The organism is Okeanomitos corallinicola TIOX110 (assembly GCF_038050375.1).
Taxonomy (GTDB): domain Bacteria; phylum Cyanobacteriota; class Cyanobacteriia; order Cyanobacteriales; family Nostocaceae; genus Okeanomitos; species Okeanomitos corallinicola.
Genome location: NZ_CP150886.1, coordinates 57,672 through 173,014, shown reverse-complemented (window position 1 = coordinate 173,014; position 115,343 = coordinate 57,672). Strand labels below are relative to the sequence as shown.

Sequence of the window (115,343 nt, the reverse complement as noted above, 5' to 3'; positions counted from 1 at the left end):
GCGGAAATGACGATGCTCCAACCACAAATTACCCGAAATGGTACGGCTTTGAGGAAACGTTGAAAAATCCAAATCCCAATTAATGAAGCTAAACTTGTAACTAAATGAACTCTACCTAAAAATTCTGGTTGAAAGTGCAATTCATTAGTAAAAAAGTAGAAATATGCTGCTTCTCCACTGGGGGTAGATTGCCAAATAAATATAAAGGCTGTGGGTATCCAAATAGCTTTTTGGGTGAAGGCTTGGCGTAGTTGTTTAAGTTGTTTAGGAATGGTGAGTGGATGATTTTGATCGGTTTTTGGTGTTTCTTTGTTAATGGGTATTTCTGCAATTAACCAAGCTACGAAGGAGACAATTAACGGAAATACAGCCGTTACTAAAAATACTATACGAGTGCTGAAATATTGTAAAAGTAAGCCACTAAAATAGGCTGTAATTAAACCACCAACGGCGGTAGCACCCCAACATAGAGATTGTAATGAACCTGCTTTGGCTTGACTTTCTACTCTGGCACGTTCGACCACGAGGGAGTCAACAATGACATCACTGAAAGCAACGGAAAAAGAAGATAAGGCGATCGCAATTGTAGCTGTTAAACTACTATCAACTATTGTTCCCATACCTACCCATGCAACAGCCCCTAGTATCCCCGATAACACTAAATAGGGGCGACGACGGTAGCCGAAAATGGGCAAACCATCGGAAATAAAACCAAATAGGGGTTTTATCATCCAAGGGAGGGCAACTACCCCCAATAAGGCTGATACCTCCACTGGAGTTAGATGTAACTCATCTTTGAGGAAAAAGCTAACGGCTAGACGTGCTAACCCTAATATGCCTTGGACGAAGTAGACTGCAAGTATGGCAATTAATTCTGGCGTAGGCTCGTTACCTAAGAGAATTCTTTTGCTTACTGAGTCTTTGACTTTTGGCAAGCCAGAGGATTCAATTAGCATTCTGTGAATATTTTTTAAGTTTTATCTACTTTTCTATCATATCCAGATACACGGGAAATGAACAGTTACCAGTTAACAGTAAAAGATTACGGGTATTAAATATCAATATTTTTGTGAATAGGAAATAACTACAATAATATAAATTATTGTATAATTATATGCTTATTATTGCTTTATAATTACTTAATTGATTTATTGATTATTTTATCTATGCTCTGTCCATACAAAATATTTCAGGCGGCATTGCATAAGGTACAACTTTTGACCACAAAACTTCGCATCAGCAGAATTGCTACGGAATCAACCTGACTACTTAATATTTGTATATTTTTGACAAGCACCTGTATTACTCTACAGTATTAACTACAGGATGAGTTACTACACTTGTGTTACGAGTTTCTATGTGATTGGATAAACGGTTAATAGTTAATAATGGTACTTCTTGCCGGCAAGATAAGCAAAACCAATATAGTTCACCATGACGAATATGACGCAAGATTGAACCACCGCAGCATGGGCAGGTGTTGGTTCTTTGATTCATAGCAATGTCCTCCTAAAAAAGTTGGTTTGTTATAATCAGGCAAAAAAAATTTTGATGAAACTTTCATGGATTTATCTGTAAAACTGCTAATTATTCTGTTTCGTGACAGAAATTGGATGCTATGCCTTACAGTTATTAAATGTTGTGCTTGAATGTTTGTGGATATTGATTTATTGCTTGAAGATTAACTATTATCTTTCTTGTCATTATTGTGTGAGAACAAATCATGATAACTGAATTTTCTTAAATCTAAGTTAACTTTTTTTTACTAGCAAGGCTGTAATTTTGAATGACTGGACTATTAACCTGACTCACATAGTCTGATATATCAGTAAAGGTAATAGCCAATAAGTAAGGCCATTACAAACTTACAACTGAGTATTTAGTATTTTCATCTATCTTGGGGATCATTTTCAATTAAAATGTTTTGTAGCATAACTCACATTTTTTGGTTTGCATAATTTGTTTACATAATTTTGTAATTGTGAATACGGATTTGTAACAGGGATCAATTATTTATAGCCTATTTTTGTAGAAATGGGAGCTAGGACAAAAAATAACATCTTTTATATTTCTTAATTTGTTGTCATACTGATAAATCAATCATGAAAATAGCTACTTGGAATGTCAATTCAATTCGGACTCGTTTAGAACAGGTAATTAACTGGTTAGGTGAAAATTCTGTTGATGTTTTGTGTTTGCAGGAAACAAAGGTGATAGATAAGGATTTTCCCCTAAATCCATTCACAGAACTAGGATATTATCCTTATATTTACGGACAGAAAGCTTATAACGGTGTGGCACTGATTAGCCGTCAACCGCTGGAAGATGTAAGTATGGGTTTCACGGCGGTTTTACCAGATTTAGACCCACAATGGGATGAACAAAAGCGAGTGATTAGCGGTGTAATTGATGGAGTCAGAATTGTTAATCTTTATGTTCCTAATGGTTCAGCAATAGGCAGTGAAAAATATGAATATAAACTGGGTTGGTTAAAGGTTTTACGGGAATATTTACAAACTTTATTATTATCAAATCCAGAAATTTGTATGTGTGGGGATTTTAATATTGCTTTGGAAGATATTGATATTAATGACAAAGTAAAAATAGAAAATCACATCATGGCATCTGAGTCAGAACGTCAAGCTTTACGGGATATATTAAGTTTAGGTTTTGCTGATGCTTTTAGAAAGTTTAATAATGAAGGGGGAAATTATAGCTGGTGGGATTATCGAACTGCGGCTTTTAAGAGAAATTTAGGCTGGAGAATAGACCATCATTATTTAACACCTGTGGTTTATGAACGCGCTCAAAGTTGCATTATTGATATTGAACCCAGGAAGTTAGAAAAACCTAGTGATCATGCGCCGGTGATTGTAGAATTTTAGTTAATTATAGTTTATACAAACTTACGTTATTATAGTTACTATAAAGTGAAGTTGTTTTTAATAACTATTATGCGTAAGGGCGTACTTACACGATGGAAAGATGATAGGGGTTTTGGATTTATAAAATCTAGAGATGGAAGTACAGATATTTTTATTCATATCAGTGACATAAAGGTGGCTAGTCGTCGCCCAAAAGTTGGTGATACAATTATTTACGAATTAACAACAACCCCAGATGGAAAAATTCGTGCTACTAAAGCTTCAATTGAGGGAGTTGCACCTCTACCAGTAAGACAACAAAAAAGATTTAAAAAACAGAGTTTAATGAAAAAGATTATTGGTCTTCCTATTGCTATCATCTTTGTTGTTTTGGCAATTGAGTTTCAAGGTAGCCGTTCTCCATCTCTCATCAACTCCTTTATAAAACCAGGTTGCAAAATTAAAGGTAATATTTCCATTAATACAGGGAGACGATGGTATCACGTTCCTGGCGCAGAGGATTATGAATCCACAGTAATTAATCCAACAAAAGGAGAGAAATGGTTTTGTACAGAATCAGAAGCCGTAGCAAATGGTTGGCGTAAAGCACCAAGATGAAATTTACACACTGAAAATTTGATCATGGGATCACATAATTAAATATAAACGTTTATTTTTTTATTTTTGGGAAAAATTGCACTTGAATTGAACTGATTGATTAGGCTAAAATTCAGGGGGTTGAGCATTTTGTATTTATCTCCGTTTTAGGTGCGGAATGTGGGATATAAAGATGCTCCTTTATTTAAAGCGAAACGAGCGGTAGAAAAATATCTGCAAAGTAGTGGCTTAGATAACAATATTTTCTGTTGATTTGGATTAGTATCAAACCTGGGACTATTGGCGTAATGTTTTTAAAAACGGGTTTGTATCTGCTCATCGGTAAACTAAAAAACACACATCTATGATTAGTACCGATAATTTAACAAAAATAGTTGTAGACTCTTTAATTGTTAATGATTTATCACTAGCAATTGTCAACTTGAGAGAACTTTTTATACTCTTATTTAGATTTGAATTTGGTGATTGATATGATAAATAACCTATTACCCATTAGCGATTACTAAATATATGAAATATTCTCTCTCTGCAAATGCTGTTCAAGCACGTCAAACTAAAGAAAAATTTGCTAAACCAGAAGAACATTTATCCTATGAATTGGGTAAAGCTGTACAGGAATTACCACCACTTTATACAAGATTATTAGCAGGAACTATTAGTTTAATTGTCTTTGGGGCAATATCCTGGGCGCATTTTTCTAAAGTTGATGAAGTAGCTACAGCACCGGGAGAATTAATAGCTGCAACTCAAGTTAGACCGGTGACATCATTAGGTAATGGTTCTATTTTATCAGTAAAAGTTCAAGAAGGCGATCGCGTCACCAAAGATCAGATTTTAATAGAAAGAGACTCTAATTTACAACAAACCGATGTTAACAGATTAGCTAAAGCTAGTAAATTAATTGAGGAAGATTTACAAAGATTACAAGCTGAAAGAACTGGGGGGAAAATTGCGGGGACAAAATTACAAGATGAGTTATTAAATTCCCGGTTATTAGATTATCAAGCCAAACAAGCAGCAGCAGAAGCAGAAGCACAACGACAACTTTCAATTATCAAACAAGCAAAAATTCGCTTAACTCGCTTACAAGAAAATTTAGCTAATTCTCAAACAAGTGTAATTAATGCTCAAACTAATTTAGTCAATGCTAAAGACATCAGTGACAAATTTGAAGATAGTTTAAAAATTGCCCAAACAAGAGAAGAAAATCTGAGAACTTTGTTAACTCCTGGTGCAGTTCCCAGAGTTGATTATTTGGAGGCACAGGAAAGATTAAATCGAGCAAAAACAGAAATTATTAGAGCTACAAATGAAGTTACCAACTCTGAAAATAGAATTACAGAAACAAAAGATAGAATGACATCTTTAGAAAAAGATATTGCTGCTCAACAACAGGAAATTAGTCAAGCCGAACAAACCTATCAAGCTGCAAAAAATCAAGCTTTGAGATTAGAGTCAGAAAGACGCAGTGAAATTTTAACACAAATTAATAGACGTAAAGAAGAATTAACCAATGTTGCTGGACAGTTAGAACAGGCAAAAAAACAAAAAGACGGAGAAACAATTAAAGCACCCGTCGCCGGAACAATTTATAAAATTGAAGCTACCAAAGGTCCCGTACAGTCTGGGGAAGAATTACTTTCAATTGTTCCTGAAGGGGAGGAAATGCTGTTAGAAGTTAAAGTTCTGAATCGAGATATTGGTTTTATTCGTCAGGGAATGAAAGCCAAGGTGAAATTAGCAACTTTTCCTTTTCAAGAATTTGGTGTTGTGGATGGTGAGGTTATTAATATTAGTCCCAATGCAGTTATTGATGAAAAGTTAGGTTTAGTTTTTCCGACACGAATTAAATTAAATCAGCATTCTATGAATTTACGAGGTAAAAAAGTAGAATTTACGCCGGGGATGTCTGCAAATGCGGAGATTGTGACCAGGAAGAAATCGGTTTTGACCTTTATTGTTGAGCCAATTACCCGCAGATTTAATGAGGCTTTTTCTGTGAGGTAAGAAAGGTTATATCAACTAAGGTTTGGTGAAAAATTATTTTCGAGTTGTGTCAGGTGAGTTTATCACGAAGACCTGCCAAATTTTTACTAACCCTGACAATTCTGGAATGACCTTCACGGTAAAATCGTTTATAAATTTCTAAAGCTTGGCAATAGTTATCTTCAGCATCTTTGTACTTTTCTTGTAACTCATATAATTCTCAGAGCATTCAGAGTATGAGCAAATGAGGGATGATCTTTTCCACACTTATCTCGCTTAATTTCTAATACTTCTTGAAATAAAGTTTCCGCTTCTGTATAATGCCCTTGTAATTGATGGAGTATGGCTAAATTGTGCTGGATAGTGGGAGTTAAATCTGAACAATGAGCCATTTATCCATATCTTCTACCCACAGATAGAAATTAATGAAAATCTATCCAGTATTTTTATAACCAGCGGCCGATTTATGAACATATCAAAATTGCTAAAATTGTAATTAACAAATGAAAAACACATCATTGATAAAGTGTGAATTGATGTGATTACCGGAGGTACGCCTATGACAGTACAGAATATTGACAAACAAGTATATCAAGATAAAGTCAAAGCACAACTAGATAAATTCAACGCTCAAATTGAAGAATTGAAAGCCAAAGCCAGCCAAGCTAAAGCAGATACAGCGATTGAGTATAACAATAAACTGGAAGAAATCTACTCCAAACGTGACGCTGCTCAAGCTAAATTAGAAGAATTACAAAAAGCTGGTGAAGAAGCGTGGGAAGAAGTACAAAATGGCTTTGAGAAGGCGTGGAAAGAATTAAATACGGCGTTTGAAGGTGCTGTAGCTAAATTCAAATAATTAAATCAATCTTTCTTAACCTCCAATATCCAAAAGTTGGGGGTTAATTTTTTAAATTATTAAATTATATTTTACAAAAATCTATCAGCATCATATTTTTCTATTTCTTCTTTAACTAAAGAATTATTGACATTACTATCATAATAACGCAACTCCCACATCTCATCACTACCACTGTAATAACTGAAATTTTCTATCTGCGGCGTTTTAGTTTCAATACCACCAAATTTCAACCCTAAATTATTCTCACCAACAGAAATAACAATTGGTGGTAATTGCATATTTGATTGTGTGTCAAAACCGATAGGAAAACCTGAACCAATATCAGGAAATCCTGCGCCAATATTCGGCAAAATTGCACCTATATTAATTAAACCAAAAGGTAATAAATCAATCGGAAATGGAAATGGAAACGGAGAAGGTGAAGGATTGGAAGGTTGATTAGGTTGTTGAGGTTGTTGAGGGTTTGTAGTGTTTTCAGATGTGTTAACAATTATATCCCGCACTTGGCTATCTGTTAAATTAGGATTAGCACTTAGCATCAATGCCACTACCCCAGCAACATGGGGAGCAGCCATGGAAGTACCGCTATAAGTGGCATATTTATTATTAGGAACTGTAGAGTAAATATCTTCACCTGGTGCGGTGACATATTTGATTTCTTGAGAACCAGAACGGTTAGAAAAATCTGTGAATTGATTACTTTGATTAACTGCACCTACAGCAATACCGAAATCATTCGCATAACGAGCAGGATAAGATGGTTGAGAAGCTCCCTCATTACCTGCTGCCATAACTACAATTACACCCTTATTACTGGCATATTCAATGGCTGATTTGAGGGTATTATTACCAGAGTTACCACCTAAACTCAGGTTAATAACATTAGCACCATTATCTACAGCGTAACGAACACCATTAGCGATATTTGAGTAAGAACCTGAACCATTTTCATCTAATACTTTCACTGCCATAATTTGAGAATTATAAGCAATACCTGTCACACCATTGCCATCATTTTTAGCAGCAATAGTTCCAGCCACATGAGTTCCATGACTTTCATCATCTAAAACATTATTATTATTACCATCAAAGTTCCAACCTCTCACATCGTCAACAAAACCATTACCATCATCATCAATCCCATTACCTGCAATCTCTTTTGTATTAATCCAGATATTACTATTTAAATCGTTGTGATTATAGTCAACTCCAGTATCTAAAACAGCAACGATAATTCCCTGTCCTGTATATCCATTTTGCCAAGCAGTGGGAGCTTTTACTAAATCCGCACCCCAATTATTTCCACCCAATGGAGGAGCATCTACATAAGGACTTTCACCTGTTACTGTACTGACTGCTTTTCCGGCATTTACTAAACCATAACCATTGTTGAAATTGTAGCTATTAGTGTTAAAAATAGGTTCTTCTTTTGCATCTGATGGTAAGCTGCTATGATTTTTAAAACTTAAACTACTATCCACCGCTGTCTGAAAAGAATTAATGGAATCTGTAGGTGCAATATTGAGTTGATTTGAGGAGTTCAAAGTTTCGGCAATATCAAATTTGATCATACTTTTATCCTAAAAAATAATAATTTTTTCTTCTTTCGTACTCTAAAATACACAAACTCTGTCATATAAAAGCTTGAAGCTGCATCATAGAAATTTTCACTTATTCCCCTTACAATGAAAATACTATAAATTGATATTTATAAAAAGCTAATTTGATTACTAATTGAAGAATTTAAAAACTAGAAATGATGACATTTATCAAGTCAGGATTTATTAACTTAATTAATATTTTTATGTGAGGAAATAATCATAATTTTCAAATAATTATCAAACCATAACAAAGTAGAATGCACCCAATTTATGAAAGAGTAAATTTTAGGTATTTACTCAGATTCGAGCCAGTTAGCTGGTACTTCTAGGTAATCAGGGAGGCGGGTGTTACAATCACCCAAAGCCGTAATTATTTGTTCAGAATCAAGGTTTTTTACCCCTGTTAAAATTGCCCCCATGAGTTTCACATCACCTAAATCAGCACCAGATAAATTAGCACCCATGAGGTTTGCACTGGAAAGATCAGCTTCTTCCAGAGTTGCACCAGAAAGATTAGCACCAACTAAATTAGCGTCACGCAAATCAGCTTCTGTTAAACTAGCTTCACTCAGATTAGCAAAATAAATATCTGCCTTTTGTAATTTAGCAGCATTCAAATTAGCACCTTGGAGATTTGCACCATTGAGATTTGCACCTTGTAAATTGGCAGCAATTAAACCAGCAAAACGTAACTTTGTTTTCCCTAATTTTGCCCCTTGTAAATTAACCAGAAATAACTTAGCACCAGAAAGATCAGCCGCTTTGAGAATTACTTGTTTTAAATTCGCTTTATACAAGTTAGCAGTTTGTAAATTAGCTGAACGTAAACTTGCACCAAATAAATTACCTGAGCGCAAATTCACACCATATAAATTAGCCAAATTAAGATTAGCTCGACTTAAATTAGCTCCTCGTAAATTAGCCTTAAATAAGTTAGCTTCATAGAGAATTGCAGAAATAAACTTAGCACTTTCTAAATTTGCTCCGCTAAAATCTACTGAGCGCAAATCTGCTCCAGATAAATCAGAACCCCTTAAATCTACACCTTGTAATTTAGCACCTGCTAAATCTACTTTTCTGATATCAGTATTACGTAAATCTAACTTTTGGTTTTCTCGATCTTGATGAAAATTGCGTCTACCAATCGCAGTTAAAGCGGCTTGAATATCTGTCCGCAGTTGAAAATATTCTAATGATAAAACATAATTTCCTTGCTGTTGACGACGTACCCGTTCCCGATTTTTACCAAAATCAATCGCTGTAAAATCCTCCGGTTTTTGAATTTTTCTCTCTATTTGTATAGGTGCATTTTCGCGGACAAATGCAGTGAGAACTTGCATAATTGTCCAATGTTCTTGAGGGAAATCTTGAGCAATTCTTTCTAAGGCATAAATTGCCCCAATGCGGGTTTCTACCTTATCATGTCCTAACTGAGCAATACCACCAATAAAACGTTCTGTAATTAGTCTTTCTTGGGTGAGTTTGGTATTTTCAATATTAACTGCTAGATTTTTTTCTGCTGTAATGGCATTTTTTTCTATTGCTTGAGTTCGTTTAGCTGTATAATAAACATGAATGATCACCGCTACACCTAGAAAAACTATGCCCGTAGTAGTTAATAGTTGATGTTTATTGGATATTTGCTGTTGAAGTGATAACTTCTCAATATTAGTAGATGCGAAGACAATCAGTATTAAGGACAGAGCTAAAATAACAATGATGGTGATCAACCAATACAAAGTTTTGTCTGTCTTTTTAGCAGACATACCAGAAAGATGCTTCACAATAATCAGTTATTACTGAGATGATTAAAAAAAGTAGTATAGCATTTAGCTGTAAATTTAGATATATAAAAGATATGTAAAATTTTTTTACACACAAGATTAAGGGTAAAATCTTGATCTTTTACCCTTTGTCAGAGGATATTAAGAAAATAGTTGATAACGTATCGAAAACTCTCATTTCTTAGCTTATTGCCATTTTTAAGAGACATAAGTCCGTAAAAGTCTCTCAATTTAGAAGCATCAAAAAATGATGAGTAAAAAAATTGACTTGCTAGGATTAAAATATTCTGATACTGAGTATATCTTAATTCTGTAAACTAATTAAAATTAGCTTCTCTCAGATTTGCTCCTGCCAAAATTACATCATTTAAAACAGCATTTTTCAAACTCGCTAAATACAAATTAGCTCGATGTAAATTAGCACCAGTAAGATTACTCCCGTTCAAGTTAGCTGCACTGAGAATAGCACCTGAAAGGTTAACACGCTTGAGGTTAGCACCGCTGAGGTTAGCTGCACTAAGGATAGCAAATGATAAATTAGCGTTATCTAGATTTGCCTGTGATAAATTAGCTTTATAAAGATTAGTATTTTCTAAGTTGGCACTTTTTAAATTTAGTCCTCGTAAGTCAGTATGACTTAAATCAATCTGTTCATTTTCTGGATCTTTGTTTATATCTCGGTTGATAATTACTGTAACTGCTGCTTGAATTATTTGCCGATGATGTGCTTCTTCTGAAATTAGATTAACTGCATTTTTTCTAATAAAATTACTTAGCATATTCATGATTATCCAGTGGTATTGTGGATTGTTTTTTGCTAAGTCCTCTAATTCATTAATAGCAGATAAGCTGGCTTCTAAGTTATTACTTTCTACTCTGTTTATAACTTTCATTAATTGATGCTCATGACGGTAATTAATTTGATTATTTTGGAATAAATCTTTAATTTCCAGCATCCAAGGAATGATTTTGACTACTAACATATTACTAATTAAAATAATCTTGTATTAATATGATGACGATATCTGAATCTATGAATTCTTACATTATTCATTACCACACAAACAGAATCATGATGATACTGCTATTTAATTACTGATATTATTTAGATAATATTTACCTAATTTTACAGATGCAGCAAAATTTCCCATCAACACCTAAAAATATAGTGCTAATTGGTGGCGGTCATAGTCATGCTATAACGTTAAAACTCTTTGGACATCAACCTTTAGTTGGAGTAAATTTAACCTTAATTACTCCAGATCAGTATACGCCATACTCTGGGATGTTACCCGGACATATTGCCGGATTTTATAATTATTATCAATGCCATATTGACTTGCAAAATTTAAGCAAATTTGCTAATGCTCAGTTGTGTCTTGATAGCGTTGTTGAACTGGATTTAAAAAATAACAAAGTATTTTGTGCTAATAAAAAAGTAATAGATTTTGATCTTCTCTCTATTGATATTGGTAGCACTCCGGCTAAATTGTCTGTATCAGGTGCGGCAGAATATACAATTCCGGCAAAACCAGTACCACAATTTTTAAAACATTGGTATAAATTACAGGAAATAGTTACTAAAAACCCCCAAAAACCCCTGAGTATTAGTATTGTTGGTGGTGGTGCTGGAGGTGTGGAATTGGCATTTTCAATGTTGGCAGGTTTACAAAAGTTGGGATGTCATCAATTAGATTTACATTTATGGCAAAGAACAGGGGAATTAATGCCCAATTATCACCCATCTGTCAGGCAAATTATGCAAGATATTTTAATTAATAAAGGTGTGAAATTACATTTAAGTGAAACAGTCTGTCAAGTTATCAAAACAGAAGATAATCAACTGGTAATTAAATCTGAATCTGGGTTAATTGTTAATTCCAATCAAGTATTTTGGGTGACAGAAGCATCAGCAGCAGAATGGGTAAAAGATTCGGAAATTGCTACAGATGAAAAAGGTTTTATTTTAGTTAATGATAACTTACAATCTATTAGTCATCCTCATGTTTTTGCAGCCGGTGATATTGCGACAATGATTAATTATCACTTACCAAAAGCTGGTGTTTTTGCGGTACGTCAAGGTAAACCACTGTATGAAAATTTGCGAAGAATTATTTTAAATAAACCACTCAAACCTTACAACCCACAAACAGAATATTTAAGTTTAATTGGTACTGGTGATGGACGCGCAATAGCTACCAGAGGGAATTTTACTTTACCACCCCAGCGACTAATTTGGTATTGGAAAGATTGGATTGATAGACGTTTTATGGCACAGTTTGACAATTAAAAATCCTCAGATACGCAATTTTACTCAGAAGTAGTAGATATAATTTTGATATTTTGATCTCAAAACTTGATACATTAAGAAAACTCTTGTGGGGTGGACATCTTGTCCGCCAAAACTATATTTAAATTAAATTAACAAAAACCATGAAGCGTAGACAAATTATTAACACAGGGGCGATCGCCACCGCAACCGCAGCACTCACCGCAGCTTGTGCCAAAAAAAGTACATCCTCCAGCGCACAAGGTAGTTTACCCAGGGTCAGATGGCGGATGACTACTAGCTGGACAAAGACTCTAGGAACTTACATCGGTGCGGAAACCATCGCCAAACGAGTTAAAGAAATGACAGATGGCCGCTTTACCATCACCCCCTTTGCAGCAGGGGAAATAGTACCAGGTTTGCAAGTCTTAGATGCAGTCCAATCTGGAACTGTAGAATGTGGACATACAGCTAGTTATTATTACATAGGTAAAAACCCGGCTTTGGCTTTTGCTACCACCGTACCCTTTGGTTTAAACGCCCAACAACAAAACGCCTGGTTGTATCATGGAGGCGGTTTAGAAGCTATACAAAAAATTTATAGTGATTTTCAAATCATCAACTTTCCCGCAGGTAACACAGGTACACAAATGGGAGGATGGTTCAAAAAAGAAATTAAATCAGTTGCTGACCTTCAGGGCTTAAAAATGCGAATTCCCGGTTTAGGAGGAGAAGTAATGTCTCGCTTAGGGGTAAACGTGCAAGTGTTACCCGGAGGAGAAATATATTTAGCTTTGGATAGAGGTGCAATTGATGCAGCGGAGTGGGTGGGACCCTATGATGATGAGAAATTAGGTTTAAACAAAGCCGCGCAATTTTATTATTATCCTGGTTGGTGGGAACCAGGCCCAACTTTAGATGTTTTAGTTAATTTGAATGCTTGGAATAAATTACCCAAGGAATATCAGGAAATATTTAAAACTGCTACTTTTGAAGCCAATATGAATATGTTAAATGAATATGATGCTTTGAACGGAGAAGCATTAACAAGGTTGTTAGCTGGTGGCACTAAATTAACTCCTTATAGCCAAGAAATTATGCAAGCTGCTCAAAAAAATGCTTTTGAAATATATGAAGAAAATGCTAGTAAAGATGCAACTTTTAAACAGTTATATGAACAGTGGAAGAAGTTTAGAGAACAGATTTATAACTGGAATCGTATCAATGAATTAAGTTATGGTAATTTTGTTATGGGTGAGAAGTAATATCATTAACATAGCAATATTTGTTTGTAGGGTGTGTGAAGTGCGTGGTTTGAAACCCTTGTAGAGACGTTCCGCCGGAACGTCTACTATTATTAATATTATGATTAATTGAGCCAGTCAAGTCTTCGGTTTCCCTACCAAGCTAACTGGCTCGGTTTTATATTCGGATATAGTCACCCACATCACTGGGTTTGAGTTTGGACTCTCTGGTGTACGCTCGATAGAATCCCTCCTATCAACTCTGACTGTAGAGAGTGCTGGCGAGGAAGACCCGAACACAACACGAAAACCGAGATTATTGTCTTGATTACGCGCGTTGTTCCTGTTACGATTCGCCGAACGGCAATTGATAGCATTGTTGTACCAAGAACCGCCCCGTTTAATAACTCAACCCCAAGCTATGTGCCATAAATTCTAAGAAGTATAAGCAAGGATAGCCACCCTCAATTTACAACATCCGAATATTAATCAGTGATATCGTTTACAAGTCTTTAACAAATGATTTTTGATAACGTAAAACCCTTTGTAGAGACGTTCCATGGAACGTCTCTACATTTTTGAAATGGAACGTCTCTACATTTTTGAAGATGTATAATCAAAAAAAAATTTAGCTCGCTGGCGCTCGCAAGGGTAGAAAAGAAAGAGCAAAGCGCAAAAGCGCAAGAGGGCAAAGGGCTAAGAAAGTCCTGGCGAGGAAGACCCGAACACAACACGAAAACCGAGATCATTGTCTCGATTACGCGCGAGGATCCTGTGACGAGTCGCCGAACGGCAATTGATAGCATAGTTGTACCAAGAACCGCCCCGACATACATAAGCGAAATTATTTTCTTCACTTACATTTAATTCTCCCCAAACTTCATTACCATTGCTTTTTAAACGCGCTGGTTTTTCGCTATAGCTATCGTGAAATTCATCCAAACACCATTCCCAGACATTACCGTGCATTTGATATAAACCCCAGTCATTAGGGGTGAAACTATCCACATTTCCAGTACATTCTCGATATTTACCCTTGGGAGTATCAGCATAAGGATAATTGCCGTTATAGTTGACTTGATCTGTTGTGATAGTGTTGCCAAAGGCAAAGGGTGTAGTTGTTCCAGCACGACAGGCATATTCCCATTCTGCCTCTGTGGGCAATCTCACAGCCCGTTTTGTTTGTTCAGATAGCTTTTCACAAAATGCCCGTGCTTCGTGCCAGGAAACCCCCACCACGGGCTGCATATCACCCTGAAATTTGCTGTCATATTTTTCAGATGGCTTAGTTTTCATCACGGCTTGCCATTGGGCATTGGTAACAGCATATTTCCCTATCCAGAACTCTTGCAGATACACCTCATGCTGTGGAGTAGACCAGTCTAAGTATTCTGCAACTTTGTCTTTATCCAAACCGTATTTAACAGCATTTTCTAGGGCTATTTGGCGTTCTTCCGGGGGCATTCCCATCGTAAACTTCCCTGTTGGTATGCGTACCAGTTCCAGGGTTTTGCCTTGTCCTAAATCTATCACTTCTAGGTTTTTTGGTGGTGCTGGTTGTTTAATTCCTGGTTGGGATGGGTTTCCAGTCTTTTCAGGAGGATGCTGAGACTGCTGGTTACGTAATCGTACAATTGCGTCCAATGCTTCATCATCATCTCCTACTGCTGCTATGACGCGCCTCCAGTATAGACGTGCAAGAGAAAAATCTTTGATTACAAATTCAGCATTCAAGGCATCTTTTTTGAGAACATCAACATCACTTTGGTTAGCAAATTTAGGTAATAAAATATAATGCAGCTTGGTGGCTGGTTCTATGGCTGCATAGGGAGTCTGAGAATAATTTTTATGTTTGAGGGTGACTTGGGGAACTTGATGACGGAGATGGTTATATAGTCTTTCAACAGTTGCACAGTTGCTTTCACCTTGAATTTTCAACCCATTAAGTAAAACATAAGTAAAAGCCCCTTGTTGAATTTCCTCAATTTCATAGGAAACTTGACTGGGACTACAGGAATAAAAGGTAATTACACCTTGCTGTTTTTCTTCTCCAATTCCTAAACCTGCGCTTTTTTCACCAGTGCTACGACAGGCATCAATAAACAATACAATATTATCCGCACCACTACCCCGTAAACGTTCGGTGATGTAATTGATAGGGATAGCTAAATTGGGGACAGTGCGGGGGTTGCCATCTATGGGTAAGAGATAATCTCGTCCTGCGTGGGGCATTCCATGACCGCTAAAATAAAACCACAGAGTATCCCCAGGTTCTAAAAAAGGTTGTGCAAAGCGATCATTTAAGAAACTGTGTAATGTACCGTAAGTTGGTTGGGTTTTGCGTCCAGCATTGTTGCGTGGTGAGTCATCGGAAAAGAAGTATAAATGGTCTGGATGTACACCCAAACCATGTAAAAAATAATCTCGCACCTTTTCGGCATCGCTTTTTGCATAGTTAAGGGCTTGAATTTCGTCATATTCGTTAATGCCAATGACAACAGCGCAGTTTTTCGCCATCTTGCGATTAGTTTTGATTTTCTGGGGATGAACGCTTAAATTTTAACTCTATCGCACCTTTACCCGCAGCTTTAACACCAGTACCCAATAATTTAATTTCCCCTTCACCAGTAATTTCTACAGTGAGGGTAATTTCATCCAGTGCTAGTTCAGACTGGGGTTTTACCTGTTTTTGCACATGACTAAACAAATTGTTCACAACTCCCACAAACTGGGACATTTGCACCGCTAACGTGCCGGCTTTGATGCGACTATCTTTTATTTCTTTATCCGTATCTATATTACTAGGGTTGATATAAGGATTACCACCTGTCACACCTTTCATACCGTCCTTTGAGGTACTTTCTGATGTACTTGCAGTGATAATCCATAATTCTTCATCTTGCCAATTTTTATCTGTCATCTTAATTCCTCACACCTGTGTTGACAATTTTCGCACATAATTTTCGCTAATGGCTGAAAATTTAACCCCTCTTCAAAGGTCTCCCCATCAACAAAGATAGGGTTAGAACCTAGTTTTTCCGTCAAGAATAAGTAAGTTTCCTAACCGGTTTGAGTATAATAAAACAATATAAAGGTTTACGTATTGTAGGGTGTGTTTTTCTCGTTCCCATACTCTTTATGGGAATGAAATCAAAAAGGCTCTGCCTTATATTAAAGTAGAGGTAGAACCTCTTGATGGCATTCCCAGTCTGAGATTGGAAACGAGATCAAGCCATGCAAAAAATTGATGCCGCGCTTGACCCCGATTTTTTCCTAACGATTGAAGCTTTTTATGTCTCTGTGAGCCAATAAAATTGATATCCTTGTACAGTAATGCGACTATCAGATTGCTCTGGTTTCATACCACTATATAAATCAACAAAATTACTATAAATATTGAAGCCCATAGTTCTAAGTGACTCCAAATCCAAGTCTTGCGGATTTACATCAAAGTTGGCAATGACTAGCACTTTTTCTGATGGACGTTGATGATTGAAACGAACAAAACATACCAAGTGTTCATTGTCTAGATGTACCAATTCGCGGTTATTGAAATCAGCAAACGCAGAGATTTCTTTACGAATGGCAATCATTTTTTTTGTAGCGTTGAATACTGTGTGTTCTAATGTGCCTTGTTGTTTGCGTAAGTCGGCTTTTTCCCAATTAATTTTAGGGCGGTGTACCCAGCGATTGTCATTACTTTTGCTTGGGTCATCAATATAGCTGTAATCATTGAGTACAGCGATCGCATCACCATTATAAATTAGAGGGATTCCTCCAAAAGATAGAATAATTGCGTGCATTAATAAAATTCTATTAATTGCCAGGGCAATCAAATCCTCATCAGCAGTTTCCAGCGCCGACTCTAATCCCGCTAAAGAAGCTAGTGAACCACAGATACGCGCATCTCCCGTAGCTTCATTAGGCATGAACACCATTCCCTTAGATGAAGATCCATCAAACTGACCGCTTAAGTAATCAACTAAAAACTTTCTATGCGCTCTTGGTTCATAACCTGCTGCACGAATATCACTATCGTCAAAACCCAAACCAATGTCATCATGACAACGCACATAGTTTAGCCAAGTAGCACGTTCTAATTTATTAGGCAAATTTTTGATGCCTTGGTAGAGTAGCTTAGTGTTTTTAGTGGCGATTCCATCCCATATTAAAGCCATTAAAGTAGCATTATAAGCAATCTCACATTCTTTGGCGGCGATCGCATCTTCGCCGAAATACTTAATTACTTCCACAGGAGCAACGATTGCTTCAGCTATAAACAACACACCGGGCGCACTCACCTGACAACAATCTTTCATTAACTGCAAAATTAAATGTGCGTTGCGCTCGTTTTGGCAAGAAGTACCGATCTTTTTCCATAAAAACGCTACAGCATCGAGTCGGAGAACATCCACGCCTTGATTTGCCCAAAACATAATAATGTCGAGCATTTCAATAAAAACTCTGGGATTGCTGTAATTTAAATCCCATTGATAATTATGGAAAACCGTCATCACCCATTTTTCCATCTCAGCATTCCAAGTAAAATTGCTCGGATCTGTCTCAGGGAAAACTTCTGGCATAGTTTGCTCAAACAGATCAGGGATTTCTCGGTTTTCAAAAATATAGTAGTAATCTTGAAAACTGCGATCGCCCATCTTCGCCTTTTGCGCCCATTCATGTTCGTCAGAAGTATGATTAAGCACAATGTCCAGAACCAGCAAAATATCACGCTTTCTGAACTCCTTAGAAATTTGGCGAATATCTTCTAAATCACCAACGCGCTCGTCAATTTGCCTAAAATCACTGATGGCATAGCCCCCATCACTTTGACCATTAGGACACCTCAAAATCGGCATAATATGCACCATATTGATGCCTAGCTCTTGAAAATAGCCGATTTTATTTTCTAAATCTGCCAGGTTTTCGGCAAAACCGTTGGAATAAAGCGCCATCCCTACCCATTTTTGCGACAAAAACCAATTGTGGTCTTGCTCACGTTGAATATCCAACCGCTCTAACTCTGGAGAACGATCAATGTAGCCTTTCGCCATTGTTTCAACTAGCCGCAACATTTGCAGTTTAAAATCATCACGATGCCCGTACAGAGTAGAAAATAGCGAATGAATAGCGTAAAAATTCGCTCCAAGACGGGTATAAAAATGCCGTAAATCTTGCCGACGAATTTCCGGCTTTAAATCATCCAGTATTGAATTTAACAATGAGTGAGAAATTTGTTCGTACATTGTATTTATCTTAAATTAGAGTGTTACAACAAAAAATAACCCAAAATTTCAGTCACTTCGACACAAGATTTCAACGAACCATTTTTTCAAAGTTGATAAACGGTAAATCTGCTCTTCGATTTGCGCCATTGCTTGTTGTGTAAGTTTAACTCCTGTATGATAATTTTCTCAACCAAACAGAAATTCTCAATTTTGTTGAGTCATCATCCGCTTGCTGATTGATGCGATTAACTTCTTTAAATAGGGCTTCTGTTTCTGGTATCTGTTTAATGAGTTTTTAGCCACTCTTTTTAAGCCATAACCTAGTTGATTTTCTCGTTCTCGATCATATAAAATTAAAAATTTTATTAACCTCCCAAAGAAGGTAGAAAACTCACAATTCCTGGGAAGATAACAATCAAAATCACCACCAATAATTGCAATAAAATAAACGGAATTACCCCTTTATAAATATCCCCAGTTGTTACCTCTGGAGGAGCAACACCGCGCAGATAAAACAAAGCAAAACCAAAGGGAGGAGTAAGGAAAGAAGTTTGTAAATTTGCCCCCAAAATCACCCCATACCAAACTAAATCAATATTTAAAGTTTGGGCAACGGGAACAAACAAAGGCACAATGATAAAAGCGATTTCAAAGAAGTCAATAAAAAAGCCTAATATCAACACTGTGATCATGCTAATCGCTAAAAATCCTACCTCACCTCCAGGTAAATTAGAAAGAATATCAAACATAAATTGATCCCCTTCTAAACCCCGAAATACTAAACTAAAAGCGGTAGAACCTAAGAGAATAAAAATTACCATGGAGGTAATTCTTAAAGTGTTATCACAGACTTGACGCAGAGATGCTAAGTTTAATTCACCGTTAAAAGCAGCTAAAATCATCGCACCCGCACATCCCACCGCACCGGCTTCTGTGGGGGTAGCAATGCCAAAAAAGATACTTCCTAAAACTAATAAAATCAAAAACAGTGGTGGTAACATCACCTGAAAAATCCGCTTAGTTAAGGCTTTTCTGCCAATATTCCTTACTTCTGGAGGTAAAGCCGGGGCAAGTTCAGGTTTAATAAATGAAACAATTAATACATGAAGGGCAAAGGCCGCAGTCATCATTAAACCAGGAATAACTGACCCGATGAATAAGTCACCCACAGATATTCCTAACTGGTCAGCTAAGACCACCAATACCACACTAGGGGGGATAATTTGCCCCAAAGTCCCGGAAGCAGCAATCACACCGGTAGCTAGTTGTTTGTTGTAACCATAGCGGAGCATAATCGGTAAGGAAATTAAACCCATCGCTACCACCGTGGCCGCTACCACACCTGTAGTTGCTGCTAATAATGCACCTACCAACACCACTGCTAAAGCTAGTCCACCCCGCAAGCGTCCTAACAAAATTCCCATTGTTTCTAAAAGTCTTTCGGCAATGCCAGATTTCTCTAACATTGAACCCATAAAGATAAAGTAGGGAATAGCTAACAGGGTATAATTGGCCATGATGCCAAATATCCGCTGCGGCATGGCTGTGAGAAATATGGGATCAAAAACATCCAAAGTAACGCCAAGAATAGCAAAGATAATGGCTACACCACCCAGGGAAAAGGCGACAGGATAACCTAAAGATAATAAAACTAAAGCCCCAATAAACATCACAGGCCCTAACCATTCATAATCATAGGTCATGGTTTTCCTCCGCTGGTAATCTGTTGGTGATGATAGCTATGTTTTTAATCGCTTCGGAAATGCCTTGAATAATTAACATGACAAAGGAAACAATGATCATAGTTTTAATGGGGTAGCGGGGTAAACCGCCGGGATCTGGTGATATTTCCCAAGTTTGCCAAGATGCGATAATGGCATCCCAAGAAAAAATAATTACCATAATGCAAAATGGAATCAGAAAAAATACTGTCCCAAATAGGTCGGCGATCGCCTTTTTTTTGCCAGATAAATTACTATAAAATATATCTACTCGCACGTGTTCATTATGTTTGAGGGTGTAAGCTGCACCTAAGAGAAAAACCAAATCAAAGATATACCATTGGGATTCTATGTAAGCGTTAGAGGTAAGATTGTTACCAATTAATCTACTTAAGTATCTACCTGTCACATTCCACACACCCAGAATCACCATTACCAAAACTAACCAACTTGTCCAACGGCCGATCCTCTCTGTGCAGATATCAATCAAGTTTGATATTTTTAATAACTTGTCCAACTTTATTTAGTCCTCCTGAATTACTGTAAATGTAGTTTACATTGTTCAGGGATTGAGATCCTCAACTTCCCAAATAAGTAGGGGATCTGTGTATTGGTCTTTTATTGATGGCATAAATAGAGTATAGTAACTTAAAAGACTTTTAGGATCAGAATAATTAGCTATGAATTTGTCAATAAAAAATCTTGTAGCTGCATCTTCCTTATTACTAATTACCGTACCAATAACAGATCATGCGATCGCACAGACTCCCGATACTCCTGGTAAATTTGATTTTTATGTTTTAACATTATCCTGGTCTCCTGATCATTGTGCCAGAAATGGAAAACGCGATACACAACAATGCGGAATAGGAAAAAAATATGGTTTTGTGCTACATGGACTTTGGCCACAATACAAAAAAGGTTATCCCGCTAACTGTTCCACTGAAAAATTACCCCCATTACTGAAACAAAAGTTTACAGGTTTATTCCCCAATGAACGACTTTTTGATCATGAATGGAAAAAACATGGAACTTGTACAGGTCAAAAACCTAGAGAATATTTAACATTAAGTAGAAATTTAAAACATTCTCTAAATATTCCTTCAGCTTATCAAGTCCCAAAAAAACCATTTCGTACTACCATTCAAGATTTTAAAACTGCCTTTATCAGTTCTAACAAACAATTTACAGTTAATGGTATTGCTCCCTATTGTTCTGATTCTGGTAGATTTCTCAAAGAAGTATTTTTTTGTTATTCCAAAGATGGTAAAGCTAGTATTTGTAGTGCAGAGATTTTAAGACGTTCTCAAAAAAGTTGTGGGCAGGATAATTTTTTAGTGCGGAATGTCAGATAAAATTAGAAAAATAATGAAAGGCATGAGATATTTGTCTATGTTTTTTGGAACTATACTCTACCACTATCAACTCAGGTAAGATAAACAGATGCCAACTCTCAAATAAATGGAAAAAATACGTAATCAGCATTAACATTAGTCCTACGCAAGAGTATATTAAATTGGGAACTCGTCAAAGTTCTTTACATTAACATCTGTATAATTTCTCCCATGAGTCAAATAATTTGGATCGCCAGACACGCCAACCGCCTTGATTTTGTGAACCCTGACTGGTTTCTCACAGCCGAAAAACGCTATGATCCACCATTGTCAGATGATGGGTTTATCCAGGCACAACAATTAGCACAAAGACTAAAAACAGAAAACATCAAACATATTTTTGCCTCTCCATTTTTAAGAACAGTACAAACAGCTAACGCCGTCGCCGAAGCATTAGATTTAGACATTAGACTAGAAACTGGTTTAAGTGAATGGTTAAACCCAGAGTGGATGACAGACGAACCGGAAAGACTCTCCACCCCAGAATTAAAAGCATTATTTCCCAGAATAGATACAGGTTATACAGCCCAGATAGCTGCTAAATATCCGGAAACTCACGAACAAGTGAGATACCGTTCTGCCCAAACTGCTAGGTGTTTAGCTGCGGAATACTGGCCAAATGATATTCTTTTAGTCGCCCATGGTGCTTCTGTGTTGGGTGCAGCAATGGGATTTGTCGGAGATCAAGCTAAAGATGAAGTTAAAGCCACATTATGTTCTTTAGTGAAAATTGTGCGTCAAGAATCCCAATGGTTGCTAGAACTAAAAGGAGATACTTCTCATTTGACGACAACAGAAGAAGTAGTAAGATTTGTGTAAATCTCTGAATTTAGGGATTGACAAATTACCCGGCAATTAACTAACTGATAAATTTTATGACATTACTATTAGCAGGAGATATCGGCGGCACGAAAACGATTTTAAGACTGGTGGAGTCTGGCGAAAATTCTGCCTTAAAGACCTTGTACGAGGAAAGTTACCGCAGTGGAGATTTTCCTGATTTAGTGCCAATAGTACAGAAATTTTTAGCCGCTGCCAATTCATCTACACCAGCAAAAGCCTGTTTTGCGATCGCAGGGCCTGTAGTGAACAACACCGCCAAATTAACTAACCTGGCCTGGTTTTTAGACACAGCCAGATTATGTCAACAATTAAACATCCCGGCTGTTTCCCTGATTAACGATTTTGCAGCCGTTGGTTATGGTATTTTTGGGTTAACAAAACAGGATTTACTGACATTACAAACTGGTAAACATCAAAGCGATGCACCCATGGCTGTAATTGGTGCAGGAACAGGTTTAGGACAAGGATTTTTAATTAAACAAGGCCACCAATATCAAGTGTTTCCCTCCGAAGGTGGACACGCAGACTTTGCGCCCCGCAATGAGTTAGAATTTCAATTATTGAAATATCTGTTAAATAGACATGATATTCAGCGAGTTTCTGTAGAACGGGTAGTTTCTGGTTTAGGAATTACATCCATTTATCAATTTTTACGCGATCGCCAAATAGACAGCGAAAACCCAGAAATAGCCCAAATTATCAGAACCTGGGAACAAGAAGCCGGTAGAGCCGAAAAAACCGCTGATCCTGGTGCAGCCATTGGTAGTGCAGCCTTAGCCAAAAGCGATCGCCTTTCCGAACAAACCATCCAACTGTTTATAGAAATTTACGGTGCAGAAGCCGGTAACTTAGCCCTAAAACTCCTACCCTATGGTGGATTATACATAGCTGGAGGTATCGCCCCCAAAATTTTACCTTTAATGGAAGATGGCAGCTTTATGTTAAATTTTACCCAAAAAGGCAGAATGCGTTCTCTCCTAGAAGAAATACCGGTTCACATAATTCTCAATCAACAAGTAGGATTAATAGGTGCTGCTTTGTCTGCCGCTAGGTTATAAATATCAGCAGTAAATTCTCTATCTGGGAAGGCTACAAATATGACTATCAAATTTTTACTCCCTTTCACCACCGCTACTTTACTATGCAGTGGCTTAATTTTGGCTGCACCAACACAAGCAAAACATCTATCCTCCCCCAAAAAACCACCTGTATCGGAAGTAGTACAACCAAAATGGCAAGTATTCACTCCCCCCGATAAAAGTTTTCAGGTCTTAATGCCAGGAAGACCAAAAACAGATACTCAAGTCCAAAAAACGCGGATGGGAGAAATAGATTTAGAAATATTTGTAGCCCAACCACCAGAACAGGAAGTTGCCTATTTAGTCACATATAATGAATTTCCTTACAGCTACGCAAAAATGACCAGTCCTCAAAAAATATTGAATGATACTAAGGTAAATACTTTAAAAGTTACTCAAAGTAATTTAATTAGTGCCAAAAATATTCGCAGTTCTAATGGTCATCCAGGCATGGAAATTCAATATGTAGATTCATCAGGGAAAGTAACAACCAATAGAATGTATGTAGCTGAAGGAAGATTATATCAAGTCATGGCTATAGTTTCTAAAAAACAACGTGCAAATTTATCTAAAACTATTGTCGGATATTTGAATTCTTTTCAAGTAGTTGTGAGAAGGTAAATTATTTGGCATTGCTGATTCAGAGTATGATTTTTTTCACGCAGAGGCGCAGAGTCGCAGAGAGTAAAAGTTTGATTTGTTTATTTTTTTGATTTCATACTTCAATATGGCTGAACGCAGGCTATCAGCAACGCCAAATAATCAAAGTAATTGCTCTCCACCTCGGTAAATTTCCTGGGCATAATCTGTCCAAATACCTTGTCCCCAATAGCGAAAACAGCTAGTTTGTAATAGGAGATTATGTAATAAAAGTTGGCGGTATTGACTATGTTGAGTCAGATTTGCATGGGATTGATGAGATAATAAATCGTCAAATTTATGATGAAATAAATTACTCAATTTGTACATGGGAGATAAAACATTTTCATATCCTTGCACCCAACTAATATGATTAGTCCATGATCCCCCATCCATATGGAAATTGGGTTGATTCTTTTTTAGTTCTTGAATAGCATTTTCTACAGCATCTGGTTGATCATTATCTTCGGCAATTTGCGCCCAGATTTGATGTTGTCCAACTGCTTGACAGGTGGGAAAGTCTTCGGGTTGACAACCTGCTGCTGCTAATAATTCTAAATATTCTGTACCGCAAACACCGACAACACCAGTTTTACCCCCGCCATTTTGCACCATATCCCCCCAAGCTTGTTTGAAACCGCTGGGAAACTCATTCATCATCACCCCACCGTTTTCACCATCACCTATTTGACTAACTATAGGCGGTATGACAACATTACCTAATTTTTGTTTAGATAAAGTTTTTGCTTCATAATATGGTTGCATTTGGGCGACTAATTTAGTGTCTGAACCTTGGGTTTTAATTAATGCAGTAATACTAATTTCTTCTCCTTGGGAATTGCGAGCGATTAACCGATGTGGTAAATGTTTATAATTTAAAGATTGACCATTAATTGTTTCTACAGTATGTTCTTGGACTAATAACCAATGATAACCACATTCTTTCAAAGCTTTGATAAATGCAAATAAGGTATCTGGATGGTTTGGTAAGTGCATTTCTGGAGGGGAAAATCCTTTCACCCTTGCTAATGCTTCCCAGCCAAAAATTGCGGCAAAATAATGTTGCCAAGCGATAATGTGTAGTTTAATATCTGCTATGGGTGTGGAAGGGATAACAGCATGACTCCACATAGTCCCCAACCATTCTACATAGGGCTGGTAAGTAGGATCGCAAGTGATACGTTTGAGATTATTGATAATATCACTTCTACCCATTTGTATCAGTCCCCATAAAAGATTACCAGAATAATCCAACATCACACGGGGATTACAACCTTGTGCAACTAATTCAGGAATAAAGTCTCCCATCCGACTATAACAATTAGCAAAAGGGGCAGCATTGTGGTTATCTCCTTCCTGCTGATGTGCAAACATATATTGCAAATTGCTGATCAATGAACCATTATTTCCTGCTGGAATAGTAGGTTGGTGCATATGTAAAGCGATCGCAAATACTGCATTAATATCTGCTAATTTCAGATTAGTAGTTGGTAAAAAAACAGGTTCATCGTGGTTAACTACAGTCAATACTTCTTGTTCCCAACCACAGATATTTGGCATATCATCAATAATTTCGGGTAACTTAGGTAAATTATCTGGTAATTTCAACATTTATAATGCCTCAGTAATTCAGTAATAATGTATAACTAACAATCTGGCGCCAAAGAAAGAAAAATGAATACTCCCAGTCATGCCATTCTCAATTTAGTAATCTTCAATCAACAACTACGCAACCAAGCCAGTCCAGCTATTCTCATCGGTGCAGTTCTTCCTGATGTTCCCATATTTGTGTTCTACTTTTTGATGAAGTTTGTTTACCGTTTACCAGAACAGCAAATTTGGTCTGAGGTTTATTATCAACCTTTTTGGCAATTTATTGTTAGTATCTTTCATTCCATTCCTTTAGCTTTACTGGGTATTTTAATTTCCCATCTTGCTAACTGGCAAATTATTAAAATTGGCTTTATCAGTATGGTATTGCACTCTTTATTAGATTTACCAGTGCATAATAATGATGCACATCGTCATTTTTTCCCGTTCAGTAATTATCGTTTTATTAGTCCTGTTTCCTATTGGGATGTCAATCATTATGGAAACCTTGCTGCCTTTGGAGAAATTTTATTAGTTTTAGGTGCAACTGTTTTTTTATTCCCCAAAACAAAATCTTATTTAGGTACAGGTTTATTAGTTGTCATTAATCTATTTTATTGGATTGGTTATTATCAATTTTATCTGAAAATTCCTCATTAGGGCTGGCTGAAAAAGTCATGTAAAAGCAGGAGAATAAATCAAGGCAGATTAAGTAATGTCAAAAATCTTGAGATGATTGCGTAGTGAGGACTCCTCAAATCAGAATAAATTCCTCACTACAAACCTTGCTAAACCCCTAACTGATAATTTCTAAACTAAATTTTCTATTTCCTCAGCTTGAGTGGGTAAAGCAGCAGTTAAAACCTCACTCCCTGATTCTGTCACCAACACATCATTCTCAATTCTAATTCCCCGCACATCTGCAAACTGTTCTAAACGTTCCCAGTTAACTAAATATTGATATTGATCACGGGTTTTAGGATTATTTAAAATTGCTGGAACTTGATAAAATCCCGGTTCAATTGTCACCAACATTCCAGGTTTTAAAGAACGATTTAACCGTAAATAGCTTAACCCAAAGCGATCGCTTCTTTTCCTACCTTCCTCATATCCTGCCAAATCTCCTAAATCTTCCATATCATGGACATCTAAACCTAATAAATGGCCAATTCCGTGGGGGAAAAATAAGGCATGAAGATCCATTTTTACCAAGTCTTCGGGTTTTCCTCGCAAAATTCCCAAATCAACTAAACCTTCCGCAATTACCATCGCTGCTATTAAATGAATATCCCCATATTCCACACCAGGGAAAATATTTTCAATACAAGCATCATGGGCAGCTAAAACAAGATCATAAATATCTCGCTGAGTAGGTGAAAACTTCCCAGATACAGGCCAAGTCCGGGTAATATCCGCCGCCCAACCACTCTCCGTTTCCGCACCCACGTCAGCTAATAATAAATCTCCTGGTTGGAGAGAGTGATAATAATGACCATTATGTAAAATTTCCCCGTGTACAGTCACAATACTGGTATAAGCAGTCGTCATATTCTGACCCATAATTACTGCTTCCATGGCTGCACGCACTTCCGCTTCTAATTTTGCCTTCCTGGTTGCAGCCATTCCCGCTTGATGTGCTTCCACACTGACTACCGCAGCTTTACGTAATTCTGCCAATGCCATCTCATCGTGGATTATACGCAAAGAAATAATCGCCTTAGCTAAATCTAAATCAATCCCCTCAAGTTGATTTTTCGGTAAAATCCATCTATCTAATAATTGAGATTGTTGTGTCCAAGTAGCCGCATCTTGAACCGGAACAGTGGCCACATTTTCTATAAAATCATTTAATTCTGCCATGGGTCTAGCATCATCCGCACCGATTTTAGCCGCTATTTCTTCACGACTGGGGGTTTCTCCATGCCAAAGGGCGCTACTGGGTTTAGGGTCATCTATAAATAGTTGCAGATTGCCCCCTTGCAGACGAATGGCGGCGTTTTGCAGGGGAATTCCCGCAAAATAGAGAAAATGACTGTTAGCACGAAATGGAAAGGTATTTGCGGGGAAGTTCCGAGAATTACTGCCTCCAGACCACAGAACAGCAGGAAAATCAATTAACTCTGCTAGTTTTTGACGACGTTGACGTAGAATTACGGATAAAACACTCAAATTTGCCATACTTTATCAAAACTTAATTAAACTTATGTGGTATTTTCTAATAATCCTAATTTATTGAAAAATTAAGAAAGTTTTTGTTCATTAATTCTATCAGTATCATTTTGTTATACAAACTAGAATATAAGATTTATATATAGCTTAGTTCGAGTAATAGTCACCATAGGTGATTTCCAAAATAAAAGAGGTGAAAGCAATAATTTCTAGAATTAATTATGAAATTCTTAGATTTTGCTTGTAGTTAAGATAGATTAAAAATATCTTAAAAACTAAGATCCTCATCAAAACTCATTTTACATACATGAACTTATCAACAGTAGACGTATCATATCAACCCTATGATTTTCACTATTCTTTTGTTAACAACCCAGATAAACCAGTAATTCTGTTTTTACATGGTTTCATGGGAAATATATATGAATTCGATGAACCCATCAAATTATTAGGTAATGATTTTTCATTTTTGACCCTAGACTTACCAGGACATGGTAAAACTCAAGTTTTAGCAGGTGATGAATGCTATAAAATTGAAAACACCGCCCAAGGTATCATTAACTTACTAGACCAATTAGAAATTCAAACGTGTTATTTAGTAGGTTATTCAATGGGAGGAAGACTAGGACTCTATCTCACCTTACATTTTCCGGAAAGATTTATTAAAGTTATCCTAGAATCTGCATCACCAGGATTACAAAATAATGCTGAAAGATTAGCTCGGATTAAAACAGATTACCAAATCACTCGCAAGTTAATCAGAATGATTGATCCAGGTGAGTTTCAATTATTTTTAGATTACTGGTACAATCAAGCAATTTTTGGTAATCTCAAAAATCATCCAGGTTATCAAAATATGTTAGCAAATAGATTAGGAAATAATCCGCTACTTCTGGGTAAATCACTACAATTTTTGGGTACTGGATATCAATCTTCCTTGTGGGATGAATTCAAAGAAAATCAAGTACCTTTGCTGTTATTAGTCGGTGAATATGATGAAAAATTCATCCGCATTAATAAAGTCATGTCTCATATAAATGAAACTGCTAAAATACAAATAATTCATCAAGCTGGTCATAATGTTCATTTAGAAAATACATCAGTATTTGTAGAAAATCTGAGAAAGTTTTTTATTTAGAGCTTACTCAAACATGATCAGGTAAAATACCATTGGTTCCCCGCTAAATCAGTCTAGATGTCAAGAGATTGAGTAGCTATCGGTGTTGTTTTATAAATTTTTACTTGTTGCCTAACCTAACGAATATAATATCAATCCTGCTGGCTCAAGATAAAAAAGGTTTGGCGATTAACCAAACCTAAATATAAATCCAGTGCATAACAACATCCCACACTAATTTAACCTGTATGGTTTTTTGGCTGCATCTTCCCAAAGGATGTATGCAAATATTCAAAAATCTGATATTGGATGATCTGATAACAAATAAAAAAGACGGGTTAAACCCGTCTCCACTATGAATATTAAAAACATCTTGGTAATTTACGGAATATATCAAGTTAAGTAATTCAATATCTGCCAAAATGCCAAGTAGTTGGTAGATAGATTGGCGTTAAAAATTTGATAATAATCAGGCACAAGGCAATGATACAAAAGGGTTTGAGTAATTTTCATATTTTGTTATTTTCCATGGTTAGAATTCGTAATTCGTAATTGTTCCATGACCAAAAATATAGGCAATCAAAGTCACTCATAGCTTGATCCTATGTTTTTTAAATTTACGAATTACAAATTACGAATTACAAATCACAAATTACGAAGCTGATTTGAGAGCAAAAATTTTCTCAATGATATCTTCGACTACTTTATCAGGTGTAGAAGCACCAGAGGTTACGCCTATAACTATTTCTCCTAATGGCAACCATTCCTCTGAGATGACTAATTCTCCGTTTAATTGCCGATGTTGAATGGCGTTACGGGATAAAATTCGCTCTACACTATCAATATGATAGGAAGGGATATTTCTATCAAAAGCAATCTGTTGTAGTTGAGTAGTATTTGAAGAATTAAAACCACCAATTACTACCATTAAATCTAGCTGATCTTCTACTAGTTCTAACATAGCATCTTGGCGTTCTTGGGTAGCATCGCAGATGGTGTTAAAACTTTGAAAATGCTGATTTAATTCCATCGGTCCATATTTCTGCATCATGGTTTTCTCAAAGAGTTTCCCGATTTTTTCGGTGTCATCTTTAAGCATGGTTGTCTGGTTAGCAATGCCAACTTTATCTAAATCTTTGTCAGGATCAAATCCAGCAGAAAAAGCTTTAGCAAACTTGGTCAAAAATTCCTCACGGTTGCCACCATTGAGAATATAGTTAGTCACATATTCGGCTTCTTGTAAATTCACAACAATTAGATATTTACCTGCAAAGGAACTGGTGGCAACGGTTTCTTCATGTTTGTACTTACCGTGAATAATTGAAGTGTATTCACCTTTTTTGTGTTTTTCTACTGTGTTCCAAACTTTGGAAACCCAGGGACAAGTTGTGTCAACTATTTTACAACCTTTATCATGTAAAAGCTGCATTTCTTGAACACTCGCACCAAAGGCAGGGAGGATAACTACATCACCTTGATCAACAACGGAAAAGTCTTTGTTGTTTGCTTCTACAGGTACAAATTTTACATCCATTTCCTGCATTCTTTGATTCACAGAGGGGTTGTGAATAATTTCATTGGTGATCCAAATGCGTTCCGTGGGGAAATGCTTACGGGTTTCGTAGGCCATGGCGACTGCACGCTCTACACCCCAACAAAATCCAAATGCTTGGGCTAGTCGGATGGTAACATTGCCTTGTGTGAAGGTGTAGTTGCGATCGCGGATTTGTTGGATTAAGTTACTTTGATACTCAGATTGTAACTGTGTGGCCACCTCGGCTTTATGCCCAAATCCTTTCCGGTTGTAATTTTCTGAATGTTGTAGGCTACGTTTAAAAGCTTTGGTATCCATTGAGTTTTGATTGCTAAATTCACTATTTCTTATTTTCTCTTGCCAAGACTCGATTGAGGTAGAAAATCTGAAAAATCCTTCCAGAAGATAGGAGGTGACATAACTTTTAGATTCTATTATGTCCAGGATTTTGCTTGTTACTAACTGTTTTTGGTTTGGTATAAATTTGCAAGGCAGTTCCCCAAACGGTGTAACCTTGGGGGTTAAGGTGTAAACCATCGGTGCTAAATTCTCGCCGGAGATTACCTTGTTTATTGCTAAACAAGGAGTATAGGTTGAGATATTCTATACCTTGTTGATCGGCTATTTTTTGTAGTTCTTGATTTAACTTACGGATGCGGTTATTGGGAATAACGAGAAGTTTATCCCGTCCTTCCCAAGTGGCTTCTTCTGCGCCGTGAGGTAATATTGATTGTAAAAAAATCTTGGTGTTTGGGTGTTTTCTGCGTAAATAACTAATTATTTGTTGTTGATTGTCTAAAATTTCTCCATCTCCTGTACCACGAATCAAATCATTGATACCAATCATGACTAGGATGATTTCTGGCTTAGTTTTGTCAAAAAAATCTAATCTTTTTAATAATCCTTGACTTGTTTCCCCAGATATTCCTTGATTTAGCCAGTTTCTGTCTTCTGGTAGTAAATCAGGTGGAAACCATAGAGTCAGGGAATCTCCAGCTAGTATAGTTAAATTTTCTTGTGATTTTTCGGCTGCTACCTTAGCTTCTTGTTTGAGGATATCTTGCCATTGTTTATAATTCAGTTTATGGCGAGGTCCCAATTCTGGAATCAAGGATTTACTTTCAGAGTTGAAGTTAACTGGTTGTAGGGAAGGATTGGCTGTTAACTCATTCGTGAGGGCTTGCTGCCGGAAGACAAGCAAAACGATGGCTAACATCAAGATTCCGTTTGTCACCAGTAAGAAGAATCCCCAAATAGGAAATTGTTTTGCAGAAGTGGACACGGTTAAGCTCTAAAGAGTTCTAAAAGTTTAGGAGTCAGGAGGGGCGAGGGGCAAACGTTCGCCCGTACAGGAGTCAGGAGAGGATAAATAAGCCCATTACCTATTACCCATCACCTGTAATTCTAAATCTTAATGCGTACACTCTTGGCGGGCAAGATGCCCACACCACAAGATTTTTGTGATTGCTGATATCTAGACTTTGGTTTTCTGTTTCTTCCTGAACTCGCAGGCCGATTCTAGCATCAATAAATTTCAAGATGATCCAAGTCCCAACCGCCACAATGATATAGCAATCCTATTTGAGTTGAGAACTTGTCAGTGAGGCTGGGGAACAGGGAATGGGAAAAACTTGATTCTTTTTCCTTCCACTCCTCGCTCTTCTGACTCATGATTGTAAATCTTGAATAATAGAAGTAGCGGACTGATAGCGATCGCTAAAATGATAACAGGTCATTTTATCTATAATTGCTCCTAATTCATCGCTAACATTAGTGAGATGTCGCCATACAATATTACCTGTTTCTGGATCGGCTGAAAGCTCGTTAGGTAATACACCAGTTAAAGCTTGTATGGCTATCATCCCCAAAGCATAAATATCGCTGGCAATGCGGGGATGACCTGCAAATTGTTCTGGTGGAGAATAACCTCTTGTTCCAATAGCTACTGTTGCTACTTCCGTTTTTTCATCTATTTTGGGTTGAATTAATTTGACTGCTCCAAAATCTATTAATACTAGGCAATTATCTTCAGCACATCTCATAATATTTGATGGTTTAATATCCCGATGAATCACTTTATGACTGTGGATAAATACTAAGATTTCTAATACTTCTTGTAGTATTTTTATAACATCCGCTTCATTTTTAATACCTGTATTTGGTGGCAATTCTTCACTTAAATTTTTACCTTTAATATATTCTTGCACTAAATAAAATTCATTATTTTCTTCAAAATAGGCGAATAATTCAGGAATTTGTGGATGTTTACCTAATAATGCTAAAATTTCCGCCTCAGTATTAAACAATCTGCGAGCAACTTGTAAAAATTTTGGATCTTTCCGGGCTGGCATTAATTGTTTAACAACACAATCAGGGTTACCATATTTTTGAATATCTGTAGCTAAATACGTACAACCAAAACCACCAGAACCAAGAGATTGATAAATTTTAAACCGTCCAGCTAAAAGAGAATTATCATTTTCTAAAATTGATATTTCCGAAAAATCAAACTCATTAAAATCTGAAGGCATTTGTGTTTTTTCTTCTAAAAATACGCTCAATTGAGCAATTGCTTCTTCTTGTTTTTTAACTTGATCAAGAACAGCTTTATTCTGTCTCTGAGTTTGATAATTACTATAACCAATTACAGAGAAGCTACTAACAAATAAAGCTAAAGCAGGTGTAAATAATGGTATCCATGTTCCTTGTAAATATAACCCTGCGGCAATTCCTAACAGACTCAATAAAATCAAAGTTTCGATCACAATTAAAACTAGAGGATGCCGCCATTCCCATGCTAAAAAAGCACCAATTAAGGCAAAAATCCAAATCAATGACCATTCTGCCCAATCTGGCCAATAATAAATTAAGGGTCTACCATCAAGAACTGTACTAATAATTTGACTAGCTATTTGAGCATGAATAAAAACGCGAGGCGTTCTCACAGGTTGATCTGATAAACTGCTATAGGGAGTATAGTAACCAGGATGAATATTAACCGCAGTAGTACCGATAATTACCAAGTGATCGCGGATCCAATTAGGGTTTACTTTATTGGTAAGAACTTCTGTGAGAGTAACTTGTTTAACTAATTGATTTGGATGACGATAATTCAACAGGATTTGATAGCCATCAGCATCTGTATTTTGATAACTTCCGGCATTTTTATCTAACCTGGGAAATATTGTTTCACCTATTTTAAATTGTTTTTTTTGAGTAAAACTAGCTTTAAAACCTTGTTGTTCTAAATAATTAATTGCTAATAAAGCTGCAAAGGAAAATGGAGTTTTACATTTAATATCTTTGTTTGTTAAATCGGAAAATAATAAACCACGTCGAATAACTTGATCAACAGCGTTATCAGTGACCACATCATCAAAACCAATATTTTCCATGGGAAAATTAGCAGGTGGATGTACTTCTGATCTACCAATATTACTTAATAAGCAAGTACCAATAATATGATCTTTATTTGATAAATTGTGAGCTAAATTTTTTTGTCCATGACGATAAATGTTTACACCGATAACACGGGGTTGATAAGATTGTAATTTTTCTAATAATTTATTAATAGTTTGATCTGATAAAGGCCATGTTTCCCTATTCAAATCCTCTTGAGTAATTGTGACTAATAAAATTCTGTGATCAACTGGTTCTGAAGGCCGCGATCGCAACATTTGATCATAAATGCTTAACTCGCCAAATTGCAACCATTTAAATTTGCTTACTCCCCATATTCCTGCTGTCACTCCTAAACTACTGATCAACATTATTGACAGCAAGTTATGAACGCTAAAAGTTTGACGGAAACTTTTATCTCGAATCAGTACAGCACGGATTTTTGCTAAAACTCCAGTAATCACGGTACTATGGTAGCAACCTGGTATGATTAATATCAGCAAACTGAAACGGTAGTTACAGTTATTTAATTAGTTAGTTAATTTCAATTGTATATAATATTGTTGCTTATTCCTGTGGTAATTGGGGAATTTCTGCTACAGGATTTAATTTGGATACAGGGACTGAAGTAGAAATTTGATTTGGTTGAGTTGATAAGTCTATGTTTGGGACTTCGTTTGGGACTTCTGGTAATATTTCCGCAGTCACATTACTAAAATAAGAACCAACGATTTTATCATAGTTGGAAGCAACTGCTAAAAATGCTCCTCCTAATATATATATAGGTAATGGTAAGGATAATTCTTTAATCCAGTCAAAAAATTCTGCTAACGCAAATAATACAAAGAAACAAGCCAGCCAAACCCTCATTTTTTCTGCCCCTAAATAGAAACAACCATACTGATATGTTAAACAGCTTGCATCATACTCGATGTCCGCCACAATCACAAATTTTCTGATAGAGTTTGGATTACACAATCATAAGATTGCTGCACATTTTTAAAGTCTTCCGATGCTGGTAGACTTTTTTGGCTACTATTTTTGATCATATCAGCATGATGGCGTAGCAGTGCATGGTAGTGACTATTTTGAGTAAAACTAGCTATAGTGGCGATCGCTTCTAACAAATGGATGGTTACTGCGGTCTGGGAATGTAAATTTTGCCGAATTTGCTCAAAAGCATCATTTAACAATTTTGCAAAACTAACTGGTTTAACTATGACTCGGAGTTTATGATCCTGATCATAGCGACAAGCTGAAGGAAATTCCCTTTGTACTAATTGGCACAATCCCGCACATAGTCTATCAATCACATAAATAGCTGTGAATGGATCATTAACAGCTGGAGAAATAGCACGCAAGGCAATTTCCACCAATTGTAAAATCGGAAATTCTATATCTTGTTGATTAGTACGTTCTTTACCTAAAATAAAAATCTTTTGAATTATTGTACTCAGTTTATGATTTACTTTATCAGCAGGAAAAACCACCGCTAATACAGAATCACTAATAATAAATTCTCCTGGTTTAGCTTGAATATAAATAATTATTTGATAATCACGAGCAATTTTGATCAATCTATCATCATCAATGAGTTGTAAATAACCATTTTTATTAGCTGTGACAGGGAAAGATTGGGAATTAAAATCAATATTAATATCTCTATCACTATTAATTGAGTTATGTTGAATATATTTTTGATCATGACCAATTTTCTCAGGAAATAGTCTATTAATAGATTCGTATAAATCCTGGCTCACACTTTCTAAAACATGAGAAGATTGAATAATAGTCGAGGCATGATGAATAAAATAAATTAGCACACCAATACTTACAAGAGACAATAAAATACCGACTGTTATTGATAGATTGGGAATGAATAAATCATCTTCTTTGTCGTAAATACTTCTAAGAATCAGTAAGGAATAAATAAAAGTAGACAGGAAAGAACCCAAAACAATTTGATTACCAGTATCGCGCATAAAATTACGCAACAGTCGGGGACCAAAATTGCGGGATGCTAGTTGGAGAGCGACAATAGTAATAGAAAAAGCTGTAGCAGTAACACTTACCATTGAAGAAGCAATCACAGATAATACCCCTCTAGCTCCTTCTGCGTCACCAGAGTAAATTAAACCTATACTGCTAAAGTTGACTTGATGATCAATAAATAACATGATGATCACCAAACAGATGCCCAATGTTACCATCACACTTGGTAAAAACCAATAACTAGAATGTAGAGCATCCCAAAGTTTGTTTAGTTTGATATTTTTCATATTGCAATAATCTCTATTTTAGGAATAAAGATTTCACTATATTCTACTTTTAAGTTAATGTTTTCATCAATCAAAAGAAATACTTTGAAATTTAGCAATTTTGAGAAAAATCAAGAGATTCTATCACCTATTCTTTATGTTATAAATAATTTTTTCTGTTAACTAATTTGTTATGATCATGTTGTACTTCTATGAATTTTCTCTGAGCATGACCAATACTTATTGATTTGGAAATGTGAGCTTTTTCTGCTGGCCAACCCTCCCTTTGACTGGATCTATCTCCGTCTGTTGCTTCTGTTTGATCATGAAATAAAATTTGTGTGGTTGGATAAGGTAAATCTATACCATTTTCTACATATAACTTTTGTTTAATTGCTGAGATTACCTTATCTCTTGCATCTAAAGCATCTGACCTACGAGGTGGTTTAATCCACCAACGAATACGAATTTTAACTGCACTCTCAGCTAATTCCATTACTAATACATCAGGTGCTGGATTTTTTAAAACCACATCTAAACTAAGTAAAACTTCCATCATTAACTGCTTTGTCCATTCAATATCATCACCATAACCAACTCCGATATCATACTCTAAACGGCGGTTTTCAAAAGCAGTATTGACAGTTACAGCATTAGTAAATAACTCAGAATTAGGAATAACAATTCTCCTACCATCATAAGTCTTAATGATTGTTGCTCTTGTTTGAATATTTTCGACTGTGCCTTCAAAACCCTTAAAAACAATTTGGTCATTAATTTGAAAAGGTTCTGTTAATAAAATCAAAATACCTGCTAAAAAGTTTTGCAAAATATCTCGAAAAGCAAAACCAATTGCTACCCCACTAATTCCTAATAATTGTACTAAATCTCCTGCTTTAAGTGAGGGAATAACTATTGACAGAGATATGAATAATCCTACTAACACAGTAGTACCTTGTGCCAATCTTCCCAATACCATTCCTAAATTGCGTGCATAGCGATAATGACGAGTTAAATGTTTAACTAATCTTTTAATTGCACTGCCAATATGAACAAAAATTGTAAAGACTATTAACGCTAAAATTATATTAGGTAACAGAGCCATCAATCCTTTCAGCATTTCCTGGGCTTTGTGCCAAAATACAGAAATATCTGCTTTCATACCTGAGCCTCAATTAGCAATTCCTGCTCATGATATTGACAAAATTCTGCACTCTGAATCTGACTAAGGGTAATAAATTGATGGCCGACTAGAGAGATTTTAAGCACTTACAGCATATTTCATTCTTATGAGGTACAAATCATAATAAAGAAACTCTTGTGGGGTGGGCATCTTGCCCGCCAATAATGTACCTCATTACACCGGAAAGTGCTGTAAATGAGAAACCACCGTAACTTGCGACAGATATAGGTCGGCAAATTACAGCGGCTTCTTTACCAGGAAATAATTCAATAAAATGGGAAAATCCGAATTAATTACATCAACTAAGGTGGACACTATTAGCAATCAACAAATCAGAATTGTGCATCCTTTATTGTAACTAGGCAGGCATTTCTGGCTGTGCGTTTAAAAACCTCCAATAACGAATTGATGAAATCAAGGTGAAAACACATTTCACAGGAAGCCACAACCTAACAGCGATTGCTCAGACCTTAGAGCAGGAGGTACAAGCTGCTATATAAAACCTAGACAAAACTAGACTTTACTTTCTACTTCAACGGGAGCATGGGAGCGGTTATCCCTCAGTAGACTTATTCGCTTTAGCGTTCGCTGCGCGAACACGCCTTAGCCAGACGCGATAACATGATTGCTCTATGTCGAAAAGTTTTTTTAACCTTTCTGTACCCTGTTCTTAATCTAGCATGACTTTTTCCTCTTGTGCAGTGTTTTTACTAAAGTTTAATTTCATTAATATCTCGCAACATTTTGGTAACTTTGTGAAAAACAATTGATCATAAATCAACCAACAGCATTTATGATCAAATTAGAATACATAGGAAATATATGTCATCTATTTGACTATTTTAATCATAAAAAATAAGTACAGAATATGATCCAGTGCAACTACTAATCAAAATCTATGAATATTCTTCAAAACTTTTTTAACACATCGCAAACACCCCACAGTGGCTATCATTGGGATCAAACAAATCGTCGTTTTTTTGAAGGTTGGTACTATCGGGTAACATTACCAGAAATTTGCCAAACCTTTGCATTTATGTACTCCATTGAAGATCCCATTGGTGGTAAAGCTGATAGTGGTGGTGCAGCCCAAGTCCTCGGTCCCAATGATGAATATCTGTGTCGGACATTTCCCGATGTGAACAAATTTTGGGCGAGTCGAGAAGCCTTAGCTTTAGGACATTGGGGAAAAACCAACTTGCAAATTTCTCCCCTCTATCTCCTTCCCAGTGAATTTACTCATCATATCCAAGAAGGCTATCAAGCTACAGCTACCTTAAATCAAGGCATTATCACTGATCCCGGTACTGGTAATTACTGTCAATGGCAGTATGAAATTAAACCTGTTTACGCTTGGGGTAATCAAAATAGTCTCCAGCAATCAACCGCTGGCTGGTTATCATTTTCACAGATTTTTGAACCAGGTTGGCAGATTTTAATGGCTCATGGTTTAGCCAGCGGTTGGATAGACTGGAATGGTAAAAAATATGAATTTACAAATGCCCCAGCTTATGGAGAAAAAAATTGGGGTGGTGCATTTCCTCAAAAATGGTTTTGGTTAAACTGTAACGCGTTCAAAAACGACCCTGATTTAGCCTTAACTGCTGGTGGTGGTAGGCGTGGAGTTTTGTGGTGGATGGAATCTGTAGCCATGATTGGTATCCATTACCAAGGAAAATTCTATGAATTTGTTCCCTGGAATTCACAGGTCAGTTGGCAAATTCAACCTTGGGGTAAATGGCAAATGCAAGCCAAAAATCAAGATTATCAAGTGGAACTCATTGGCACTACGGATTTACCAGGTACACCTTTACGCGCACCTACAAACAAAGGCTTAACCATTTGTTGTCAAGATACCATGCAAGGTAAACTAGAATTAACATTACGCAAATTAAATGGCAGCAAATCTCAAATTATTCTCCAAGCATATAGCGACGTTTGTGGTTTAGAAATAGGTGGAGATGGTTGGGAAAATAGTTGGCACTCTGACTAAAACTGCTGCTATTATGGTATGTGTTCATTTGATTGGGGTTGTAGCTCAGTTGGATAGAGCGGTCGCCTCCTAAGCGACAGGTCGTGCGTTCAAGTCGCACCAGTCCCGTTTGTTCAATCCCTGTGTGCAAAGCTAATCAATGGCAACAAATGGGTTTGAACCCCTATAATATATTGTGCGATTGTGCGATATCAGTTAGGATGGTGCATTGAAAAGACCAGTAATTGTCATACTTTAGTTAAATGTTTTGGGTAAATACGTCAATATACCAAAAATCATAAATTCCCCATTTCATTCGATTTTGTTTAAGGTCACTATTCTACACAATATTTAAATTGAATATTTGCAAACATCTAGCATTCGCAGACAAACTTAGACAACCTTGAAAAAGCTATTGTTTAAAGGTAAATCTTCGCGGCTAATGTATTTTATTCTACCCCTATTACTGTGGTTAGGATATACAGAAGTACAAAGCCTGTTTGTACATCCCCAAGCCGTATTAGTTTTAGGCGGTTCGACTAAAAATTTAGAAAGGGAGAAATTTACAGCGGATTTTGCTAAGAAGCATCCCGATATACCTGTATGGATTACTGGAGGTAGTCCACCTAATTATACAAAAGAAGTATTCACTAAAGCTGGAGTTGATCCCAAACGCTTGTACTTAGACTATGAAGCCGTAGATACGGTAACAAATTTTACTACCCTAGTGGATGAATTACAATCACGGGGTATAAAAAGTGTTTATTTAATTACTTCTGATTTTCATATGCGTCGCGCTTGTGTGATTGGTGAAATTGTTTTAGGTAGTCGAGGTATTGATTTTAAAGCAGTATCTGTTCCCTCAACCACCTCTCAAGAACCTATTGAAAAATCAATCCGTGATGGAGCTAGAGCTATTATCTGGTTAGCTACAGGTTACACAGGTGCAGAAAATCTTCAAAGGTGATAGGTAACAGTGCTAATTGCTAATGGATAATTTTCTTGATTGATGTTATGTAAGTATAATCAACTATTGCTTGTATAGCTAAAATCACATAAATTAGGTTAGACTAGAAGATATAATTGACCTTGATATCTAAATCTAAAAATGTCTTCTGTCAAATCTAGCCGGACAAAGATTAACATAGAGTAAGATAAAAAGTTCCGAGTTTATACGTAAGAAAATATATTATAAAAAATTAAAATATATGTAATAATTGTTAGCTGAATCAGATTTGCTCATGTCATATTACTAAGCTACTTCAACTTTTGAGGATGTCGAAATGGATTGAAAGTATGGCTAAGGTAAATTATGTTGGCTCTACTTTCATTAATTGCAGTCACTGATAACTAAATTCATGAGATGAAAAATTTTTTATCCTATGGCTTGAAACTTTGACATTATAACTAACTAAGGTTCCGATTATGAATTCCCTCAAGATCACAGTTATTCATTTAGATTGGATGTACTAAACATGGTTAATATGCAAATAGTTGAGTTCAATAAACTGATTAAGGAATTGATTAAAGAACTTAGTCTATGTAGAAAATTTAAGTATACAGGAGAGTTAAATATTAAAAATAACCAGGGACGAACTTGGATATTTTATTATCAATATGGTCAGGTAGTTTGGGCAACAGGGGGTAAACATCCCTATCGTCGGCTGTGTAGAAATATTCTTCAATATTCTCCCCAAGTTGATATTAGTAACAGCAAGTATTTTACTGAAAATATATTGGTAGATTATTGGGATTATTTAGTGTTAAAGACATTATATGCTAACCAAGACATTTCCAAACCAGATATCAATAATATCGTTAAAAGTACAATTTCAGAAGTTTTGTTTGACATATTTCAACACATTAATTCATCATCTCTTAGCTTTGATAAAAACCAAGAACTGTTATTAAAACCATCATTTTCATCTATAGATATCAATACTCTTGTCAGCCAGGTAGGAGAATCTTTGTATAAGTGGAAAGAGGCTGGTTTAGAAGGAATTTGTCCTGAATTAGTGCCAGTTTTACAGCAACCAGAACAACTCAAACAGCAAGTTACTCCATTAGTTTACCAAAATTTGCAAAGACTCATTAATGGTAAAAATACCCTCTGGGAAATATCAGTTAAAATGAAGAAGAATATTGTACAAATCACTCGTTCTTTACTTCCTTATATTCGACAAAACATTATCAATTTGATAGAAGTACCTGATTTACCATTACCCACAAACAAGATTAAGAAAATATCTCAATTTAAAGTGGCCAAAAACACTAATGTTCCACTAATAGCTTGTATAGATGATAGTCCTCAAATTTGCCAAATATTAGATCAGATTATTACTGCTCATGGAATGAGATTTATTGGTATTGAACATCCCCTGCAAGCTTTACCAATTTTGATTGAGAATAAGCCCGATTTAATTTTTCTGGATTTAGTTATGCCTGTGGTTAGTGGTTATGAGGTGTGTGAGCAACTACGACGTTGTTCTTATTTTACTAAAACTCCAATAGTAATATTAACTGGTAATGATGGTGTTTTTGATCGGGTACGTTCTCGGGTGTTTGGGGCAACAGAATTTATAACTAAACCTGTAGAATCTGAAAAGATAATTAGAGTAGTGGATAAGTATTTACAGCCTAAAACAAGAGTTACTAATTTTTCTAACTCTGTGTTTTCTTATCAGAATTTATAAGGTATTGTATACTTGCTTAATCATACTTAACCACTAAACTCATTAATCTGCTAACTATTCTCTTTCTGGCCTAATGCTTAAATATTGATCTGTACGAATAGCTTTAAGCACTGTGAGAATGTAACTTTCCGTTTCTCCCAAAGTTTTCAGTAAATGATTGCCTAATTCTAATGCTGCTTCAAATTCAGGTTGTACTACTTCCTTTGCACCCATTTGGGTGAGAAAATCAATTTCCTTGTCAGTATGGGAACGAGCAATGACATCTAAATTAGGTGCTATTGCTAGGGCATTTCTGAGCAGTAACCTGGTGCTGGCAGGGTCTGGAAGGGCAATTGCTAAAGCTTTCGCCTTGTCTAAATGGGCTTTTTCTAATAGTAATTCTGAGTCTGCATCACCAAAAATATAAGGTATATTGTGCATCCTTAATCTTTGCACTGATGCTTCACTATTTTCAATGACTAAAACGGGATATTGTTGACTTTGTAAAATTTTGACAATCACCTGTCCAACTCTACCATAACCAGCTACCACTACATGATTATTAATAGTTTCTGGGATAGATAAAGTTTGATTTGTCGAAAATCTTTGCAAAAAGTTGATTAACCAAGGTATGCGATTTAATTTTACAGCTATTCCTGGTGCAGCTTTAAGCCAAAACGGAGTTAAAACTAAGGTAATTGCTGTTGTTCCCAATAATAAAAAATAGGTTTGTTGAGAAATCAGATTTAACCTTAAACCTAATAAAGCTAATACAAAAGAAAATTCTCCAATTTGATTAATACCAAAACTGACTAAAATACCATTTTTTAAAGAGTAGCCAAATCCTAAGACAATACATAAAATAATGGCGGCTTTACCTATCATCACTAAAGTCACTAATCCTAAAATGACTCCTAAATTATTAATGAGAATAGTAGGATCAATTAACATTCCAATGGAGGCAAAAAATAGACTAGAAAAGGTATCTCGTAAAGGTAAAATCTTAGCTAAAGCTTGATCAGCATAATCAACTTCTGAAATCATCAACCCGGCGACAAATGCTCCCATTGCAATAGAAAGACCTAATGCAGCGGTGGTTAAAGCAACTCCCAGACATAAACCAATGACTCCCAATAGAAATAATTCATTACTTTCTGTGGCTGCGAAAATAGAGATCAATTGGGGAACTATCCACCGACTTAAAATTAATGCCACTCCCACAAATAAAACGATTTTAATTAAAGCAGTTCCTAAAGCGGCAGCTATATTTCCTGATTGGTTCATTGCTGGAAATATGGCCAACATTAAGCCTAATGCTAAATCTTGGGCGATTAAAATTGCTAACATTATTTGCCCGTGCATGGTGTTAGTTTCACCGCTTTCTGAGAGTGTTTTTAAAACTACTGCGGTGGAAGAAAGAGATAAAACAGCACCGAGAAAAATTCCCTGCTGAAAATTATTAGCCCAACCTGTAATTACTGTTACTAAGGTAACGAGAATAATTGTTAAACCGATTTGTAATAAACTCCCTGGTAAGGCGATTTTCTTAACTCTTTTTAGTTCCGTTAAGGAAAATTCTACACCTAAAGCAAAGAGTAAAAAAGCTACTCCTATTTCTGCTAAGGATTTAATCTCTGTGGCATTATTGAGTAATTTAAAACCAAAGGGACCAACTACAAAGCCGCTAGTTAAATAACCTAATATTACAGGTTGTTTTAAACGGTTTGCTAGTAGTCCTCCTAATGCGGTAGCTACTAGGACAATGGTTAAATCTAGGACTAAACTATATTCATGTTCCATCGGATTTTTTATGGGTATTTTTTAACGGGTAGTTATTTTCAAGATACTGTAAACTGGAAATAATTGTATGGTAATTTGTGGTATTAGCTGGAAAAAACTGAATCACTAGGTCTGCGTAGCTTCCGCTGTTAACTGAGGGCTTACAATTAAGTAAACAAAAAACAATCATAAAAATGTTTACAACTGCATTTAGATAGAATTATTATATTAATGGATATATATATCACTTGCTACATCAGCCAATAAACCAGATATTGAACAGACTATTAGTAGTCAAGCAACCTGACTTATGAGGCTGATTCGGGAATTGCTGTTATTAACAGTATTCACTCGTGAATAATCCGTCGAACAGGTGATTTACCTGTGCAAAAATCTGTAAATTATTTGATTACTTTGGAATTTTAAATCATGTAAACAACTAATAATTAATTTAAGTTACAGCAATAATATAGGAATCCGGTTTGATTTCTGAAAAGATACGTAGGGTGCGTTAGCGATAGCGTAACGCACCATTATCCAGGGTTTGGTGCGTTACGAACTTCGTTCTAACACACCCTACAATACCTAATTTTTTCAAAAATAAAATAGTAATCCTATAGTAAGTAAGTAGACGAGAATAAATCAAACTAGATTAAGTAATATAAAAAATTTTGAGATGATTCCTCACTACAAATTTTGAATTATTAAGTCCGTTCTACTTAGAATCAATTAACCATGAACCTACAAGAAACTCAACTCCAAATTTATCAACTCAAACAACAGATGACTTTAACTCTAGATACTCCTAAATCTGTAAAGTTACAAGTCAAAAATATCAACTTAATTCAGAAACAACTACGAGCTATTAAAAAAGAGCTTAATTTAGCCATTCGAGAAATTAATCAACAGGCTACACAAACTACTCCTGATAGTATTATTTCTGTTGGGTTAGATTTGTTTGGTAAACGCAAGTTAGCTGGACAATTAAGACAAAGTACCCGCAGGGCTATTCAGTTAGAGAAAATTAGCTTGAGACAACCGTACATGGATGTTAAAGATTATATTGACCAGGTGCTTTTAGAAGGAGATAAATTGAAGTTACAAGCAGAACAATATTTATCTTGATGTTCTGAGTCGGAAAAATGCTGACAGATGAAAGCTACTCTGGCTTTATGAGAAAGACATCAACAACGTCAAGGTAAACGGTAAAATTGTAAAATTAATTTGGCTGTTTCCGTTGCTTGAATAGGAAAATGGCAAATAATAGATATATGGACAAACGTCATTTTTTACAAATTGGTGCTGTATTACTCGGCACTGCCTTTTTTTCACGTTATATCAATGGGAGTTCGGAACCTATGGCATCTGCGGATACTAAGTTTGAAGTTACTAAGACTGATGCGGAATGGAAGACGATTTTGACGCAAGAACAGTTTGATGTTCTACGTAAACATGGCACTGAACGCGCCCATACTAGCCCGTTAGATAAAACTTATGACGCTGGTACTTATGTCTGTGCTGGGTGTGGACAGGCTTTGTTTACCTCGGATACTAAATTTGACAGTCGGACTGGTTGGCCTAGCTTTTTTCAACCGATTGAGGGGGCAATTGGCACGACTGTAGACCGTTCTTTCTTCATGACTAGAACTGAAGTTCATTGTAGCCGTTGTGGTGGGCATTTGGGTCATGTTTTCAATGATGGCCCCAAACCTACTGGTTTACGTTACTGTATGAATGGTGTTTCTTTGAAATTTGAACCTGCTTAATTCAGGTGACAGTTGAGAAAATTAAAGATTAGAAAATATCTCAACATTGCTTTTTGTGGTGCGGGCATCTTGCCCGCTAATAACGAGTCAAGATTGCTGAAAAAGAACATCTTATTGATAAGAATAGAAGATTTATTTATTAGCTAGTGAATACAAAAAATAGTGTTTAATAGCTTAATAATTTATCTAAAAAACCCTCCTCCTTCAGGTGGCGACTCTGCGCCTGGAGCGTGAGAAAATAAAAACATCTACCACCAATAAAAAACCATTATGCTAACCCAAGAAAAAACCCAAATCAATTGGAAACCCATCATCAAAAAATTCATCGCCGTCCTTGGTGAAAAAGGCGTAGTCCAACGCAAAGAAGAACTATTAACCTATGAATGTGACGGTTTAACCAGCTATCGTCAACAACCCCCAGTCGCAGTATTACCCCGCACTACCGAACAAGTAGCAGAAATTGTCAAAATCTGTAATCAATATTCCGTTCCTTTCATCGCTAGAGGTTCAGGAACAGGTTTATCAGGTGGTGCTTTACCATCAACAGATTCAGTTTTAATAGTCACATCTTTAATGCGGCAAATTCTCAAAATTGACTTAGAAAATCAACGTGTAGTTGTCCAACCAGGGATAATAAATAGTTGGGTAACACAAGCGGTTAGCGGTGCTGGTTTCTATTTTGCACCAGACCCTTCTAGTCAAATTATCTGTTCAATTGGTGGCAATATTGCCGAAAATTCTGGGGGTGTTCATTGTTTAAAATATGGTGTCACAACTAATCATGTTTTAGGTTTAAAAATTGTGCTTCCTGATGGTTCAATTGCTGATATTGGGGGACAAATTCCCGAAATGCCTGGTTATGATTTAACAGGTGTATTTGTAGGTTCAGAAGGAACTTTAGGAATTGCGACGGAAATCACTTTAAAAATTCTCAAAACTGCTGAATCAATTTGTGTTTTATTAGCAGATTTTACCAGTGTGGAAGCTGCCGCCGCTAGTGTTTCTGATATTATTAGTGCGGGGATTATTCCTGGTGGGATGGAAATGATGGATAATATTAGTATTAACGCTGTAGAAGATGTTGTTGCTACTAATTGTTATCCCCGTGATGCAGAGGCAATTTTGTTAGTAGAAATTGATGGTTTAGAAGTAGAAGTTGCAGCTAATAAAAAGCTTGTAGCAGAAATTTGTAAACAGAATGGGGCGCGAAATATTACTTCTGCCTCTGACCCAGAAACGCGGTTAAAATTATGGAAAGGTAGAAAGGCAGCTTTTGCAGCAGCAGGACATATCAGCCCTGATTATTATGTCCAAGATGGGGTAATTCCTCGGACGCAATTACCCTATGTTTTGAATGAAATTGAAGCTATAAGTCAAAAATACGGTTATAGAATTGCTAATGTATTTCATGCGGGAGATGGTAATTTACATCCTTTGATTTTATTTGATAATTCTATTCCTGGAGAGTTGGAGAAGGTGGAAGCAGCAGGGGGTGAAATTCTCAAATTATGTGTAAAAGTGGGTGGTAGTATTTCCGGTGAACATGGCATTGGTGCAGATAAAAAATGTTATATGCCAGATATGTTTAGTGATGCAGATTTGGAAACTATGCAATGGGTAAGGGCAGTTTTTAATCCTCAAGGTTTAGCTAACCCTGGGAAAATTTTTCCCACACCGCGTACCTGTGGGGAAGCTGCTAAAGTTTCATCACATCAACAATTTGCTGGGGTGGATAGGTTTTAATTACAGCAGCTTTCAGCTATCAGCTTGAAAATCCTTTTGGTATAAGGTTTTGTGATGTAAATTTGTACCTCATTTACGTGGAAACTGCTGTAATTTGATACAGTACGGTGTAATGAGGTATACTTTGGGCGGGCAAGATGCCCACCCCACAAGAGTTTGATTATTAAAGTAAGGATGAAACCCAACTTTTTCAATCAAGATTTTTGGATGTTGGGTTTCACTTTGTTTAACCCAACCTACTTTTGATGTAGGTGTTTAATTTGGCTGCTAAAGTTTGTACGTGGGGTGGGGTCATCATGGTGATATGGTTTCCGGGGACAAATTGTAGGTCTACGGGTTGACTTGCGAAGGGTGTCCATCCCCATGTGTCATCTGTTAAGAGTTCTGATGGGAAAGCGGACTGTTCTTCTGCGGACATTTCACTAGCGCGGAATAAGGTGATGGGTATGGGGGTAAATTGTTGTGGTGCATATTCAATGTTGTTGTTAGCTTTGTAGGCTTGTAATAAGTTTTCTATGTATTGGGTGTTGGCATTGGGTGGGAGTATATCTAACATTTGCAGATATTCGAGGACGTATTTTATTTGTTGACTGGGTGCTAGGGAACGCAGAGTTACACTGTCTATTTCTATATCTTTGGCGAAAGCTGTCTGTAAACTGTTGGCGATGCTAATTAACCATGTTGTATCATCAGCTTCTTCACCTCTGCCATAGTTGATAGGTGCGTTGGTGTCTAAAATTGCAAGTAAGGCTACTTGTTCACCTTGTTGTATTAATTGTTGTGCAATTTCAAAGGCAACTTTTCCACCGAAGGAGTGTCCACCTAAGTAATATGGTCCGTGAGGTTGTACTGTTTGTATGGCTTGAATATAATATGTTGCTATTTCTTCGACTTTTGTTATGGGTGCTAATTCTCCGTTTGTACCTTGTGCTTGGAAACTGTAGAATGGTTGGTTTTCACCTAAAGCACGGGCTAAATTGTGGAAGTAGTAAGGGAAACCACCAGCACCGGGAACACAGAAAAATGGTGGTTGAGTACCACGAGTTTGCAGTGCTACTAATGGTGAATTTTGAGAGTTAGTATTTTGTTGAATTTTGGTGAGGGTAATTGCTAATTCTTCTATTGTCGGATGTTGGAAAAGTGCAGCTAAGGGAATTTCTTTTCCTATTTTTTCTCTAATTTGTGCCATTAAATAAGTAGCTAAGAGAGAATGACCTCCTAAGTCAAAGAAATTATCTTTTACTCCCACATTTTCGACTTTGAGAATTTCATTCCAAATTTGTGCTAATTGCAATTCTAAATCTGTACGGGGAGCAACAAAGCTATCTATATGATGGGTGGGAGTTGGTACACTCAAAGCACGTCTATCTATTTTTCCATTAGGTGTTAAAGGTAAAGATTCCAAAATTACAAAGGTATTAGGAATCATATAATCTGGTAGTTTAGCTTTGAGGAATTGACGCAGAATATTAGGAGTTGGTGTTTGTTGTGGTTGGGGGACAATATAAGCAACTAAACGTTGGTCTCCAGGGGTATCTTCTCTAACAATTACACAAGCAATTTGTACATTTTCTTGTTGACTGAGTAAGGTTTCAATTTCTCCTAATTCTATTCTGAAACCTCTAACTTTAACTTGGTTATCTATCCGACTAATATATTCAATATTGCCATCTTGTAAATATCTTACTAAGTCCCCTGTTTTATAAAGTTTGGTTTTACCATTATCAAAGGGGTTAGCAATAAATTTCTCAGCGGTTAATTCTGGACGGTTTAAATAACCTTTTGCTAAACCTGCACCACCTATATGTAATTCTCCTGGTACACCAACTGGTACTGGTTGTAAGTTTTGGTCTAATACATAAAACTGAGTATTATTAATTGGCCGACCGATGGAAATTAAATCATTTTCTGGTTTGATTTCATATACAGATGACCAAATTGTAGCTTCAGTTGGTCCATAAAGATTCCACAAACTCGCACCTTGGTTAGATAATTTTTGAGCAAGGTCTCCAGGTAATGCTTCACCACCACAGAGTATTTTTAAGTTGCTCAAATCACAGTTATTTTCTAACAGTAATCTCCACGTTGCTGGGGTTGCTTGCATGATGGTGGTTTGAGAATTAAGCAGTAATTCAGCTAATTTTTGACCATCTATAGTTACTTGACGACTAGCAATAATTAAACGAGCGCCTACAGTCATCGGTAAGAAGATTTCTAAAGCTGCAATATCAAAGGAAATTGTCGTTACTCCTAAGAGTATATCTTCTTGGGTAATTCCTGGTTGTTGCTGCATTGCTGTCAAGAAATTAACCACAGCATGATGAACAATTTGTACACCTTTAGGTTTACCAGTTGAACCAGATGTGTAGATAACGTAAGCTAAATTATTTCCTCGTACTTGAGTAGATAAATGATTTGCACTTGCTTGAGAAATGATATCCCAATCACTATCTAAACAGATGATTTGTGCTTGGTTTGTGGGTAAATAATTAACTAAATTTTGTTGTGTGAGTAAAAATCTCACCTGTGCATCTTCGAGGATAAATTGTAAACGTTCTGTAGGATATTCAGGGTCCAATGGGAGGTAAGCACCACCAGCTTTTAATATTCCCAAAAGTCCAATTACCATTTCTAAAGAACGTTCTACAGATATTCCTACTAAAACATCTGTAGTTACTCCTAAAGAATGTAAATAATTTGCTAATTGATTAGCTTTTTCATCTAATTCTCTATAGGTTAATTGTTGATTTGCAAATACTACCGCTACCGCATCCGGTGTTTTTTGAACTTGCTCCTCAAATAGTTGATGAATACATTGATATTGAGGATATTCTACTGTTGTATGATTCCAGACGATGAATAATGTTTGTTTTTCTGTTGCTGTGAGAATTGGTAATTGATTAATTCTGGTTTGGGGATTTTCGACAATTGCAGATAATACAGTTATTAAATTACCTGTCATTCTCTCAATGGTACTACTATCAAATAGGTCAGTATTGTATTCCCAACCTCCTCTAATTCCGGTAGTAGTTTGTTCCATTGATAATGTTAAATCAAATTTAGCGGTGGTGGTTTCTATTGCTAATGCACTCACTTCTAAACCTGTTAATTCTGTATCTGATATTGGTGCATTCTGAAGAATAAACATCACCTGGAATAACGGTGTATAACTCAAATCCCGTTCTGGGTGTAATGCTTCCACCAACATTTCAAAGGGTAAATCTTGGTGTGCGTAAGCTGATAATGCGGTGGTTCTAATTTGAGTTAATAATTCATTAAAACTGGGATTTTCTGAGAGTTGAGTTCTGAAGACTAAGGTGTTCACAAAGAAACCAATTAACCCTTCTATTTCTCTTTGGTTTCTATTTGCAATGGGAGAACCAACTAATATATCTGTTTGTCCTGTGTAGCGATAAAGCAAGATATTATAAGCTGCAAACAGTGTCATAAATAAGGTGACACCTTGCTTTTGACTAAGTGCAATTAGTTGATTACTTAACTCTTCAGAAAGTGCAAATTCTTGATAACTTCCCGCAAAGGTTTGTACTGCTGGTCTAGGTCTATCTGTGGGTAATGGTAAGAATTTAGGTGCGGTTTCTAATTGTTGTTTCCAGTAATTTAATTGTCGTTCTAAAACATCACCTTGTAACCAGTTTCTTTGCCAAATTGCAAAGTCAGCATATTGTATTGGTAAGGGTGTTAATGGTGATGGTTGATTTTGTAAATAAGCATTATAAACTGTTGCTAATTCACCGACAAACACACCCATAGACCAACCATCAGAAACTATATGGTGCATACAAATTAGTAACAGGTGTTCAGTTTCTGATAGCACTACTAATGTAGCTCTAATTAAGATATCATCTGCTAAATTGAAGGGTTGAATTAATTGTTGTTGCAGTAATTCTTGACCTGTTGTTTCTGCTGCTTCTAGTGGTAAATGTTGTAGGTCAATTATTGATAATTGCCAGTTAATTTGTTGCTGAATAAATTGGGTAGCTGTTCCTAAACCTGCTCTAAAGTTGGTGCGTAATGATTCATGACGATTGATGATTTCTTGCAAACTTATTGCTAAAGTGGGAATTGACAGTTGACCTGTTAATTTTAATGACACAGGTAAATTATAGGAAGAACTCAAGGGTTCTAATTGGTCTAAAAACCATAATCTTTGTTGGGCAAAAGATAGGGGTATTTCAGTATTTTCTAATCTGGGTAATATCGCTGGTGCTGCAAGTTGTAATTCTTGTTTTTGTAGTTGCTCGATTACTTGTGCTAATTGGGAAATTGTTGTTTCTGTAAATACAGTTTGTAAAGCTATTTCTACTTGCAAACTATCACGAATGCGGGAAACTAATTGTGTTGCTAATAATGAATGTCCACCTAATTCAAAGAAGTTATCATTAATTCCCACTCTATCAACTTTTAATACTTGTTGCCAAATTGTGGTTAATATTTCCTCGGTAGGTGTGCGTGGTGCAAGATAATTATCTACAATTTCTGTATTTATTGTTGGTGCGGGTAATGCACGTCTATCTATTTTTCCGTTTGCTGTCAAAGGTAAATTTTCCAAATATACAAAAGCACTGGGTATCATATATGTTGGTAATTTACCTTTTAAATATCGTCTGAGTTCGCTGGTTTCTAAGGAGTTTTCACAAACTATATAAGCGAATAACCGTTTATCTCCGGGGTTATCTTCACGAACTATTACACAAGATGCTTGAATATCTGAATTTTGACTGAGTACGGTTTCTATTTCTCCTAACTCAATTCTAAAACCTCGTATTTTAACTTGGTTGTCAATTCTTCCCAAATATTCAATGTTTCCATTTTCTAAATATTTTACTAAGTCCCCTGTTTTGTAAAGTTTACTGTTTCCATTATCAAAGGGGTTAGGAATAAATGTTTGTGCGGTAAGTTCTGGACGGTTTAAATATCCTTTTGCTAAATTTTGACCACCTATATATAATTCTCCTGGTACTCCTATGGGTACGAGTTGCAGGTTTTTATCTAATATATATACTTTGGTGTTGTCTATTGGTTTTCCAATGCTGGGTGATGTTTGTTGTTTTTGTGGTTCTAATATGCAAGATGTTGTAACTACTGTATTTTCTGTTGGGCCATAGTTGTTGACTACTGCAAATGGTATTTTTTCTGTTGGATGTTGAGTTAATTTATCTCCTCCTGTGAGTAAATATCTTAATTTTGGTTTTAATTTTGTATTCTCGTTTTCCCAGTCTAATTTTAATAGTTCTTGGGTGATGGGTGTGGGTACGAAGCTAACTGTTATTTGATTTTCTGTTAACCATTGTTTGAGGTTTTCTGGTGATACTAATATTTCTTTTTTAACTAGATATAATGTTGCACCTGCGGTTATATATGGCCATATTTCCCAGACTGCTGCATCAAACCCTGTTCCTGCTAGTTGAGTAGCTTTATCTGCTGATGTAATTTTAAATTGTTTTTGATGCCAATTTACCAGGTTTGTGAGTCCTTTATGGGTTATTTCTACTCCTTTTGGTGTTCCTGTTGAACCACTTGTATATATTATGTAAGCTAGGTTATTTGATGTAATTTCTACGTTGATATTTTCTTGACTGCTGTTATTAATTCTTTCCCATTCTGTATCTAAACAAATTGTATTAATTTGTTGATTTTCTATTTGTTGTTTGAGGTTTTCTTGTGTTAGTAAGATGTTGATTTTTGCATCTTCTAACATATAATTTACCCGTTCTTTTGGATATTCTGTGTCTATTGGTAAGTAAGCAGTTCCCGCTTTTAATGTTGCTAATATCCCTATTATCATTTCTAGGGAACGTTCTATATATATTCCTACTATGCTATCTGCACCTATTCCCAAGGATGTTAAATGATGTGCTAGTTGGTTCGCTTTTTCGTTTAGTTCTGAATAGGTTAATTGTTGATTTTCAAATATTACTGCTGTTGCATCTGGTGTTTTTGCAACTTGTTCTGTAAATAGTTGAATTACTGTTTTTTCTGGATATGTTGTTTCTGTGTTATTCCAATTAATTAATAATGTTTGTTTTTCTGGTTCTGTTAATATTGGTAGTTGGTGTATTTCTGCTGTTGGGTTTTCTACTATTTCTGATAACAAAGTTTGAAAATGTCCCAACATTCTGGTAATTGTTTCTGCATCAAAGTGACTATTATCATAACTAATCTTGATAATTAATTGTTCACCAGGGCCAGAAATAATAGTCAAGGGATAATTAGTATGTTCAATTCCTCTGGAATTAGTAATAGTTAATTTTGCGTCGGTTTCGACATTATTAGAATCAATGGGATAATTTTCAAAGACGACAATACTATTAAATAAACCAGTACCTCTAGGAACTTCACTCCATCCTTGAATTTCCACTAATGGAGAATGAGCAAACTGTTCTGAGTCTATCTGTTGCTGTTGTAATTGCTTCAATAAAGATAAAACATCAATATTTTCTGCAACTTGTAATCTCACAGGTAAGGTATTAATAAACAACCCTACCATTGACTCTACACCAGTCAAAGATGGAGGACGACCGGAGACAGTTGCACCAAAGACTACATCATTTTCTTGACTGTAACGAGATAATAATAAACCCCAGACACCCTGCACTAAATTATTCATTGTTAATTGATGCTGTCTGATAAATTCTGTTGCTACTTTTGTTTTTTCAACTGTTAAATAGGCAATTTGTTCTTGATATGCAGACTGTTGACGATTTGATAAGGGTGTATCTACGACTAAGGGAGTTGGTGATTCAAAACCACTTAATTTATTTTGCCAAAATTCCTGGGCTAAATTTTGTTGTTGTTGTTCCTGTAACCAAGCAATATAGTTACTGTAATTAATGGTTGGTTTTAATTTAGTATCTACACCTTCAGCAATTGCATGATAATAATTAAACCAATCTTCCCACACTAAAGGTAAAGACCAACCATCAAGTAATATGTGGTGGAAGTTCCACACAAATTGATAGCTTTCATCACTCAATTGCAGTAAATACAATCTCATCAATGGAGTTTTATCAAGTTGGAAACTTTGTTTTCTTTCATCCTGTAAAAACTGTTCTATTTGTTGTTCTTGTTCTGTTGTTGATAAATTTCTCCAGTCTTGAATTTCAACGTTTATAGTTACATCTTTCTGCACAACTTGTACAGGTTCACTTAATGATTCCCAAATAAATGCAGTGCGGAATATTTGATGATGATTTACTAATTTTTGCCATGCTTTACTAAAAGCTGTTACATTCAAATCACCATTAAATGTACAGGTGATTTGTTCAAAATATACACCCTCACTTAAAGCATATAAACTTTCAAATAACATCCCCGACTGCATTGGTGATAAGGGGTAAATATCCTCAATATTCTCTAAGTTGAGTTTAGCTACAATTCCATCTAATTCTTGTTGATTCAGTTTTATTAATGGGAAATCTGAAGGTGTATATCCTACATTCTCTGGTTTTAAACAATGATTAATGATTGTTTGTAGTGTAGTAATAAATTCATCTGCGATATTTTCAACTGTTGTTTGTTCATGAATGTTATTACTATAAGTCCAGTTAATTTGTAACTGTTCATCTGCAATTATCGCATTTACATCTAATAGGGTTTCTCTGTTTCCTAATAAACTTTGGAATTGTCCACTAGACTCTTCCGCAGATGATAACAACGATGATGTATTTAAGGTTTGGGTAAATTGTCCTAAATAGTTAAAGCTAATTTCTGCTTGTGCTAATTTTTCCAGTTGGTTACTAATTTCTGCATCACTCAAATAACGCAGTACACCATATCCGATACCTTTATTGGGTATTTGTCTCAGTTGTTCTTTTACTGATTTGATGATGTTTCCTAAGTTGTTATTACTGTTAAAGTCTGCATTTTCAACATTTACAACTACAGGGAACATAGTTGTAAACCATCCAATGGTTCTAGATATATCTACACCATCAAGTATATCTTCTCTTCCATGTCCTTCTAAGTTGAATAATACAGATTTTGATTTTGTCAACTTACTCAAAACCAGAGTTAATGCTGTTAATAAAATATCATTAATCTGTGTTTTGTACGCTTTTGGTACTTGTTGTAATAATGCTGTTGTTTCTTCTTTGTTTAATGATACTGCAATGTTTTGAGTTGATGATAAGGTGTTTTCACCTTCTTTATCTACAGGAATTGATTTAATTGCACTGTTTGATTTATTTACCCAATAATCAATTTCTGATTTTAATGTTTCTGTTTGTGCATATTCTGATAACTTCTCACTCCAGGTTTTAAAGGATGTGGTTTTTGCTGGTAGTTGGATTTTCTGATTTTGATTTAGTTGTTGATATCCTGTTTCTAGGTCTTCTAATAATATTCTCCAAGATATTCCATCTACTACTAGGTGATGAATTATTATTAATAGTCTTCCTGGTTGATTTTCTCCTAGTTTAAATAATCCCACTTTGACTAGATTAGATTCTAGGTCTAAACTTGCTTGCAGTGTATCCGCTGTGGTTTCTATTATTTCTGTTTTTTCTGTTTCTGTAACTTCGGAAATATCAAAGTATTCAATTTCAAAAGTTTCTATTGGTTCACTATGTGTTGCTTTCCATTGATTTTCTGTTTCTGTAAATCTCAATCTTAAAGCGTCATGATGATTGATGATTTCTTGCCAAGTTTTCTCTATTTTATTTCTATCTATTTCTGCTGGTACTGTTAGTAAAAATGCTTGGTTAAAGTGATGGGTTTCTGGTCTATTTTGCTCCAAGAACCATTTTTGAATTGGTGTTAAGAGGAAGTTTCCACTAACTGTGACCTGTTCTATTTCTAGGGTTTTAATTGTTCCTGCTACTGCTGCTAATTCTCCTATGGTTTGATTCGCAAATAGCTGTTTTAATGTGATTTCTATTCCCTGTTGTTTGGCTTTTGCTATGATTTGAATACTGAGAATTGAGTCTCCACCTAGTTCAAAGAAGTTATCATTTATTCCTATTTTTTCTATTCCTAATACTTGTTGCCAAATTTCTGCTAGTTTGGTTTCTATTTCTGTTTTTGGTGCTATATATTTTTCTTCTATTTCTAGATTAAAACTAGGTACAGGTAAAGCACGTTTATCTACTTTTCCGTTGGGTGTTAATGGTAAATTGTCCAGATACACAAAGTTACTGGGTATCATGTATTCTGGTAGTTTTCCTTTTAAATATTGTCTCAATTCGTTGGTTGTGAATTTTGTTTCTGAGACGATATAAGCTACTAACTTTTTATATCCAGGGTTATCTTCTCTAACTACAACTACTGATGTTTGTACATTTTCATTTTGATTGAGAACTGTTTCTATTTCTCCTAATTCTATTCGGAAACCTCTTATTTTAACTTGGTTATCTATCCGACTGATATATTCAATATTTCCATCCGCTAAATATCTTACTAAGTCCCCTGTTTTATAAAGTTTGGTTTTCCCATTATCAAAGGGGTTATTTATAAATGTCTGTGCTGTTAATTCTGGACGGTTTAAATAACCTGTAGCTAAACCTGCACCTCCTATATATAATTCCCCTGGTACTCCTACTGGTACTGGTTGTAAGTTCTGGTCTAATACATATATTTCTGTGTTAGAAATTGCTTTTCCTATTGGTATTGTTGTTGCTTCTTCGGCAATTTCTTCTACTAAATACCATGTTGTAAATGTGGTGTTTTCTGTTGGTCCGTAGACGTGTAATAGATTTTCTGGTTTGCCTTTTTTAACTATTTCTTGCACCCATTTAATATCTACTGCTTCTCCTCCAAATAATAAATAACGCAGTGTACTAAATGTTGTTGGTTCTGTTTTTGCTATTTGGTTAAATAATGCTGTTGTTAGGAATAATACACTAATTCCTTCTGTTTTTATTCTGTTAGCAAATTCTCTCGGTGATAGTGCTGTTTCTTTGCTTATTCCTACTAATTTTGCTCCGTTTAATAATGCTCCCCATATCTCAAATGTTGCTGCGTCAAATGCTGAGTTTGATGCTTGTGCTATTATGTCTTTTGCTCCTATTTGAATGTAATTTGTGTTGACAACTAAGCGGTTTACTCCTTTGTGTTTTACACTGACTCCTTTGGGTTTTCCTGTTGAACCTGATGTGTATATTACGTAAGCTAAACTCTCTGAGTTTGTCTGTGTACTTGGGTTTTCTTGTATTTGATTTTCTATGTTTTCTAATTCTCGCTCATAGCAGATAATTTCTGCTTGGTTTTCTAGCAGGTTATTAACTAATTTTTCTGTTGTTAATATGACTTTGATTTCTGCATCTTCGATAATTGCTGTTAGTCTTTCTTGGGGATATTCTGGGTCTAATGGTACGTAAGCACCACCAGCTTTTACTATTGCTAATAGTCCTATTACCATTTCTAGAGAACGTTCTACAGATATTCCTATTAAGGTTTCTGCTTTCACTCCCAAGGATATTAAGTGATGCGCTAGTTTATTCGCTTTTTGATTTAATTCTGAGTAAGTTATTTGTTCATTTCCATAAACTACTGCTATTGCATCTGGTGTCTTTTTAACTTGTTCCTCAAATATTTGATGAATACATTTATCCGCAGGATATTCTGTTTTTGTTTTGTTCCATTCTTTTAATAATTGCTGTTTCTCTGTTGCTGTTAATATTGGTAGCTTGTTAATCTGTTCTTGAGGAGTTTCTACTATTACTTCTAATAAAGTAGTAAAATGCCCTATCATTCTTTCAATTGTGCTGCTATCAAATAGGTCTGTGTTGTATTCCCAAACTCCAATTAGTCCTGTAGCAGTTTGACTCATTGATAGAGTTAAATCAAATTTTGCTGTGGTGGTTTCTATTTCTAACCCACTCACATTCAACCCTATTAAGTCTACATCTGACATTGGTGCATTCTGAAGCACAAACATCACCTGAAATAATGGTGAATGACTCAGGTCTCTCTCTGGTTGCAATGCTTCCACTAACATTTCAAAGGGTAAATCTTGATGTGCATATGCTGATAATGCCATTGACCGAATTCGAGTCAATAATTCATTAAAATTGGGATTTCCTGATAGTTCTACACGTAAGACGAAAGTGTTAACAAAGAAGCCTATTAACCCTTCTATTTCACTGCGATGGCGGTTAGCAATGGGAGAACCTACTAATATATCTGTTTGTCCTGTGTAGCGACTTAGTAGTAAATTATATGCTGCGAACAAAGTCATAAACAAGGTAACACCCTGTTCTTGGCTGAGTTTTTTTAGTTTATCTGTAAGTTCTGCTGATAATGCAAATTCTTGATATGCTCCCGCAAATGTTTGTACTGCTGGTCTCGGTCTATCTGTTGGTAAATCCAGGAATGTTGGGGCATTTTCTAATTGTTTTTTCCAGTAATTTAATTGTCTTTCTAAGACTTCTCCTTGCAACCAGTTTCTTTGCCAGATAGCAAAGTCTGCATACTGAATTGGTAGTGGTGCTAATGAAAGTTCTTGACCTTGAACATAAGCATTATAAAGTGTTGCTAATTCTTCAGACAACACACCCATTGACCAGCCATCTGAAATTATATGGTGCATACATATTAATAACAGATGTTCGGTTTCTGAAATTACTATCAATGTTGCTCTAATTAAAGCTTGATTTGATAAATTAAATCCTTGAATTGCTTGTTGTTTTATTAATTTTTTGCCAGTTGTTTCTGCTTCTTGTGCTGATAAATGCTGTAAGTCAATTCTTGAGATTTTCCAATTTGTGGATGTGTAGATAATTTGCTCGGCTTTTCCTTCTCTTGCTTGGAAGTTGGTATGTAAAGCTTCGTGGCGATTAATGATTTCAATTAAGCTGTTTTCTAAGGCTGCAAATGCCAGTTTTCCTTGCAAACGCAAAGCTATGGGGATGTTATATGAAGCACTATTTGGCTCGAACTGGTCTATAAACCATAACCTTTGTTGTGCATAAGATAGCGGTAATTCTGCATTCTCTACCCTTGGTAATATCGCTGGTACTGCAAGGTTTAAATTTTCCTGTTGTAATTGCTCAATTAATTGTCCTAATTCAGCTACTGTCGCTTCTGCAAACAAAGTTTGCAATGGTAGTTCTACCTGGAAACTACTACGGATACGGGAAACTAATTGTGTTGCTAATAATGAATGTCCACCCAGTTCAAAGAAATTATCATGAATTCCTACACGTTCTACTTTTAGCACTTGAGCCCAAATTACTGCCAGTATTTCTTCTGTGGGTGTGCGTGGTGCTATATATTTTTTTTCTATTTCTGCATTGATATTTGGTACAGGTAAAGCGCGTTTATCTACTTTTCCGTTGGGTGTTAATGGTAAATTGTCCAGATACACAAAGTTACTGGGTATCATGTATTCTGGTAGTTTTCCTTTTAAATATTGTCTCAATTCTTTTGTTGTGAATTTTGTTTTTGAGACGATATAAGCTACTAACTTTTTATATCCTGGTTTGTCTTCTCTAACTACAACTACTGATGTTTGTACATTTTCATTTTGATTGAGAACTGTTTCTATTTCTCCTAATTCAATTCTGAAACCACGAATTTTAACTTGGTTATCTATCCGACTGATATATTCAATATTTCCATCTGCTAAATATCTTACCAAGTCCCCTGTTTTATAAAGTTTGGTTTTACCGTTGTCAAAGGGGTTAGGGATAAATGTTTTTGCTGTCAGTTCAGGACGGTTTAAATAACCTGTAGCTAAACCTGCACCTCCTATATATAATTCCCCTGGTACTCCTACTGGTACTGGTTGTAAGTTCTGGTCTAATACATATATTTCTGTGTTAGAAATTGCTTTTCCTATTGGTATTGTTGTTGCTTCTTCGGCAATTTCTTCTACTAAATACCATGTTGTAAATGTGGTGTTTTCTGTTGGTCCGTAGACGTGTAATAGATTTTCTGGTTTGCCTTTTTTAACTATTTCTTGCACCCATTTAATATCTACTGCTTCTCCTCCAAATAATAAATAACGCAGTGTACTAAATGTTGTTGGTTCTGTTTTTGCTATTTGGTTAAATAATGCTGTTGTTAGGAATAATACACTAATTCCTTCTGTTTTTATTCTGTTAGCAAATTCTCTCGGTGATAGTGCTGTTTCTTTGCTTATTCCTACTAATTTTGCTCCGTTTAATAATGCTCCCCATATCTCAAATGTTGCTGCGTCAAATGCTGAGTTTGATGCTTGTGCTATTATGTCTTTTGCTCCTATTTGAATGTAATTTGTGTTGACAACTAAGCGGTTTACTCCTTTGTGTTTTACACTGACTCCTTTGGGTTTTCCTGTTGAACCTGATGTGTATATTACGTAAGCTAAACTCTCTGAGTTTGTCTGTGTACTTGGGTTTTCTTGTATTTGATTTTCTATGTTTTCTAATTCTCGCTCATAGCAGATAATTTCTGCTTGGTTTTCTAGCAGGTTATTAACTAATTTTTCTGTTGTTAATATGACTTTGATTTCTGCATCTTCGATAATTGCTGTTAGTCTTTCTTGGGGATATTCTGGGTCTAATGGTACGTAAGCACTTCCAGCTTTTACTATTGCTAATAGTCCTATTACCATTTCTAGAGAACGTTCTACAGATATTCCTATTAAGGTTTCTGCTTTCACTCCCAAGGATATTAAGTGATGCGCTAGTTTATTCGCTTTTTGATTTAATTCTGAGTAAGTTATTTGTTCATTTCCATAAACTACTGCTATTGCATCTGGTGTCTTTTTAACTTGTTCCTCAAATATTTGATGAATACATTTATCCGCAGGATATTCTGTTTTTGTTTTGTTCCATTCTTTTAATAATTGCTGTTTCTCTGTTGCTGTTAATATTGGTAATTCTCTAATTTTTGCTGTAGGAGTTTCTACTATTGCTGATAACAGGGTGATGAAATGTCCTATCATTCTGTTGATAGTATCTCTGGCAAATTTGCTGGTATCATAGCTAATATTTAAAAGCAATTGCTCACTAGGAACAGCTATTACAGTCAGCGGATAATTTGTATGTTCAATTCCCTGGGAATTAGTGATAGTTAAACTATCGTCATCTTCTCCAATATCAGAACCAATTGGATAATTTTCAAACACAACCAAACTATCAAATAAAGACGTACCTCTCGTCACATCACTCCATCCTTGAATTTCCACCAAAGAACAATAAGAAAACTGTTCAGACTCCACCTGTTGCTGCTGTAATTCTTTTAATAAAGACAAAACATTATTATCATCTGAAACCTGAACTCGCACAGGTAAAGTATTAATAAATAACCCCACCATTGACTCCACACCAGGTAAAGATGGAGGACGACCAGAAACAGTAGAACCAAACACTACATCATTTTCTTGACTGTAACGAGACAACAACAAACCCCAGACACCTTGCACCAAATTACTCATCGTTAATTGATGCTTTCTCACAAACTCTGTCGCTTTATTGGTTTTCTCAACTGATAAATAAACAACTTCTTCTTTATATTCACTTTGTGTTTTTTGACTTGATAATGATTTCTCAACCACTAACGGAGTTGGTGCATCAAAACCACTAAGTTTTTCTTGCCAAAATTCTTGTGCAGCATCTTGTTTTTGCTGTTGTAACCACTCAATATAATTTCGATAATTGAGACTTGGTTTATTAACAGTTTCCACACCATCAATTATTTCTTGATAGAACTCAAACAAGTCCTTAAACACCAAAGGTAAAGACCAACCATCCAATAAAATATGATGATGACACCAGACAAATTGATAACTCTCATCACTTAATTGTAGTAAATACAATCTCATTAATGGAATTTTGTCAAGTTTAAATCCTTGTTTTCTTTCCTCTTCTAAAAATGTTTCTATTTCTGTTTGTTGTTCTGATAACTCTCTCCAGTCTCTAATTTCTACACCTAAATCTACCTGTTTATAAACCACTTGCACAGCTTGACTGAGAGATTCCCATATAAATGCAGTCCGGAAAATAGAATGACGATTGACTAATTTTTGCCATGCTTTTTCAAAAGCTTTAATATTTAATTCACCATTGAAAGTACAGGTTATTTGTTCAAAATACACACCACCTTCCGGTGCATACAAACTTTCAAATAACATCCCTTCTTGCATTGGTGACAAGGGATAAATATCTTCAATATTTTGCCAGTTTAGTTTACCCAGTTTACCTAAAACTCCATCTAATTCTGGTTGTTTGAGTTTTATTAACGGGAAATCAGAAGGTGTATATCCTACATTCTCTGGTTCTAAACAATGGGTTATTATCTCTTGCAGTGCTGTAATAAACTCTTGCGCTATTTTCTCAACAGTTGTTTTTTCATGAATATTATTACTGTATGTCCAGTTAATTTGTAAGTGTTCTTCTGCAATGATAGCGTTAATATCTAGTAAATTTGAACGTTGACCTACTGAACTTTGGTCTTGTCCACTAGACTCATCCGCAGATGATAGCAAAGATGATGTATTTAATGTTTGGGTAAATTGTCCTAAGTAGTTAAAGCTAATTTCTGCTTTGGGTGTTTTTGTTATTTGTTTTTTAATGCTTTTATCTTCACTCAAATAACGCAATACACCATATCCAATCCCTTTGTTCGGTATTTCTCTTAATTGTTCTTTGACTGATTTTATGGTGTTTTCTAAGTTATTGAATTCTGTTTTTTCAATATTTATAACTACTGGAAACATGGTTGTAAACCATCCAATAGTTCTGGATATCTCTACACCATCTAAAATATCTTCTCTACCATGTCCTTCTAAATTAAACAACACAGATTTTGAGTTTGTCCATTTACTCAAAACTAACACTAATGCAGTTAATAAGATATCGTTTATCTGTGTTTTATATGCTTTTGGTACTTCTTGTAATAATGCTGTTGTCTCTTTTTGGTTTAATGATACTGCTATATTTTGAGTTGATGATAAGGTGTTTTCACCTTCTTTATCTACAGGAATTGATTTAATTGCACTGTTTGATTTATTTACCCAATAATCAATTTCTGATTTTAATGTTTCTGTTTGTGCATATTCTGATAACTTCTCACTCCAGGTTTTAAAGGATGTGGTTTTTGCTGGTAGTTGGATTTTCTGATTTTGATTTAGTTGTTGATATCCTGTTTCTAGGTCTTCTAATAATATTCTCCAAGATATTCCATCTACTACTAGGTGATGAATTATTATTAATAGTCTTCCTGGTTGATTTTCTCCTAGTTTAAATAATCCCACTTTGACTAGATTAGATTCTAGGTCTAAACTTGCTTGCAGTGTATCCGCTGTGGTTTCTATTATTTCTGTTTTTTCTGTTTCTGTAACTTCGGAAATATCAAAGTATTCAATTTCAAAAGTTTCTATTGGTTCACTATGTGTTGCTTTCCATTGATTTTCTGTTTCTGTAAATCTCAATCTTAAAGCGTCATGATGATTGATGATTTCTTGCCAAGTTTTCTCTATTTTATTTCTATCTATTTCTGCTGGTACTGTTAGTAAAAATGCTTGGTTAAAGTGATGGGTTTCTGGTCTATTTTGCTCCAAGAACCATTTTTGAATTGGTGTTAAGAGGAAGTTTCCACTAACTGTGACCTGTTCTATTTCTAGGGTTTTAATTGTTCCTGCTACTGCTGCTAGTTCTCCTATGGTTTGATTCGCAAATAGTTGTTTTAAGGTGATTTCTATTCCCTGTTGTTTGGCTTTTGCTATGATTTGAATACTGAGAATTGAGTCTCCACCTAGTTCAAAGAAGTTATCATTTATTCCTATTTTTTCTATTCCTAATACTTGTTGCCAAATTTCTGCTAGTTTGGTTTCTATTTCTGTTTTTGGTGCTATATATTTTTTTTCTATTTCTGTGTTTGTTTTTGGTTCTGGTAGTGCGCGTCTGTCTATTTTTCCGTTGGGTGTTAATGGTAAGTTTTCCAGATATACAAAGTTACTTGGTATCATGTATTCTGGTAGTTTACTTTTTAAATATTTTCTCAGTTCTTTTGTTTTCAGTTTTGTTTCTGAGACTATATAAGCTACTAATTTTTTATATCCTGGTTTGTCTTCTCTAACTACAACTACTGATGTTTGTACATTTTCATTTTGATTGAGTGCTGTTTCTATTTCTCCTATTTCTATTCTGAATCCTCTTATTTTTACTTGGTTATCGCTTCTTCCTAAGTATTCTATGTTTCCATCTGTTAAGTATCGTACTAGGTCTCCTGTTTTGTAGAGTTTGGTTTTTCCGTTGTCAAAGGGGTTAGGGATAAATTTCTCTGCTGTCAGTTCTGGTCTGTTTAAATATCCTCTTGCTAAACCTGTTCCTGCTATATGTAGTTCTCCTGCTACTCCTACTGGTACTGGTTGCAGATTGCTGTCTAATATGTATACTTTGGTATTATCTATCGGTTTTCCAATACTTGGTGATGTTTGTTTTTGTGTTTCTAATATGCAAGATGTGGTGACTACTGTGTTTTCTGTTGGTCCATAGTTGTTAATTACTTGGAAGGGTATTTTATTTGTTGGATTTTGGGTTAATTTATCTCCTCCTGTGAGTAGGTAGCGTAGTTTTGTTTTTTCTTTTTTCCAGTCTAGTTTTAATAGTTCTTGGGTTATTGGTGTGGGTACAAAGCTAATGGTTATTTGATTTTCTGTTAACCATTTTTGCAGTTGTTCTGGTGATACTAATATTTCTTTTCTAACTAGATGTAATGTTGCTCCTGCTGTTAGGTATGGCCATGTTTCCCATACTGCTGCATCAAATCCTGTTCCTGCTAGTTGGGTGGCTTTATCTGCTGTGGTTATTTTAAATTGTTTTTGATGCCAATTGATTAGGTTTGTTAGTCCTTGATGGGTTATTTCTACTCCTTTTGGTGTTCCTGTTGAACCACTTGTGTATATTATGTAAGCTAGGTTATTTGATGTTATTTCTTTGTGGGGATTTTTTTGATTTTGTTGATTTATTTTTTCCCATTCTGTGTCTAAACAGGTTGTTTGTGTTTGATTGTTTTGGATTTTTTGTTTGAGGTTTTGTTGTGTTAGTAGGATGTTTATTTTGGTATCTTCTAAGATGAATTTGATTCTTTCTGTGGGATATTCTGGGTCTATTGGTAGGTATGATGCTCCTGCTTTTAATATTCCTAATTGTCCGATTATCATTTCTAGGGAGCGCTCTACGCATATTCCTATTAAAATATCTGCTTTCACTCCCAAGGATATTAAATAATGTGCTAGTTGATTTGCTTTGTTATTTAATTCAGAATAGGTTAATTGTTGATTTTCAAATACTACTGCTACAGCATCCGGTGTTTTTTCAACTTGTTCTTCAAACAACTGATGAATACATTTATCTTTTGGATATTCTGTTTCTGTTTGATTCCAATCAATTAATAATTGTTTTTCTTCTGTTGCTGTTAAAATAGGTAATTGATTAATTTCCCCTTGAGAATTTTCCACAATTGCTGATAACAAAGTCAGAAAATGACCCAACATTCTATTAATCGTTCCCTCATCAAAACGACTATTATCATAACTAACCTTCACCCACAACTGCTCACCAGGACCAGAAATTACAGTCAGCGGATAATTTGTATGTTCAATTCCTCGGAAATTCTCAACCTGTAAACCACCATCATCATCTAAAGTATCCGCATCAACCGGATAATTTTCAAACACAACCAAACTATCAAATAAAGACGTACCTCTCGTCACATCACTCCATCCTTGAATTTCCACCAAAGAACAATAAGAAAACTGTTCAGACTCCACCTGTTGCTGCTGTAATTCTTTTAATAAAGACAAAACATTATTATCATCTGAAACCTGAACTCGCACAGGTAAAGTATTAATAAATAACCCCACCATTGACTCCACACCAGGTAAAGATGGAGGACGACCAGAAACAGTAGAACCAAACACTACATCATTTTCTTGACTGTAACGAGACAACAACAAACCCCAGACACCTTGCACCAAATTACTCATCGTTAATTGATGCTTTCTCACAAACTCTGTCGCTTTATTGGTTTTCTCAACTGATAAATAAACAACTTCTTCTTTATATTCACTTTGTGTTTTTTGACTTGATAATGATTTCTCAACCACTAACGGAGTTGGTGCATCAAAACCACTAAGTTTTTCTTGCCAAAATTCTTGTGCAGCATCTTGTTTTTGCTGTTGTAACCACTCAATATAATTTCGATAATTGAGACTTGGTTTATTAACAGTTTCCACACCATCAATTATTTCTTGATAGAACTCAAACAAGTCCTTAAACACCAAAGGTAAAGACCAACCATCCAATAAAATATGATGATGACACCAGACAAATTGATAACTCTCATCACTTAATTGTAGTAAATACAATCTCATTAATGGAATTTTGTCAAGTTTAAATCCTTGTTTTCTTTCCTCTTCTAAAAATGTTTCTATTTCTGTTTGTTGTTCTGATAACTCTCTCCAGTCTCTAATTTCTACACCTAAATCTACCTGTTTATAAACCACTTGCACAGCTTGACTGAGAGATTCCCATATAAATGCAGTCCGGAAAATAGAATGACGATTGACTAATTTTTGCCATGCTTTTTCAAAAGCTTTAATATTTAATTCACCATTGAAAGTACAGGTTATTTGTTCAAAATACACACCACCTTCCGGTGCATACAAACTTTCAAATAACATCCCTTCTTGCATTGGTGACAAGGGATAAATATCTTCAATATTTTGCCAGTTTAGTTTACCCAGTTTACCTAAAACTCCATCTAATTCTGGTTGTTTGAGTTTTATTAACGGGAAATCAGAAGGTGTATATCCTACATTCTCTGGTTCTAAACAATGGGTTATTATCTCTTGCAGTGCTGTAATAAACTCTTGCGCTATTTTCTCAACAGTTGTTTTTTCATGAATATTATTACTGTATGTCCAGTTAATTTGTAAGTGTTCTTCTGCAATGATAGCGTTAATATCTAGTAAATTTGAACGTTGACCTACTGAACTTTGGTCTTGTCCACTAGACTCATCCGCAGATGATAGCAAAGATGATGTATTTAATGTTTGGGTAAATTGTCCTAAGTAGTTAAAGCTAATTTCTGCTTTGGGTGTTTTTGTTATTTGTTTTTTAATGCTTTTATCTTCACTCAAATAACGCAATACACCATATCCAATCCCTTTGTTCGGTATTTCTCTTAATTGTTCTTTGACTGATTTTATGGTGTTTTCTAAGTTATTGAATTCTGTTTTTTCAATATTTATAACTACTGGAAACATGGTTGTAAACCATCCAATAGTTCTGGATATCTCTACACCATCTAAAATATCTTCTCTACCATGTCCTTCTAAATTAAACAACACAGATTTTGAGTTTGTCCATTTACTCAAAACTAACACTAATGCAGTTAATAAGATATCGTTTATCTGTGTTTTATATGCTTTTGGTACTTCTTGTAATAATGCTGTTGTCTCTTTTTGGTTTAATGATACTGCTATATTTTGAGTTGATGATAAGGTGTTTTCACCTTCTTTATCTACAGGAATTGATTTAATTGCACTGTTTGATTTATTTACCCAATAATCAATTTCTGATTTTAATGTTTCTGTTTGTGCATATTCTGATAACTTCTCACTCCAGGTTTTAAAGGATGTGGTTTTTGCTGGTAGTTGGATTTTCTGATTTTGATTTAGTTGTTGATATCCTGTTTCTAGGTCTTCTAATAATATTCTCCAAGATATTCCATCTACTACTAGGTGATGAATTATTATTAATAGTCTTCCTGGTTGATTTTCTCCTAGTTTAAATAATCCCACTTTGACTAGATTAGATTCTAGGTCTAAACTTGCTTGCAGTGTATCCGCTGTGGTTTCTATTATTTCTGTTTTTTCTGTTTCTGTAACTTCGGAAATATCAAAGTATTCAATTTCAAAAGTTTCTATTGGTTCACTATGTGTTGCTTTCCATTGATTTTCTGTTTCTGTAAATCTCAATCTTAAAGCGTCATGATGATTGATGATTTCTTGCCAAGTTTTCTCTATTTTATTTCTATCTATTTCTGCTGGTACTGTTAGTAAAAATGCTTGGTTAAAGTGATGGGTTTCTGGTCTATTTTGCTCCAAGAACCATTTTTGAATTGGTGTTAAGAGGAAGTTTCCACTAACTGTGACCTGTTCTATTTCTAGGGTTTTAATTGTTCCTGCTACTGCTGCTAGTTCTCCTATGGTTTGATTCGCAAATAGTTGTTTTAAGGTGATTTCTATTCCCTGTTGTTTGGCTTTTGCTATGATTTGAATACTGAGAATTGAGTCTCCACCTAGTTCAAAGAAGTTATCATTTATTCCTATTTTTTCTATTCCTAATACTTGTTGCCAAATTTCTGCTAGTTTGGTTTCTATTTCTGTTTTTGGTGCTATATATTTTTTTTCTATTTCTGTGTTTGTTTTTGGTTCTGGTAGTGCGCGTCTGTCTATTTTTCCGTTGGGTGTTAATGGTAAGTTTTCCAGATATACAAAGTTACTTGGTATCATGTATTCTGGTAGTTTACTTTTTAAATATTTTCTCAGTTCTTTTGTTTTCAGTTTTGTTTCTGAGACTATATAAGCTACTAATTTTTTATATCCTGGTTTGTCTTCTCTAACTACAACTACTGATGTTTGTACATTTTCATTTTGATTGAGTGCTGTTTCTATTTCTCCTATTTCTATTCTGAATCCTCTTATTTTTACTTGGTTATCGCTTCTTCCTAAGTATTCTATGTTTCCATCTGTTAAGTATCGTACTAGGTCTCCTGTTTTGTAGAGTTTGGTTTTTCCGTTGTCAAAGGGGTTAGGGATAAATTTCTCTGCTGTCAGTTCTGGTCTGTTTAAATATCCTCTTGCTAAACCTGTTCCTGCTATATGTAGTTCTCCTGCTACTCCTACTGGTACTGGTTGCAGATTGCTGTCTAATATGTATACTTTGGTATTAGTAATGGGACGGCCAATGGTAATTTTTTGGTCATTAGAACTACATTGGGCAATTGTCGCGCATACACTTGCTTCCGTTGGCCCGTAAGCATTGAAAAATTTGATACTACCTGACCATTTTTGCATCAATTCTAGACTACAGGCTTCTCCTGCCACTATCAATGTCTGCAATGTTGGCAGATTTTCTACTTCCATTACTCCTAGCGCTGATGGTGGTAAGGTGATATGGGTAATGGCATATCTGCGTAATTGCTCAGTTAATGATATTCCTGGCATGAAAGCGTCTTTTGTTCCCAGGTATAATGTCGCACCTGAACCAAATGCCATTAATATTTCCCAAATGCACGCGTCAAAACTAAAGGATGCAAACTGAAGTACACGACTATCTGTGTTGACACCAAAAGTTTCAATTTGTGCTTTAGCAAGGTTATAAAGTCCTTTATGTTCAACCATTACACCTTTTGGTTTTCCTGTTGAACCACTTGTGTATATTACATTTGCTAGGTTGGAATTTGTGACATTTTGATTGATATTTTCTGTGCTATTTTCACTAATTTCTGCCCAAATTTGCTCTAAGATAATTTCTCTGGCTTGATGCTGAGGAAGTTTTTCTACCAGTTTTTGTTGTGTTAATAATATTTCTACCCCAGAATTTTCTAACATATAGCTAATTCTTTCTTGGGGATATTCTGGGTCTAATGGTAAGTATGCACCTCCTGCTTTTAATATTCCTAATAAACCAATGACCATTTCCTCAGAACGTTCTACAGATATTCCTACTAAAACATCTGCTTTTACTCCCAAGGATATTAAATAATGTGCTAGTTGGTTCGCTTTATTATTTAATTCTTTATAGGTTAATTGTTTTCCTTCAAATACTACTGCTGTTGCATTTGGTGTTTTTTCAACTTGTTCTTCAAACAATTGATGAATACATTTATCTTTTGGATATTCTGTTTCTGTATGATTCCAGTCTATTAATAATTGTTGTTTTTCTGTTTCTGTGAGTATTGGTAATTGGTTGATTTCTGCTGCTGGGTTTTCTACTATTGCTGATAACAGGGTGATAAGATTACCTGTCATTCTCTCAATAGTGCTGCTATCAAATAAATCTGTGTTGTATTCCCAACCACCAATTAAACCTGTTTCTGTTTGCTCTATTGATAGGGTTAAGTCAAATTTTGCTGTTGCTGTTTCTAAGGGTATTTCTTTCACTTTTAACCCTGTTAATTCCACCTCAGAATTGATAGCATTTTGCAGAACAAACATCACCTGTAATAATGGTGAATGACTCAGGTCTCTTTCTATTTCTAATGCTTCCACCAACATTTCAAAGGGTAAGTCTTGGTGTGCATACGCTGATAATGCTGTGGTTCTAATTTGAGTTAATAATTCATTGAAACTGGGATTTCCTGATAGTTTTGTTCTTAAAACTAAGGTGTTTACAAAGAACCCTATTAACCCTTCTATTTCTCTTTGGTTTCTATTTGCAATTGGTGAACCAACTAATATATCTGTTTGTCCTGTGTAGCGAGAAAGCAAGATATTGTAAGCTGCAAACAAGGTCATAAATAATGTTGCACCCTGCTTTTGACTGAGTGTTTCTAGTTCATTAGTTAACTCTTTTGATATTGTAAATTCTTGATATGCTCCTGCAAAGGTTTGTACTGCTGGTCTTGGTCTATCTGTGGGTAATGGTAAAAATGTGGGAGCGTTTTCTAGTTGTTTTTCCCAATAATTTAATTGTCTTTCTAAAACCTCACCTTGTAACCAGTTTCTTTGCCATATTGCAAAGTCTGCATATTGGATTTCTAATAGTGCTAATGGTGTTTCTTGTCCTTGAATATAGCTGTTATAAAGTGCTGACAACTCATCTATAAACACACCCATTGACCACCCATCTGAAATGATGTGGTGCATACACAGACTTAATATATTTTCTGTGTCCGATAGCAATATTAATGTGATTCTAATTAAAGATTCACTCTCCAGACTAAATCCTTGATTACTTTGTTGTTTTAATAGTTCTTTGACTGCTTTTTCTCTCTCAGTTATTGTTAATTGTCGTAGGTCAATTACTGATATTTGACGACTGTTTTGTGGGTGGATAATTTGCACCGCTTGACCATCAACTGTAACAAAATTTGTCCTTAATGATTCGTGACGATTGATGATTTCTGACAGACTTTTTTCTAGTGCTGATTGATTGAGATTACCTTCTAAATGCAGCGATAAAGGTATATTATATGATGCACTATTAGGCTCAAATTGATTGATAAACCATAACCTTTGTTGGGCAAAAGATAAGGATAATTCTGCATTTTCTTTCCTTACTAAAATTGGCTGTGCAGATATCTGTAAATTCTGTTTTTGTAGTTGTTCAATTAGTGACGCTAATTCCGCAACTGTGCTATTTGCAAATACTTTCTGTAATGGTATTTCTACTTGGAAACTGTGACGAATTCTAGAAACTAATTGTGTTGCTAATAATGAATGTCCACCAATTTCAAAGAAGTTATCATAAATTCCCACCCGCTCTATTTTCAGAACTTGCATCCATATTGATGTCAGTATTTCTTCTGTTGGTGTACGTGGTGCAATATATCCTAATTGAAGTTCGCTGTGATCTGGTGCTGGTAAAGCGCGACGATTTACTTTACCGCTAGGTGTCAATGGTAAAGATTCTAAGTACACAAAGATACTAGGAATCATGTATTCTGGTAAATTCTCTTTGATAAATTCCCGTAGTTCTTTTGAGGTGAGTGATGGTTGTTTTTTCGTTAAATATGCAACTAAACGTTTATCACCTGGAATATCTTCTCTGGCAATAACTACGGCTTGTTGCACTTGTGGGTGGGTATTTAGCAGTGCTTCTATTTCTCCTAACTCAATCCTAAACCCACGTATTTTTACTTGATTATCAATCCGCTCAATGTATTCGATATTTCCATCTTTTAAATAACGGACTAAATCCCCTGTTCTGTATAATTTCGTTTGACCATTATCCAATGGGTTAAGTATAAACTTCTCATTGGTGCGTTCTTCATCACCAATATATCCCTTTCCTAAACCTATTCCTCCAATGAATAATTCTCCTATCACTCCTACTGGTAATGGTTGCAATTCTTGGTTCAAAATATACAATTGCACGTTAGGAATTGGTTTACCGATGGGTATTGATTTATTAATAAAATCATGGGGTGTTTCTACTGTGTACGCTGCACAAACATCTGTACATTCTGTGGGACCATAACTATTAACTATTTTGGCTTGACAATGTTCTGAATTCAACCAATTTAATAAGCTGGGTACAGAAATTGGTTCTCCACCTAAAAATACATATTTTAATGATTTAGTTTTACTAAAGCTATCTTCCCCTGATGCGAGAATTGCTGAGAATGTACTCGGTGTACAATTCACCCATGTTGCTTGTTGTTTAGAGATAATTTCTAATATTTTACTTGGTTCAAACCCGTTAGGTGAGAGGTTTAATTTTCCTCCTATTAATAATGGTGTGAAAATGTTCTTTTGGGTGAGGTCAAAACTCAATGATGATATTAATGCTGTGCTGTCTTTTTCTGTGAATTGATAATCATTAATCATCCATTGAACTAGGTTGACAAAACCACGATGATAAACCGCTGCACCTTTTGGTTGTCCTGTTGAACCTGATGTATATATTGTGTAGATTAAGTTGTTTACTGTTGTTTCTGTGATTGGGTTTTCTTGACTATATTGATTGATTTTCTCCCTATCTGCATCTACACAAATGATGGTTTTTTCTTGGGGTAATCTAGTTAGTAAATGTTGTTGTGTTAATAATATTTCTACCCCAGAATTTTCTATCATGTAGCTAATTCTTTCTTGAGGATATTCAGGGTCAAGAGGAACATAAGCACCTCCTGCTTTTAATATTCCTAATAGTCCTATTACCATTTCCAGAGAACGTTCTACACATATTCCTATTAAGGTATCTGCTTTCACTCCCAAGGATATTAAATAATGTGCTAGTTGATTGGCTTTTTGATTTAATTCTGAATATGTTAGTTGTTGATTTACTCTCCGAGAAGCCGCGTTTGGCGCGTCTACAAATACTACTGCTACTGCATCAGGTGTTTTATTTACCTGTTCTTCAAATAGTTGATGAATACATTTATCTACAGGATATTCTGCTTCTGTTTGATTCCATTCTGTTAATAGTTGTTGTTTTTCAGATGTTGTTAATATTGCTAGTTCTTTAATTTCTGTTTGGGGTTTTTCTACTATTGCTGTTAACAGGGTGCTGAAATGTCCTGTCATTCTTTCTATTGTGCTGCTATCAAATAAATCAGTATTATATTCCCAAATTCCCACCATTCCCTGATTAGTTTGTTCCATTGTCAGGGTTAAATCAAACTTAGATGTGGTGGTTTCTAAGGGTAAGTCCTGCACTTCTAAACCTGTCAATTCTGGGTGTGACATGATGGCATTTTGCAAGACAAACATCACCTGGAATAAGGGTGAATGACTTAAATCTCTTTCTATTTCTAATGCTTCCACCAACATCTCAAAGGGTAAATCTTGGTGTGCATAAGCTGATAATGCTGTGTTTCTAATTTGTGTTAATAATTCATTAAAACTGATATTTTGTGATAGTTGGGTTCTCAATACTAAGGTGTTCACAAAGAAACCTATTAAACTTTCTATTTCTCTTTGGTTTCTGTTTGCTATGGGTGAACCTACTAATATATCTGTTTGTCCTGTGTACCTGGAAAGCAAGATATTATAAGCTGCAAACAGGGTCATAAATAAGGTAACACCTTGTTTTTGACTGAGTTTTTCTATTTCCTTACTTAATTCTTGGGAAATGCTAAATTGGTGATATTTTCCTACAAAGGTTTGTACTGCTGGTCTTGGTCTATCTGTAGGTAATGTTAAGAATTTGGGTGCGGTTTCTAGTTGCTGTTTCCAGTAGGTTAATTGTCTTGCTAATACTTCTCCTTGTAACCAGTTTCTTTGCCATATTGCAAAGTCCGCATATTGAATTTCTAATGCTGTTAATGGGGTTTCTTTTCCTTCAATGTAGGCGTTATATAATGTTGTTAATTCTTGACTGAATACTCCTATTGACCAAGCATCTGCTACTATGTGGTGCATACAAATTAGTAACAGATTTTCGGTTTCTGATAATTTGATTAATGTAGCTCGGAATAAGTTGTCACTAGCTAAATTGAAAGGTTGAATTGCTTGTTGTTTAATAAATTCTTCTGTCGCTTGTTGTTGTTCTTCTTTAGGTAATTTCTGCCAATCAATAATTTCTAATTGCCAATTGTTTTGGGTGTGAATTACTTGTTGAGGTTCTCCCTCAATGCTGACAAAGTTAGTCCTTAATACCTCATGACGGTTAATTATTTCTACTAAGCTTGCTGCTAATGCTGACTGATTGATATTACCTGTTAATTGCAAAGCTAAAGGTATATTGTATACACTACTTTCTGGGTCTAATTGCTCTAAAAACCATAATCTTTGTTGTGCATAGGATAATGGTAATTCTGAATTATTTTCTCTGACTTTTAACGGTTGTGTGGTCAGTTCTAATGCTTGTTTTTGTAACTGTTCTATGACTGGTGCTAATTTAGAAATTGTGTTATTTCCAAACAGTTCCCGCAATGGTAATTCTACTTTGAAAATGTTACGAATACGTGAAACTAATTGTGTGGCTAATAATGATTGTCCTCCTAATTCAAAGAAGTTATCATTAATACCTACTCGCTCTATTTTTAATACTTGCGCCCATATCAAGGCTAACATTTCTTCTGTGGTAGTGCTTGGTGCTACATATTTATCTGTAATTTCACCCTGTACATCTGGAGCAGGTAAGGCGCGACGATCTACTTTACCACTGGGGGTTTGTGGCATTTCTGCGAGGATGACAAAGGCGGTAGGTAGCATATATTCTGGTAGCTTTCCTTGCAGGAATTGACGTAAGCTACTAATTGTCAGTGTGTTTTTACCGACTACGTAAGCTACTAAACGTTTATCTCCAGGTATGTCTTCACGGGCGATCGCACAACATCCTTCTACGTCTTCATACTGACTTAATACCGCTTCTATTTCTCCTAGCTCGATACGGAAACCACGGATTTTGACTTGGTTATCTATGCGTCCTAAAAATTCAATGTTGCCATCGGGTAAATACTTGACTAAGTCACCTGTTTTATACAACCGTGAATTTTCATCAAAAGGATTAATTGTAAATCTTTCAGCGGTTAATTCCGGTCTGTTCAGGTATCCATCGGCTAAGGCTATACCACCTATATATAATTCCCCTGGTACTCCTACTGGTACTATTTGTAGTTGTTTATTCAATATATAAACTTGGGTGTTGGCAATGGGGCGGCCGATAGGAGGTAATAATGGCCAGGTTTCTACTTCCCCTGTTAATGTATAGGTTGTAACTACATGAGTTTCCGATGGTCCATAGTGGTTGTGTAGGGTGCAGTTATTAGTAAGTTTACTTAACCATTGGGCAATGCTAGGAGTAATTTGTAACTGTTCCCCTGCGGTGATGATTTCTTGGAGATGACTGGTGAAGAATTCCCGACTAACTGCTACTTCTGCTATTTGCTGTAACCCGACAAAGGGTATAAATAATCTCTGTATTCTGTTTTCTTCAATAAAACCTAGTAATGCTACTGCATCTAGGCGCATTTCTTCGGTAATTAATACCAATGTGCCGCCAGAATGCCAAGCGGTGAACATCTCATGGAAAGACGCATCAAAACTTAACGGGGAGAATTGTAAGGTACGTTTTTCACTGGTAACTTTTAATTCGTCAACGTGCCAGAATATCAAGTTAGCTAATGCTTTGTGACTCATGGCCACACCCTTGGGTTTACCCGTAGAACCAGATGTATAAATTACATATCCTAAGTTTTCTGATTTTACTTGGGGGTTGGTGTTTTCTTCGCTGTATTGGGAAATTACTGATAAATCCGTATCTACACAGATGGTATGACCTTGATATTGATTAAATTGTGATTTTAATGATGTTTGGGTGATTAAAACGGGTATGTTTGCATCCTCTACCATGAACTGTAAACGTTCTATGGGATATTCGGGATCTAAGGGTAAATACGCACCACCGGCTTTTAATATTGCCAAAATACCGACTATCATTTCTAGGGAACGTTGCACACATATTCCCACTACGACATCTGCTTTCACTCCTAGAGAAATGAGATGATTTGCTAGTTGGTTAGCGCGGTTATTTAATTGTTGATAGGTGAGTTTTTGATCTGCAAATTCAACCGCTATAATATCAGGTGTTTTTGTTACTTGTTCTTCAAATAGTTGATGTAAACATTGCTCATGGGGATATGCTTTTTCTGTATTATTCCAATCTCCTAAAAGTTGTTTTCTCTCTTGTTCAGAAATTAGGGAAGTGAGGTGATAACTACTTTCTGGAGTTTGTGCCATTGCCGTTAAAACGACATGATAATAATTACTAATTTGCTCAACTTGTGCAGGGGATAATTCACGGGGATTATATTCTAAATTGACAGTAATATCAGATGAACCAGGCTCAATACTAAATTGTGCTAAAAATGTGATGTTTGTTTGATCAAAAAACTTACCACCTAATATTGCTAAATTATCCAAACCAATTACCTGTTCATAAACATGAAAATTGGTAAAGTTAAATGCAGTTTCAAATAAAGATTGATTACCTAAATTATTCTGAATTTGTGAGAGAGGATAGCGACGGTGGGGTAATATTTCCTGTTCCTGTGCAAATACCTGTTTTACTAAGTCTATCCAACTTCCTCCAGATAGCTGTAAACGGAACGGTAATGTATTCAAAAATAATCCTAAAATTCTTTCCCCATCATTTTGTTCTGGGCGGCCATTTGTAACTACACCAGTAACAACATCTGCTTCACCGCTGAGGAAATTTAAAACTCGAAAATGGGCAGCTAATAAAACATTTTTTAAAGGAACTGCTGCGGTGTGGGCAAGTTGTTTTAAACCTGCGGAAATTTGAGGATTTAATCTTACTTGTTGAATCCCTATTTCTGGGTAAATTTCAATTTCATCACCCACAGAAGTCAAGCGGGGCAATTTTGTAAAGTTGCAATCTGCTAATTTTTTTTGCCAATATTGCTGTGTCGCTAAAGATGATATTGCTTGTTGTTCTAAAGCAATAAAATCTCGGTATTTAACGCTAAATTCTGGTGAGACATCCTCTACTTTTTCACCCAATAAAGATAGATAACGTTTAAATAATTCCGTTGTTAAAGATGCCACACTCCAACCATCGAGAATAGCATGATGGAAACTCACAGTGATATTAAATGTTTCTGCTGTCCGCCGATGCAAAAAGAATCTTAATAAAGGTGCTTGACTCCAATCAAAATGTTGTTTCTTCTCAATTTCAAACCAACTATTTAATGCTTCTTCCTGTTGAGTTTCAGATAAGTGACTCCAATCTTCTACCGCCAATTTTACGGTTACTTTTCTATGTACAAATTGTAAAGGTACACTAAAATTACTCAAATCAAAGGAAGTCCGTAAAACTGGATGATTATTAATTAAATCATTGATAGCTTGTTCTAAAATGGGAACATTTAAAGTTGTGCGGAGATGATAGCTAAAAATATCATGATAAACTGCACTTTCTTGGTTATATTCACTATGATAAATCATCCCCAATTGCAGCATTGCCAAGGGGTAAGCATCTTCTAAACCATCAGGTAAAAGTTGTTGATCAGCAGCAGCAACTAAACTAAATGGTTGAGTTAATTGTAATTTGCTAATCTCCTGATTTTCTGCTTTTAAACCTTGCACTAATTCGGCAATGGTTTGATGTTGAAATAGCTGTTTAACAGTTAAATTCAAACCCTGTTCTCTCGCTTGAGATAGGACTTGAATACTCCGAATTGAGTCCCCACCTAAAGCAAAGAAATTATCATTAATTCCCACCTGTGCTACATCTAAAACCCGACTCCAAATAGCTGCTAATATTTGTTCTTCTGATGTCCGGGGAGCAACAAAAATATTCTCTAATTCTGGTCTAGCGCTGTCTGGTGCGGGTAAAGCGCGTCTGTCTATTTTACCGTTAGATGTCAAGGGTAATGATTGCAAGGATACAAACACACTGGGAATCATGTAACTTGGCAGTTGTTCACCCAGAAATTGCCGTAATTCCGCTGAACTGGGAGTTATGCCTGTATTGCTGACTACATAAGCCACCAAGCGTTTGTTACCTGGTTCATCTTCCCTCACCACTACCACAGTTTCCCAAATATCAGGATGTGCAGCTAGTGTAGCTTCTATCTCCCCTAATTCTATACGGAAACCACGTATCTTAACTTGGTTATCTATGCGTCCTAAATATTCTAATTCGCCGTTCGCTAAATACCGGGCTAAGTCCCCAGTTCTATATAATTTCGTTCCCTCTCTAAAGGGGTTAGGTATAAATCTTTGCTCTGTTAAATCTGGACGGTTGAGATAACCACGGGCTACCCCGTCTCCACCTACGTACATTTCCCCGGTAATTCCTACGGGTACAGGTTGTAAATTTTCATCTAGTACATATACTTGTAAATCAGGAATCGGACAACCGATGACGCTGGCCGCGCTGTTTAAGTCGGCTTTACTCAAAGGACGATAGGTAACGTGTACGGTGGTTTCCGTGATCCCGTACATATTCACTAACTGGGGTACTTGATCACCGTGTCTTTCAAACCAAGGTTGTAAACTTTGAATTTCTAAGGCTTCTCCCCCAAAAATCACGTAGCGCAAATGTATTGTTTTTGCTGTTGTTGCTGCTTCAGCTTGGATTAACTGCCGGAAAGCGGAAGGGGTTTGATTGAGAACTGTAACCCGTTCTTGTGATAATAATTCATAAAATGATTCTGGCGATCGCGTCACCATATAAGGTACTATCACTAACTTGCCACCGTATAACAATGCACCCCAAATTTCCCACACGGAGAAGTCAAACGCATAGGAATGGAACATTGTCCAGACATCATTCTGATTAAATTGATACCAAGCATCTGTAGCAGCAAATAACCGCACCACGTGACTATGATTAATTAATGTCCCCTTGGGTTTACCTGTCGAACCAGAGGTATAAATAACGTAAGCTAAATTTGCGGAAGTATTATTAATAACCGGGTTTTCCTGACTAGCAGTAGCGATATTTTCCCAATCTCGATCTAAACAAATTACCTGGGCGCTGTGTGGCGGTAAACTTTCTAAGCATTTTTCCTGAGTTAATAAAATTGATACCTGGGAATCACTTAACATATATTCCAGGCGATCGCGTGGATAATCTGGATCTAATGGCACATAAGCACCACCAGCTTTTAATATCCCCAAAATACCAACCAACATTTCCATAGAACGCTCTACAGATATTCCCACTAAAACATCTGCACCCACACCCAAAGAACGCAAATAATGAGCGACTTGGTTAGCTTTATTATTTAACTCCCGATAGGTTAATTGTTCACTTGCAAACACCACCGCCACAGCATCAGGAGTCTTTTCTACCTGTTCTGCAAACAACTGATGAAGGCATTTTTTGGCAGCATATTCTTGTATATTATTCTGGCTATTTAATAATATTTGTTTCTCAGTTTCAGTTAATATTGGTAACTCATTAATTCTCCTTTGGGGAGCTTCCACAATTGCCGTTAACAACGTGATAAAATGCCCCATCATTCTGTCAATGGTACTCCGATCAAACAAGTCAGTGCTATATTCCCACACACCTACTAATTCTGAACCTGTATTCTCCATCAACAGCGATAAATCAAACTTAGAAGTCGGACTATCTATCACCTCTGGATGAACATTTAAACCAGTCCATTGAGTAGATGACATCGGGGCATTTTGCAACCCAAAAACCACTTGAAAAATAGGTGTATAACTAAGATTTCTTTCCGGTTGCAAAGTTTCCACCAACATCTCAAACGGCAAATTTTGATGGCTATAAGCTGCCATTGCCATTTCTCGAATTTGGGGCAATAACTCCTGAAATTGGGGATTACCAGCCAAATTCCCCCGCATCACCAAAGTATTAATAAAAAAGCCAATTAAACCTTCAATTTCATGACGATCTCGATTAGCAATAGGCGAACCAACTAAAATATCTGTTTGTCCCGTATAGCGATAAAGCAAAGTTTGAAAAGCCGTCAACAAAGTCATAAACAAAGTTACACCTTGCTGCTGACTTAACTTTGTTAACTTCTCCGTTAATTCCGCTGAAATTGTAAATTCTACATTCCCACCTGCAAAAGTTTGTACCGCTGGTCGGGGTCTATCTGTAGGTAAAGATAACAAAGCAGGAGCATTTTCTAACTGTTTTTGCCAGTAACCTAACTCTCTTTTTAAAACATCACCTTGTAACCAGTTTCTCTGCCAAATTGCAAAATCAGCATATTGAATTGGTAAAGGTTTTAAAGGCGATATTTCCCCAACCACAAAAGCACTATAAAGCGCCCCTAATTCCTCAGCCAACAAACCTATAGACCAACCATCAGAAACAATATGGTGCATACACACCAACAATAAATGTTCAGTTTCCGACAACACAATTAAAGTAGCTCTAATTAAAGCCTTACTTGCTAAATTAAATGGTTGAATTGCCTGTTGATATGCTAAATTTTGCGTCGCTGTTTCTGCTTCTAAATCAGATAAATTTCGTAAATCAACTACTGTAATTTTCCAGTTTAATTCTGAATGAATAACTTGTTTAGCTTGACCCTGATCAGCAACAAAATTAGTCCTTAAAACCTCATGACGGTCAATAATTTCTAGGAAACTTTTCTCTAAAGCTGCCAAGACAAGATTACCTTGTAAACGTAACCCCATCGGCATATTATACAAAGGACTATTTGGTTGTAATTGATCAATAAACCATAACCTTTGTTGGGCAAAAGAAAGAGGTAAATTTTGATTATCTTCCCTAACTAAAATCGGTGTTGCGACAACATCTAAACCTTCCTGTTGTAACCCTTGAATATTTGCAGCTAACTGGGCAATTGTCGGATGAGAAAAAATACTTCTTAAAGAAAGTTCTACCTGAAAACTACTCCGCACACGGGAAATAATTTGGGTTGCTAATAAAGAATGTCCACCAATTTCAAAGAAATGATCATAAATTCCCACCCGTTCTATTTTCAGAACTTGCTGCCAAATTACCGCTAAAATTTCCTCAATGGGGTTACGTGGTGCAACATATTCACCCGATAATTCCTGACTGAAATCTGGTGCTGGGAGAGCGCGACGATCCACTTTACCACTAGGTGTTAATGGTAGTGAATCTAACATCATGATCACCCCAGGAATCATATAATCTGGTAATTCTCCTTGCAGAAATGCCCGTAAGTCACCAGCAGTAATTGATACTTTTTCTTTGAGAACAACATAACCAACTAAACGCTTATCCCCCGGTATATCCTCACGGGCAATTACACAAGCTGCTTTGACACCCTCAAATTTACTGAGTAAAGATTCAATTTCCCCTAACTCAATTCTAAAACCACGTATTTTTACTTGATTATCTATCCGCCCAATGTATTCGATATTTCCATCTTTTAAATAACGGACTAAATCCCCTGTTCTGTATAATTTCGTTTGACCATTATCCAATGGGTTAAGTATAAACTTCTCATTGGTGCGTTCTTCATCACCAATATATCCCTTTCCTAAACCTATTCCTCCAATGAATAATTCTCCTATCACTCCTACTGGTAATGGTTGCAATTCTTGGTTCAAAATATACAATTGCACGTTAGGAATTGGTTTACCGATGGGTATTGATTTATTAATAAAATCATGGGGTGTTTCTACTGTGTACGCTGCACAAACATCTGTACATTCTGTGGGACCATAACTATTAACTATTTTGGCTTGACAATGTTCTGAATCCAACCAATTTAATAAGCTGGGTATTGATATGGGTTCTCCACCTAAAAATACATATTTTAATGATTTAGTTTTACTAAAGCTATCTTCCCCTGATGCGAGAATTGCTGAGAATGTACTCGGTGTACAATTCACCCATGTTGCTTGTTGTTTAGAGATAATTTCTAATATTTTACTTGGTTCAAACCCGTTAGGTGAGAGGTTTAATTTTCCTCCTATTAATAATGGTGTGAAAATGTTCTTTTGGGTGAGGTCAAAACTCAATGATGATATTAATGCTGTGCTGTCTTTTTCTGTGAATTGATAGTCATTAATCATCCATTGAACTAGGTTGACAAAACCACGATGATAAACTGCTGCTCCTTTTGGTTTTCCTGTTGAACCTGATGTATATATTGTGTAGATTAAGTTGTTTACTGTTGTTTCTGTGATTGGGTTTTCTTGACTATATTGATTGATTTTCTCCCTATCTGCATCTACACAAATGATGGTTTTTTCTTGGGGTAATCTAGTTAGTAAATGTTGTTGTGTTAATAATATTTCTACCCCAGAATTTTCTATCATGTAGCTAATTCTTTCTTGAGGATATTCAGGGTCAAGAGGAACATAAGCACCACCAGCTTTTAATATTCCTAATAGTCCTATTACCATTTCCAGAGAACGTTCTACACATATTCCTATTAAGGTATCTGCTTTCACTCCCAAGGATATTAAATAATGTGCTAGTTGATTGGCTTTTTGATTTAATTCTGAATATGTTAGTTGTTGATTTACTCTCCGAGAAGCCGCGTTTGGCGCGTCTACAAATACTACTGCTACTGCATCAGGTGTTTTATTTACCTGTTCTTCAAATAGTTGATGAATACATTTATCTACAGGATATTCTGCGTCTGTTTGATTCCATTCAATTAATAATTGTTGTTTTTCAGATGTTGTTAATATTGGTAGTTCTTTAATTTCTGTTTGGGGTTTTTCTACTATTGCTGATAACAGGGTGATAAGATTACCTGTCATTCTTTCTATTGTACTGCTATCAAATAAATCAGTATTATAATTCCATGTTCCCTTTAAAGAAGCAGCATCATTAATAATAGTTAAAGTTAAATCAAAAGCAGCACCTTTTGTATTGGTAATAATTGGTTCTAATATCAATCGGTCATTAGTATCTGTATTTTCAAAATCATTAATATTACTTCTATCCCAAGCAAACACTACTTGATAAATAGGTGAAATACTTGTATCTCTCGCTGGTTGTAGTTTTTCTACCAACAGCGGAAATGGATATTCTTGATGTTCTAAAGTTTCTAATACACAGGTTTTTGTTCTTGCTAATAATTCTGATAAAGTGGGATTTCCTGATAAATCACCTCTTAACACTACAGGGTTAGTAAAATAACCAACAATTCTTTCAAATTCAGGACGACTTCTATTTATTGTCGGTGTCCCGATGATAATATCTTCTTGATTTGTATATTTAGATAATAAAATCTGGAATACTGTTAACAAAAGCATATAAAGAGAAACTCTCTCTTTTCTTGCTAATGTTTGTAAACCTTCCAATAATTTATGCTCAACATTAAATACTAAAGAATTACCATTATAAGTTTGTTCTTGAGGTCTTTGTCTGTCAATTGGTAAATTAATTAATGGCAATTCTCCTGATAATTTCTGCTGCCAAAATTGCCATAACTTATCACCATAGTCACCTGATAATATTTCCTCAGACCATTTAACATAATCTTCATACTCACTGGGTTTTTCTGGTAATAGTGGTTCTTTATCTTTAACTATCGCATCATATAATATTTCTAATTCTTCAACAATTATATCTGAAGACCAAAGATCACTAATAATATGATGTTGGACAATAGTTAAAATATATTCATTTCTCGCCTTATTATTAATCAATAAATGAAAGCGAATTACTGACCCATTCTCTAAATCAAAAGGTACAGCACTCTTTTCTAATAACCAATTATTAACTTCCCCTTGACTCCATGCAAAAGCATTGTTTACAGTAAATTCTACTGGTTGATTTTCATTTACTTTTTGCACTGGTTCACCATCAATGATGGTAAAATTAGTTCTTAAAGCGGGATGTCTGTCTATGACTGCTTGTGCCGCTGTTTGCAGTGCGGTAATATCTAAATTATGTGATAACTTAGCTGCATAAGAAAGATTATAAGCTGCACTTTCTGGTGCTAATTGATATAAAAACCATAAGGCTTTTTGTCCATGGGATAGGGGATAGGTTTCTGTATCTTCACTTTTCTGGGAGAGGATACGGATAATTTCTACTTTGTTTTGTTTAATTTCTACTAATAATTCTGGTGTCAGCGCCGTTTCGGACGCTCTATAGCGCAGTTTATCTCCCTCAACCCACAGTTCTATTTTTTGCACTGACAGGGTTTTTAACAGTTCTTTTAAATTCATAACTGACCTTTTGTATAATTATCTACTAAGGGTGTTTCCTGCTCAGGTTTAGCTTTTTTGGTAATTAAAAGCCCATATCTTTACAGTATTTACTCTACTAGCCATCTCCAGAAATAAGGTACTGACCCTGATTTTACAAGGCTTTCATCTTGTTTTTCTTTTTTGGAGGTGTCTACTATTATTGAAAAGTAGATTACCATATTTTTCTGTAATTGCAGCTAAATAAATCAAAAAAACTCGAAAATTGGTATCGGATTTTTTAGTGATTTTTGGACAACCTGTTTACAGCAGCACTTTGCTATCACTATTTATCCAAACCACATCCCTAAAAGCCTGAAACAAACAAATATCGTTTACCCACATGATAGTTAATTTTTACATTACGTAAGTCCTAGTATACAAAGTTGTAGCTGTTCTTAAAAACTTATTTTATAGTACAAAAAATTAATATATGTATATATACACTCACTTAGTCTTGATTATACATATTTTACATAGAAATAAAATAAATCATATTACGCAAATTCTTATCTCTATTTACCTGTATTTATCCAAGTTTATTCACGTTTATTCACGTTTATCCATGGTTGATTTTTCTTGACATATTAACTGTAAATTACTTATAAAAAGTTTGCCAATTAGAAAATTTTGACTCGTTTTATCAAGGATTTTTGTTTTTAAAAATATGAAAGTAAAACTCAAACATAAACACAAAAACATAAGTTGATAGTTATTTATATTTGAATATTTGCTAAAAGTCATGCACTGGTGTCTAAATTGTTATAGTCTATTTCTAAATTTAAAATTCCCTAAATAAAGTGATTTTAAGATGCAAATAGACTTTCACCACAGTGTCACCTACGTAGTAGCACGAATAGCGGGTTTTGAACATAGGGATGCTAGTATTGTCGCTTACTGCGCTCAGTATGTAGATGATGCCATCAATGGCGGTATGATTAAGTTTGATAATGGAGCGATGTTTACCCGCATCAGTTCCGCTCATAAAATGTTAGATTATCGGAATTTTCAGGAATTAGCAAATTATCATGTGTGGATTCCTTTTCATTTTTTACCAGGAAATGGGGGTAAAAAAGCTGGTGAAGACCCAGAAGGGAAGTTTATTGAAAAGTTAATATGTCGTCCTAATAGCGACGTTGCACAACAGATGGTGAAGGAATGTATAAAACGTCGTGATAGTGCTTATAGTTTACATCGTTTAGGGATTACGATGCACGTATATGTTGATACTTGGGCGCATCAAGGTTTTGCTGGTGTGAACCATCGGGTAAATGAAGCGAAAAAGCTACTGGATGAAAATGATAACCCTGATAAAAATTTGATGGATAGGTTAAAAAATTATTTTGTCAGTGAAGCTTTACCTCTAGGACATGGTGCGGTTTTAAGTCATCCTGATAAACCGTTTTTAAGATGGGGTTATATTAATGGTAGGGGTGAGAAAATTAGACGTAATAATCCTGAAGATTTTTTAGCTGCTGCTGATAATATGTGTAAGATGATGCGGCGTTATTTAATTGGTGATGCTGATGCGATTGTAGCAGGTTTACCAGATGCAGATAAAAATTTAATTGCTTGGATGTTTGAGAATATTAAAGATCAAAAAAGTCATCTACGTCATCAAAAATGGTTAGATGCTATATCCCAAGGTAAATTTAGTTTTGGTGCTGCTAATGTTGATTATATTCCCAAAGGTAAAGATTCTTGGAAGTACCAAGCTTTGGGAACTGACAAATATGTTGATAAAGGAAATGAAATTTTCCCCTATCATCCCAGTTTTTTGGTCAGTAATTGGAAGTTGTTTCACGATGCTTTACAAGCACATCAATTTTACATCATTCATGATTTATTACCAAAGTATGGAATTTGTGTAGCTTGAAAAAGATAACAGGTGACAAGTAACAGAACTAGGGAAAATTGCTCAATTTCCCAAAATAGCTTTTACCTCACCTGTAACAAACCTTTTAAAAAATAAATTATGTTCATCAATATCATTTCTATCCAAACCATGATATGATCTAACCATTCTAAAATATGCTCTAATAGATGTTTTTCATAACCAAGAAATGTAGCAGTAGTTTCTATCCAGTCAGGTTTTAGTCTGTGTTGGGGTTTTTCTGTTTTGCTCTGACTTGAGTATACATAACTTCTGTTTTCTGGGTTTGATACTTTTGTTTCTGTTTGGGGTTTTTGCGGAGATATTATTTCTATTTCTCCATACAAGTCACTCCATGTTAACCACGAATCTGCAACAGCATCTGATGATTGTATTTGAGAATCATCAACAAATTTATTAACATTATCTTTAGGTAATTCATAAAATGTTTCTGTTTCTGCTATTTTCGGGATCTTTCTACCTCCAAAAAAGTAATTTATAGCAGATTCTATCAATTCAGAAATTTTTACATCTGGTTTTTTCAATCCATGGGAATTTACAGTTATTTCTCCCTGTTCTTTTCCGTAAACAAATATTTCTAATTGATTTTTTGCAACTTCAATAATTTCTTGACTGCGCTGTTTTACTGGAATAATAGCATTAGATTCTAATTTGGCTAGTGCTTGGTCTAGTAATGCTAAGATTTTACCAGGATAAGATAAAGAAAGTTTAATTTTGCGCCTATTTACACTCCTAGAAATGTCTGTTATAATATTTTTGTCTGTGTTAGTTAGTTTGTTTAAAAGACTATCAATTTTTGGTAATATTTCTTGCTCATCTAAGGATATTTTTAAATCATCACTTTGAGAATATTTGGCAATTTCACTGTTAATATTTTCTGTTAATATGGCTTGCTGCTTAATTGTTAAAACATCCAAAATTTTGTTATTTTTGCTTACTAATACCAAGTTACGGTTTTCTATGTTGACTGCGATTCCCTGTACCTTTGGAATATGGTTTTGTAAAGTATCTTCGGGTTTTACTTGGCTTGTGGGAGATGGGGAAAAACCTAAACGACTGGTAAATTTACCCCAAGCTTTACCTAAAAAACCTAGAGGTTTGACATTTTGTAAAGTTTGTGATTCCGCGACAGCCGCAGATGGTAAATTCTTAACTAATTCTAGGATGTTGTAAATTGGTGTGTCTGCTGTTAGGGGAGTAGACGATTTTAATTGGTGTTGCTTGTTTCTAGTTGGGGTTTGTAGTTTTTTACCTGCAAATTTATCCGTTTGTAGTGCTTGATAAAGTGGTAAAAGTAGTGCTTCCAACCTAAATTTTGTCGCTACTTGTACGCTGCGAAGGGTGTTTTCTAATTTCTGACTCAATCGCTGAGATTGCTGATTGAAAAAGTTAAATACTTTACTTTGATAACGACTAGAGGAAGTAGGTGGCATAATATCAATTAATCAGGTTGAATGTGTGTGATTTTGGCGATTCCTATAAAATTGTTAGTTACTGAAAGCGGTAATTAATGAACCGCAGATAAACACAGATATTTTTTATATGATTTAGATGAGGAAACGCTATATAATCATAACTGAAAATCAAGTGAGATAAGTTTAATTTTGACAATCTCATTATTTGCTTTCATATTTGTTTAAGTCTCTCTACATTTTTATTTTTTAGGTCAATTATTTATGACTTTTCCTCTGACTCCTGTTGATACTACATCTATATCAAAGACAATTGAGAAGTTACGCTGTTGTTGTCAAATTAATATACTCTCTTCTTGGCTCTGTCAGCAAGTTGACTTAGAAATTTCCGATGTGATAACATCAAATTTGTCAGAGTGGCAGCCTGTTAAGATAAATGATAAAAATCAAGTTGTCTGGGAAGGTGGAAAACAGGTTCTTTGGTTATCACAAAGGTTGACTGTTCCTGAAAGTTTACAAGGTTATCCTTTGACGGGTTTATGTTTGCGGTTATCTTTGCTTTGGTGGGCAGATGCTGCGGAGGTTTATGTTAATGGTAATCTGGTATTAACTGGCGATTTATTTGATTGTTCACCACGGTTGCTTCTAAGTCAAGGGGTTAGTTGTGGGGATGAGTTTTTTGTCGCGGTGCGGTTGGTAAGTCCTGGACATTGCGATGGGGCTTTAATGCGATCGCTTTTAATTTTTGAATGTTTGGATTATAATAATTTGGATGCTGGGATTCTGGCTGATGAGTTGGCTGTTACTCAAATTCTTTTACAAAGGTTTTCACCGGAAGGGTTTGCTGGTTTGGTTGCTGGGATTGATGAGGTAACGAACCACAGAGACACAGAGGACACAGAGGAAGAAGATTGGAAAAGTTTTCTGTTAAAAATTAGGGAAATTTATCTGCGTTCATCGGCGTTCATCGGCGTTCAAAGTTATAAAATATTTTTGTTGGGTCATGCACATTTAGATTTAGCATGGTTATGGCCTGTTGCTGAAACTTGGAATGCTGCACAAAATACTTTTGATTCGGTTTTAAATTTACAAAAAGATTTTCCAGAATTAATCTTTTGTCATACCACACCCGCTTTATATGCTTGGGTGGAAAAAAACCGTCGTGAGTTGTTTCGAGAAATTCAAAGTCAGGTAAAATCTGGAAGGTGGGAAATTTTGGGTGGTTTTTGGGTAGAACCAGATTTGAATTTGATTTCTGGTGAGTCTATTGTTAGACAATTATTATATGGTCAGCGGTATTTTTTAGAGAAGTTTGGGAAGATATCTCCGGTGGTTTGGGTTCCTGATACTTTCGGTTTTTGTGCGACTTTACCACAGTTTTTGATAAATGCAGGAATTGAGTTTTTTGTCACTCAGAAGTTGCGCTGGAATGATACTACTAAGTTTGATTATGATTTATTTTGGTGGCGATCGCCAGATGGTAGTCAAATATTAAGTTATATGTCTGCATTGATCGGTGAAACTATTGATCCGGTTAAAATGTCTGAATATCTGTGTGAGTGGCAAACTCTAACGGGTTTAAATAATGCGCTTTGGCTTCCTGGTGTCGGTGATCATGGTGGTGGACCTACTCGTGATATGCTAGAAGTAGCACGACGCTGGGAACATTCCCCAATTTTACCTAAGTTGGAATTTACAACCGCAGAAAATTATCTACAACACATAAAATTAGAGTCAGAAAATCTACTCCAAGAACTCCCAATATGGGAAGATGAATTATATTTAGAATTCCATCGCGGATGTTATACTACCCACGCAGATCAAAAATGCTTCAATCGTCAATCTGAACATCTATTATATCAGGCTGAGTTATTTGCAACTCTCGCAACTTCTATTTATGGTTGTGAATATCCCCAAACAGAAATAGAAACCGCTTGGAAAAAAGTTCTGTTTAACCAATTCCATGATATTTTACCCGGTTCTTCTATTACCCAAGTTTACCATGATGCACTCCCAGAATGGGAAGATGTGGAAAAAGTGGGAACAAAAATATTAGATGATTCTTTAAGAGTGATCGCATCTCACATCAATTTACCACAACCACCCCAAGAAAATAGCATCCCCATCATAATTTTTAACTCTCTCAACTGGGAACGTTCGGAAGTTGTTAGTTTAACCTTTCCCCAAAATAATCAAACTGGGAAAATTTACGATATTCAAGGAAACAAAATTCCATCCCAAAAAAGTGAAAATTATTTATTATTTCTGGCAAACGTCCCATCAATAGGATATCAAATTTATTGGCTTTCTTCAACTTCTGAAAATCACAACATCGAAAAAAACGAACTTCCTCAAAACTGGAATTTAGAAAATGAATATCTCCAAGTAAAAATCAACCCCCAAACCGGAGATATAGACAGCATCTTTGATAAAAACCAACAACGGGAAATTATCAACAGTGCAGGAAACCAACTCCAAGCATTTACAGATAGCGGACAATATTGGGATGCTTGGAATATTGATCCAGATTATCACACCAAACCTCTACCAGCAAGCGAGTTACTATCAATTCAATGGTTAGAATATGGCGAAATTCAACAACGTTTGCAGGTAGTTCGTCAAATCGGAAAATCTCAATTTACCCAAAATTACATCTTACAAAAAAATTCGCCCATTCTGAAAATTCAGAATACTGTAAATTGGCAAGAAAATCAAGTATTAGTTAAAATAGCTTTCCCTTTAAATCTTAACGCCGAATTTGCCACTTATGAAATTCCCTGCGGTGTAATTCACCGTCCCACCAATCCCCAAACCCCCGCAGAACAAGCAAAATGGGAAGTACCCGCTTTACAATGGGCTGATTTAACCACGGAAACAGAAAGCGGAAAATACGGGTTTAGTTTACTCAATGATTGTAAATATGGATACGATGTTAAACCCAATCAAATCCGCCTCACATTATTAAGAAGTCCCAACTGGCCAGACTCCCAAGCAGATAGAGGAATACACAAATTTACCTATAGTTTATATCCTCATCTTGGCAGTTGGCAAGCAGCGGAAACTGTCAAAAAAGGATATGAATTAAATATACCATTAAATGTGTTAGTAAATCCAGAGATTAGAAAATCTGAACCTAGTGTTTTTAAAAACAATAGCTTTTTTAAATTATCCGCAAATAACTTAATTATGATGGCGTTTAAAGTCAGTGAAGATGATAGTAAAAAAATCATTCTGCGTTTTTATGAAAGTCAGGGAGAAACAGCAGATTTAGGTTTAGAAAGTGAATATTTCCGATTAGGAGAAGCAGTTGATTTATTAGAGAGGAAGGTAAATGCAGAAGTTGGAAAAATAGAACCTTGGAAAATTGGGAGTTTTGAAATTATGTCAGAATCAGGATAACCAGGATTATAGGATTTACCGGATGTGATTTATAGATTTTTGGTTGGTGTTTAAAGTTGTATGTGTCTGAATCAGGATTTCCAGGATTTTAGGATGTTCAGGATGGGAATTTTTAGATGGTTGGTTTGGTGTTTAAAGTTGTATGTGTCAGAATCAGGATAACCAGGATTGATGTTCAGGATGGGAATTTTTAGATGGTGTACAAACATTCAAAAACAATCATTCAATAATATCCTGAAAAATCTTCAACTTCCCAAAAAACAATCATTCAATAACATCCTCAAAAAATCCCTAACTTCCAAAAAATAATCATTCAATAACATTCTGTAAATTCTCAGTGATTTTATATTATATAAACCTTTTAAAAATGCTGTCTTACCCAATTTCTAAACTCTTTAATTGTCCCATTTCTACCGATAATTTTACTTTTTTCTAAATATTCAGGAATAACTTCTATTAATGGTAAATTAGGAAAATTTGGCTCTCCTAGACTAGTTATAGAAAATTAATACTTGATATCAGGTTAAGTCCTTACATAGTAGGGGATTCAAGAATCAGAAATCATATTTTTATTAAATCTTTGATTCTATTTGAGCGAAACCTATTTATATCAAGTGTTTTAGGTGTTTTTTGGTATTAATTTATCAAACTAAGTCTAGGAGAGCCGAAAATTTAAACTTGACTGAGATTCGATTTTGTATATTATTTACAAGGTTTTTCGACTACTAATAAATATACCTCTTGGTTTTTCGGTTTTCGGAATATCTATAACCAGGGAATAAATTCCCTGTCTCAAAGCTAAAGTCGGTTTTAACCGACTCTTATTCTGGTTGAATTTCCAAATCACAATAACATCCTGAAAATCCTCAAATCCTAGACATCCTGATTCAGACAAATAAAATCACCAAATCCCAAAAAACAATCATTCAATCACATCCTGAAAATCCTCCCATCCTGGACATCCTGATTCAGACAAATAAAATCTCCAACTTCCCAAAAAAACTATCATTCAATAACATCCTGAAAATCCTGATTCAGACAAATTATCAAAGGGTGGGTATAACCCACCATCATATCAAACTAAGCACGCTTCTAATCTTCGTGATCCTCAAAAGGATCAGCTAATTCCCTGCTTGGGGGACCAAAAGAGGTGTAAATTGCCATACCAGTGATAGCCACAAGGATGACAGAAAAGGAAACACCAAGCACTAAACCAGGTTCTAATTCCATAAATTTAGAGTTATATTATGAGATATATATTATAGAATATTACGAAACTTAACATAAATACCATAAAAGCATTAAGCAAACTCAGGTAAACGACCCTACCCTGATAGTGGTATTATCGTCATAGTCAGAATCATCCCAAACGTAAGGTAAAAATCCTGCTGAAATATTGCAGCATCCTACAGAGGGGAATAAAAAAATTAAAAAAAATTTTGGCAACTAATCTTAGGTGAACTATGGCACAACGGACTAGATTGGGAGATATCCTCAGACCCTTAAACGCTGAATATGGTAAAGTAGCTCCCGGTTGGGGGACAACACCCTTAATGGCTGTTTTTATGGGTTTATTTTTCGTATTCTTGCTCATTATTCTGCAAGTTTACAACAAGTCTCTGTTAATTCAGGATGTACTTGTAGATTGGCGCAGTCTAGGCGGCTAATTGCTGCACGCCATCATAACTTGGATACAAGTTACCATATACCCGGCTTGTCCGGGTTTTTCAGTTATCAGGGAACAAGGAACAGGAAATTGGGAATTCGGAAAAATCTTTTTCTCTCCCTCACCTCCTCACCCCCTCTTCTTCTGACTCCTGCTATAGTTGGAAATGAGCTAAAGGAAAAACATTATGAATATATTTGGTATTGGTTTGCCAGAAATGGCTGTAATTATGGTAGTGGCTTTATTAATCTTCGGTCCGAAGAAACTACCAGAAATTGGCCGCAGTTTGGGTAAAACGATTCGCAGTTTCCAAGATGCTTCTAGTGAATTTCAGACCGAGTTTAAACGAGAAGCAGAAAAGTTACAAGAAACTGTCAAAACTACCGCTGAAATTGAACCTAAGCAAATTGAGTCTGAAAAATCTCAGCAGGAAGAAACTGCTTCTGTTAACACCAGTCAAGAAAAAACTGTGTAGTACAAAATGACAGAAGTTCTTAACCAGTCGGCTTTGGTAATTCCGCAGTTAATCGTCGGCTTAGGAAATCCAGAGCCTAAATATGACCAAACTCGCCACAATATTGGCTTTGCAGCTATAGATGCTCTTGCCCGTGCTTTGCAAATTTCCATATCAGAAAATCGTAAGTTTCAAGGACAATTTGGGGAAGGTTTAGCACCAAAAGGTGGCAAAATCCGGCTTTTAAAACCGTTAACTTATATGAATCGTTCAGGTCAATCTGTCCAATCTGTAACAAGTTGGTATAAGTTACCTTCTGAATCTGTCTTGGTAATTTACGATGATATGGATTTACCGTTAGGGAAAACTCGATTGCGTTTATCTGGTTCGGCTGGTGGACATAATGGGATGAAGAGTATTATTTCCCATTTGAATAGTCAAAACTTTTCCCGGTTAAGAATTGGGATAGGTAAACCTAAAGGTGCAGCTAATGACGATAATGCTGAAACTGTTTCTCATGTTTTGGGAAAATTCTCTGCGACAGAATCAAAATTAATGAATCAGGTATTAGACTTTGTGGTTGATTGTGTAGAACTCACTTTCAAACAGGGAGTAGAAAAAGCGATGAACCGTTGCAATAGCTGGACTCCTGACTCGTAAGGGTGTAGGGAGATGGGGAGGATTAATAACCTAGTCACCAATCACCAATCACCAATCACCAATCACTAATCACTAATCACCAACTTTTGGTAGATGGGCAGCGATTTCCGCTGACTCCATCCAACCAGGTTAATAAATTTCAACGCAAAGTTCCAAAAATAAGATGACACTCCATCTGGGGTGTGTCGCAGCTACTTGATTTTTTTTAAGCACATGGTAAAGCGATTTTGCTTGCTTATAATTTTATCCTCAAGCAATGCCAATACCAAACCGAATAGGTTTATTTAAAACGACGTTTCCGTCTAGCTGCAACTGCTTTACGTTTGCGTTTTTCCTGGGGAGTTTCAAAGTGACGATGATACTTTACATCAGCCAAAATACCAGCTTTAGAAACCTGGCGTTTAAAGCGACGCAAGGCTGAATCTATTCCTTCGTTTTCTCCTAGAAGCACTTGGGTCATTCTGGTTCTGTCCTCAATTTGTCAATAATATCCATTGTAATATTAGCCTCAAACTTGGCAAAACTATCCAATCTCAAACAGGTTGAAGATATGTTGGGGTTTAGAATTTTAAATATTGTATTAAGTTTATTCTTATTTAATTTAATGAATTGCTATTGCATCAGGTAAAAGGCAAAATGGCTCACCTGACTATTAATTGGTTTGAACGATTCATGATTTTTTTAAATTTATTTAATATGAATAAAAGCAATAAATATAAAATGCTTGGAACATGGACTTTTGCGAGATTACGAAAAACCTAGATTTGTAGGGGTTTAGCACTGCTAAACCCTCTAGAATCAAATGGTTAAGCCATTTCGAGTATAATAATTAACCCTATATAAACATTTCTTCTTGGGTACGGCACTTCCCGCTGTTATTAGTTAGACTTGAGGGGTAAAATGCCCGCACTACAAGGATTTTGTGAGGGTTTTGTTCTGCCAGGCTGTATTTATTCATCATCTAATTCAATCGTCAAAGCCAACTGATATAATTTGTTCCGAGAAACTGATATTTCTTTAGCTAATTGTCTACTAGCTTGGGAACGGGAAATACCTTGTTTCATCATTGCTAATAATTCGGTTTTAAGTTCTGCTTCTGTGATTTGTGGTTTACTAGGTTCTATTCCTGCTAATAAAAGGGTGTATTCCCCTTGGGGTTCTTGTTGCTGGTAATGAGCGATCGCTTCACTGGTTGTCCCATGCCAAAATTCTTCATATAATTTAGTTAGTTCTCGTGCTATAACTATTTGGCGATCGCTTCCTAAAACAGTTTCTAAATCTTTTAATGTATCCCGCAACCGATGGGGTGATTCGTAGAAAACCAATGTTCTAGCTTCTGCTTGTAGATATTCTAACTTTTGCCGTCGCTGTTGACTTTTAGCAGGTAAAAAACCTTCAAAAATAAATTTATCTGTTGCTAATCCCGATGCACTTAAAGCAGTAATTACTGCACTGGCCCCAGGAATAGGTACAACTGTTATTTCTGCTTCCACACAAGCTTTTACTAATTCATATCCTGGGTCAGAAATTCCTGGCATTCCCGCATCACTAACCAGAGCAATCGCTTTACCAAATTGCAAATATTCTAATATTTCCGGAATGCGACTATTACGGTTGTGTTCATGATAACTCATCTGCGGAGTTTTCACTTGAAAATGTTGCAGCAATTTTCCTGTATGTCTAGTATCTTCTGCCGCAATTATATCTACAGCTTGTAAGATTCTCACAGCCCGAAAAGTCATATCTTCGAGATTACCAATCGGTGTGCCGACAATATATAAAGTTCCTGGTTTGGGTTCACTTTGCATAATAATATTTCACATTAAATTTCCCAAAACTTATTATTTAACAAAACAGCTAAATCCTGAGAAAAAGGACAAACATCAGGAAAATTAACATCATATTCATTACTTAAGTTATCAACTGCATCTGTATAGCATTCAGATAACATTTTTAACAAATAATGTAGATAAAATATTCTATAATTTGCCTAATTACCAACTATATATAAATTACCAATGACAAAATTTGCTTTATTTATTGGTCTAATTACCTTGGATTTAATTTATCTTGCCCAATCACCACCACAGAATAATCAAAAATTAGTCGCTGATGATTATACTGTAGCATCAGGTGGCCCAGCCACAAATGCATCTGTTACATTTAGTTACTTGGGTAATCAAGCAAAACTTTTAGGTGTACTAGGTTCACATCATATTACACAATTAATTAGTACAGATTTAGCAAATTACCAAGTTGAAATAATTGATTTAAATACTAGTAAACAAACATCACCACCAGTATCATCAATTATCGTTACTCAAAGTACAGGAGAGAGAGCAATAATTTCCATCAATGCTGTAAAAACACAAGCTGATATTAACTCTATTCCTACCAATATTTTAGAAAATATTGATATTATTTTAATTGATGGACATCAAATAGCAGTAAGTAAAATTATTGCCGAAAATGCCAAACAAAAAAATATTCCCATAGTAATTGACGGAGGAAGTTGGAAACCAGGATTTGAGGAAATATTACCATTTGTAGATTATGCTATTTGTTCAGCTAACTTTTATCCTCCCAATTGTAAAAGTAAAACAGAAGTTTTAAATTATTTACGAGACTTTAAAATTCCCCATATAGCTATTACTCAAGGAGAAAATCCCATAGAATACATTAGTAATAATAATAGAGGTTTGATCCCAGTTGCTAAAATTGAAGTTGTAGATACATTAGGTGCTGGTGATATTTTTCATGGTGCATTTTGTCATTATATTTTGCAGACAAGTTTTACTGATGCTTTAGCACTAGCTAGTAATATTGCCGCAAAAGCTTGTAAATATTTTGGTTCACGTCGTTGGATGGAAAATTAAAAATACCACATTTCAAGTTTTTGTGGGATTCAGATATTCTAAATTTTCCTTTTGATTACTAGGTACTGGTTCTTGATTGCTAGTATTAACTTTTAAAGCCAACAAACCACCAATTAAAATTAGAAAAAACATAATTAGCAAACCTGAACTATAAGATTTTACAGGTTTATTTACAGGCTTAGATATTGTTCTTTGTCCTCTAACTTTTCTGATTTTCTCTTGCCATTCTCGATATTCCCGTTCAGTAGTCATAATCGTTACTCCTTCCTTTGACTTTCTAATATTATATACAGTATGAGAAAAGTAAAATACGCACAAATAGATTAATATGTAAGTATTCAGCAATAATTTTCAGTGCCAAATTACTTAACTCAACCTTTGTTTTAACCACAAAGCTAATAAAGGTAAAGCTAACCGATAACCTTGTTCAGCACTGTAAATTAAACCTTTATGTTGTAAACCAGTTAAAGCCCCTTGTAAACTTCCACCTCGTGAAAGTCCATGCTTTTGAATATATTCTTTACTTTGAGGTTTATCTGTAGGAGCAACTGCCAAAGATTCTAACAGATGAATTTGACTAGGTGGTAATAACATTAATAAAGATTCATAGGTAATAGATAAATCTTTGAGAATATCTTCAATTACCTGCTTGACTTGTTGTTCAGTAATCAAACCTTGGGGATGTTGCAAGATTAATAACCGCCGGATTAAAGCCATAGCATCACCAATGTTTCCTTGCACTGCATCTAAAAATATTGGTAATGCCTGAGAATGAGGATCAAATTTAATATTTTCTGTGTGTAAAATTTCCCTTGCCCATAACGCTAAAACATCTCTAGATAAAGGTGCTAATTCTATAGTTTCCAGAGGAAAAATACTATCATATTGTTGGTGATTAGTTTCAGCAATTGTTGCTAACAAAACATAACTAACATGGGGATGAGATTTAATTTCTTTTCTTAAAGTTGATTCCCACAAACCCTGACGATCCCACGAACGCAGATGAGGAAAACTTTGCAAAATTAAAACAATTCTCTGTTCTAGAGAATTAGCCATAATTTGTAACAACTCAATCACAATTATAAATGCTTGCCATAACTGTTTTTGATTGAGAGGACGTAATAATTTAAGTTTACTTTCAGTGCTAACAATAAAAAAATTACTGCCATTTTGCTTAACCCAATTGATGATTTTATCAGCTTCCCAGTTTTGGTTAACTGCTTCCGTGAGTAGTTGTATAAATCTTTCCCCATCTGTCGCCCGAATACAGTCTATATCTAAAACAACTGCACTCACTTCTTGGGCTGCCACCTTCACTAAAGTGCGTCTACCACTGCCCGGTACTCCTGTAATCAGTAAATCACCATCCTGGGCAAGTATTTCCACAATCCGCTCAAATTCGAGAGAACGACCAATTAATTGTAGGGAAGTAGACAAATTAAAATCCACTGGTTTCTGGTCTTGAATTGGGTCTGGTGCTGTTAGGGGAAGCATAAATCAAATCATTAGGTACAACTATAGTTATCATCAGAAATATTTAGTGCCTATCTGAATTTAGCACTAAAGATTCGTGCTAATAATAATCTAACACTTTAAATAAGTTTCAAAAATTTATCTGTAAATTCCTGACTATCAGTTAAGTGTGTATTTTCCATCCCTATTCTGTAGGTAATTACCGTGTTAGAAGCTTGTGTACTGGCAACAATACTATGCGGATTTTTCGGCATCATCCTCAAAAAAAATCTGGTGATGAAGATTATTTCTATGGATGTAATGAGTACAGGAGTAATTGCTTTTTATGTACTAATTGCATCAATAGAAGGTTTATTAACTCCCATTATTTCTGAAGGAAAAAAAGCTACTTATGCTGATCCAGTTCCTCAAGCTGTGATTTTAACAGCTATTGTAATTGGCTTTTCAATTCAGGCTTTAATGCTAGTTGGTGTGATGAAATTAGCAAGGGATAACCCCACTTTAGAAAGCAGCGAAATTGAGAAAAATAATACACCATGAATAACATTACTATTGTCTGGATTGCTATCCCATTTTTACTGGGATTTAGTATCTTTTTAGCTCCCAAAATTAACCGCCATTTGACATTGTGGGGGGTATTAGCATCTGCTGCCTACTCTATTCAATTATTTCTAGAACCATCACCATTAAAACTAAATTTACTGGACAATTTTGGTGTTAAATTAGTCGCTGATCAATTAAGTGCTTATTTTATTTTAACTAATGCTATAGTTACGGCTGCGGTAATTATTTATTGTTGGTCTAGTGATAAAACATATTTTTTCTATGCTCAAATTCTCATTATTCATGGTAGTTTAAATGCTGCTTTTATCTGTGCAGATTTTATTAGTTTATATGTAGCCTTAGAAGTTAGTGGTATTGCAGCTTTTTTATTAATTTCCTATCCCCGCAGCGATCGCTCAATTTGGGTAGGTTTACGCTATTTATTAATTAGCAACACCGCCATGTTATTTTATCTGGTTGGTGCAGTATTAGTTTACGAAAAACATCATGCCTTTAACTTTGCTGGTTTAAAAGATTCACCACCGGAAGCACTAGCATTAATTTTTCTAGGACTATTAATTAAAGCTGGTATTTTTGTCTCTGGTTTATGGCTACCTTTAACCCATTCTGAATCAGAAACACCAGTATCTGCATTGCTGTCAGGGGTTGTAGTTAAAGCTAGTGTTTTACCTTTATTACGCTGTGCTGTAGTGAGTGAAGAAATTGAAGCTATCGTCAGAATTTTTGGTGTAGGAACAGCTTTAATGGGTGTTTCCTATGCGGTATTTGAAAAAGATACCAAACGGATGTTAGCCTTTCATACTATTTCCCAGTTAGGTTTTATTCTCGCTGCACCAGCAGTAGGTGGATTTTATGCAATGACACATGGACTGGTAAAATCATCTTTATTTTTGATGGCAGGTTCTTTACCCAGTCGCAGTTTTAAAGAACTAAAATATAAACCTATTAATACAAAAATTTGGATACCTTTAGTTATAGCTAGTTTATCAATTTCTGGTTTTCCTTTATTAGCAGGTTTTGGTGCTAAAGCATTAACTACAAAAGATTTACTCCCTTGGCAAGTTATCTGCATGAATATTGCTGCTGTAGGTACAGCAATTTCCTTTGCTAAATTTATCTTTTTACCCCATACAAAAGATGCAGAAATTAACACTAAGCCGGGTTTTTGGATAGCAATTACATTATTAATTTCTGGTTTATTTGTAGGGAATATCGTCTATTTAGAAGCCTACAGTTTAGATAAAATTATCAAAGCACTGATCACTATAGCCATTGGTTGGTCAATATATCACCTAATTATCAAAAAAGTATCAGTTTATATTCCCCGTTTATTTGAACAGATTGAACATTTAATTGGGGTGATGAGTCTAACTTTAGTCCTCTTATTTTGGATGGCATTAGCATGATTGGCAGTTTAATATTAAGACTAACAATTTGGTTTTTACTTACATCTGATTTGAGTATCACAAATATCATTATCGGTGTAATTATTGCCATAGTTTTACCTCGTGGTCGGACATCAAAAGAGAAATTAAAAGAATGGTTGAGAGTAATTATTAAAATTGTGGCGGCTGTTCCTATCGCTTTTAAAGAAGCATTGGAAATTATGCTATTTCCACATCATCATGAAGAAATAATCATGGAAAGGGTGAAACCCAAGCGATCATTACATCTAATATTCTTAGATATCTTTTTGATTACCTTTACACCAAAAACTATTGTTTTAAAATACCATGAAGAAGGGTGGTATGAAGTTCACGAAATTAGAAGGAGGAAAAACAAAAATGAACTTAGAAATAGTCATGATGGCAATGATATTAGCCTTACTAATACCCATTTATGAAGCTTGGAAAACTGATGATACTTGGCAAAAAATGTTAGCTTTTGGCAGCATTTCTAGCAAAACATCAATCATGATTCTTCTCATATCTATTTTGCGAGATGATTGGATGATTGGAGTAGTAGCGGTGATTATTTTAAGTGTAGGAAATGCCGGATTAATGTTGTTAGCACATATTTTAAGAAGATTGAATGAAGTATGATTAATTTTCTCAGTTACACCTGTATATTTATCGGCATTATTTTTTGGTTTTGGGGAACTTTTCATCTAGTTAGCAACAGATCAGTATTATTCAAATTACATGGTCTTTCTGTTGCTGATACCCTGGGTTCAATGATTATTATTGTCGGACTATTACTAAAAATTCCTAGCGAATGGCCATTACTTATTCTCGGCATTATTTCTTTAGCAATTTGGAATACTATGTTGGGTTATGTATTAGCATTCTGTTCAACTGAAGAGGCAAAAAATGAATGATTCCTATCTTTATATAATTATTGCCATGCTACCGTTAACTGCGGTAATGTTAGTCACTCAAGTTAACCCCTATCATGCTTTAGTAATTAGGGGGGTTTTGGGGGCAATCGCAGCAATGGTAGATGCAATTTTAGGTGCAGCAGATGTAGCATTAACAGAAGCATTAATGGGAACAATGCTATCAATTACCCTCTATGCTGTAGCTGTGCGTTCATCCTTAGTTTTGCGTTTAGGAGTAATAGAAAATTATGAAATATTAGAAAATCAAGACAGCAATTTTCAAGAAGTGATAGCAGATTTTCGCCGCATTTTTAAACAACATTATATGCGGGTAGAACTTGTTCCTTATGCAACTCCTCAATGTTTACAAAAAGCATTAGTAGACAAAGAAGTTCACGCTACTTGTTCACCACTTTTAGAAAGTAATTCTTTAGCTAAGACATACCAAACAGAAATCAGGATTCAACGTATTTATAACATTATTGAAAATGAAATTCATGCAGAGAAAACCACTTTGAATTACGTGAAAATTTTAGATAATTAGGAGAAATATCTATGAAATTGATTTACATTGTAGCAGGGATCGCCCTATTTATCAAAATTCTCATCATGCCAGAAGCAACATCTAATTTATCAGATATTTCCATCCTGAAAAAAGTGATTGAAAATGGCATTCCCGAAGAATTAAAAGAACTAGCTTTTTTAGATATTTCTATTGCAGAAATAGTATCAACAGAAAGTGGTGTTCCTAACGCGGTATCAGGGATTATATTTAGAAATAGACTTTATGACACCATTATGGAGGTAGTTGTATTTAGTGTTGCCATTATGGGATGTAATTATTTACTTTCTAATGAAAATCCATCCTGCACTATTTATCAATTTAAAGATGAACCATCTATTGTTTTAGCTCGTTTGGGAGCGACAATTGCAGCGTTAGTAGGGATAGAATTAGCAATTAGAGGACATTTAAGCCCAGGAGGTGGTTTTGCGGCTGGTGTAGCTGCTGGAACAGCCATCGGGTTAATAGCAATTACCTCTTCTTATCATTGGATGCAGGATATTTATCAACGTTGGAATGCGGCAATTTGGGAAAAGGTTTCTGTGCTAATTTTTATTGTTTTAGCAGTGTTAACTTTAATTGGAATAGAGTTACCACATGGGGAGTTAGGAACATTATTGAGTGGGGGGATTTTACCGATTTTAAATATTCTTGTTGCTATTAAAGTAGCATTAGGTTCTTGGGCAGTTTTGTTGATGTTTATTCATTATCGGGGTTTGTTATGATTGCTTTTATTTCACTTACAAAAGAGAAATTTGGTTCTTCGGTAGTTATTTTACTAAACTATTAAATGAAATACCAATTTAATCAACATCTAATTCAGAAATTTTCGTTGCATTTGCTTTCTTAATTGAATCTTCAACTTTTCGTTTTTCTCTTTTTCATTGCAATTAGTTTACTTTGATCTAAATCTACTAATACCGCACAGTGATTTTCATGTTCTTTCTTTAAACCTATTTCATCAAGTCTCAGTATTTTCAGATTTATAGGTTTTAAATTGGGTAATTCTGACGATGCGTCTTTTAGTCTTTTAACATTACTACGTACCAAATACTGAATATCAGGAACATCCCCATTTTTAGTTTTCTTGATAAAAATAGTGTTCTCTAAATTATCATTCTCTTGCAATGTAAATTGAGATAGTTTGTATTTAGAATCTTTAAAAATAGCTGCAAGATTCATGATATTTTCTAGCTTTCATACTTTTTGCTAAACGCTGAGAAGTTCCAGACATCCCGGAACTCTCAAACCAAATAGCTGACCTAGTATAAAACCTAGTCTGACCTTCTTAATCAGTCCGCGAAATTATTGTTAGATTCCTCTACAAAACTACCTCATCAACTACACCCCAACCTCCGCTGCTTCCAACGCATTTACTTCATCAACCACTCGCCAAATTTCCTGTAACATCCCATCCAAACCAGCGCGAGTTACAGCCGAAATAATGAAAACAGGAGCAAAAGAAAGATGATTTAATTCTAATGCTAAAGCATCTAAATCAACAGTTTCTTTATCCACAGCATCAATTTTATTTAACGCCAAAATTTGCGGACGTTTTTCTAAACCACGTCCATAGGCTTTCAATTCTGATTGAATAGTATGATAATCAGCAATTACATCTTCACTGGTAGCGTCTATTAAATGTAACAAAACCCTAGTTCTTTCAATGTGACGTAAAAAATCATGACCTAAACCAGTACCATGAGAAGCACCTTCAATTAAACCAGGAATATCCGCAAATACAGTTCCATCACCACTGGGTTTTTTCACAACTCCCAAATTAGGAATTAAAGTGGTAAAAGGATAATCAGCAATTTTCGGACGTGCAGCAGATAAAGAAGAAATCAAAGTTGATTTCCCAGCATTTGGTAAACCAATAATTCCCACTTCTGCTAACAGTTTTAACTCTAAACGGATAACCTTTCGTTCACCTTCTAAACCTGGTAGTGCATATTCTGGGGCGCGGTTACGGTTACTTAAAAAATGTTGATTTCCCAGTCCACCTTTACCACCTTCAGCGACTCTAAAAATTTGTCCAGGTTCAATTAAATCACATAACAAAGCGTCCGTTTCCCCATCATAAACGGTAGTACCACAGGGAACTTCGACAATTAAATCTTTACCATTTGCACCTGTACAATTATTTGGTCCACCACGTTCACCATTTTCCGCTTTAAATATATGTTTATAGCGGAAATCTAATAAGGTTTGTAAGTTAGTATCAGTCACAAAAATCACTGAACCACCTTTTCCACCATTACCACCAGAAGGACCACCAGCGGGGACATATTTTTCTCTGCGGAAAGCGACGATACCATCACCACCTTTACCTGCTTCTACTTCAACTATTGCTTGATCTATGAATTGCATAATTTATTAGTTATTGGTCATTAGTTATTGGTCATTATTATTTGGAGGTTTACCTATTGAGTTGAGATAGGCGTTTAATTGAGGTGCTAAGTCATTTATGATAACTTTTAGTATCTTGACCTGTTCATCTGTTAATAAATTACGGTTATACGCTCTTCTTAGCCAGTGTTGAGTCTCATACAAAGAACCTCGTGCTATTCTAATAAATCGCCGATTTTCTTGATAGCTTCCTCTTCCTACACCTTCTGCTATATTTGCACCAATACTATCGGCTGAACGGATGATCTGTTTACCTAATGTATTTTGCGGTAATGACTCCCATTCATGAACTATTTTCCAAATGTCATCAGCTAATTTTTCTGAAAGTTGATATACCCGTAATTCCTGAAACCTCCCGCCCCCCATTATCTCACCTAATCAACAACTAATCACCAATGACTAATGACTAATGACTAATGACTAAATATACGGTGTAACATCCTCCTGACAGTCATCAGCAAGATAGGAGAGCGCACGAAAACGCAAACCTACCAATTGTTCATAAAGTGGGTTAATTTTGCACATTGGAGGGATATGGACAATTTTACGCCCAAACAGGGTGACATCTCTTTCAAAAGGACACTGGGAAGGAATCATTTTACATAAAAATCTGGCTACTCTGGGGTCATGAATTTCTAACCCATCTAACCAGTCCCGCATGGGGTGGAGTAAATCCGGTGGTTGTGTAGTGAATGTTTCTGCGTTTTCCCTATCTTCTAGGGTGTGACGTAAAGTTTCTAAAGCTGTACTATCCAGTTCTAATGCTTGACAAAACTGTTGTAAAATTTCTTCTTCGCTGAGAGAATAGATACCATCGGCGATCGCTACCATCACCGCTGTCCGCAAAAAATTCTCCGCTGTTGGTGTACCCTTACCCAGTCCAACCGCTAATTCCTCTGGGGTAATTGTCTCTAATGTCTGCCAATCAATACAAGGAGCTAATTCATCCTTAGTAATGCTATTAATTATCTCTTTTTCGTGATCATCAAAGTTACCATCTGCCCAAGCAATAGTTAGTAGTCCACGCAACCAAACGGCAATTTGTTCGCTATTGTAAGGAGTTGGAATAGCATTTGTCATAAAAACTCACGCCTCAAATTTTTTCAACCAATACTAAGCTACCTTAATCATCAGTTTTCGTTTACAATCCCTTTCAAGAAAGTTATCAAGAATACTTTTTATTTATCATAAAAATTAAATATTCAAGGACTTTCCACTTTGTCATCTGTCACCTATCAAATTTCACCTGTTGTATATGTTTTTTTTTGGTATTGAACATGAAGTTGCTTTCCTTAACCTAGATGGAAAGTTTGCTGATTTCTCTTGTACAAAGTTTACGGATTTTCAAAAAATAGTTGATAAGTTACCTCTCTATCCTGATGATTACCCACAATTAAGAGTAGGTGATGCCAATATTAGACAAAAGCGATGGTATATTGAAGGCTTTGAAAGATTTGCAAATTCAGAAGAAGTAATTGATTGTATAGGCAAAGGCATCGAAATTAGAACTACTATAAATTCTAGTATACAAGGTGCAATTGATGAACTAAACACAAGTTTTAATTTATTGCGTCAAGTTGCGGCTGAATTTGGATTTTTACCTGTTTTAGTTAGTTTTAATCCCTACACCAGTGTGTTTGCACCAAACCCACCATTAAATGATTTTGAAATTAAACAATTACAAGCTTATCCAGATGAACAAACTGCTCATATTTACATGGTGTCCTATGGACCAGATTTGAATATTTCTGTAGCAGATTTACCAATGGAAAAAGTAATTGATATTGGTAAAAAGTTCACCTATTACAGTCCTTATATTATACCTTTTACTTATAGTTCGCCATTTTTCAATGGTAGTTTGTGGGAGGGTTTATCAGTGAGGACATTTATCAGAACTGGTAAAAGACCAGCAACTTTGGTATTTGTAGAAAAACAAGAACAGTTAATTGAAAGCGTACCATCATTAACAAAAGTTGCCCGTATTCCCGCAGAAGTTGGACGGATTGAGTTTAAATCCTGTGATAGTTGTGATGATTTTTCAATTTATGCCGGGTTATTAGCATTATTAAAAGGTCTAGCTTTAGATCAAACCTTGGAAGGTAGAGGAATTACACCTGATCCAAATTTACACCAAATTTCAGCCAAATTTGGACTTGATAATGAAGCAATTTTTGATCATGCCACCAAAATCTTATCTGCTGCTGAAAATGCTCTCAAAAATGATCCAGATATTAAATTTTTAACGCCGTTAAAAGATATTTTAGTGACCAAAAAAACCAAATCTCATCAATTAATTGACCATTTTAAAAATGTCAATTCAATTGAAGAAACACTCAAACAAACTTACATTTAGGGAATTGGGTTATTGTGATTATTCTTCCCCTATGTCCCTATCACTTCTTACCTGTCACCTTCTGATTAGGTGGAATCTTTTCCAAGGGAATCAGCACTTCCATCACCGACTTGACAATAGGTGCAGCAACAGTTCCACCGTAAGCATTTGCTCCCTTTGGTTCATCTACTATTGCCAAAACCACATAACGGGGAGCTTCTGCGGGAACAATTCCCACAAAACTGGTAATTCTTGCACCGGGAATATATCCACCATTGGGACTAGCTTTTTGTGCCGTACCCGTTTTACCTGCAATACTATATCCTTTAATTTGTGATGCTTTACCACTACCTTTAGAAACCACAGTTTCCATCATATCTATTACCTTTTGGGTAGTGGTACTAGAAAAAATCTGCCGTGGTGCGGGGAGACTTGGCGAATAGTGAATTTTATCTTGGCTATCTATTAAACCCTTAACCACATGAGGAGTTACCAACTTACCACCATTAGCTAAAGCACCATGTAATTGTACAAGTTGTAATGGTGTCAGGGAAAAACCTTGACCAAAGGAAGCCGTTGCAGGTTCTATAGTTGAGCCTAGAAATTTTTCTTGACTTTTCAGACGGCCGCGCACTTCAAAAGGTAAATCTGTATCAACTTTTTGACCTAATCCTAATTTTTCTAACCAGTTATAGTAGAGTGTCGGCTTCATGCGTTGGATAATTTTTACCATGCCAACGTTGCTAGATTGTTGTAATATTTGGGCAATATTAATTCTTCTAAAACTATTTATTTCTGCATTTTTGATAGTGCGGTCAGCCACTTTAATTGTGCCTGGATCATCAAAAATATCATCTGGTTTGATGACACCATTTTCTAGAGCGATCGCCACATTCAAAGGTTTAAAAGTTGAACCTGGTTCATACAAATCTGCCACTGTCCAATTTCTAAATAGTGCAATATCAGCTTTTGAATACTCATTGGCGTTGTAGGTAGGATAAGAAACCATAGCTAATAATGAACCATCCGTGGCATCCATGACAATTACAGCCCCACGTTTAGCCTGAAACCTATTTACCTGATCTTTGAGAACAGTTCTGATAGACCTTTGCAAACGGCTATCAATAGTAATTTGTAATTTTAAATCATCAAAATGCAAAAAACCCTCTGGTGCGTGATCTGGCATCAAGGCACCATTACCAGCCCGACTTAAACTGATAGTTTGTGTAGAGCGTTCTAAAAGTTTTTCTTGACTATATTCCACCCCAGCCTGACCACGACGATCAAGGTTAACATAGCCGACCACATTAGCTACCAAATCATCCTGTGGGTATAAACGGGAATATTTTTGGATGAATTCTAAACCATTTAACCTGAATGAAATCAAACGATCCGCTATATTTTCACCAATACCATTGGCAACAACAATCCCACTAGGTTTACTTTCAAATATTTTGATTAACTTATTAACATCTCTATTTAAAATAGGTGCAAGTTTTTGGGCTACTTCTTCCTTAGACTGATTAAATAACTTAGGATGGGCATACAAAGTATATACAGGTCTGTCAAGTGCCAAAATAGTTTGATTGCGATCAACTACAGGACGACGAGGCATGAAAGGACGTAAATTCACCATTTGCTGGCTTCTTGCCCTTTTAGTCAGTTTTTCCCCCTCCATTATTTGCAACCGATACAAATTAAAGGCTAAACCCAGTCCCGCCGCAAATAGGATAGCCCAAACTATTAACAGTCGAGATTTCAGACTGGATGCTTGAGTCTGATTTTTAGGATTACCACTCTTGGGTACAGCTGATTTAGAAAACTTCCGCTGCCTGTTAAATTCTAAATTTCGCCAATTCCTGAATTTTGTTCTACTTGGTGATTTTTGCATTGGAGTTTTCTTAATCTAGTTTGTCCGTGGAATCAGGCTATAGGTCAAGCAAGTGATAACCCAGAAGCCTGTTTTGTCAACTGTTATGGTGAGTGGCTGGGTATTTTTCTGATTGCTAACTTATTTAGTATCCTAGTGATGAAGAAGTTGGGATCTGAGTTGCTGGATTAGAACTTGTAGTTGAGGATGAAGATTCAGAACCCTGGTATGTTGATTGTAAAAAAATTGTCTTTCCAGCCGTTGGTGATATCAGTGCTTTTCCCGCTGCTTCACCCTCTTTAGCCATTTTACTAGTGAGTGCTGCATTGGTTGTATTTAACTGACGTTCATGGCGTTGTAAATTTTTTAAGGTGCTGTAATATTTACCCCAAAGCTCTTGAGAATAAACAGTCCAACCATAAACTGCTAGGGTTGCAGTTACCAAACAGAAAGCAATACCTGATGAGTAACGATAAAGATAGTGCAAACGCAATAACCATCCAGGTGTAGCCCCAGTCTGAGACATCATTGGTAGGTATCCACTACCACTGGACTTTTGTTGAGCGTTGGTGATTGCTGGTGGATGAGTATCTTGACCCAAGTTAGGTAAGACAGCTTGATTAACCACAGCACTTGATAACTGATCAGTGGAATTACGTTTTCGTCTGGGACGAACCACTGGAGATTTATTAGATGGGGTGAAAGTATCTGGTTTATTTGTAGATAAACCTTGGGAACGTTGTGGCGCCAAAGGTGCAACGGAATTTTTCTTAAACCAAGAACTTTTTGTAGAAACAGCAGATTTACGGATCATGGACATAATTTTTTTGAATGGTAAATATTGTATTTGATAGGTTAAACTTCTAGGTTTCGTAAAAACACAGAATGATACAGATTATTCAACCTTTGTTGGCATCCACTATGACATAAGATGTAGGCTACCGGCAATTAACTACGTAACTAAATAGATTGGCTATTCAAGTATCATATATATCCAATACTGCAATAATTTATCGCAGTTTCAGGCAATACTTAATACTTAAAATTATAAAGTTTCAAACAGAGTTTAAATTTTGTAATATCCAGGTATTTAACAAAAATCAATAAATAAGCTATCGTATTCAACAGACGCAATATTTTTATTGTCTTTACTGGTGAAAGAGGAGTTATGAAAACAAAAATCTTTGGTTTGGCTCTCATGTTAAGTTTGGCTACCATGCTTGGCGCTTGCGAAAGTGGTAATCAACCATCTGATACTACAACTACACCAGCTGGTACAACCACTACTCCAGCTAGTGAACCAACTGATGGTGCTACCCCTGCGACTACTACCACACCTGAAGCGACCCCCACGGAGACTCCCTAATTAATTAGAGATGCTGCTCATAACTACATCTCGATCAGTTAGGTAAAAGAAGCATTAACTAAAATCAATAGTGCTTCTAGTCTGAACGCAAGTAAATGATACCGTAGGCAGGTAGCCCCAAAACTTGAAAGCTTTACAGTTAGTAAAAGTCACTTTTAAGTAATATTTATCTGGGGCTAATATGCCTCTATCAAAAGGATTTTGCCCATGTAGGACATGAGAAAATTAGTTTTTACTTTTTTCCTATGTCCATACATTAATGGCAATCAGTAGTGGAAATTAGAAAAAATACTTTATTTATTAAGTAGCTTTATGTTGCTACTACAATTTAGTACATCTCATTATTGTCGCAAAGCTCGACTGGCACTTGGTTATAAGCGAATTAATTACAAGGTAGAAAATCTCACTCCGGGTTTACATATTCTGAAAGTAAAGCCATTAACTGGGTTAACTACTCTACCTGTTTTATTACCACAAATTGCCGGACAACCAGCGGTAATTGGTGACTCTAGCAGAATCATCCAATTTTTAGAATCTTATCAACCAGCACCTTCATTATTTTTCACTAACCAACCACAACAAACTGAAGCGTTAATGTTAGAAGACTGGTTAGATGAAAGTATTGGTACAGCCACAAGGTTTGTTTACTATCATTTTCGGGCTGGGGAAGGTAAAGCAATTGATCCATCATTATCTAGTCAGATGGTAATTGGGATAGTCAGGAAACAATACGGGATTAATGATGCTACTGTAGAATTAGCTACGAATAGGTTAGAAACTGCCCTGGCAGAATTATCTAATCGTTGGCAAAAAAGTAAATATCTGGTGGGTGAAAGTTTTAGTGTGGTAGATATTACTGCGGCGGCTTTACTAAGTCCTTTAGCACTTATCCCTAAGTATCGTCAGGAATGTCCTTGGTTATTTGAGCGGATTGGACAGATTCATCAATTGTGTAGTGAGCCATTACCACCGGGACTCTAACAAGTCAAAAGTCAAAAATGAAATATGTCAAACTGATTTTTTTGAGTATAAGTACCACTGCTATAGTATTGGTTAGTAGCTATTTGGGAACAAAGGCGATCGCCATACCACCAATGGAGGATATTCCAGAGGAAATATTGCGGACAGAAATTATTACCGTTGGGCGATCGCCCATAGACGGAAAACTCCTCACTGCGGCTGAATACGCAGAACTACAAACACAACTACAAACTAGCCCTCCACCAAAACTCAGCACTGAAGTTCGGGATCAAATATTTTTGATCAGAATGCGTAAAGCACTACTACAGATTCTCCCATTTTTGGGGATTTAGTCATTGGCCATGAGGTTATTCATCTTCCTGTGATACCCCAGTTTTTTATTCCCCCAACAAAATACAGAGTGATGTAGGATAAGCATGACGACAAAAGTACAAATAAATGTAAAGAATATATATAGTTATAAAAAACTGAATTTAGTTAGTCAATTTATTGTACGTAGGTAGCTTCATGTCTATTAACACGATCGCCCCTGAACAGGTTAACCGCATCGTTTGGAATCAGCATCACGATCCCTTTGAGGTACTAGGATCACATCGAATAGAACAGGAAGGTAAAAACGTCTGGGCTGTGCGAGCCTACCTACCAAACGCCAGCGCAGCTTATGTAGTAGTTCCAGAAGAACGCAAAGAATACCCGATGACAACGGTGCATGATCCCCATTTTTTTGAATGCACCATAGAAACCGCAGAACTAAGTAACTATCAATTACGGATTAAAGAAGGGGAACATGAGCGTGTCATTTATGACCCTTACGCCTTCCGTTCTCCCCATTTAACCGATTTTGACTTACATTTGTTTGCAGAAGGCAATCATCACCGCATTTACGAAAAACTGGGAGCGCACCTGACAGAAGTAAACGGTGTCAAAGGTGTTTATTTTGCCGTTTGGGCCCCCAATGCTCGTAACGTTTCTATTTTGGCAGACTTCAACCTCTGGGATGGACGTAAACACCAAATGCGGAAAGGACACACTGGTATTTGGGAATTATTTATTCCTGAATTGGGTGTGGGAGAACATTACAAATATGAAATCAAAAATTTTGCAGGCCACATTTACGAAAAATCAGATCCCTACGGTTTCCAGCAAGAACCACGTCCCAAAACAGCATCTATCGTCACCAATTTAGATACCTACAAATGGAACGATGAAAACTGGATGGAAACCAGGAGACATACAGATCCCCTCACCCAACCAGTTTCTGTTTATGAAGTTCATTTAGGTTCTTGGTTACACGCTGCTAGTGAAGAACCAGCGCAGTTACCCAACGGCGAAACCGAACCAGTAGTCATTGTTTCTGAATTAAAACCAGGTGCGCGTTTCCTCACCTATCGGGAATTAGCCGCAAAACTGATTCCCTATGTCAAAGAATTGGGATACACCCACATAGAACTGTTACCTATTGCCGAGCATCCCTTTGATGGTTCTTGGGGTTATCAAGTCACCGGTTACTATGCTCCTACTTCCCGGTTTGGTAGTCCTGAAGATTTCATGTATTTTGTAGACCAATGTCACGAAAATGGTATTGGTGTATTAGTAGATTGGGTTCCTGGACATTTTCCCAAAGATGGTCATGGTTTAGCATTCTTTGATGGTACACATCTTTATGAACACGCTGACCCCCGCAAAGGTGAACATAAGGAATGGGGAACTTTAGTATTTAACTATTCCCGAAATGAAGTTAGAAATTTCCTAGTAGCTAACGCCTTGTTCTGGTTTGATAAATACCACATTGACGGTATTCGAGTTGATGCTGTAGCTTCTATGCTTTATAACGACTATTTCCGTAAAGATGGGGAATGGTTGCCTAACCAGTACGGTGGTAGAGAAAATTTAGAAGCTGCTGATTTTTTACGTCAAGTAAATAGCAGCTTATTTACCTATTTTCCTGGTGTACTTTCGATTGCGGAAGAATCTACTTCCTGGCCGATGGTATCTTGGCCTACCTATACAGGTGGTTTAGGATTTAACCTGAAATGGAACATGGGATGGATGCACGATATGTTGGATTATTTCAGCATGGACCCTTGGTTCCGTCAGTTCCATCAAAACAATATTACTTTTAGTATGTGGTACAACCACAGCGAAAACTTCATGTTGGCATTGTCCCATGATGAGGTTGTACATGGTAAGAGCAATATCATTGGTAAAATGCCCGGTGATACTTGGCAGAAACTCGCCAATATCAGGAATTTATTTACTTATATGTTTGCTCACCCTGGCAAGAAAACCATGTTTATGAGTATGGAGTTTGGCCAGTGGAGTGAGTGGAATGTGTGGTCTGATTTGGAATGGCAATTACATGAGTTTGAACCTCATCAACAGTTAAAGGAATTTTTTAAAGCAATTAATCATCTTTACCGTTCTGAACCTGCTTTGTATACTCAGGATTTTGCACAGGAAGGTTTTGAGTGGATTGATTGCAGCGATAACCGTCACAGTGTAGTTTCTTTTGTCCGTCGTGCTAAGGATTCTGATGAGTTTTTGGTTGTAGTTTGTAATTTTACTCCTCAACCCCATTCTCACTATCGCATTGGTGTACCAGAAAAGGGTTTTTACACCGAGTTATTTAATAGTGATGCACGTCAATATGGCGGTAGTAATATGGGCAATTTAGGTGGTAAATGGACGGAGGATTGGTCTTTACATAATCGTCCTTATTCCTTGGATTTATGTTTACCACCTTTGGGAGTTTTGATTCTCAAATTGGATAAAGAAAAGACTGCGGAAGCGATGCAGTAAGGGTTTGATTTTGTTTCCATAAATCGTTAATTTGTAGGGGTACAGCATTGCTGTATCCTTATTTTTTTATCAGCATTAATCTAGTAGGTTGGGTTGAGAAACGAAACCCAACATTAACATTATTCAATAATAAACCCATATTTCAGTTACACTATCGTTTCAACCAATCTACATTTTAAATTGTATCTGGATCAATATTTAATTCTCGCAATTTTGCAGCTAATTTTTCTGCTCTTTCTTCAGGTGTAGGAACTAGCTTTCCTTCTGATGTAAAATAGCGTAATAAACCCTCATGTATTCCTAAATATAAACCTAATTGATGACTCCAAAGATGTCCTTTTTCATTAGCTTCTAGAGGTTGATATTCCCCATCTAATAAATGAAAACCTGCAAATTCTAATGTATAAGGATCAAACCAAAAATAATCCGGTGTTCTAAATGTATCTTGATAAAGTTGTTTTTTAAATTCTCTATCTGTATTTGCTGTATTTGGGGAGAGAATTTCTAAAATGAAATTAGGATATTTACCCTCTTCTTCCCAAACTACCCAACTTTTACGGGTTTTGCGTTCAGTTCCTAACACAACAAAGAAATCTGGACCACGGAAATATTCTGATTTTTTCTGATTAGGACTATAGTAAATGGTGAGATTTCCAGCAGCATAGAAATCTTTTCTGTCTTTCCATAACCATTTAATACATTTGATTAAGAGCATAATTTGCTCTAGATGTAGTTCTGTTTCCACGGGAGGTTCGTCACTATATAAATCACCAGGGGGAAAAATTACATTTGGGGAGATGTTTTGTTGAGTTTCTAATTCTTGAGCGATGATCATAATGTTGATATGGCTGCAAGTTGTAATTTTTTGATTATAGCATTTTGTCAGAATCACGATGTCTAGGATTTGCAGGATTTTTGTTAGGTTGTGCTATCACTTAACCCAATCTATATTAGTTATTCAGATTCCTCGCTCATCGGTTTTTGAGCAGCGTGTCTCACGAAAATAATCTCAACTTTATCATCAACAATGGTGAAAATAATTCGATAGGCGTTTCGTCCCTTTCCATATATAAATTGTCGTATTTCTTGTTCAAAAAACTCATTTTCAAATGCTAAAGAACAACGATAAGGCATTTTTTCTAGGGATAATATAGATTTATATAATCCCTCTATCCATGTTCTAGCTTTGTGAGGAGAAATATCACTAAACCAGAAATAAGCTTCTTCTATTACTTTTTTTGCTTCTGGTTGGATGATGATTTGATATTTCTCATTCATTGGGGATTGTCTATTTTATTAAACAATTCATTAAAGAAATCTTCGGCTTTTTTACCTTCACCACGCTGCATTTGTTCTAGTCCCAGTTTAATGCCTTTTAAAGTTTCTACTAATTCAGCAGCTTCTAAAAGTTCTTGATAAGATTCTGCATCTTGAACCACTAACTCGGCTTTTCCGTTGACAGTGAGAACTAAGGGGTGTTTTGTTTTTTTAATCTGTTGTAGAAATTCAGTGGTATTACGCTTAAATTCGGTGAGGGAATGTATATCTTTGGCAAGGTTAATCATGAGTGCAAATTTAATTAGCATCTAATTCGATGTTAATTATGATTAGTGATATTTGTCAATTAAATTTTGGTAATTGCTTTGAATGGGTTGGTTATTAAAGCTGTTGGTAAGTATTAAACATATTTAATCTCGTTATCCCGAAAATCCTTAAATCCTGGGT

General features: G+C 35.7%; 73 protein-coding genes, 1 tRNA gene and 2 pseudogenes (1 of these 76 only partly in view). 38 read left to right on the top strand and 38 right to left on the bottom strand.

Going from position 1 to position 115,343, the window contains the following annotated elements; genetic code table 11:
* Positions 1–956, bottom strand: partial view of a folate/biopterin family MFS transporter gene (locus WJM97_RS00665; RefSeq protein ID WP_353931158.1) — the 5' portion only. 400 nt of this gene lie to the left of the window's left edge; the window shows 956 of its 1,356 coding nt (coding positions 1–956); its start codon is at positions 954–956; the stop codon falls past the left edge of the window.
* A 346-nt stretch (positions 957–1,302) separates the two neighbouring features.
* A complete protein-coding gene (locus WJM97_RS00660) occupies positions 1,303–1,497 on the bottom strand; it encodes a hypothetical protein (RefSeq protein WP_353931157.1) in 195 nt (64 codons plus the stop codon).
* 605 nt (positions 1,498–2,102) lie between these two features.
* Here WJM97_RS00660 and xth point away from each other — a divergent pair.
* From xth to WJM97_RS00640, 4 genes and pseudogenes are all read left to right on the top strand, one after another.
* Entirely contained in the window at positions 2,103–2,885 is a 783-nt protein-coding gene (gene xth, locus WJM97_RS00655) for an exodeoxyribonuclease III (protein WP_353931156.1), read from the top strand.
* A gap of 69 nt (positions 2,886–2,954) precedes the next feature.
* Positions 2,955–3,482 carry a cold shock domain-containing protein gene (locus WJM97_RS00650; protein WP_353931155.1) on the top strand — a complete coding sequence of 176 codons (528 nt, stop codon included), beginning with the start codon at positions 2,955–2,957 and terminating at the stop codon, positions 3,480–3,482.
* Positions 3,483–3,568: 86 nt separating this feature from the next.
* Positions 3,569–3,876 (top strand): annotated as a pseudogene (locus tag WJM97_RS00645) (NmrA family NAD(P)-binding protein); the annotation flags it as partial.
* Positions 3,877–3,992: 116 nt separating this feature from the next.
* Positions 3,993–5,489 carry an HlyD family efflux transporter periplasmic adaptor subunit gene (locus tag WJM97_RS00640; RefSeq protein WP_353931154.1) on the top strand — a complete coding sequence of 499 codons (1,497 nt, stop codon included), beginning with the start codon at positions 3,993–3,995 and terminating at the stop codon, positions 5,487–5,489.
* A 188-nt stretch (positions 5,490–5,677) separates the two neighbouring features.
* Here the strand turns inward: WJM97_RS00640 and WJM97_RS00635 are convergent, their stop codons facing one another.
* Positions 5,678–5,860: a tetratricopeptide repeat protein gene (locus tag WJM97_RS00635; RefSeq protein WP_353931153.1), complete on the bottom strand. Its 183-nt coding sequence runs from the start codon at positions 5,858–5,860 to the stop codon at positions 5,678–5,680.
* 167 nt (positions 5,861–6,027) lie between these two features.
* Between WJM97_RS00635 and WJM97_RS00630 the strand changes: the two genes are divergently transcribed.
* Positions 6,028–6,327, top strand: coding sequence for a hypothetical protein (locus tag WJM97_RS00630; RefSeq protein WP_353931152.1), 300 nt, complete (start codon positions 6,028–6,030; stop codon positions 6,325–6,327).
* 71 nt (positions 6,328–6,398) lie between these two features.
* On the opposite strand, the gene WJM97_RS00625 is transcribed toward WJM97_RS00630, so the two are convergent.
* The 3 genes from WJM97_RS00625 to WJM97_RS00615 all read right to left on the bottom strand — a co-directional run bounded on the left by WJM97_RS00625 (position 6,399) and on the right by WJM97_RS00615 (position 10,698).
* Positions 6,399–7,901 carry a S8 family peptidase gene (locus WJM97_RS00625; RefSeq protein WP_353931151.1) on the bottom strand — a complete coding sequence of 501 codons (1,503 nt, stop codon included), beginning with the start codon at positions 7,899–7,901 and terminating at the stop codon, positions 6,399–6,401.
* 323 nt (positions 7,902–8,224) lie between these two features.
* Complete coding sequence (locus WJM97_RS00620) at positions 8,225–9,697, bottom strand: pentapeptide repeat-containing protein (RefSeq protein ID WP_353933251.1); 1,473 nt, start codon at positions 9,695–9,697, stop codon at positions 8,225–8,227.
* Between the two features lie 335 nt (positions 9,698–10,032).
* The gene (locus WJM97_RS00615) at positions 10,033–10,698 is read right to left on the bottom strand and encodes a pentapeptide repeat-containing protein (RefSeq protein ID WP_353931150.1); all 666 of its coding nucleotides are present in this window, start codon (positions 10,696–10,698) and stop codon (positions 10,033–10,035) included.
* 149 nt (positions 10,699–10,847) lie between these two features.
* Between WJM97_RS00615 and WJM97_RS00610 the strand changes: the two genes are divergently transcribed.
* A complete protein-coding gene (locus WJM97_RS00610; RefSeq protein WP_353931149.1) occupies positions 10,848–12,005 on the top strand; it encodes an FAD-dependent oxidoreductase in 1,158 nt (385 codons plus the stop codon).
* 143 nt (positions 12,006–12,148) lie between these two features.
* The gene (locus WJM97_RS00605; RefSeq protein ID WP_353931148.1) at positions 12,149–13,249 is read left to right on the top strand and encodes a TRAP transporter substrate-binding protein; all 1,101 of its coding nucleotides are present in this window, start codon (positions 12,149–12,151) and stop codon (positions 13,247–13,249) included.
* Between the two features lie 675 nt (positions 13,250–13,924).
* Here the strand turns inward: WJM97_RS00605 and WJM97_RS00600 are convergent.
* The 5 genes from WJM97_RS00600 to WJM97_RS00580 all read right to left on the bottom strand — a co-directional run bounded on the left by WJM97_RS00600 (position 13,925) and on the right by WJM97_RS00580 (position 20,694).
* Positions 13,925–15,745, bottom strand: a complete 1,821-nt coding sequence (locus WJM97_RS00600) for an SUMF1/EgtB/PvdO family nonheme iron enzyme (protein WP_353931147.1) — start codon at positions 15,743–15,745, stop codon at positions 13,925–13,927.
* Between the two features lie 7 nt (positions 15,746–15,752).
* Complete coding sequence (locus tag WJM97_RS00595; protein WP_353931146.1) at positions 15,753–16,148, bottom strand: hypothetical protein; 396 nt, start codon at positions 16,146–16,148, stop codon at positions 15,753–15,755.
* 370 nt (positions 16,149–16,518) lie between these two features.
* Complete coding sequence (locus tag WJM97_RS00590) at positions 16,519–18,474, bottom strand: alpha-amylase family glycosyl hydrolase (RefSeq protein WP_353931145.1); 1,956 nt, start codon at positions 18,472–18,474, stop codon at positions 16,519–16,521.
* Positions 18,475–18,821: 347 nt separating this feature from the next.
* Positions 18,822–20,159 (bottom strand): TRAP transporter large permease subunit, encoded by a 1,338-nt coding sequence (locus tag WJM97_RS00585; RefSeq protein WP_353931144.1) that lies wholly within the window; start codon positions 20,157–20,159, stop codon positions 18,822–18,824.
* Positions 20,149–20,694: a TRAP transporter small permease subunit gene (locus tag WJM97_RS00580; RefSeq protein ID WP_353931143.1), complete on the bottom strand. Its 546-nt coding sequence runs from the start codon at positions 20,692–20,694 to the stop codon at positions 20,149–20,151. The genes WJM97_RS00585 and WJM97_RS00580 overlap by 11 nt, the downstream gene beginning before the upstream one ends.
* Before the next feature lie 163 nt (positions 20,695–20,857).
* Between WJM97_RS00580 and WJM97_RS00575 the strand changes: the two genes are divergently transcribed.
* From WJM97_RS00575 to WJM97_RS00560, 4 genes are all read left to right on the top strand, one after another.
* On the top strand, positions 20,858–21,532 hold the full coding sequence (locus tag WJM97_RS00575; RefSeq protein ID WP_353931142.1) for a ribonuclease: 675 nt from the start codon (positions 20,858–20,860) through the stop codon (positions 21,530–21,532).
* Between the two features lie 210 nt (positions 21,533–21,742).
* Positions 21,743–22,390 carry a histidine phosphatase family protein gene (locus WJM97_RS00570; RefSeq protein ID WP_353931141.1) on the top strand — a complete coding sequence of 216 codons (648 nt, stop codon included), beginning with the start codon at positions 21,743–21,745 and terminating at the stop codon, positions 22,388–22,390.
* A gap of 56 nt (positions 22,391–22,446) precedes the next feature.
* Entirely contained in the window at positions 22,447–23,472 is a 1,026-nt protein-coding gene (locus tag WJM97_RS00565) for a glucokinase (protein ID WP_353931140.1), read from the top strand.
* Positions 23,473–23,511: 39 nt separating this feature from the next.
* Complete coding sequence (locus tag WJM97_RS00560; RefSeq protein WP_353931139.1) at positions 23,512–24,114, top strand: hypothetical protein; 603 nt, start codon at positions 23,512–23,514, stop codon at positions 24,112–24,114.
* Between the two features lie 141 nt (positions 24,115–24,255).
* Here the strand turns inward: WJM97_RS00560 and WJM97_RS00555 are convergent, their stop codons facing one another.
* Positions 24,256–25,743 (bottom strand): glycosyl hydrolase family 57, encoded by a 1,488-nt coding sequence (locus tag WJM97_RS00555; RefSeq protein WP_353931138.1) that lies wholly within the window; start codon positions 25,741–25,743, stop codon positions 24,256–24,258.
* A 63-nt stretch (positions 25,744–25,806) separates the two neighbouring features.
* Between WJM97_RS00555 and WJM97_RS00550 the strand changes: the two genes are divergently transcribed.
* The gene (locus WJM97_RS00550; RefSeq protein ID WP_353931137.1) at positions 25,807–26,382 is read left to right on the top strand and encodes a hypothetical protein; all 576 of its coding nucleotides are present in this window, start codon (positions 25,807–25,809) and stop codon (positions 26,380–26,382) included.
* Between the two features lie 150 nt (positions 26,383–26,532).
* Here WJM97_RS00550 and WJM97_RS00545 read toward each other — a convergent pair whose 3' ends face one another.
* Positions 26,533–27,900 (bottom strand): aminopeptidase P family protein, encoded by a 1,368-nt coding sequence (locus WJM97_RS00545; RefSeq protein WP_353931136.1) that lies wholly within the window; start codon positions 27,898–27,900, stop codon positions 26,533–26,535.
* Between the two features lie 298 nt (positions 27,901–28,198).
* Between WJM97_RS00545 and menH the strand changes: the two genes are divergently transcribed.
* The gene (gene menH / locus WJM97_RS00540; protein WP_353931135.1) at positions 28,199–29,029 is read left to right on the top strand and encodes a 2-succinyl-6-hydroxy-2,4-cyclohexadiene-1-carboxylate synthase; all 831 of its coding nucleotides are present in this window, start codon (positions 28,199–28,201) and stop codon (positions 29,027–29,029) included.
* Positions 29,030–29,660: 631 nt separating this feature from the next.
* Here the strand turns inward: menH and WJM97_RS00535 are convergent.
* The 7 genes and pseudogenes from WJM97_RS00535 to WJM97_RS00505 all read right to left on the bottom strand — a co-directional run bounded on the left by WJM97_RS00535 (position 29,661) and on the right by WJM97_RS00505 (position 37,361).
* Positions 29,661–30,860, bottom strand: a complete 1,200-nt coding sequence (locus tag WJM97_RS00535; protein WP_353931134.1) for a 4-hydroxy-3-methylbut-2-enyl diphosphate reductase — start codon at positions 30,858–30,860, stop codon at positions 29,661–29,663.
* 106 nt (positions 30,861–30,966) lie between these two features.
* Positions 30,967–31,824: an SGNH/GDSL hydrolase family protein gene (locus tag WJM97_RS00530; protein WP_353931133.1), complete on the bottom strand. Its 858-nt coding sequence runs from the start codon at positions 31,822–31,824 to the stop codon at positions 30,967–30,969.
* Between the two features lie 103 nt (positions 31,825–31,927).
* Positions 31,928–32,113: pseudogene (locus WJM97_RS00525) on the bottom strand (hypothetical protein); the annotation flags it as partial.
* Positions 32,114–32,209: 96 nt separating this feature from the next.
* Positions 32,210–34,405, bottom strand: a complete 2,196-nt coding sequence (locus WJM97_RS00520; protein ID WP_353931132.1) for a CHASE2 domain-containing serine/threonine-protein kinase — start codon at positions 34,403–34,405, stop codon at positions 32,210–32,212.
* Between the two features lie 103 nt (positions 34,406–34,508).
* The gene (locus WJM97_RS00515) at positions 34,509–34,811 is read right to left on the bottom strand and encodes a hypothetical protein (RefSeq protein WP_353933250.1); all 303 of its coding nucleotides are present in this window, start codon (positions 34,809–34,811) and stop codon (positions 34,509–34,511) included.
* A 74-nt stretch (positions 34,812–34,885) separates the two neighbouring features.
* Positions 34,886–36,220 (bottom strand): DUF2254 domain-containing protein, encoded by a 1,335-nt coding sequence (locus WJM97_RS00510; RefSeq protein ID WP_353931131.1) that lies wholly within the window; start codon positions 36,218–36,220, stop codon positions 34,886–34,888.
* 139 nt (positions 36,221–36,359) lie between these two features.
* Positions 36,360–37,361 (bottom strand): mechanosensitive ion channel family protein, encoded by a 1,002-nt coding sequence (locus WJM97_RS00505; protein WP_353931130.1) that lies wholly within the window; start codon positions 37,359–37,361, stop codon positions 36,360–36,362.
* A 919-nt stretch (positions 37,362–38,280) separates the two neighbouring features.
* Between WJM97_RS00505 and WJM97_RS00500 the strand changes: the two genes are divergently transcribed.
* The 4 genes from WJM97_RS00500 to WJM97_RS00485 all read left to right on the top strand — a co-directional run bounded on the left by WJM97_RS00500 (position 38,281) and on the right by WJM97_RS00485 (position 42,047).
* On the top strand, positions 38,281–39,375 hold the full coding sequence (locus tag WJM97_RS00500; protein ID WP_353931129.1) for a tocopherol cyclase family protein: 1,095 nt from the start codon (positions 38,281–38,283) through the stop codon (positions 39,373–39,375).
* A gap of 34 nt (positions 39,376–39,409) precedes the next feature.
* Positions 39,410–39,483 (top strand) — tRNA-Arg (locus WJM97_RS00495).
* 313 nt (positions 39,484–39,796) lie between these two features.
* Entirely contained in the window at positions 39,797–40,321 is a 525-nt protein-coding gene (locus WJM97_RS00490; RefSeq protein ID WP_353931128.1) for a YdcF family protein, read from the top strand.
* 508 nt (positions 40,322–40,829) lie between these two features.
* Positions 40,830–42,047, top strand: a complete 1,218-nt coding sequence (locus tag WJM97_RS00485) for a response regulator (protein ID WP_353931127.1) — start codon at positions 40,830–40,832, stop codon at positions 42,045–42,047.
* A 54-nt stretch (positions 42,048–42,101) separates the two neighbouring features.
* Here the strand turns inward: WJM97_RS00485 and WJM97_RS00480 are convergent, their stop codons facing one another.
* Entirely contained in the window at positions 42,102–43,826 is a 1,725-nt protein-coding gene (locus tag WJM97_RS00480; protein WP_353931126.1) for a cation:proton antiporter, read from the bottom strand.
* A 714-nt stretch (positions 43,827–44,540) separates the two neighbouring features.
* On the opposite strand from WJM97_RS00480, the gene WJM97_RS00475 reads away from it, so the two are divergent.
* From WJM97_RS00475 to glcD, 3 genes are all read left to right on the top strand, one after another.
* On the top strand, positions 44,541–44,930 hold the full coding sequence (locus WJM97_RS00475) for a hypothetical protein (RefSeq protein WP_353931125.1): 390 nt from the start codon (positions 44,541–44,543) through the stop codon (positions 44,928–44,930).
* Positions 44,931–45,076: 146 nt separating this feature from the next.
* The gene (gene msrB / locus WJM97_RS00470) at positions 45,077–45,571 is read left to right on the top strand and encodes a peptide-methionine (R)-S-oxide reductase MsrB (RefSeq protein WP_353933249.1); all 495 of its coding nucleotides are present in this window, start codon (positions 45,077–45,079) and stop codon (positions 45,569–45,571) included.
* Between the two features lie 270 nt (positions 45,572–45,841).
* Positions 45,842–47,314, top strand: coding sequence for a glycolate oxidase subunit GlcD (gene glcD / locus WJM97_RS00465; RefSeq protein WP_353931124.1), 1,473 nt, complete (start codon positions 45,842–45,844; stop codon positions 47,312–47,314).
* A gap of 226 nt (positions 47,315–47,540) precedes the next feature.
* Here the strand turns inward: glcD and WJM97_RS00460 are convergent, their stop codons facing one another.
* Positions 47,541–84,566 carry a non-ribosomal peptide synthase/polyketide synthase gene (locus WJM97_RS00460; RefSeq protein ID WP_353931123.1) on the bottom strand — a complete coding sequence of 12,342 codons (37,026 nt, stop codon included), beginning with the start codon at positions 84,564–84,566 and terminating at the stop codon, positions 47,541–47,543.
* 829 nt (positions 84,567–85,395) lie between these two features.
* Here WJM97_RS00460 and WJM97_RS00455 point away from each other — a divergent pair.
* Complete coding sequence (locus WJM97_RS00455; RefSeq protein WP_353931122.1) at positions 85,396–86,460, top strand: DUF6765 family protein; 1,065 nt, start codon at positions 85,396–85,398, stop codon at positions 86,458–86,460.
* A 62-nt stretch (positions 86,461–86,522) separates the two neighbouring features.
* Here WJM97_RS00455 and WJM97_RS00450 read toward each other — a convergent pair whose 3' ends face one another.
* Positions 86,523–87,911 carry a hypothetical protein gene (locus tag WJM97_RS00450; protein ID WP_353931121.1) on the bottom strand — a complete coding sequence of 463 codons (1,389 nt, stop codon included), beginning with the start codon at positions 87,909–87,911 and terminating at the stop codon, positions 86,523–86,525.
* A gap of 243 nt (positions 87,912–88,154) precedes the next feature.
* Between WJM97_RS00450 and WJM97_RS00445 the strand changes: the two genes are divergently transcribed.
* Positions 88,155–91,289 carry an alpha-mannosidase gene (locus WJM97_RS00445; RefSeq protein ID WP_353931120.1) on the top strand — a complete coding sequence of 1,045 codons (3,135 nt, stop codon included), beginning with the start codon at positions 88,155–88,157 and terminating at the stop codon, positions 91,287–91,289.
* 1,092 nt (positions 91,290–92,381) lie between these two features.
* Here WJM97_RS00445 and psbN read toward each other — a convergent pair.
* Positions 92,382–92,519, bottom strand: a complete 138-nt coding sequence (gene psbN, locus WJM97_RS00440) for a photosystem II reaction center protein PsbN (protein WP_353931119.1) — start codon at positions 92,517–92,519, stop codon at positions 92,382–92,384.
* 233 nt (positions 92,520–92,752) lie between these two features.
* Between psbN and psbH the strand changes: the two genes are divergently transcribed.
* The 3 genes from psbH to pth all read left to right on the top strand — a co-directional run bounded on the left by psbH (position 92,753) and on the right by pth (position 94,069).
* Positions 92,753–92,956 (top strand): photosystem II reaction center protein PsbH, encoded by a 204-nt coding sequence (psbH, locus tag WJM97_RS00435; RefSeq protein WP_015214502.1) that lies wholly within the window; start codon positions 92,753–92,755, stop codon positions 92,954–92,956.
* A gap of 186 nt (positions 92,957–93,142) precedes the next feature.
* Positions 93,143–93,430 (top strand): TatA/E family twin arginine-targeting protein translocase, encoded by a 288-nt coding sequence (locus WJM97_RS00430; protein WP_353931118.1) that lies wholly within the window; start codon positions 93,143–93,145, stop codon positions 93,428–93,430.
* 6 nt (positions 93,431–93,436) lie between these two features.
* Positions 93,437–94,069 (top strand): aminoacyl-tRNA hydrolase, encoded by a 633-nt coding sequence (gene pth / locus WJM97_RS00425; RefSeq protein ID WP_353931117.1) that lies wholly within the window; start codon positions 93,437–93,439, stop codon positions 94,067–94,069.
* A gap of 280 nt (positions 94,070–94,349) precedes the next feature.
* Here pth and rpsU read toward each other — a convergent pair whose 3' ends face one another.
* The 3 genes from rpsU to WJM97_RS00410 all read right to left on the bottom strand — a co-directional run bounded on the left by rpsU (position 94,350) and on the right by WJM97_RS00410 (position 96,020).
* Positions 94,350–94,529 (bottom strand): 30S ribosomal protein S21, encoded by a 180-nt coding sequence (gene rpsU / locus WJM97_RS00420; protein ID WP_353931116.1) that lies wholly within the window; start codon positions 94,527–94,529, stop codon positions 94,350–94,352.
* A 490-nt stretch (positions 94,530–95,019) separates the two neighbouring features.
* Positions 95,020–95,877, bottom strand: a complete 858-nt coding sequence (rsmI, locus tag WJM97_RS00415; protein ID WP_353931115.1) for a 16S rRNA (cytidine(1402)-2'-O)-methyltransferase — start codon at positions 95,875–95,877, stop codon at positions 95,020–95,022.
* A 14-nt stretch (positions 95,878–95,891) separates the two neighbouring features.
* A complete protein-coding gene (locus WJM97_RS00410) occupies positions 95,892–96,020 on the bottom strand; it encodes a hypothetical protein (protein ID WP_353931114.1) in 129 nt (42 codons plus the stop codon).
* A 67-nt stretch (positions 96,021–96,087) separates the two neighbouring features.
* On the opposite strand from WJM97_RS00410, the gene WJM97_RS00405 reads away from it, so the two are divergent.
* On the top strand, positions 96,088–96,945 hold the full coding sequence (locus tag WJM97_RS00405) for a sugar kinase (RefSeq protein WP_353931113.1): 858 nt from the start codon (positions 96,088–96,090) through the stop codon (positions 96,943–96,945).
* A 12-nt stretch (positions 96,946–96,957) separates the two neighbouring features.
* Here the strand turns inward: WJM97_RS00405 and WJM97_RS00400 are convergent, their stop codons facing one another.
* Positions 96,958–97,197: a hypothetical protein gene (locus WJM97_RS00400; RefSeq protein ID WP_353931112.1), complete on the bottom strand. Its 240-nt coding sequence runs from the start codon at positions 97,195–97,197 to the stop codon at positions 96,958–96,960.
* A 114-nt stretch (positions 97,198–97,311) separates the two neighbouring features.
* Entirely contained in the window at positions 97,312–98,439 is a 1,128-nt protein-coding gene (locus tag WJM97_RS00395; RefSeq protein WP_353931111.1) for an ATP-binding protein, read from the bottom strand.
* 183 nt (positions 98,440–98,622) lie between these two features.
* Here WJM97_RS00395 and WJM97_RS00390 point away from each other — a divergent pair, with 183 nt between their 5' ends.
* The 7 genes from WJM97_RS00390 to WJM97_RS00360 are packed head-to-tail and all read left to right on the top strand — an operon-like array spanning position 98,623 to position 102,586.
* Complete coding sequence (locus WJM97_RS00390; RefSeq protein ID WP_353931110.1) at positions 98,623–98,958, top strand: cation:proton antiporter subunit C; 336 nt, start codon at positions 98,623–98,625, stop codon at positions 98,956–98,958.
* On the top strand, positions 98,955–100,388 hold the full coding sequence (locus WJM97_RS00385) for a cation:proton antiporter (RefSeq protein ID WP_353931109.1): 1,434 nt from the start codon (positions 98,955–98,957) through the stop codon (positions 100,386–100,388). Before WJM97_RS00390 ends, WJM97_RS00385 begins: the two co-directional genes overlap by 4 nt.
* Complete coding sequence (locus tag WJM97_RS00380; RefSeq protein ID WP_353931108.1) at positions 100,385–100,825, top strand: cation:proton antiporter; 441 nt, start codon at positions 100,385–100,387, stop codon at positions 100,823–100,825. The genes WJM97_RS00385 and WJM97_RS00380 overlap by 4 nt, the downstream gene beginning before the upstream one ends.
* A complete protein-coding gene (locus tag WJM97_RS00375) occupies positions 100,767–101,024 on the top strand; it encodes a hypothetical protein (RefSeq protein ID WP_353931107.1) in 258 nt (85 codons plus the stop codon). The genes WJM97_RS00380 and WJM97_RS00375 overlap by 59 nt, the downstream gene beginning before the upstream one ends.
* Positions 101,021–101,299 carry a monovalent cation/H(+) antiporter subunit G gene (locus tag WJM97_RS00370; RefSeq protein ID WP_353931106.1) on the top strand — a complete coding sequence of 93 codons (279 nt, stop codon included), beginning with the start codon at positions 101,021–101,023 and terminating at the stop codon, positions 101,297–101,299. Before WJM97_RS00375 ends, WJM97_RS00370 begins: the two co-directional genes overlap by 4 nt.
* Positions 101,292–101,843: a DUF4040 domain-containing protein gene (locus tag WJM97_RS00365; RefSeq protein WP_353931105.1), complete on the top strand. Its 552-nt coding sequence runs from the start codon at positions 101,292–101,294 to the stop codon at positions 101,841–101,843. The genes WJM97_RS00370 and WJM97_RS00365 overlap by 8 nt, the downstream gene beginning before the upstream one ends.
* An 11-nt stretch (positions 101,844–101,854) precedes the next feature.
* Positions 101,855–102,586 (top strand): Na(+)/H(+) antiporter subunit B, encoded by a 732-nt coding sequence (locus tag WJM97_RS00360; protein ID WP_353931104.1) that lies wholly within the window; start codon positions 101,855–101,857, stop codon positions 102,584–102,586.
* 133 nt (positions 102,587–102,719) lie between these two features.
* Here WJM97_RS00360 and WJM97_RS00355 read toward each other — a convergent pair whose 3' ends face one another.
* The 4 genes from WJM97_RS00355 to WJM97_RS00340 form a co-directional block, all read right to left on the bottom strand.
* Positions 102,720–103,043 carry a hypothetical protein gene (locus WJM97_RS00355; RefSeq protein WP_353931103.1) on the bottom strand — a complete coding sequence of 108 codons (324 nt, stop codon included), beginning with the start codon at positions 103,041–103,043 and terminating at the stop codon, positions 102,720–102,722.
* Between the two features lie 159 nt (positions 103,044–103,202).
* On the bottom strand, positions 103,203–104,231 hold the full coding sequence (obgE, locus tag WJM97_RS00350; protein WP_353931102.1) for a GTPase ObgE: 1,029 nt from the start codon (positions 104,229–104,231) through the stop codon (positions 103,203–103,205).
* Between the two features lie 24 nt (positions 104,232–104,255).
* The gene (locus WJM97_RS00345) at positions 104,256–104,636 is read right to left on the bottom strand and encodes a four helix bundle protein (protein WP_353931101.1); all 381 of its coding nucleotides are present in this window, start codon (positions 104,634–104,636) and stop codon (positions 104,256–104,258) included.
* 54 nt (positions 104,637–104,690) lie between these two features.
* Entirely contained in the window at positions 104,691–105,350 is a 660-nt protein-coding gene (locus WJM97_RS00340; RefSeq protein WP_353931100.1) for a Mo-dependent nitrogenase C-terminal domain-containing protein, read from the bottom strand.
* 175 nt (positions 105,351–105,525) lie between these two features.
* Here WJM97_RS00340 and WJM97_RS00335 point away from each other — a divergent pair, with 175 nt between their 5' ends.
* Complete coding sequence (locus tag WJM97_RS00335; RefSeq protein ID WP_353931099.1) at positions 105,526–106,623, top strand: glutamate--cysteine ligase; 1,098 nt, start codon at positions 105,526–105,528, stop codon at positions 106,621–106,623.
* A gap of 40 nt (positions 106,624–106,663) precedes the next feature.
* On the opposite strand, the gene WJM97_RS00330 is transcribed toward WJM97_RS00335, so the two are convergent.
* Both WJM97_RS00330 and WJM97_RS00325 read right to left on the bottom strand, forming a co-directional pair.
* Positions 106,664–108,493, bottom strand: a complete 1,830-nt coding sequence (locus WJM97_RS00330) for a penicillin-binding protein 2 (protein ID WP_353931098.1) — start codon at positions 108,491–108,493, stop codon at positions 106,664–106,666.
* Between the two features lie 124 nt (positions 108,494–108,617).
* Positions 108,618–109,292 carry a hypothetical protein gene (locus tag WJM97_RS00325; protein WP_353931097.1) on the bottom strand — a complete coding sequence of 225 codons (675 nt, stop codon included), beginning with the start codon at positions 109,290–109,292 and terminating at the stop codon, positions 108,618–108,620.
* Between the two features lie 348 nt (positions 109,293–109,640).
* On the opposite strand from WJM97_RS00325, the gene WJM97_RS00320 reads away from it, so the two are divergent.
* From WJM97_RS00320 to glgB, 4 genes are all read left to right on the top strand, one after another.
* Complete coding sequence (locus WJM97_RS00320; RefSeq protein WP_353931096.1) at positions 109,641–109,838, top strand: hypothetical protein; 198 nt, start codon at positions 109,641–109,643, stop codon at positions 109,836–109,838.
* A 312-nt stretch (positions 109,839–110,150) separates the two neighbouring features.
* Positions 110,151–110,819, top strand: a complete 669-nt coding sequence (locus WJM97_RS00315) for a glutathione S-transferase (protein ID WP_353931095.1) — start codon at positions 110,151–110,153, stop codon at positions 110,817–110,819.
* A 17-nt stretch (positions 110,820–110,836) separates the two neighbouring features.
* A complete protein-coding gene (locus WJM97_RS00310; RefSeq protein WP_353931094.1) occupies positions 110,837–111,151 on the top strand; it encodes a hypothetical protein in 315 nt (104 codons plus the stop codon).
* 175 nt (positions 111,152–111,326) lie between these two features.
* Positions 111,327–113,618 carry a 1,4-alpha-glucan branching enzyme gene (gene glgB / locus WJM97_RS00305; protein ID WP_353931093.1) on the top strand — a complete coding sequence of 764 codons (2,292 nt, stop codon included), beginning with the start codon at positions 111,327–111,329 and terminating at the stop codon, positions 113,616–113,618.
* Positions 113,619–113,793: 175 nt separating this feature from the next.
* On the opposite strand, the gene WJM97_RS00300 is transcribed toward glgB, so the two are convergent.
* The 3 genes from WJM97_RS00300 to WJM97_RS00290 all read right to left on the bottom strand — a co-directional run bounded on the left by WJM97_RS00300 (position 113,794) and on the right by WJM97_RS00290 (position 115,204).
* Positions 113,794–114,453 (bottom strand): Uma2 family endonuclease, encoded by a 660-nt coding sequence (locus WJM97_RS00300; RefSeq protein ID WP_353931092.1) that lies wholly within the window; start codon positions 114,451–114,453, stop codon positions 113,794–113,796.
* A 119-nt stretch (positions 114,454–114,572) separates the two neighbouring features.
* The gene (locus tag WJM97_RS00295) at positions 114,573–114,896 is read right to left on the bottom strand and encodes a type II toxin-antitoxin system RelE/ParE family toxin (RefSeq protein ID WP_353931091.1); all 324 of its coding nucleotides are present in this window, start codon (positions 114,894–114,896) and stop codon (positions 114,573–114,575) included.
* A complete protein-coding gene (locus WJM97_RS00290; RefSeq protein WP_353931090.1) occupies positions 114,893–115,204 on the bottom strand; it encodes a type II toxin-antitoxin system Phd/YefM family antitoxin in 312 nt (103 codons plus the stop codon). Before WJM97_RS00290 ends, WJM97_RS00295 begins: the two co-directional genes overlap by 4 nt.
* Positions 115,205–115,343 lie beyond the last annotated feature (139 nt).

Bases quoted from the DNA above. Each gene is read 5' to 3' on its own strand.
- WJM97_RS00295 (WP_353931091.1), bottom strand. From the start codon at position 114,896: ATGAATGAGAAATATCAAATCATCATCCAACCAGAAGCAAAAAAAGTA.
- WJM97_RS00395 (WP_353931111.1), bottom strand. From the start codon at position 98,439: ATGCTTCCCCTAACAGCACCAGACCCAATTCAAGACCAGAAACCAGTG.
- WJM97_RS00595 (WP_353931146.1), bottom strand. From the start codon at position 16,148: ATGACAGATAAAAATTGGCAAGATGAAGAATTATGGATTATCACTGCA.
- WJM97_RS00550 (WP_353931137.1), top strand. From the start codon at position 25,807: ATGAATACTCCCAGTCATGCCATTCTCAATTTAGTAATCTTCAATCAA.
- WJM97_RS00375 (WP_353931107.1), top strand. From the start codon at position 100,767: ATGAACTTAGAAATAGTCATGATGGCAATGATATTAGCCTTACTAATA.
- WJM97_RS00335 (WP_353931099.1), top strand. From the start codon at position 105,526: ATGTTTTTTTTTGGTATTGAACATGAAGTTGCTTTCCTTAACCTAGAT.
- WJM97_RS00320 (WP_353931096.1), top strand. From the start codon at position 109,641: ATGAAAACAAAAATCTTTGGTTTGGCTCTCATGTTAAGTTTGGCTACC.
- WJM97_RS00610 (WP_353931149.1), top strand. From the start codon at position 10,848: ATGCAGCAAAATTTCCCATCAACACCTAAAAATATAGTGCTAATTGGT.
- WJM97_RS00345 (WP_353931101.1), bottom strand. From the start codon at position 104,636: ATGGGGGGCGGGAGGTTTCAGGAATTACGGGTATATCAACTTTCAGAA.
- WJM97_RS00600 (WP_353931147.1), bottom strand. From the start codon at position 15,745: ATGGCGAAAAACTGCGCTGTTGTCATTGGCATTAACGAATATGACGAA.
- msrB (WP_353933249.1), top strand. From the start codon at position 45,077: ATGGACAAACGTCATTTTTTACAAATTGGTGCTGTATTACTCGGCACT.
- WJM97_RS00340 (WP_353931100.1), bottom strand. From the start codon at position 105,350: ATGACAAATGCTATTCCAACTCCTTACAATAGCGAACAAATTGCCGTT.
- WJM97_RS00560 (WP_353931139.1), top strand. From the start codon at position 23,512: ATGACTATCAAATTTTTACTCCCTTTCACCACCGCTACTTTACTATGC.
- WJM97_RS00635 (WP_353931153.1), bottom strand. From the start codon at position 5,860: ATGGCTCATTGTTCAGATTTAACTCCCACTATCCAGCACAATTTAGCC.
- WJM97_RS00365 (WP_353931105.1), top strand. From the start codon at position 101,292: ATGAATGATTCCTATCTTTATATAATTATTGCCATGCTACCGTTAACT.
- rsmI (WP_353931115.1), bottom strand. From the start codon at position 95,877: ATGCAAAGTGAACCCAAACCAGGAACTTTATATATTGTCGGCACACCG.
- WJM97_RS00605 (WP_353931148.1), top strand. From the start codon at position 12,149: ATGAAGCGTAGACAAATTATTAACACAGGGGCGATCGCCACCGCAACC.
- WJM97_RS00330 (WP_353931098.1), bottom strand. From the start codon at position 108,493: ATGCAAAAATCACCAAGTAGAACAAAATTCAGGAATTGGCGAAATTTA.
- WJM97_RS00490 (WP_353931128.1), top strand. From the start codon at position 39,797: ATGTATTTTATTCTACCCCTATTACTGTGGTTAGGATATACAGAAGTA.
- WJM97_RS00650 (WP_353931155.1), top strand. From the start codon at position 2,955: ATGCGTAAGGGCGTACTTACACGATGGAAAGATGATAGGGGTTTTGGA.
- WJM97_RS00315 (WP_353931095.1), top strand. From the start codon at position 110,151: ATGTTGCTACTACAATTTAGTACATCTCATTATTGTCGCAAAGCTCGA.
- WJM97_RS00450 (WP_353931121.1), bottom strand. From the start codon at position 87,911: ATGCCACCTACTTCCTCTAGTCGTTATCAAAGTAAAGTATTTAACTTT.
- WJM97_RS00410 (WP_353931114.1), bottom strand. From the start codon at position 96,020: ATGTTATCTGAATGCTATACAGATGCAGTTGATAACTTAAGTAATGAA.
- WJM97_RS00555 (WP_353931138.1), bottom strand. From the start codon at position 25,743: ATGTTGAAATTACCAGATAATTTACCTAAGTTACCCGAAATTATTGAT.
- pth (WP_353931117.1), top strand. From the start codon at position 93,437: ATGACAGAAGTTCTTAACCAGTCGGCTTTGGTAATTCCGCAGTTAATC.
- WJM97_RS00475 (WP_353931125.1), top strand. From the start codon at position 44,541: ATGAACCTACAAGAAACTCAACTCCAAATTTATCAACTCAAACAACAG.
- WJM97_RS00500 (WP_353931129.1), top strand. From the start codon at position 38,281: ATGAATATTCTTCAAAACTTTTTTAACACATCGCAAACACCCCACAGT.
- WJM97_RS00575 (WP_353931142.1), top strand. From the start codon at position 20,858: ATGAATTTGTCAATAAAAAATCTTGTAGCTGCATCTTCCTTATTACTA.
- WJM97_RS00565 (WP_353931140.1), top strand. From the start codon at position 22,447: ATGACATTACTATTAGCAGGAGATATCGGCGGCACGAAAACGATTTTA.
- WJM97_RS00300 (WP_353931092.1), bottom strand. From the start codon at position 114,453: ATGATCATCGCTCAAGAATTAGAAACTCAACAAAACATCTCCCCAAAT.
- WJM97_RS00430 (WP_353931118.1), top strand. From the start codon at position 93,143: ATGAATATATTTGGTATTGGTTTGCCAGAAATGGCTGTAATTATGGTA.
- WJM97_RS00535 (WP_353931134.1), bottom strand. From the start codon at position 30,860: ATGGATACCAAAGCTTTTAAACGTAGCCTACAACATTCAGAAAATTAC.
- WJM97_RS00590 (WP_353931145.1), bottom strand. From the start codon at position 18,474: ATGTACGAACAAATTTCTCACTCATTGTTAAATTCAATACTGGATGAT.
- obgE (WP_353931102.1), bottom strand. From the start codon at position 104,231: ATGCAATTCATAGATCAAGCAATAGTTGAAGTAGAAGCAGGTAAAGGT.
- WJM97_RS00480 (WP_353931126.1), bottom strand. From the start codon at position 43,826: ATGGAACATGAATATAGTTTAGTCCTAGATTTAACCATTGTCCTAGTA.
- WJM97_RS00380 (WP_353931108.1), top strand. From the start codon at position 100,385: ATGATTGGCAGTTTAATATTAAGACTAACAATTTGGTTTTTACTTACA.
- glgB (WP_353931093.1), top strand. From the start codon at position 111,327: ATGTCTATTAACACGATCGCCCCTGAACAGGTTAACCGCATCGTTTGG.
- WJM97_RS00385 (WP_353931109.1), top strand. From the start codon at position 98,955: ATGAATAACATTACTATTGTCTGGATTGCTATCCCATTTTTACTGGGA.
- menH (WP_353931135.1), top strand. From the start codon at position 28,199: ATGAACTTATCAACAGTAGACGTATCATATCAACCCTATGATTTTCAC.
- WJM97_RS00615 (WP_353931150.1), bottom strand. From the start codon at position 10,698: ATGTTAGTAGTCAAAATCATTCCTTGGATGCTGGAAATTAAAGATTTA.
- WJM97_RS00290 (WP_353931090.1), bottom strand. From the start codon at position 115,204: ATGCTAATTAAATTTGCACTCATGATTAACCTTGCCAAAGATATACAT.
- WJM97_RS00505 (WP_353931130.1), bottom strand. From the start codon at position 37,361: ATGAAAGCAGATATTTCTGTATTTTGGCACAAAGCCCAGGAAATGCTG.
- WJM97_RS00485 (WP_353931127.1), top strand. From the start codon at position 40,830: ATGGTTAATATGCAAATAGTTGAGTTCAATAAACTGATTAAGGAATTG.
- WJM97_RS00400 (WP_353931112.1), bottom strand. From the start codon at position 97,197: ATGACTACTGAACGGGAATATCGAGAATGGCAAGAGAAAATCAGAAAA.
- WJM97_RS00625 (WP_353931151.1), bottom strand. From the start codon at position 7,901: ATGATCAAATTTGATATTGCCGAAACTTTGAACTCCTCAAATCAACTC.
- WJM97_RS00660 (WP_353931157.1), bottom strand. From the start codon at position 1,497: ATGAATCAAAGAACCAACACCTGCCCATGCTGCGGTGGTTCAATCTTG.
- WJM97_RS00515 (WP_353933250.1), bottom strand. From the start codon at position 34,811: ATGAGGGTTTGGCTGGCTTGTTTCTTTGTATTATTTGCGTTAGCAGAA.
- xth (WP_353931156.1), top strand. From the start codon at position 2,103: ATGAAAATAGCTACTTGGAATGTCAATTCAATTCGGACTCGTTTAGAA.
- psbN (WP_353931119.1), bottom strand. From the start codon at position 92,519: ATGGAATTAGAACCTGGTTTAGTGCTTGGTGTTTCCTTTTCTGTCATC.
- WJM97_RS00570 (WP_353931141.1), top strand. From the start codon at position 21,743: ATGAGTCAAATAATTTGGATCGCCAGACACGCCAACCGCCTTGATTTT.
- WJM97_RS00360 (WP_353931104.1), top strand. From the start codon at position 101,855: ATGAAATTGATTTACATTGTAGCAGGGATCGCCCTATTTATCAAAATT.
- WJM97_RS00510 (WP_353931131.1), bottom strand. From the start codon at position 36,220: ATGAAAAATATCAAACTAAACAAACTTTGGGATGCTCTACATTCTAGT.
- WJM97_RS00325 (WP_353931097.1), bottom strand. From the start codon at position 109,292: ATGTCCATGATCCGTAAATCTGCTGTTTCTACAAAAAGTTCTTGGTTT.
- WJM97_RS00630 (WP_353931152.1), top strand. From the start codon at position 6,028: ATGACAGTACAGAATATTGACAAACAAGTATATCAAGATAAAGTCAAA.
- WJM97_RS00445 (WP_353931120.1), top strand. From the start codon at position 88,155: ATGACTTTTCCTCTGACTCCTGTTGATACTACATCTATATCAAAGACA.
- WJM97_RS00355 (WP_353931103.1), bottom strand. From the start codon at position 103,043: ATGAATCTTGCAGCTATTTTTAAAGATTCTAAATACAAACTATCTCAA.
- rpsU (WP_353931116.1), bottom strand. From the start codon at position 94,529: ATGACCCAAGTGCTTCTAGGAGAAAACGAAGGAATAGATTCAGCCTTG.
- WJM97_RS00620 (WP_353933251.1), bottom strand. From the start codon at position 9,697: ATGTCTGCTAAAAAGACAGACAAAACTTTGTATTGGTTGATCACCATC.
- WJM97_RS00370 (WP_353931106.1), top strand. From the start codon at position 101,021: ATGATTAATTTTCTCAGTTACACCTGTATATTTATCGGCATTATTTTT.
- WJM97_RS00405 (WP_353931113.1), top strand. From the start codon at position 96,088: ATGACAAAATTTGCTTTATTTATTGGTCTAATTACCTTGGATTTAATT.
- glcD (WP_353931124.1), top strand. From the start codon at position 45,842: ATGCTAACCCAAGAAAAAACCCAAATCAATTGGAAACCCATCATCAAA.
- psbH (WP_015214502.1), top strand. From the start codon at position 92,753: ATGGCACAACGGACTAGATTGGGAGATATCCTCAGACCCTTAAACGCT.
- WJM97_RS00545 (WP_353931136.1), bottom strand. From the start codon at position 27,900: ATGGCAAATTTGAGTGTTTTATCCGTAATTCTACGTCAACGTCGTCAA.
- WJM97_RS00310 (WP_353931094.1), top strand. From the start codon at position 110,837: ATGAAATATGTCAAACTGATTTTTTTGAGTATAAGTACCACTGCTATA.
- WJM97_RS00455 (WP_353931122.1), top strand. From the start codon at position 85,396: ATGCAAATAGACTTTCACCACAGTGTCACCTACGTAGTAGCACGAATA.
- WJM97_RS00585 (WP_353931144.1), bottom strand. From the start codon at position 20,159: ATGACCTATGATTATGAATGGTTAGGGCCTGTGATGTTTATTGGGGCT.
- WJM97_RS00640 (WP_353931154.1), top strand. From the start codon at position 3,993: ATGAAATATTCTCTCTCTGCAAATGCTGTTCAAGCACGTCAAACTAAA.
- WJM97_RS00460 (WP_353931123.1), bottom strand. From the start codon at position 84,566: ATGAATTTAAAAGAACTGTTAAAAACCCTGTCAGTGCAAAAAATAGAA.